This is a genomic window from Mycolicibacterium iranicum, from assembly GCF_014190915.1.
GTDB classification, from domain to species: Bacteria; Actinomycetota; Actinomycetes; order Mycobacteriales; family Mycobacteriaceae; genus Mycobacterium; species Mycobacterium iranicum_B.
On the sequence record NZ_JACHVU010000010.1, the window covers coordinates 89,723 to 195,006 of the forward strand.

Annotated in this window: 101 protein-coding genes, 1 tRNA gene and 1 pseudogene; 69 read left to right on the forward strand and 34 right to left on the reverse strand. The window is 69.5% G+C overall.

Going from position 1 to position 105,284, the window contains the following annotated elements; genetic code table 11:
• Positions 1–9: 9 nt before the first annotated feature.
• The 3 genes from FHR72_RS19865 to FHR72_RS19875 are packed head-to-tail and all read right to left on the reverse strand — an operon-like array spanning position 10 to position 3,817.
• Positions 10–1,530 (reverse strand): leucyl aminopeptidase, encoded by a 1,521-nt coding sequence (locus FHR72_RS19865; RefSeq protein WP_183471296.1) that lies wholly within the window; start codon positions 1,528–1,530, stop codon positions 10–12.
• 24 nt (positions 1,531–1,554) lie between these two features.
• A complete protein-coding gene (locus tag FHR72_RS19870; protein ID WP_183471298.1) occupies positions 1,555–2,559 on the reverse strand; it encodes an SGNH hydrolase domain-containing protein in 1,005 nt (334 codons plus the stop codon).
• Positions 2,560–2,578: 19 nt separating this feature from the next.
• Complete coding sequence (locus FHR72_RS19875; protein WP_311736199.1) at positions 2,579–3,817, reverse strand: acyltransferase family protein; 1,239 nt, start codon at positions 3,815–3,817, stop codon at positions 2,579–2,581.
• A 146-nt stretch (positions 3,818–3,963) separates the two neighbouring features.
• Here FHR72_RS19875 and gcvT point away from each other — a divergent pair, with 146 nt between their 5' ends.
• Both gcvT and FHR72_RS19885 read left to right on the forward strand, forming a co-directional pair.
• Positions 3,964–5,061, forward strand: coding sequence for a glycine cleavage system aminomethyltransferase GcvT (gene gcvT / locus FHR72_RS19880; protein WP_183471302.1), 1,098 nt, complete (start codon positions 3,964–3,966; stop codon positions 5,059–5,061).
• A gap of 48 nt (positions 5,062–5,109) precedes the next feature.
• Positions 5,110–6,213 (forward strand): branched-chain amino acid aminotransferase, encoded by a 1,104-nt coding sequence (locus FHR72_RS19885; protein ID WP_183471304.1) that lies wholly within the window; start codon positions 5,110–5,112, stop codon positions 6,211–6,213.
• On the opposite strand, the gene FHR72_RS19890 is transcribed toward FHR72_RS19885, so the two are convergent.
• From FHR72_RS19890 to FHR72_RS19900, 3 genes are read right to left on the reverse strand one after another with little or no spacing between them, the layout of a single operon-like run.
• On the reverse strand, positions 6,210–6,938 hold the full coding sequence (locus FHR72_RS19890; protein ID WP_311736207.1) for an adenosylcobinamide-GDP ribazoletransferase: 729 nt from the start codon (positions 6,936–6,938) through the stop codon (positions 6,210–6,212). The genes FHR72_RS19885 and FHR72_RS19890 overlap by 4 nt on opposite strands.
• An 18-nt stretch (positions 6,939–6,956) precedes the next feature.
• Complete coding sequence (gene cobT / locus FHR72_RS19895) at positions 6,957–8,012, reverse strand: nicotinate-nucleotide--dimethylbenzimidazole phosphoribosyltransferase (RefSeq protein WP_396888486.1); 1,056 nt, start codon at positions 8,010–8,012, stop codon at positions 6,957–6,959.
• On the reverse strand, positions 8,009–8,689 hold the full coding sequence (locus FHR72_RS19900; RefSeq protein ID WP_183471308.1) for a DUF3043 domain-containing protein: 681 nt from the start codon (positions 8,687–8,689) through the stop codon (positions 8,009–8,011). Before FHR72_RS19900 ends, cobT begins: the two co-directional genes overlap by 4 nt.
• Positions 8,690–8,749: 60 nt before the next feature.
• On the opposite strand from FHR72_RS19900, the gene FHR72_RS19905 reads away from it, so the two are divergent.
• Positions 8,750–9,829 carry a glycerate kinase family protein gene (locus tag FHR72_RS19905; protein ID WP_311736200.1) on the forward strand — a complete coding sequence of 360 codons (1,080 nt, stop codon included), beginning with the start codon at positions 8,750–8,752 and terminating at the stop codon, positions 9,827–9,829.
• 100 nt (positions 9,830–9,929) lie between these two features.
• Positions 9,930–10,307 (forward strand): HesB/IscA family protein, encoded by a 378-nt coding sequence (locus FHR72_RS19910; RefSeq protein WP_183471310.1) that lies wholly within the window; start codon positions 9,930–9,932, stop codon positions 10,305–10,307.
• 1 nt (position 10,308) lies between these two features.
• Here FHR72_RS19910 and FHR72_RS19915 read toward each other — a convergent pair whose 3' ends face one another.
• On the reverse strand, positions 10,309–10,977 hold the full coding sequence (locus FHR72_RS19915) for an Rv0361 family membrane protein (protein WP_183471312.1): 669 nt from the start codon (positions 10,975–10,977) through the stop codon (positions 10,309–10,311).
• A 178-nt stretch (positions 10,978–11,155) separates the two neighbouring features.
• On the opposite strand from FHR72_RS19915, the gene FHR72_RS19920 reads away from it, so the two are divergent.
• Positions 11,156–12,127, forward strand: a complete 972-nt coding sequence (locus FHR72_RS19920; RefSeq protein WP_183471315.1) for a carbohydrate kinase family protein — start codon at positions 11,156–11,158, stop codon at positions 12,125–12,127.
• On the opposite strand, the gene asnB is transcribed toward FHR72_RS19920, so the two are convergent.
• Positions 12,124–14,055 carry an asparagine synthase (glutamine-hydrolyzing) gene (gene asnB / locus FHR72_RS19925; protein WP_183471317.1) on the reverse strand — a complete coding sequence of 644 codons (1,932 nt, stop codon included), beginning with the start codon at positions 14,053–14,055 and terminating at the stop codon, positions 12,124–12,126. The two genes, FHR72_RS19920 and asnB, sit on opposite strands and share 4 nt — an antisense overlap.
• A gap of 194 nt (positions 14,056–14,249) precedes the next feature.
• Here asnB and ctaC point away from each other — a divergent pair, with 194 nt between their 5' ends.
• The 4 genes from ctaC to FHR72_RS19945 all read left to right on the forward strand — a co-directional run bounded on the left by ctaC (position 14,250) and on the right by FHR72_RS19945 (position 17,431).
• Positions 14,250–15,284: an aa3-type cytochrome oxidase subunit II gene (ctaC, locus tag FHR72_RS19930; RefSeq protein ID WP_183471319.1), complete on the forward strand. Its 1,035-nt coding sequence runs from the start codon at positions 14,250–14,252 to the stop codon at positions 15,282–15,284.
• A 9-nt stretch (positions 15,285–15,293) separates the two neighbouring features.
• On the forward strand, positions 15,294–15,713 hold the full coding sequence (locus FHR72_RS19935; protein ID WP_183471322.1) for a cytochrome c oxidase subunit 4: 420 nt from the start codon (positions 15,294–15,296) through the stop codon (positions 15,711–15,713).
• A 152-nt stretch (positions 15,714–15,865) separates the two neighbouring features.
• Positions 15,866–16,762, forward strand: a complete 897-nt coding sequence (locus FHR72_RS19940) for an MmpS family transport accessory protein (protein ID WP_183471324.1) — start codon at positions 15,866–15,868, stop codon at positions 16,760–16,762.
• A 15-nt stretch (positions 16,763–16,777) separates the two neighbouring features.
• Positions 16,778–17,431 carry a DUF2561 family protein gene (locus FHR72_RS19945; protein WP_183471326.1) on the forward strand — a complete coding sequence of 218 codons (654 nt, stop codon included), beginning with the start codon at positions 16,778–16,780 and terminating at the stop codon, positions 17,429–17,431.
• Between the two features lie 81 nt (positions 17,432–17,512).
• On the opposite strand, the gene qcrB is transcribed toward FHR72_RS19945, so the two are convergent.
• From qcrB to ctaE, 4 genes are read right to left on the reverse strand one after another with little or no spacing between them, the layout of a single operon-like run.
• A complete protein-coding gene (gene qcrB, locus FHR72_RS19950) occupies positions 17,513–19,231 on the reverse strand; it encodes a cytochrome bc1 complex cytochrome b subunit (RefSeq protein WP_183471328.1) in 1,719 nt (572 codons plus the stop codon).
• Positions 19,228–20,460, reverse strand: coding sequence for a cytochrome bc1 complex Rieske iron-sulfur subunit (gene qcrA, locus FHR72_RS19955; protein WP_183471330.1), 1,233 nt, complete (start codon positions 20,458–20,460; stop codon positions 19,228–19,230). The genes qcrB and qcrA overlap by 4 nt, the downstream gene beginning before the upstream one ends.
• Positions 20,457–21,263 carry a cytochrome bc1 complex diheme cytochrome c subunit gene (gene qcrC / locus FHR72_RS19960; protein ID WP_183471332.1) on the reverse strand — a complete coding sequence of 269 codons (807 nt, stop codon included), beginning with the start codon at positions 21,261–21,263 and terminating at the stop codon, positions 20,457–20,459. The genes qcrA and qcrC overlap by 4 nt, the downstream gene beginning before the upstream one ends.
• Before the next feature lie 20 nt (positions 21,264–21,283).
• Positions 21,284–21,895 (reverse strand): aa3-type cytochrome oxidase subunit III, encoded by a 612-nt coding sequence (gene ctaE, locus FHR72_RS19965; protein ID WP_183471334.1) that lies wholly within the window; start codon positions 21,893–21,895, stop codon positions 21,284–21,286.
• Positions 21,896–21,964: 69 nt separating this feature from the next.
• Here ctaE and trpD point away from each other — a divergent pair, with 69 nt between their 5' ends.
• Positions 21,965–23,059: an anthranilate phosphoribosyltransferase gene (trpD, locus tag FHR72_RS19970; RefSeq protein WP_311736202.1), complete on the forward strand. Its 1,095-nt coding sequence runs from the start codon at positions 21,965–21,967 to the stop codon at positions 23,057–23,059.
• Here the strand turns inward: trpD and FHR72_RS19975 are convergent.
• A pseudogene (locus FHR72_RS19975) lies at positions 22,997–24,775 on the reverse strand (DEDD exonuclease domain-containing protein); the annotation flags it as partial. The gene trpD and the pseudogene FHR72_RS19975 sit on opposite strands and share 63 nt — an antisense overlap.
• Positions 24,776–24,895: 120 nt before the next feature.
• On the opposite strand from FHR72_RS19975, the gene FHR72_RS19980 reads away from it, so the two are divergent.
• The 4 genes from FHR72_RS19980 to FHR72_RS19995 all read left to right on the forward strand — a co-directional run bounded on the left by FHR72_RS19980 (position 24,896) and on the right by FHR72_RS19995 (position 28,381).
• A complete protein-coding gene (locus tag FHR72_RS19980) occupies positions 24,896–25,138 on the forward strand; it encodes a hypothetical protein (RefSeq protein ID WP_183471338.1) in 243 nt (80 codons plus the stop codon).
• Between the two features lie 150 nt (positions 25,139–25,288).
• Positions 25,289–26,443, forward strand: a complete 1,155-nt coding sequence (gene ripC, locus FHR72_RS19985) for a peptidoglycan hydrolase RipC (RefSeq protein WP_221194029.1) — start codon at positions 25,289–25,291, stop codon at positions 26,441–26,443.
• The gene (locus tag FHR72_RS19990; protein WP_183471342.1) at positions 26,412–27,248 is read left to right on the forward strand and encodes a peptidase; all 837 of its coding nucleotides are present in this window, start codon (positions 26,412–26,414) and stop codon (positions 27,246–27,248) included. The genes ripC and FHR72_RS19990 overlap by 32 nt, the downstream gene beginning before the upstream one ends.
• Positions 27,245–28,381, forward strand: a complete 1,137-nt coding sequence (locus FHR72_RS19995; RefSeq protein WP_183471344.1) for a glycosyltransferase family 4 protein — start codon at positions 27,245–27,247, stop codon at positions 28,379–28,381. Before FHR72_RS19990 ends, FHR72_RS19995 begins: the two co-directional genes overlap by 4 nt.
• On the opposite strand, the gene FHR72_RS20000 is transcribed toward FHR72_RS19995, so the two are convergent.
• The gene (locus FHR72_RS20000) at positions 28,378–30,186 is read right to left on the reverse strand and encodes an AMP-dependent synthetase/ligase (protein WP_183471346.1); all 1,809 of its coding nucleotides are present in this window, start codon (positions 30,184–30,186) and stop codon (positions 28,378–28,380) included. The two genes, FHR72_RS19995 and FHR72_RS20000, sit on opposite strands and share 4 nt — an antisense overlap.
• A 95-nt stretch (positions 30,187–30,281) precedes the next feature.
• Here FHR72_RS20000 and FHR72_RS20005 point away from each other — a divergent pair, with 95 nt between their 5' ends.
• The 5 genes from FHR72_RS20005 to FHR72_RS20025 all read left to right on the forward strand — a co-directional run bounded on the left by FHR72_RS20005 (position 30,282) and on the right by FHR72_RS20025 (position 33,697).
• A complete protein-coding gene (locus FHR72_RS20005; RefSeq protein ID WP_183471348.1) occupies positions 30,282–30,671 on the forward strand; it encodes a polyketide cyclase / dehydrase and lipid transport in 390 nt (129 codons plus the stop codon).
• Positions 30,672–30,744: 73 nt separating this feature from the next.
• Entirely contained in the window at positions 30,745–31,182 is a 438-nt protein-coding gene (locus FHR72_RS20010; RefSeq protein ID WP_183471350.1) for an SRPBCC family protein, read from the forward strand.
• Between the two features lie 4 nt (positions 31,183–31,186).
• Positions 31,187–32,461, forward strand: coding sequence for an ArsA family ATPase (locus tag FHR72_RS20015; protein WP_183471352.1), 1,275 nt, complete (start codon positions 31,187–31,189; stop codon positions 32,459–32,461).
• Positions 32,458–32,865 carry a hypothetical protein gene (locus FHR72_RS20020; protein WP_183471354.1) on the forward strand — a complete coding sequence of 136 codons (408 nt, stop codon included), beginning with the start codon at positions 32,458–32,460 and terminating at the stop codon, positions 32,863–32,865. Before FHR72_RS20015 ends, FHR72_RS20020 begins: the two co-directional genes overlap by 4 nt.
• Before the next feature lie 106 nt (positions 32,866–32,971).
• Entirely contained in the window at positions 32,972–33,697 is a 726-nt protein-coding gene (locus FHR72_RS20025; protein WP_183471356.1) for a lysophospholipid acyltransferase family protein, read from the forward strand.
• 2 nt (positions 33,698–33,699) lie between these two features.
• Here the strand turns inward: FHR72_RS20025 and FHR72_RS20030 are convergent, their stop codons facing one another.
• On the reverse strand, positions 33,700–34,986 hold the full coding sequence (locus tag FHR72_RS20030; protein ID WP_183471358.1) for a glycosyltransferase 87 family protein: 1,287 nt from the start codon (positions 34,984–34,986) through the stop codon (positions 33,700–33,702).
• Positions 34,987–35,069: 83 nt separating this feature from the next.
• On the opposite strand from FHR72_RS20030, the gene FHR72_RS20035 reads away from it, so the two are divergent.
• The 3 genes from FHR72_RS20035 to FHR72_RS20045 are packed head-to-tail and all read left to right on the forward strand — an operon-like array spanning position 35,070 to position 37,854.
• On the forward strand, positions 35,070–35,960 hold the full coding sequence (locus FHR72_RS20035) for a hypothetical protein (RefSeq protein ID WP_183471360.1): 891 nt from the start codon (positions 35,070–35,072) through the stop codon (positions 35,958–35,960).
• Position 35,961: 1 nt separating this feature from the next.
• Positions 35,962–36,441, forward strand: coding sequence for a polyadenylate-specific 3'-exoribonuclease AS (locus tag FHR72_RS20040; RefSeq protein WP_183471362.1), 480 nt, complete (start codon positions 35,962–35,964; stop codon positions 36,439–36,441).
• 12 nt (positions 36,442–36,453) lie between these two features.
• A complete protein-coding gene (locus FHR72_RS20045) occupies positions 36,454–37,854 on the forward strand; it encodes a class II 3-deoxy-7-phosphoheptulonate synthase (RefSeq protein WP_183471364.1) in 1,401 nt (466 codons plus the stop codon).
• Here the strand turns inward: FHR72_RS20045 and FHR72_RS20050 are convergent.
• A complete protein-coding gene (locus FHR72_RS20050; protein WP_183471494.1) occupies positions 37,851–39,080 on the reverse strand; it encodes a protein kinase domain-containing protein in 1,230 nt (409 codons plus the stop codon). The genes FHR72_RS20045 and FHR72_RS20050 overlap by 4 nt on opposite strands.
• 83 nt (positions 39,081–39,163) lie before the next feature.
• Between FHR72_RS20050 and FHR72_RS20055 the strand changes: the two genes are divergently transcribed.
• Positions 39,164–39,568, forward strand: a complete 405-nt coding sequence (locus FHR72_RS20055) for an Rv2175c family DNA-binding protein (RefSeq protein WP_183471366.1) — start codon at positions 39,164–39,166, stop codon at positions 39,566–39,568.
• On the opposite strand, the gene FHR72_RS20060 is transcribed toward FHR72_RS20055, so the two are convergent.
• From FHR72_RS20060 to FHR72_RS20075, 4 genes are all read right to left on the reverse strand, one after another.
• A complete protein-coding gene (locus tag FHR72_RS20060) occupies positions 39,489–41,075 on the reverse strand; it encodes an alpha-(1->6)-mannopyranosyltransferase A (protein ID WP_260156133.1) in 1,587 nt (528 codons plus the stop codon). The genes FHR72_RS20055 and FHR72_RS20060 overlap by 80 nt on opposite strands.
• A gap of 14 nt (positions 41,076–41,089) precedes the next feature.
• The gene (gene idsA2, locus FHR72_RS20065; RefSeq protein ID WP_183471370.1) at positions 41,090–42,169 is read right to left on the reverse strand and encodes a bifunctional (2E,6E)-farnesyl/geranyl diphosphate synthase; all 1,080 of its coding nucleotides are present in this window, start codon (positions 42,167–42,169) and stop codon (positions 41,090–41,092) included.
• Positions 42,170–42,250: 81 nt separating this feature from the next.
• Entirely contained in the window at positions 42,251–42,901 is a 651-nt protein-coding gene (locus FHR72_RS20070; RefSeq protein ID WP_183471496.1) for an LppM family (lipo)protein, read from the reverse strand.
• 110 nt (positions 42,902–43,011) lie between these two features.
• Entirely contained in the window at positions 43,012–43,602 is a 591-nt protein-coding gene (locus tag FHR72_RS20075) for a GNAT family N-acetyltransferase (protein WP_183471372.1), read from the reverse strand.
• Between the two features lie 215 nt (positions 43,603–43,817).
• On the opposite strand from FHR72_RS20075, the gene FHR72_RS20080 reads away from it, so the two are divergent.
• The 20 genes from FHR72_RS20080 to FHR72_RS20175 all read left to right on the forward strand — a co-directional run bounded on the left by FHR72_RS20080 (position 43,818) and on the right by FHR72_RS20175 (position 64,932).
• Positions 43,818–44,219: an SCO2097 family morphological protein gene (locus FHR72_RS20080; RefSeq protein ID WP_183471374.1), complete on the forward strand. Its 402-nt coding sequence runs from the start codon at positions 43,818–43,820 to the stop codon at positions 44,217–44,219.
• Positions 44,220–44,510: 291 nt separating this feature from the next.
• Positions 44,511–44,945, forward strand: coding sequence for a division/cell wall cluster transcriptional repressor MraZ (locus tag FHR72_RS20085; RefSeq protein WP_183471376.1), 435 nt, complete (start codon positions 44,511–44,513; stop codon positions 44,943–44,945).
• A complete protein-coding gene (rsmH, locus tag FHR72_RS20090; protein WP_183471378.1) occupies positions 44,920–46,059 on the forward strand; it encodes a 16S rRNA (cytosine(1402)-N(4))-methyltransferase RsmH in 1,140 nt (379 codons plus the stop codon). Before FHR72_RS20085 ends, rsmH begins: the two co-directional genes overlap by 26 nt.
• Positions 46,056–47,069, forward strand: coding sequence for a cell division protein FtsL (gene ftsL / locus FHR72_RS20095; RefSeq protein WP_183471380.1), 1,014 nt, complete (start codon positions 46,056–46,058; stop codon positions 47,067–47,069). The genes rsmH and ftsL overlap by 4 nt, the downstream gene beginning before the upstream one ends.
• The gene (locus tag FHR72_RS20100) at positions 47,066–49,012 is read left to right on the forward strand and encodes a peptidoglycan D,D-transpeptidase FtsI family protein (protein ID WP_183471382.1); all 1,947 of its coding nucleotides are present in this window, start codon (positions 47,066–47,068) and stop codon (positions 49,010–49,012) included. The genes ftsL and FHR72_RS20100 overlap by 4 nt, the downstream gene beginning before the upstream one ends.
• Before the next feature lie 43 nt (positions 49,013–49,055).
• Entirely contained in the window at positions 49,056–50,588 is a 1,533-nt protein-coding gene (locus FHR72_RS20105) for a UDP-N-acetylmuramoyl-L-alanyl-D-glutamate--2,6-diaminopimelate ligase (protein ID WP_183471384.1), read from the forward strand.
• Positions 50,585–52,078, forward strand: a complete 1,494-nt coding sequence (locus FHR72_RS20110; protein ID WP_183471386.1) for a UDP-N-acetylmuramoyl-tripeptide--D-alanyl-D-alanine ligase — start codon at positions 50,585–50,587, stop codon at positions 52,076–52,078. Before FHR72_RS20105 ends, FHR72_RS20110 begins: the two co-directional genes overlap by 4 nt.
• A complete protein-coding gene (gene mraY / locus FHR72_RS20115; RefSeq protein ID WP_183471388.1) occupies positions 52,075–53,154 on the forward strand; it encodes a phospho-N-acetylmuramoyl-pentapeptide-transferase in 1,080 nt (359 codons plus the stop codon). The genes FHR72_RS20110 and mraY overlap by 4 nt, the downstream gene beginning before the upstream one ends.
• Before the next feature lies 1 nt (position 53,155).
• Positions 53,156–54,604, forward strand: a complete 1,449-nt coding sequence (gene murD / locus FHR72_RS20120) for a UDP-N-acetylmuramoyl-L-alanine--D-glutamate ligase (RefSeq protein WP_183471498.1) — start codon at positions 53,156–53,158, stop codon at positions 54,602–54,604.
• An 8-nt stretch (positions 54,605–54,612) separates the two neighbouring features.
• Entirely contained in the window at positions 54,613–56,106 is a 1,494-nt protein-coding gene (ftsW, locus tag FHR72_RS20125; RefSeq protein ID WP_183471390.1) for a putative lipid II flippase FtsW, read from the forward strand.
• A complete protein-coding gene (gene murG / locus FHR72_RS20130) occupies positions 56,103–57,245 on the forward strand; it encodes an undecaprenyldiphospho-muramoylpentapeptide beta-N-acetylglucosaminyltransferase (RefSeq protein WP_183471392.1) in 1,143 nt (380 codons plus the stop codon). Before ftsW ends, murG begins: the two co-directional genes overlap by 4 nt.
• A gap of 50 nt (positions 57,246–57,295) precedes the next feature.
• Positions 57,296–58,672: a UDP-N-acetylmuramate--L-alanine ligase gene (gene murC / locus FHR72_RS20135; protein ID WP_221194101.1), complete on the forward strand. Its 1,377-nt coding sequence runs from the start codon at positions 57,296–57,298 to the stop codon at positions 58,670–58,672.
• Positions 58,669–59,544 (forward strand): cell division protein FtsQ/DivIB, encoded by an 876-nt coding sequence (locus FHR72_RS20140; protein ID WP_183471396.1) that lies wholly within the window; start codon positions 58,669–58,671, stop codon positions 59,542–59,544. The genes murC and FHR72_RS20140 overlap by 4 nt, the downstream gene beginning before the upstream one ends.
• Before the next feature lie 201 nt (positions 59,545–59,745).
• On the forward strand, positions 59,746–60,924 hold the full coding sequence (ftsZ, locus tag FHR72_RS20145; RefSeq protein WP_183471398.1) for a cell division protein FtsZ: 1,179 nt from the start codon (positions 59,746–59,748) through the stop codon (positions 60,922–60,924).
• 67 nt (positions 60,925–60,991) lie between these two features.
• Complete coding sequence (gene pgeF / locus FHR72_RS20150; protein WP_311736203.1) at positions 60,992–61,684, forward strand: peptidoglycan editing factor PgeF; 693 nt, start codon at positions 60,992–60,994, stop codon at positions 61,682–61,684.
• The gene (locus tag FHR72_RS20155) at positions 61,681–62,478 is read left to right on the forward strand and encodes a YggS family pyridoxal phosphate-dependent enzyme (RefSeq protein ID WP_183471403.1); all 798 of its coding nucleotides are present in this window, start codon (positions 61,681–61,683) and stop codon (positions 62,476–62,478) included. Before pgeF ends, FHR72_RS20155 begins: the two co-directional genes overlap by 4 nt.
• A complete protein-coding gene (locus FHR72_RS20160) occupies positions 62,475–63,134 on the forward strand; it encodes a cell division protein SepF (RefSeq protein ID WP_183471405.1) in 660 nt (219 codons plus the stop codon). The genes FHR72_RS20155 and FHR72_RS20160 overlap by 4 nt, the downstream gene beginning before the upstream one ends.
• A gap of 91 nt (positions 63,135–63,225) precedes the next feature.
• Positions 63,226–63,516, forward strand: a complete 291-nt coding sequence (locus tag FHR72_RS20165; RefSeq protein WP_183471500.1) for a YggT family protein — start codon at positions 63,226–63,228, stop codon at positions 63,514–63,516.
• Between the two features lie 213 nt (positions 63,517–63,729).
• Positions 63,730–64,554 carry a DivIVA-like cell division protein Wag31 gene (gene wag31 / locus FHR72_RS20170; RefSeq protein ID WP_183471407.1) on the forward strand — a complete coding sequence of 275 codons (825 nt, stop codon included), beginning with the start codon at positions 63,730–63,732 and terminating at the stop codon, positions 64,552–64,554.
• Positions 64,555–64,584: 30 nt separating this feature from the next.
• Positions 64,585–64,932, forward strand: coding sequence for a DUF308 domain-containing protein (locus FHR72_RS20175; RefSeq protein ID WP_183471409.1), 348 nt, complete (start codon positions 64,585–64,587; stop codon positions 64,930–64,932).
• Positions 64,933–64,957: 25 nt separating this feature from the next.
• On the opposite strand, the gene FHR72_RS20180 is transcribed toward FHR72_RS20175, so the two are convergent.
• Entirely contained in the window at positions 64,958–65,608 is a 651-nt protein-coding gene (locus FHR72_RS20180) for a phosphoribosyltransferase (RefSeq protein ID WP_183471411.1), read from the reverse strand.
• A gap of 66 nt (positions 65,609–65,674) precedes the next feature.
• On the opposite strand from FHR72_RS20180, the gene FHR72_RS20185 reads away from it, so the two are divergent.
• A complete protein-coding gene (locus tag FHR72_RS20185; protein WP_183471413.1) occupies positions 65,675–67,024 on the forward strand; it encodes a TIGR01777 family oxidoreductase in 1,350 nt (449 codons plus the stop codon).
• On the opposite strand, the gene FHR72_RS20190 is transcribed toward FHR72_RS20185, so the two are convergent.
• Both FHR72_RS20190 and FHR72_RS20195 read right to left on the reverse strand, forming a co-directional pair.
• Positions 67,006–67,737, reverse strand: a complete 732-nt coding sequence (locus FHR72_RS20190; RefSeq protein WP_183471502.1) for a type 1 glutamine amidotransferase — start codon at positions 67,735–67,737, stop codon at positions 67,006–67,008. The genes FHR72_RS20185 and FHR72_RS20190 overlap by 19 nt on opposite strands.
• A gap of 89 nt (positions 67,738–67,826) precedes the next feature.
• Positions 67,827–68,126, reverse strand: coding sequence for a hypothetical protein (locus FHR72_RS20195; protein ID WP_183471415.1), 300 nt, complete (start codon positions 68,124–68,126; stop codon positions 67,827–67,829).
• Positions 68,127–68,347: 221 nt separating this feature from the next.
• Here FHR72_RS20195 and FHR72_RS20200 point away from each other — a divergent pair, with 221 nt between their 5' ends.
• From FHR72_RS20200 to FHR72_RS26610, 3 genes are all read left to right on the forward strand, one after another.
• On the forward strand, positions 68,348–68,605 hold the full coding sequence (locus FHR72_RS20200; protein ID WP_183471417.1) for a hypothetical protein: 258 nt from the start codon (positions 68,348–68,350) through the stop codon (positions 68,603–68,605).
• Positions 68,606–68,676: 71 nt separating this feature from the next.
• Positions 68,677–68,880 carry a hypothetical protein gene (locus FHR72_RS26605; RefSeq protein WP_260156134.1) on the forward strand — a complete coding sequence of 68 codons (204 nt, stop codon included), beginning with the start codon at positions 68,677–68,679 and terminating at the stop codon, positions 68,878–68,880.
• 57 nt (positions 68,881–68,937) lie between these two features.
• Positions 68,938–69,207 (forward strand): Calx-beta domain-containing protein, encoded by a 270-nt coding sequence (locus FHR72_RS26610; protein ID WP_311736204.1) that lies wholly within the window; start codon positions 68,938–68,940, stop codon positions 69,205–69,207.
• On the opposite strand, the gene FHR72_RS20210 is transcribed toward FHR72_RS26610, so the two are convergent.
• The gene (locus tag FHR72_RS20210) at positions 69,101–69,766 is read right to left on the reverse strand and encodes a response regulator (RefSeq protein ID WP_183471419.1); all 666 of its coding nucleotides are present in this window, start codon (positions 69,764–69,766) and stop codon (positions 69,101–69,103) included. The genes FHR72_RS26610 and FHR72_RS20210 overlap by 107 nt on opposite strands.
• A complete protein-coding gene (locus FHR72_RS20215; RefSeq protein ID WP_183471421.1) occupies positions 69,759–71,399 on the reverse strand; it encodes a sensor histidine kinase in 1,641 nt (546 codons plus the stop codon). The genes FHR72_RS20210 and FHR72_RS20215 overlap by 8 nt, the downstream gene beginning before the upstream one ends.
• An 86-nt stretch (positions 71,400–71,485) precedes the next feature.
• Between FHR72_RS20215 and FHR72_RS20220 the strand changes: the two genes are divergently transcribed.
• Genes FHR72_RS20220 through FHR72_RS20240 form a run of 5 tightly spaced genes read left to right on the forward strand, consistent with a single transcriptional unit; the run spans position 71,486 to position 75,915 of the window.
• Positions 71,486–72,487 (forward strand): Bug family tripartite tricarboxylate transporter substrate binding protein, encoded by a 1,002-nt coding sequence (locus FHR72_RS20220; protein ID WP_183471423.1) that lies wholly within the window; start codon positions 71,486–71,488, stop codon positions 72,485–72,487.
• A complete protein-coding gene (locus FHR72_RS20225) occupies positions 72,484–72,999 on the forward strand; it encodes a tripartite tricarboxylate transporter TctB family protein (RefSeq protein WP_396888487.1) in 516 nt (171 codons plus the stop codon). The genes FHR72_RS20220 and FHR72_RS20225 overlap by 4 nt, the downstream gene beginning before the upstream one ends.
• Complete coding sequence (locus tag FHR72_RS20230; RefSeq protein ID WP_183471425.1) at positions 73,000–74,541, forward strand: tripartite tricarboxylate transporter permease; 1,542 nt, start codon at positions 73,000–73,002, stop codon at positions 74,539–74,541.
• Positions 74,541–74,933 (forward strand): universal stress protein, encoded by a 393-nt coding sequence (locus tag FHR72_RS20235; RefSeq protein WP_183471427.1) that lies wholly within the window; start codon positions 74,541–74,543, stop codon positions 74,931–74,933. Before FHR72_RS20230 ends, FHR72_RS20235 begins: the two co-directional genes overlap by 1 nt.
• Before the next feature lie 22 nt (positions 74,934–74,955).
• Complete coding sequence (locus tag FHR72_RS20240) at positions 74,956–75,915, forward strand: alpha/beta hydrolase (protein WP_183471429.1); 960 nt, start codon at positions 74,956–74,958, stop codon at positions 75,913–75,915.
• Here FHR72_RS20240 and FHR72_RS20245 read toward each other — a convergent pair.
• Together FHR72_RS20245 and FHR72_RS20250 are read right to left on the reverse strand one after the other, a co-directional pair.
• On the reverse strand, positions 75,905–77,023 hold the full coding sequence (locus tag FHR72_RS20245; protein WP_183471431.1) for a hypothetical protein: 1,119 nt from the start codon (positions 77,021–77,023) through the stop codon (positions 75,905–75,907). The two genes, FHR72_RS20240 and FHR72_RS20245, sit on opposite strands and share 11 nt — an antisense overlap.
• The gene (locus FHR72_RS20250; RefSeq protein ID WP_183471432.1) at positions 77,016–77,951 is read right to left on the reverse strand and encodes a metal-dependent hydrolase; all 936 of its coding nucleotides are present in this window, start codon (positions 77,949–77,951) and stop codon (positions 77,016–77,018) included. The genes FHR72_RS20245 and FHR72_RS20250 overlap by 8 nt, the downstream gene beginning before the upstream one ends.
• A 103-nt stretch (positions 77,952–78,054) precedes the next feature.
• On the opposite strand from FHR72_RS20250, the gene FHR72_RS20255 reads away from it, so the two are divergent.
• The gene (locus FHR72_RS20255) at positions 78,055–78,681 is read left to right on the forward strand and encodes a TetR/AcrR family transcriptional regulator (RefSeq protein WP_183471434.1); all 627 of its coding nucleotides are present in this window, start codon (positions 78,055–78,057) and stop codon (positions 78,679–78,681) included.
• Here the strand turns inward: FHR72_RS20255 and FHR72_RS20260 are convergent.
• The gene (locus FHR72_RS20260; RefSeq protein ID WP_183471436.1) at positions 78,671–79,312 is read right to left on the reverse strand and encodes an NADPH-dependent F420 reductase; all 642 of its coding nucleotides are present in this window, start codon (positions 79,310–79,312) and stop codon (positions 78,671–78,673) included. The two genes, FHR72_RS20255 and FHR72_RS20260, sit on opposite strands and share 11 nt — an antisense overlap.
• Positions 79,313–79,528: 216 nt before the next feature.
• Between FHR72_RS20260 and FHR72_RS20265 the strand changes: the two genes are divergently transcribed.
• The 3 genes from FHR72_RS20265 to FHR72_RS20275 all read left to right on the forward strand — a co-directional run bounded on the left by FHR72_RS20265 (position 79,529) and on the right by FHR72_RS20275 (position 85,692).
• Entirely contained in the window at positions 79,529–80,050 is a 522-nt protein-coding gene (locus tag FHR72_RS20265; RefSeq protein ID WP_183471438.1) for a hypothetical protein, read from the forward strand.
• Between the two features lie 188 nt (positions 80,051–80,238).
• Positions 80,239–81,702, forward strand: a complete 1,464-nt coding sequence (locus FHR72_RS20270) for a nitrate/nitrite transporter (protein WP_183471439.1) — start codon at positions 80,239–80,241, stop codon at positions 81,700–81,702.
• A 3-nt stretch (positions 81,703–81,705) separates the two neighbouring features.
• The gene (locus FHR72_RS20275; RefSeq protein WP_183471441.1) at positions 81,706–85,692 is read left to right on the forward strand and encodes a bifunctional nitrate reductase/sulfite reductase flavoprotein subunit alpha; all 3,987 of its coding nucleotides are present in this window, start codon (positions 81,706–81,708) and stop codon (positions 85,690–85,692) included.
• 1 nt (position 85,693) lies between these two features.
• Here FHR72_RS20275 and FHR72_RS20280 read toward each other — a convergent pair whose 3' ends face one another.
• Together FHR72_RS20280 and FHR72_RS20285 are read right to left on the reverse strand one after the other, a co-directional pair.
• Positions 85,694–86,992, reverse strand: a complete 1,299-nt coding sequence (locus FHR72_RS20280; RefSeq protein ID WP_183471443.1) for an acyltransferase family protein — start codon at positions 86,990–86,992, stop codon at positions 85,694–85,696.
• Positions 86,993–87,043: 51 nt separating this feature from the next.
• Positions 87,044–87,129 (reverse strand) — tRNA-Leu (locus FHR72_RS20285).
• A gap of 81 nt (positions 87,130–87,210) precedes the next feature.
• Between FHR72_RS20285 and FHR72_RS20290 the strand changes: the two genes are divergently transcribed.
• The gene (locus FHR72_RS20290) at positions 87,211–88,566 is read left to right on the forward strand and encodes a M20/M25/M40 family metallo-hydrolase (protein WP_311736205.1); all 1,356 of its coding nucleotides are present in this window, start codon (positions 87,211–87,213) and stop codon (positions 88,564–88,566) included.
• A gap of 27 nt (positions 88,567–88,593) precedes the next feature.
• On the forward strand, positions 88,594–89,124 hold the full coding sequence (locus tag FHR72_RS20295) for a YbhB/YbcL family Raf kinase inhibitor-like protein (protein ID WP_183471445.1): 531 nt from the start codon (positions 88,594–88,596) through the stop codon (positions 89,122–89,124).
• Here FHR72_RS20295 and FHR72_RS20300 read toward each other — a convergent pair.
• From FHR72_RS20300 to FHR72_RS20310, 3 genes are read right to left on the reverse strand one after another with little or no spacing between them, the layout of a single operon-like run.
• Positions 89,121–90,182, reverse strand: a complete 1,062-nt coding sequence (locus FHR72_RS20300) for a quinone-dependent dihydroorotate dehydrogenase (RefSeq protein ID WP_183471508.1) — start codon at positions 90,180–90,182, stop codon at positions 89,121–89,123. The two genes, FHR72_RS20295 and FHR72_RS20300, sit on opposite strands and share 4 nt — an antisense overlap.
• On the reverse strand, positions 90,182–90,421 hold the full coding sequence (locus FHR72_RS20305; RefSeq protein WP_183471447.1) for a DUF5703 family protein: 240 nt from the start codon (positions 90,419–90,421) through the stop codon (positions 90,182–90,184). The genes FHR72_RS20300 and FHR72_RS20305 overlap by 1 nt, the downstream gene beginning before the upstream one ends.
• A gap of 52 nt (positions 90,422–90,473) precedes the next feature.
• A complete protein-coding gene (locus FHR72_RS20310) occupies positions 90,474–91,493 on the reverse strand; it encodes an NHL repeat-containing protein (RefSeq protein WP_183471450.1) in 1,020 nt (339 codons plus the stop codon).
• A gap of 139 nt (positions 91,494–91,632) precedes the next feature.
• On the opposite strand from FHR72_RS20310, the gene FHR72_RS20315 reads away from it, so the two are divergent.
• From FHR72_RS20315 to FHR72_RS20355, 9 genes are all read left to right on the forward strand, one after another.
• Positions 91,633–91,956 (forward strand): hypothetical protein, encoded by a 324-nt coding sequence (locus FHR72_RS20315; protein ID WP_183471452.1) that lies wholly within the window; start codon positions 91,633–91,635, stop codon positions 91,954–91,956.
• A gap of 54 nt (positions 91,957–92,010) precedes the next feature.
• Positions 92,011–92,841 carry an undecaprenyl-diphosphate phosphatase gene (locus FHR72_RS20320; RefSeq protein WP_183471510.1) on the forward strand — a complete coding sequence of 277 codons (831 nt, stop codon included), beginning with the start codon at positions 92,011–92,013 and terminating at the stop codon, positions 92,839–92,841.
• The gene (locus FHR72_RS20325; protein WP_183471454.1) at positions 92,838–93,551 is read left to right on the forward strand and encodes a histidine phosphatase family protein; all 714 of its coding nucleotides are present in this window, start codon (positions 92,838–92,840) and stop codon (positions 93,549–93,551) included. The genes FHR72_RS20320 and FHR72_RS20325 overlap by 4 nt, the downstream gene beginning before the upstream one ends.
• A gap of 37 nt (positions 93,552–93,588) precedes the next feature.
• Positions 93,589–94,173 carry an Rv2134c family protein gene (locus FHR72_RS20330; RefSeq protein ID WP_183471456.1) on the forward strand — a complete coding sequence of 195 codons (585 nt, stop codon included), beginning with the start codon at positions 93,589–93,591 and terminating at the stop codon, positions 94,171–94,173.
• The gene (locus FHR72_RS20335; RefSeq protein WP_183471458.1) at positions 94,160–94,966 is read left to right on the forward strand and encodes an Rv2133c family protein; all 807 of its coding nucleotides are present in this window, start codon (positions 94,160–94,162) and stop codon (positions 94,964–94,966) included. Before FHR72_RS20330 ends, FHR72_RS20335 begins: the two co-directional genes overlap by 14 nt.
• Positions 94,967–94,983: 17 nt before the next feature.
• Positions 94,984–95,766, forward strand: coding sequence for a 3'(2'),5'-bisphosphate nucleotidase CysQ (locus FHR72_RS20340; RefSeq protein ID WP_311736206.1), 783 nt, complete (start codon positions 94,984–94,986; stop codon positions 95,764–95,766).
• A 67-nt stretch (positions 95,767–95,833) separates the two neighbouring features.
• On the forward strand, positions 95,834–97,072 hold the full coding sequence (gene mshC, locus FHR72_RS20345) for a cysteine--1-D-myo-inosityl 2-amino-2-deoxy-alpha-D-glucopyranoside ligase (protein ID WP_183471460.1): 1,239 nt from the start codon (positions 95,834–95,836) through the stop codon (positions 97,070–97,072).
• A gap of 28 nt (positions 97,073–97,100) precedes the next feature.
• Entirely contained in the window at positions 97,101–97,988 is an 888-nt protein-coding gene (locus tag FHR72_RS20350) for an SDR family oxidoreductase (protein WP_183471462.1), read from the forward strand.
• Complete coding sequence (locus FHR72_RS20355) at positions 97,988–99,442, forward strand: DUF1254 domain-containing protein (protein WP_183471464.1); 1,455 nt, start codon at positions 97,988–97,990, stop codon at positions 99,440–99,442. Before FHR72_RS20350 ends, FHR72_RS20355 begins: the two co-directional genes overlap by 1 nt.
• A gap of 200 nt (positions 99,443–99,642) precedes the next feature.
• On the opposite strand, the gene FHR72_RS20360 is transcribed toward FHR72_RS20355, so the two are convergent.
• Positions 99,643–100,521, reverse strand: coding sequence for a PAC2 family protein (locus FHR72_RS20360; RefSeq protein ID WP_183471466.1), 879 nt, complete (start codon positions 100,519–100,521; stop codon positions 99,643–99,645).
• 333 nt (positions 100,522–100,854) lie between these two features.
• On the opposite strand from FHR72_RS20360, the gene metH reads away from it, so the two are divergent.
• Together metH and FHR72_RS20370 are read left to right on the forward strand one after the other, a co-directional pair.
• Positions 100,855–104,643: a methionine synthase gene (gene metH, locus FHR72_RS20365; protein ID WP_183471468.1), complete on the forward strand. Its 3,789-nt coding sequence runs from the start codon at positions 100,855–100,857 to the stop codon at positions 104,641–104,643.
• A gap of 42 nt (positions 104,644–104,685) precedes the next feature.
• Positions 104,686–105,284, forward strand: a 599-nt coding sequence (locus FHR72_RS20370) for a DUF222 domain-containing protein (RefSeq protein ID WP_183471470.1), incomplete at its 3' end; no start/stop codon positions are given.

Here is a 105,284-nt window from a genome sequence, read left to right on the forward strand (position 1 = left end):
CCAGCCCGATCAGCCGCTCGCGGCGATATCCTCCAGGACCGCGAACATCGTGCGCGTCGGCACGCCGGTGCCGCCCTTGGGGGTGTAGCCCCACGGCCCGCCCGAGTTGTACGCCGGGGCGGCGATGTCGATGTGGGCCCACTCGACACCGTCGGCGACGAACTCGCGCAGATACGTGCCGGCCACCAGCATCCCCGCGTACCGCGAACCGCTGACGTTGGCCAGATCGGCGACCGAGGACTTGAGGTCGTCCTTGAGTTCCTCGGGCAGCGGCATCGGCCAGGCGTTCTCGCCGACACTCTGCGAGATCGCGGCCACCCGGTCGCGGAACTCGTCGCTGCCCATCACACCGGGGGTGCGCGCACCCAGCGCGACGGTCTGCGCCCCGGTGAGCGTCGAGGTCTCGATCAGGTAGTCCGGCCCGTCCTCGCACGCGCGCACGATCGCATCGGCGAGGATCAGCCGGCCCTCGGCGTCGGTGTTGAGCACCTCAACGGTGATGCCGCCGTACTGGGTCAGCACGTCGCCGGGCCGCTGAGCGGTCGCCGAGGGCATGTTCTCGGCCATCGGCACGTAGGCGACGACGTCGATCGGGAGCTTCTGGCGCGCGGCGAGCACCACCGTGGCCACGACGGCCGCCGCCCCGCCCATGTCGGAGGTCATGTGGTGCATGTTGGCGGCGGGCTTGATCGAGATGCCGCCGGTGTCGAATGTGATGCCCTTGCCGACGAGGGCGACCTTCTTGCCCTTGCGGCCGCCGCCTCGGTGGGCCAGGCGCACCAGCCGCGGGGGCCGCGACGAGCCCTTGCCGACCCCGATGATGCCGCCGTAGCCGTCCTTGGCCAGCGCCTTCTCGTCGAGCACCTCGACATCGAGACCCGCATCCTCTCCCAATGCCTTTGCGCGCTTGGCGAACTCGGCCGGGAAGAGGTGGCTGGGCGGGGTGTTGACGAAGTCGCGGGCGGTCGCGACCGCTGTGGCGATGGACTCGGCTCGCGCCGCGGTGTCCTTCGTCGCGGACTTGGTGTCGGGGGTCAGCGCGGTGATCTTGCGGACCCCCGAATCCTTGGGTGCGGTTTTCTCACTGCGGAATTCGCTGAACCGGTAGGCGCCCAGCACCAGGCCCTCGATCGCCGCCTCCAGGTGCAGATCCGACAGCGTGGTGAATACGTTCTCGGTGCCTGACAACGACCGCGCCGCGACGCCGGCCGCCCGGCGGATCGCCTCAGGGGACCACTCGTCGCGCACCTTCCCCAGCCCGACGGCCAGCACACTGCCCACCGGCAGCGACGGTGCGACGACACGGGTCAGCTGCTCGTTACCGCCTTTGGCGCCGAGGGCCTGAAGCGCGGTCTCGATCTCGGCGACCGCGTCGGCACCCAGGTACTGGCCGGCCACGACGGTGGCGCGCTCGCCGTCCTCGGTCGCCGAGACGACGGGGACGATCAGCACCGACGACTCGACCCGGCGCTTGGGAAGTGCGCCGGCGACCGTGACGGCGGGGGACTGGTAACCGACTGAGATGCTCACGGGATATCACCCTAGCCATTGAGATCAGCGGGGCGCGTTGAGCGCCGGCGCCATGACCTCCTCGATCGACCCCGAGAGGTACCGGGCGTACCGACCCGTGATGTGGTACTTGCCGGCGTAGACGAGTTGGTCGGCGATCACTGCCGGGCAGACCTCGGTGCAGAACCATGGATCCACGTCCACGTAGGTCTGACCGGTCAGCTCGGCGGCGCCCGACCAGCCCGCCTGGTCCGGGACGATCTCGGCCGCCGGCTCCGCGCACCTCGTCAGCTCGGTCGGATTGGTGGCGGCGCACTCGGCCGGGCTCTCCGACGGACGCGGAATACTGCCGAGGATCACGGCCCTGGCCCCTGCGGGGAGTTCGCCGATGGTCTTCACCAAGGCGTCTCGCCAGACCTCCGGGGTGGTGTCACGACCGGGCCCCTCGTTGCCGCCGTCGTACCAGCCGGTCATCACGACGACCTCGGCCTTCTCCCTGGCGATGACCTCCATCCGCCAGTCCTGCCAGTCGTCGCATTCGGTGTAGGCGCGCTTGAGCTGCCACTGGTAGTAGGTCAGCGACGCCGGTCCGCAGTTGCTCTTGGTCAACGCGATCACGCGCCACCCGGTCCGCTTGCCGACGAGATCGAAGGCCCCGTGCCACATGGCGGCGGCGGAGTCGCCGATCAGCACCATGGTCCGCTCACCGGTGGTGTCACCGAAGGTGCACGGCTCGATGTCGTCGAGCCGGCTCACCTCCAGTGCCGGATCGCAGCCCTCGATCGACCACTCGTCGGCGTAATCACCGCCGGCTGCCAGCAGCTCCTCGGTGGTGATGTTCGGGGGTAGGTCACGCAGGCTGGTCGCGGCCTGCACCGCGCCCAGCACCTCGGCCTGGGGCACCGCCGCCGGGGCGAGCGCGGACGCAGAGGGTGACCCGGGGTCCGGTGCCGGGCTCGGCCCGTCGGGCACCGCCCGGCATCCGGTCAGGATCAGGGCTGCGCACAGGGCAACGCCTGCAACAGATCTGGCGGTCAGGTACAGCGCCATCCAAAGATTCCTCTCATCGTCAGAACAACTGCTGAACGAGGGGCACCGGCAAGGCCCATCGGTAACGTTCGAAGGCCGCGACCGCGAACACGATCGCGATGCCGACCGGGACGATCGCCAGACTCGCCCACGGGCGCGTCGCCAGGGCGCGGGAGCGACGGATCGGATCCTCGAACCCGTGGTACATCGCGGCTGAGGCCGCGAAGGTCGCACCGATGAGGAGACCCTGCGTCAGCGGCGAGAAGTCCTCGCCGATGAGGGCGGCGGCGAGGATGAGCACCGGCCAGTGCACGAGATAGAGCGAATAGGAGATATCGCCTACATAGGTGAACGCGGGGCTGCCCAGCACGGCGGTCGGGGCCGTGCCCTGTGCACGCAGCCCGGCGACGAGAACGGCTGCGGCGCCGAGCACCGGCACCGCGGCCACCCAGCCCGGGAAGGCGGTGGTGTGGTCGAAAACCACGACCGACCACGCGATCGCCCCGATGCCCGACCAGGCCAGGATGCCGGCTGCGAACGGTCTCGCCGCGAGCGCGGCCAACGCGGGCTGCGCCACCGCGACCAACGCGCCGACCGCCAACTCCCACGCCCGGGTGAAGGGGGAGAAGAAGGCTTCGACACCGTTGACGGGCGTCACCACCGTCGACCACAGGTAGCCGGCCGAAACGACTGCGACCAGAAGCCCGAACAGCATGTGGCGCAGCGAGACCCGGCGCCAACGGGCCGCGATGACGATCGCGGCCATCATCACCGGCGGCCACACCAGGTAGAACTGTTCCTCCACCGCGAGCGACCAATAATGTTGCAGGGGAGAGGGATCGGCGCCGAGTCGGGCGTAGTCGGTGCCGGCCTCGATGAAATGCATGTTCGCAAGGAACAGGGACGCGGCCGTGGCGTCCGGCAGTAGCCGCGCTCCTCGCAGGAAGCTGGTCAGCTCGAAGGTCGCGATCAGGGTGAGGGTGATGATCACAGTGGCAGCGGGGACGATGCGGCGGGCGCGCTTGGCGTAGAAGTCGAGGAACCATGCGCTCCGCGATGAGGGGGACTTCCGCAGGAGCATCCGGGTGATCACGTATCCCGAGATGACGAAGAAGACGTCGACGCCGACGAAGCCGCCGGCAAATCCCGGTACGCCGGCGTGGTCGAGGATGACGACGAGTACCGCGACAGCGCGTAGACCCTGGATGTCGGGGCGGCGGTCTCGGTGGGCGGGAGCCGCGGGATCGGGCCGTTCGCCGCGAGCGGAACCGAGTGCCACCGCCACCTGGCCCCGCCTTTGCTCTCGCTGTGAACTTCCTGTGGCCTCTCGCCGGGCGCAGTATAGCGGTCAGGTTAGCCTACCCTCAATTCGATGGTGTCCGTCGGTCGAGGCCTCCGCCGCCAGACGGATTAGGCTGGGCGATCGTGAGCGACAACTTGCTGGCCGGCCCCTTGGAAGACCGTCACCGCGAGCTCGGTGCGACGTTCGCGGAGTTCGGCGGCTGGTCGATGCCGGTCTCCTATGCGGGCACGGTCGCCGAGCACACCGCCACGCGCACGACCGTGGGTCTGTTCGACGTCAGCCACCTCGGCAAGGCCCTGGTGACAGGCCCCGGCGCCGCCGAGTTCGTGAACTCGGCCTTCACCAACGACCTGCGCCGCATCGGACCGGGCAAGGCCCAGTACACCCTGTGCTGCACCGACGACGGCGGCGTCGTGGACGACCTGATCGCCTACTACGTCTCCGACGACGAGATCTTCCTGGTGCCCAACGCCGCCAACACCGCGGCCGTGGTCGCGGCGCTGCAGGAGCGCGCACCCGACGGTCTGACGGTCACCGACGAGCACCGCTCACGCGCGGTGCTCGCCGTGCAGGGGCCCGCATCGGCCGAGGTGGTCGGCGGCCTCGGGCTCCCGACCGACATGGATTACATGGGATACGCCGACGCGGTTTTCGGCGGCGTCGAGGTCCGCGTGTGCCGCACCGGATACACCGGCGAGCACGGGTACGAACTGTTGCCCCTGTGGGATCAGGCCGAGGTCGTCTTCGACGCCCTGGTGGACGCGGTCAAGGCGGCGGGCGGGGAGTTGGCCGGCCTCGGCGCCCGCGACACGCTGCGCACCGAGATGGGCTATCCGCTGCACGGTCACGAGCTGTCACTGGACATCTCGCCGCTGCAGGCGAGGTGCGGATGGGCTGTCGGGTGGAAGAAGGATGCGTTCTGGGGCCGCGACGCGCTGGTCGCCGAGAAGGAGACCGGCCCGCGGCGGACCCTGCGCGGGTTGCGTGCCGTCGGACGCGGTGTGCTGCGGCAGGGCCTGACCGTCCTCGACGGCGACCGCCCGGTCGGTGTCACCACCTCCGGAACGTTCTCGCCGACACTGAAAGTCGGCATCGCGCTGGCGCTGATCGACACCGACGCCGATGTGGCCGACGGGGCGCGGGTGAACGTCGACGTCCGAGGCCGTCACGTCGAATGCGAAGTGGTCAAGCCGCCGTTCGTCGACACCCGCACCCGGTAGGTCAGCGTAGCGAAAAACCGCTAGCCAGCGGGTTATACAATCGCGTGCATGACTGATGGCCTCGAGTTCACCGTCGATCGCACTGCGAATCCGGCGGGCGACGAGGTACGCGCCGGGATCCTGGCCAATCCCGGCTTCGGCAAGTTCTTCACCGACCACATGGTGTCGATCGACTACTCCTCCGACAGAGGCTGGCACGACGCCAGGGTGACGCCCTACGGTCCGATCGAACTCGACCCGTCGGCGATCGTGCTGCACTACGCGCAGGAGGTCTTCGAGGGTCTGAAGGCCTATCGCTGGGCCGACGGTTCGATCGTGTCGTTCCGGCCCGAATCCAACGCCGCGCGGCTGCGCACCTCGGCACGTCGCCTGGCGATCCCCGAGCTGCCCGACGAGGTGTTCCTGGAATCGCTGCGCCAATTCATCGCCGTCGACGAACAGTGGGTGCCGCCGGCCGGCGGTGAGGAGTCGCTCTACCTGCGGCCGTTCATCTTCGCCACCGAGCCCGGCCTCGGTGTCCGGCCGGCCGACGCGTACCGCTACATGGTGATCGGTTCGCCGGCCGGTGCGTACTTCCCGCGCGGCATCAAGCCGGTCAGCGTGTGGCTCTCCCACGAGTACGTGCGGGCCTCACCCGGCGGGACCGGCGCCGCGAAGTTCGGCGGCAACTACGCCGCCTCGCTGCTGGCGCAGGCCGAAGCCTCGGCGCACGGTTGCGATCAGGTGGTCTGGCTGGACGCGATCGAACGCCGCTACGTCGAGGAGATGGGCGGGATGAACCTGTTCTTCGTCTTCGGCAGCGGCGGCACAGCGCGTCTGGTGACCCCGGAGCTGTCCGGGTCGTTGCTGCCCGGCATCACGCGGGATTCGTTGCTGCAGTTGGCGATCGATGCGGGTTTCGCGGTCGAGGAGCGCAAAATCGACGTCGACGAATGGCAGAAGAAGGCCGCTGCGGGCGAGATCACCGAGGTGTTCGCGTGCGGCACCGCCGCGGTCATCACCCCCGTGTCGCACGTCAAGCACGGTGACGGCGAATTCACCATCGCCGATGGCGAACCCGGCGAGATCACGATGGCGCTGCGCGACACCCTGACCGGGATCCAGCGCGGCACGTTCGCCGACACCCACGGCTGGATGACGCGGCTGTCCTAGCCGACCGCGAGCCCCAGCGCCGCGATGGTCGTCGTCACCTCGACGGCGGCGCCCAGCACGTCGCCGGTGATCCCGCCGAACCTGCGCACACAGTGCGCGACCAGCGCGACGCTGCACGCCACGGCGACGACCACCACAAGTGGTCCCTGCCACGGCCGTTCGCCGACGAGGACGGCCGCGCCCGCAGTAGCGATCCACCATGCGGCGACCACCCAGAGCGGCTGGGTGCCCGCGGCCAGTCCGCCCAGCGAGCTGCCTGCCGCCGCGGGCACCCCGCGGCGGCACGCGGTCACCACAGCCACGCGTCCCGCCAGGACGGCGACGATCACCGCCGCCCAGCCGGCCTGGGTGAACGCCAGCGACTGCACCAGCACCGTGACCGCGACCGCCGCGACGCCGAACGGACCGGCCGGGCCGTCGCGCATGACGGCCAGCGCTCGTTCGGGTGGGCCGTAACAGCCCAGGGCGTCGGTCGTGTCGGCCAGCCCGTCGATGTGCAGACCGCGCGTCGCCAGCAGCAGGACCGCGACGGACAGTGCTCCGGCCAGCACGCTGCCGTCGCCGAAGGCCCCCGCGCCGAGCCACCACACGCCCGCGGCCAGCGCGCCCAGCGCCGCACCGACGACGGGGAGCGCCGTGAGGACTCCGCGCCCGACGCCCGCGGTGCGGCCCGCAGGCATGGGCGCCACCGTCGCGAACGCGAAAGCGCCTGTCAGTGAACGGATTCCGGTACGGATCACCGCCTAGCCCCCGCTGATCCCGGCTTCCTCGAACGTGGCCATCGACGCCAGGGTGGCCACGGCCGCGCGCAGCACCGGTAGCGCCACCAGGGCGCCGGAGCCCTCGCCGAGTCGCATGCCGAGCTCGACGATCGGTTCGAGATCGAGGTGGCGCAGCGCCAGCGTGTGTGCGGGTTCGGTGGAGCGGTGCCCTGCCCGCCACCACAGCCTCGCTCCGGGAGCGAGCGTGTCCGCCGCGAGCGCCGCAGCCGTCACCACCACGCCGTCGAGCAGCACCGGCGTGCGCCGCACCGCGGCCTGGGCGAGGAATCCCGCCATCGCGGCAAGATCCGCCCCGCCGCAGATGCGCAGCAGGGCAACGGGATCGGCCGACAGCCGCCGTGTCCGGTACAGGGCGTCGCGGACCGCGGCCGTCTTGCGCATCCAACCGGCGTCGTCGATGCCGGTGCCGCGGCCGACGACCGTCACGGGCTCCGAATCGGTCAGTGCGGCGATCAGCGTCGTCGCCGGTGTCGTGTTGCCGATCCCCATGTCGCCGGCGATCAGCAGGTCGGCTCCCGAGTCGACCTCCTCGTCGGCGATCGCACGGCCCGCATCGAGGGCGGCCACCACCTCGTCGGGGGTCAGTGCGTCCTCGATGGCGATGTTGCCGCTGGCGCGCCGAATCCGGTGTCCGCCGATGGCCTCCGACAGCGGCTCGTCCGTGTCGACCGCGATGTCGGCGACCCGCACGCCGGCGCCCGCCACCTCGGCGAGTACGTTCACCGCCGCCCCGCCCGCCGCGAAGTTCGCGACCATCGCGGCCGTCACCTCCGCGGGATACGCCGACACACCGGCCGCCGCGACCCCGTGGTCGCCGGCGAACACCACCACCCTGGCGCGTTCGAACTGCCTGGGGGGACAACTGGACTGACACGCCGCCACCCAGACCGACAGCTCCTCCAGGCGGCCGAGCGCACCGGCCGGTTTGGTCAGCAGCGCCTGACGATCCCGCGCCGCGGCAGCGGCATCGGGATCGGGAGCGGGGATGTCGGGAAAGTAGGCCACCTGCGGCGTCACGCCACGCGGGTGCCGCGTTCGACCTGGGGCCGCGGGGCGCGCATCCGGCGCAACTGGGAGGCACGGCTGGCGGCGTAGAAGCCGAGCTTCCAGCCCGTCTCGGTGTTGTCCGGGAACTTCTGGTCGGCAAGCCTGTTCACCTTGCGGCCGAGGAAGAACCCGTCGACGACCATGATGAGCACCAGCACCAGCATCGCCGGCGAGATGAGCGCCTGCACCTGCACCGACGGCACCGCCAGCATGATGAAGATCATGCCGAGGGCGGCGGGCATGAAGAGCCCCAGCAGATTGCGCCGCGAGTCGACCAGATCGCGCACATACCGGCGCACGGGCCCGCGGTCGCGGGGCAGCAGGTAGGCGTCCTCCCCGGCCATCATGCGCTCGCGGCGCACGCTCATGTCGGAGCGGCGTTCGGCGCGCTCGGCCTTGCGTTCTTCACGGGAGAGCTTCGGGCCGCGCAACTCCTTGCGGCGCTTGCGGGCCTCGGCCGTCGTCATCGGCGCGGGCGCGACGGGACCGCGCCTGCGGTTCGACTGATTGCGCTTCGGGGTGGGTTTGCCCTTCGGTGCCGTGGCCGAACGCTCGACGGATGCGGCGACCTCCGTCGCCTCGTCGGCGGGTACGGGATCGCCGGCGTTCCCGGCGGCAACGTCCTTCTTGCGGCCCAGCAGCTTCACACCTGCCAGGTTACTTCTCCGGGCACGGCGGACCCAATCCGCGCGGGTTAGTCTGCCGTGGTGACAGGCACCGACCCCTCCGCGAGAACCGTGCTGATCGCGCCGGATTGCTTCGGCGACAGCCTGACCGCGGTGCAGGCCGCCCGATCCATCGCGCAGGGGTGGCGGTCGTCGCGTCCCGCTGACACGGTCACGCTCGCACCGCAGTCCGACGGCGGGCCCGGGTTCGTGGAGGTGCTCGGCAGCCGGCTCGGCGAGATCCGCACGATGACCGTCAGCGGTCCGTTGGACGTCGAGGTCGAGGCGCGGTGGGTGCTCGACTCCGATGCACCGGTCACCGCGTACATCGAATGCGCCCAGGCGTGCGGACTGGCGCTGCTCGGCGGTCCGCCGACGGTGCGCACCGCGCTCGACGCGCACAGCAGGGGAGTGGGCCAGCTCATCGCCGCGGCTCTCGACGCCGGCGCCGGCCGCATCGTCGTCGGGCTCGGCGGCAGTGGGTCCACCGACGGCGGGCGCGCCATGGTCGAGGCGCTGGGTGGGCTGGCCGCCGCGCGCGACCTGCTCGACGGGGTCGAGCTCATCGCCGCCAGCGACGTGGAACACCCGCTGCTCGGGACGATGGGCGCCGCCACGGTCTTCGGGCCGCAGAAGGGCGCCGACGCCGAAACGGTCGCCGTCCTCGAAGAGCGGCTCGCCGCCTGGGCGGAGGAACTCAACGCCGCGGCGGGCCGCCCGGTCAGCGACGAGCCCGGGGCCGGGGCGGCCGGCGGGATCGGCGCCGCCTTGCTGGCCCTCGGCGGCCGTCGCGAATCCGGCGCCGCGATCATCGCCGAGCACACCGGGCTCGCCGCGGACGTCGCCGCGGCCGACCTCGTCATCACCGGCGAGGGGCGGTTCGACGACCAGTCGCTGCACGGAAAGGTCGTCAGCGCCCTGGCCGCGGGCGCCCGGTCCCACGACATCCCGGTGCTGGTGCTCGCCGGGCAGGTCACCCTGGACCGGCCCGCGCTGCAGGCCGCAGGCATCGCGTCGGCGTATTCGATCACCGAGCACGCGGGTTCGGTCGAGAAGGCGATCGGTGACGCCGCCAACCAGCTGACCGGGCTGGCCACCTCCGTCGCGGCGAGCTGGCAGTAGCTCGCGGTAGATGGGGAATACGGTCGAAACCAGGTACCGTTGACAGTGTGGAGCCACCGGGGAGACCGGCTTCACCCACATACATGACACGGGAGATTCCATGACTGTTCAGGACGAGTCGGCTGTGCAGGCTGGCCAGACCACCGAAGCTGCGCACGGCGTGACCCTGTCGGATGCCGCGGCGGCCAAGGCGAAGGCCCTGCTCGACCAGGAAGGTCGCGACGACCTGGCACTGCGGATCGCCGTGCAGCCGGGCGGCTGCGCCGGACTGCGTTACAACCTCTTCTTCGACGACCGCTCGCTCGACGGCGACCTCGTCGTCGACTTCAACGGTGTCGAGCTCACCGTCGACCGCATGAGCGCTCCCTACGTGCAGGGCGCCACCATCGACTTCGTCGACACGATCGAGAAGCAGGGCTTCACCATCGACAACCCGAACGCCACCGGCTCCTGCGCCTGCGGCGACTCGTTCAACTGATCTAGTACTGCCCTGCCGCCCGCGGCAGGTAGGAACACACCAGGATCTCGTCGTCGACGGAGATCAACTGTGCGACGGCCTGCTCGTCGACTTCCTGCGGCTGGTTCCGGGTGGAACCGCTAGCGGGCAGGACCCGCATGGTGAACAGCACCTGAGCCTGCGTCGGCGACGACAGCACCATCTTGTCGATCGACGACACCTCAGCGCTGTCGTACTGCTTGCGGAACGCGTCACTGGACAGGTTTGCCAGCGCCAGGTCGGAACGCTTCTCCTTCACTGCGTCGAAGAGCCCGCACAGCGTGTGACGCGCGACCTGTTCGACGTCCCCGTTGGACAGCGCGTCCACATAGTCCTGGATCGCCGCGCTGGCCGACTGCTCCGTCAGGGCGCCCGCGGTGGGCTCCTCGTCCCGCCCGCTGCCGACCGCCACCGCGGTCACCAGCCCGCCCACCACCAGGATCGCCACCACGACCGCCAGGATGATCCACGGTGCGCGCCTGCGTTTCGGATACTGCACCGGAGGGGGCAGTGTGCCCGGGTAGGACGCGTTCAGACCGCCCTCGGGATACGGCTGCGCCATCGGCGGGTACCCCTGCTGCGGGTACGGTTCCGGATACATCTGGGGGCCTGATGGTCCAGCGCCGTAAGGGGGCGGATATGGACCAGTCATCGATGTGCTCCCGGGAACGTTGATCGGATCCTGCGGCATCTACAGTGGCCGAGCAGGCACTTATAGGCAGGTTAGCGCACCTCCGGGAGGCGACCCCGCCGGTGACCGTGCCGCCCGCGCGCGTGCGACGATGCCTGGAAAGGCCTGAAATGCCGAAAACGACGAAGGGTAGGACTGCGTGACCATCGCGGTGACCGGATCGATTGCCACTGACCATCTGATGCGTTTCCCGGGGAAATTCTCCGAGCAGCTGCTGGCCGACCATCTGCAGAAGGTCTCGCTGAGCTTCCTGGTCGACGACCTCGTGATGCACCGCGGCGGCGTCGCAGGCAACATGGCGTTCGCGATGGGCGTGCTCGGCGGCAACCCGACGCTCGTCGGCGCGGTCGGCGAGGACTTCGACGACTACCGCCACTGGCTCACCACCCACGGCGTGAACTGCGACAGCGTGCTCGTCTCCCAAAGCGCCTACACGGCCCGCTTCGTCTGCACCACCGACGAGGACATGGCCCAGATCGCGTCGTTCTACCCCGGGGCGATGTCGGAGGCCCGCAACATCAAGCTGGCCGACATCGTCGAGCGGGCGGGCACGCCCGATCTGGTCATCATCGGCGCCAACGACCCCGAGGCGATGTTCCTGTACACCGAGGAGTGCCGCGCGCTGGGGCTGGCGTTCGCCGCGGACCCGAGCCAGCAGCTGGCCCGGCTCTCGGGCGAGGAGATCCGCAAGCTGATCGACGGCGCGACCTACCTGTTCACCAACGACTACGAATGGGATCTGCTCCTGCAGAAATCCGGGTGGTCGGAGGCCGAGGTGATGAGCCAGATCGAGATGCGCGTCACCACGCTGGGCGAGAAGGGCGTCGACCTCGTCGGGCGGGACGGCACCTTCATCCACGTCGACGTCGTGCCCGAGACCCACAAGGCCGATCCGACCGGGATCGGCGACGCGTTCCGTGCGGGCTTCCTCACCGGCCGCGACGCCGGCCTGTCGCTGGAGCGGTCTGCCCAGCTCGCGTCGCTCGTGGCCACGCTGGTGCTCGAGGCGCCCGGCCCGCAGGAGTGGAGCTGGGACAGGGACTCCGCGGTGGAGCGCCTCTCGGAGGCCTACGGCGCCGAAGCGGGCCGGGAGATCGCGGCAGCCCTCTAGAGCTGCACCGGGTAGGACGGTTCGCTGATCGTCGGCGTGACGCTCTGGTCGACGAAGATCGAGTACCAGAGCATGAAGATCAGCACCGTCCACAACCGGCGGCTGTGATCAGACGTCCCCGCGCGGTGCTCGTCGAGCATCGCGCGGACCGCCGCGAGGTCGACGAAGTCGCCCGCGCCCGAGGTGGCCACCGTGTCGTAGGCCCAGTCGAGCAGCGCACCGGCGCGCAGCCAGTGCCTGATCGGGACGGGGAACCCCAGCTTCGGCCGGTTCAGCACGTGGGCGGGCACGATCGGCGCCAGGGCGCGGCGCAGCGCGTACTTCGTCGTCGTCCGGGTGATCTTCTGCTCGTACGGGAGGCGGGAGGCGACCGCGAAGACCTCCGGGTCCAGGAACGGCACCCGCAGCTCCAGCGAGTTGGCCATCGTCATCTTGTCGGCCTTGACCAGGATGTCCCCACGCAGCCAGGTGAACAGGTCGATGTGCTGCATCCGCGCCACCGGATCCCAGCCCTGCGACTGCGCGTAGACCGGTGCCGTGACGTCGGTGTGCACCCAGTCCTGCCGGAAGTTCGGCAGCACCGCCCGCAGGTGGGCGTCGGAGAAGCTGCGCGCGTTGCCGTAGTAGCGCTCCTCGAGCGTCAGCGATCCGCGGTGCAGCAGGCTCTTGCCGCGCATGCCCTCGGGCAGCGGGCCCGCCATCCTGCCCACGGATTTGCGTAGCCCCCGCGGCAGATAGTCGAACGGCTTGAGCGACAGCGGTTCCCGATAGATGGTGTAGCCGCCGAACAGTTCGTCGGCGCCTTCGCCGGACAGCACCACCTTCACGTGTTTGCGAGCTTCGCGAGCGATGAAGTACAGCGGCACCAGCGCGGGGTCGGCGACGGGCTCGTCGAGATACCAGACGATCTCCGGGAGCGCCTCGACGAACTCCTGCTGGCTGACCACCTTGGTCACGTGCCGCGCGCCGATGGCCTCCGCCGACGCGACGGCGACGTCGACCTCGGAGAAACCTTCGCGTTCGAAGCCGGTGGTGAACGTGATCAAGCGCGGGTTGTGGCGCATCGCCAGCGCCGCGATCGCCGTGGAGTCGATGCCGCCGGACAGGAACGCGCCCACCGTCACATCGGCACGCATGTGCTTGGCCACCGAATCTTCGAGCGCGGCGGTGATCTCGTCATAGCGGCGCTGCTCGTCGCCGGCGGTGAACGGGACGGCGTCGAAGCGCGGCCGGAAATACCGCGTCACCTCGGGGGCGGCGCCGGCGCGGATACGGGCGTAGCTGCCGGACTCGAGGCGGCGGATGCCGCGGTGCAGGGTCTCGGGCTCCGGAACGTACTGCAGCACGGTGTAGTGCTGCACGGCGCGCTCGTCGATCGTCATGTCGACACCCAGCCGGCCGGCGACGTCGAGCAGGCACTTCTTCTCGCTGCCCACCGCCGTGCCGCCCGGGCCGGTCGCCATGTAGAGCGGCTTGATGCCGAACGGGTCCCTGGCGCAGAACAGTTCCTGCTCGACGGTGTCCCACAGCGCGAACGCGAACATGCCGCGCAGCTTCGTCAGCGCCTCGGGGCCCCAGTGGTGATAGGCCGCCAGGATCGCCTCGCCGTCACCGTCGGTGTGGAAGACGGCGCCGAACTGCTCGCGCAACGCCTCCCGCAGCTCCAGGTAGTTGTAGATCTCGCCGTTGAACACCAGCATGTAGCGCTCGGGCGCGTCGCTCGGTCCCCATCTCAGCGGCTGATGGCTGTGGGCGATGTCGATGATCGAAAGCCGGTTGAAGCCGAGCACGACGCGGTCGTCGTTCCAGGTGCCCGGCTCGTCGGGTCCGCGGTGACGCATCTGCGCGGACGCTCCCGACACGGCGTCCACGACGGCGGGGGAGACCTCAGACGACGCGTCGGTTACCAGCGCAAGCAGTCCACACACCGCGCCAGTATGCCTAATCGCGGCGGTCGCTTCGCTCCTGCCCACCGGCCACATTCCCCGGTCGCTTCGCTCCTGCCCACCGGCCACATTCCCCGGTCGCTTCGCTCCTGCCCACCGGCGTGGTCTACGCTGCGTAGTATTCAGTGCAGCCGTTGACCGGCCACCGGTCAATCGACTTTGTAGGAGGCGCCAACGTGTCCGCTCGCGGCCTGAAGTTGGTGGCATTGTCCCTGCTCCTGGGCGGGACCACGGTGCTACTCAGCGGATGCAGTTGGTCGGAGGTGCTCGGTCTCGGATGGCCGAACGGCATCACCCCCGAGGCACACCTCAACCGTGAGCTGTGGATCGGCTCCGTCATCGCGGCGTTCGTCGTCGGCGGGATCGTCTACGTGCTGCTGTTCTGGACGATGGCGTTCCATCGCAAGAAGAAGCACGAGACGGAACTGCCGCGCCAGTTCGGCTACAACATGCCGCTGGAGCTGACGCTGACGGTGATCCCGTTCATCATCATCTCGGTCCTCTTCTACTTCACCGTCGTGGTGCAGGAGGAGATGCTGAAGAAGGAGCCGAACCCCGAGGTCGTCATCGACGTCACGGCGTTCCAGTGGAACTGGAAGTTCGGCTACCAGAAGATCGACTTCTCCGACGGCACACTGACCTACGACGGTGTGGACAACGCTCGCAAAGAGTCGATGACCTCGCGCCCCGAGGGCGAGGACAGCCACGGCGAGGAGCAGGTCGGCGCCATCGCCGGCAAGAATCCCGAGGATCGCACCTACCTGAACTTCGACAAGATCGAGACGCTCGGTTCGTCGACCGAGATCCCGGTGCTCGTCGTCCCGTCCGGCAAGCGCATCGAGTTCCAGATCGCCTCCGCCGACGTCATCCACGGGTTCTGGGTTCCGGAGTTCCTCTTCAAGAGGGACGTGCTGCCGAACCCCAAGGAGAACAACTCCGACAACATCTTCCAGATCAGCGAGATCTACCAGACCGGCGCGTTCGTCGGCCGGTGCACGGAGATGTGCGGCACCTACCACGCGATGATGAACTTCGAGCTGCGCGTCGTGGAGCCCAACGACTTCAAGGCCTACCTCGACCAGCGCGAGGCCGGTAAGACGAACGCCGAAGCGCTGCAGGCGATCAACCAGCCGCCGCTGGCCGTCACGACCAAGCCGTTCGACAGCCGCCGCGGAGAGCTCGCACCTCAGGCCCCGCAGGCAACGAGGTAAGGACAGCACATGCACATCGAAGCCAGGTTGTTCGAGTTCCTGACGGCGTTCTTCGCGCTGTCGACCGTCGTCTACGTCGTGCTGACCGCGATGTTCGCCACCGGCGGCACCGAGTGGGCCGGTGCGACCGCGCTGGCGCTGACCACGGGCCTGACACTCATCACCGGTACGTTCTTCCGCTTCGTCGCGCGTCGTCTGGACACCCGGCCCGAGGACTACGAGGACGCCGAGATCGCCGACGGCGCGGGCGAACTGGGTTTCTACAGCCCGCACAGCTGGTGGCCGATCATGATCGCGCTGTCCGGTTCGATCACCGCGGTCGGCATGGCGATGTGGCTGCCGTGGCTGATCGTGGCGGGCGTCTGCTTCATCCTGGCGACCGTCTCCGGGCTGGTCTTCGAGTACCACACGGGCCCCGAGAAGCACTGACCCTTTTCAAGGTCACAATCAGGCATGACTTCGCCTGGAACCCGTGCGCGGGGATCCGATCCGGTGCCGCTGTTGGGTAGTGTTGCCGAGGCGCCATGAGCCGCCACGGCCACCGCCGGCGCCGAAGAAGCAGGCGAAAAGGACAGACGTAGATGAGCGGGCCGAATCCTCCCGGGCGGGACTCTGGCAGCGCTGACCTCCCAGGCGAGGAGCCGGGTGGCGCCTCCGACGATGCGACGCGCGACGTCGCGGGCGGCAGCGGCGACAACCCCGACACCGGCCAGACGGACTTCTACTCGCGTGCGTACTCGGCGCCCGAGTCCGAGCAGTTCGTCAGCCCTCCGTACGCGCCGTCGGAGATCGCCCTCTACGACTACGACACCTACGACCGTCCCGACGAGGCCACCGATTTCGCACCGCCGCCGCGCTGGCCGTGGGTGGTCGGCGTGGTGGCGATCGTGGCGGCCATCGCCCTGGTCGTCTCGGTCTCGGTGCTGGTGACCCGCACCGACACCGACAACCTGGCCACGCCGGAGACCACCACGCGCTCGGTACCGCCGGTGCAGGACGAATTCACCACGACCACACCGCCACCCCCACCTCCGCCGCCACCGCCGACGACGGAGCCGCCGCCCCCGCCGCCACCGGAGACCATCACGGTGACCGAGCCGCCGCCACCGCCGCCCCCGCCGCCCCCGCCGCCGGCCGAGGCCCCGCCCCCGCCACCGCAGACGACCGAGGCCCCGCCGCCCCCGCCGACCACCACGACGCGGGCCGGGCCACGCCAGGTGACCTACTCGGTCACCGGGACGAAGGCGCCGGGCGACATCATCACCGTCACCTACATCGATGCGTCCGGGCGTAGCCGTACCCAGCGCAACGTGTACATCCCGTGGTCGCTGACGGTCACCCCGATCTCCCAGTCCGAAGTCGGCTCCGTGCAGGCGTCGAGCCTGTTTCTGGTCAGCCGGTTGAACTGCTCGATCACCACCAGCGACGGAACGGTGTTGTCCTCCAACACCGGAAACGCCGCCCAAACCAGCTGTTAGGCCACCACACCGCCGATGACATACCTCACCGACACCTCATCTCTGGACCGCACCGACCGACTCCTTCTCGGAGGCTGCACGGCCGTCTGGCTCGCCGCCCTGGGGGCCGGGGTCGCAGCGACCGTCGCGCTCGTCGACCTCGCCGATCGCGCGGGGGAGAGCACCGCCGATTCCGGCACCCCGTGGATCCTGTACACGATCATCGGCGTCTCCGCGGCGGTTATCGTGGCCGCCGTGCCGCTGCTGATGCGGGCGCGGCGCACCCCGGACGAGGAGCTGACGCCGGTCGAGAAGCGCATGGCGCAGCAGTCGGCCACCAGGGTGCCCGCTCCCGCGCGGGCGGTCGATGCACCCACCGAGAAGCTGCGAGTTCCGCCGCCGGCCGATTACACGAACAGCGGGCGCCTGCCGCGCATCCTGCAGTCACCCGGGGCGCCGTCGGTGACCGATTCGCCGGCCGTGGACCGGGTCTGGCTGCGCCACACGGCGTCTCTGGCCGCGGCGATGGGCGCTGCGACGCTTCTGGTCTCGGTGGCGACGTACCTGCTGGCCGTCGACCGCGAGGTCGCGGCGTGGGTGTTCTACGGCCTCGCCGGCGTCGTCACGGTCGGCATGGTCGCGATCCCGTGGTACTTCCTGCGCGAACTGCGCACGGTCACCGCGGCCTGACCTTCCCGGCTCGCCGGACCAGTCCACACAGCAATCCGCCCCAGCCGGTCGGCTGGGGCGGATTGCTGTGTGCGGGTGCGGTCAGTGGTGTCCGTTGGCCGAACCGTTGCCGTTGCCGTTCCCATCGCCATGGCCGTTGCTATGGCCGTTCGCGTGGCCGTTGCCGTTGGCGTGGCCGTTGCCGCTGTGGCGCTCCTGGTGCTCGCGCAGAGCGGTCAGCGCCCTGTGCTCGGCGGCGTGGGCCGCCTCGTTGAGCGCCAGGTTCTCCGACATCGGATCAGCCTTGAGGAAGCTGCCGCTGCCCGGCGCACCGCTGGAACCCAGCTTGTTCATGCGCTTGGGCAGAGCTGCACCCTGGTACTCCAGCGCCAGCGGGTGGCCGTGGTCGTCGACCGGTCCCAGCGGCTGGTGCAGTTCGACATAGGCACCGTGCGGAAGCCGCTTGATGATGCCCGTCTCGATGCCGTGCTCCAGCACCTCGCGGTCGCTGCGCTGCAACGCCACTGCCCAGCGGTAGGCCACGAAGTAGACGATCGCGGGCAGCACCACCATGCCGATGCGGCCGATCCAGGTCGTCGCGTTCAGCGAGATGTGGAACTTCAGCGCGATGATGTCGTTCATGCACGCGAAGGTCAGCACGATGTAGAACGCGATCGCCGCGGATCCCACCGCCGTGCGGGTCGGTGCGTCACGCGGACGCTGCAACAGGTTGTGGTGCGCGTCGTCGCCCGTGAGCTTCTTCTCGATGAAGGGATACATCGCGAGCAGACCGAAGATCAGGCCCATGCCGACGGCGACCCAGACACCCTGCGGGATGGTGTGCCCGAATGGGTAGAACTCCCACGCCGGCCACAACCGGATCAGGCCGTCCGTCCACATCATGTAGAAGTCGGGCTGGCTGCCCGCCGACACCTGCGACGGCTTGTACGGCCCGAGCACCCAGATCGGGTTGATCTGCAGCAACCCGCCCATCAGGCCGAGGATGCCGACCGTCACGGCGAAGAACGCGCCGGACTTCACTGCGAACACCGGCATGACGCGGACGCCGACGACGTTGGTCTCGGTGCGGCCCGGTCCGGGGAACTGCGTGTGCTTCTGGAACCACACCAGCGCGAGGTGAACACCGATGAGCGCCAGGATGATTCCGGGGATCAGCAGGATGTGCAGCGCGTACAGGCGCGGGATCAGGATCTCGCCGGGGAAGTCCCCGCCGAACAGCGCCCAGTGCATCCAGGTGCCGACGACCGGGATGCCCATCGTGATGCCCGACAGCGCGGCGCGGATACCGGTGCCCGACAGCAGGTCGTCGGGGAGCGAGTAACCGAAGAAGCCCTCGAACATCGCGAGGATGAGCAGCAGGGAGCCGATGACCCAGTTCGCCTCACGCGGACGGCGGAACGCGCCGGTGAAGAAGATGCGCGCGAGGTGGACCATGATCGACGCCGCGAACAGCAGGGCCGCCCAGTGGTGGACCTGGCGGACGAACAGCCCGCCGCGGACCTCGAAGCTGATGTCCAGCGCGGTCTCGTAGGCGCGGGACATGCCCACACCGCGCAGCGGCTGGTACACGCCGTCGTACGTCACGTGCGCCATGGACGGGTCGAAGAACAGCGTGAGCCACACACCGGTCAGCAGCAGCACCAGGAAGCTGTACATGGCGATCTCACCGAGCAGGAACGACCAGTGCGTCGGGAAGACCTTGTTGAGCTGACGGCGGACCGCGGCGGACGGGTGGTAGCGCGAATCGATCGCGTCACCCTGTTTACCGGCGATCTCACCTGCGGCTAGACGTGGGCTCATGACTTCCGCTCCCAAAATGCCGGTCCGACAGGTTCGATGAAGTCGCCGTTGGCGACCAAGTAGCCGTCCTGGTCGATCGTGATCGGAAGCTGTGCGAGCGCGCGCGCCGCCGGGCCGAAGATCGGCTTGGCGAAGTGCAGCGCATCGAACTGCGACTGATGGCACGGGCACAGGATTCGATAGGTCTGCTGCTCGTAGAGCGACGACGGGCAGCCCAGGTGCGAGCAGACCTTCGTGTAGGCGAACAGTTCGCCGAAGTTGAAGCTCTCCTGGCCCCTGCGCTTGACCACGCGCGCCATGTCGATCGGCCGGATACGGATCAGCATCACGGGGTTGCGCACGCCCATGGCAATGTCGAAGAGGTGGTGCTCGGACTCGACGGTGGTGCCATCGCCGTCGGACTCGCGCCACGGGTAGACGGTTTCCATACCGCCGGCGTCGAGGTCCTCGGGGCGCATCTTGACGAACGGGGACTCACCCGGCCTGCCGGTGGCGCGGGCCAGGAAGATCGTCTCGCCCTTGAAGCGCGGGGTCCATCCCGAGGTCCACAGCACCGCCTTCATACCCTCGGCGGTCGGGACGACAGGCTTCCACGGGTTCTTGATCAGACCGCCGATGAAGGCCACCAGCGTGCCGAGGCCGAACGCGCCGAAGCTGATACCGAGCGACAGCCCGATCATCTTGCGCCGCTTCAGCGTCGAACCGTCCAGTGCGTCGCCGAGGTTCGCCGCGACCGTCCGGCGGTGCAGCTCGGGGGAGCGCCCGTCGTGGCGGTCCTGGATCGAGATCTCTTCGGGGATGAACTTCTTCTGGTAGAGCACCGCGCCGACGCCGATCGCCAGCACGGACAACCCGAAGGTCAGACCGTAGAGCGGGGTGGTGAGCGCGTACAGCCATTCACCCTCGGAGCCGAACGGCTTGTACTCCCAGGGCCAGAACAGGAAGATCAGCAGCAGGGCCAGGCCCGAGAAGCCGCCCAGCAGGAACCAGTACGACACCGTGCGCTCGGCCCGCTTCTCGGCTTTGGTGCCGGGGATCGGCCAGCGCGGTTCCTTGTAGACGATCTCGACACCGTCGAGCTTGCCGCCGAGTTCGACGAGTTCTTCCTGCGTCATCTTCGCCAGTTCGGCATCGGTGGGCTGACCCGGCTCACCCTTGTGGCCCGGGACGTCGGTGCCCTTGACGTCGCCTCCCGCGCCGCCCCTGATGTCGTCGTGTGCGTCGCTCATGCCCGTGCTCCGATCCAGAGGGCGGCGGCGATGATGGACACCATGCCGACGATCCACGCGACCATGCCCTCAGAGGTGGGGCCGAAGCCGCCCAGCCCGAGGCCGCCCGGCGTGGGCGTCTCGGCCGACTCGCGGACGTAGGCGATGATGTCGCGCTTCTCGTCCGGCGAGAGCTGCCGGTCGGAGAACTTCGGCATGTTCTGCGGGCCGGTGGCCATCGCGGTGTAGATGTGCGCGGGGGTCGCGGGACCCAGGTCGGGCGCGTACTTGCCCGACGACAGCGCGCCGCCCTTGCCGGTGAAGTTGTGGCACGACGCGCAGTTCAGGCGGAACAGGTCACCGCCGCGGGCGACGTCATCGCCGATCAGCGACTGCGAGGCGATCTGGCCGTTCTCGTCGCGGGGCACGACCGGGCCGCCGCCGTTGGCCTGGATGTAGGCGCCGAGGGCGTCGATCTGCGACTCGTCGAACGCGGGGTCCTTGCGCTGGGCCTGGGCCTCGTTGCGCATCGCGGGCATGCGTCCGGTCGACACCTGGAAGTAGACGGCGGCTTCGCCGGCGCCGATCAGGCTGGGGCCGCGGTCGGCCACGCCCTGCAGGTTGACGCCGTGGCAGGACACGCAGGACGTGTCGTAGAGCTGCTGACCAGTGCGCAGCATGGCGGAAGCCGACTCATCGGCGACGGCCACCTGCGGGGACGGCGTCAGGGTGGCCGCCAGGCCACCGGCCATCACCAAACCGCTCAGCAGCAGCAGTGCTGCGGTGACCCGGCGGCGTAGCCGTCGGCGCGACTTGCTGGTCATCGAACCCCTTCTCGAGCCGGTCATCGGACGAAGTAGATAACGGCGAACAGTGCGATCCACACGATGTCGACGAAGTGCCAGTAGTAGGACACGACGATCGCGGCGGTGGCCTGCGCAGGTGTGAACTTGCTCATCCGGGTGCGGACCAGCAGCAGGATGAACGCGATCAGACCGCCGATGACGTGCAGGCCGTGGAAGCCGGTCGCCAGGTAGAAGACGGTGCCGTAGGCGCTGCCCGGGATGGTCGTGCCCTCGTGGACCAGGTGGTAGTACTCGTACGCCTGTCCGAGGACGAAGAAGAAGCCCATCGCGAAGGTCAGCGTGTACCAACGGCGGAGCCCGAACACGTCACCGCGCTCGGCGGCGAACACACCCATCTGGCAGGTGAACGACGACGCGATCAGGACCAGCGTCACCGGCACAGCCAGGGCAAGGTTCAACTCGGTGGGCTCCGGCGGCCAGTCCCCATGGGCCTGCGCACGTGCCGTGAAGTACATCGCGAACAGTCCAGCAAAGAACATGAGTTCACTGGAAAGCCACACGATGGTGCCGACACTGACCATGTTGGGTCGGTTCAGCGAATGCACGCGCGACGTGATTGCGGTTCCCGACGTCCCTACAGCGCTCGTCACAGAAGCAAGTATGACGCTTTGTAGTTGTTGAACTCCACCCGGGTTGGGCAATTCGTCATAATCCTGTTCGTGACTACCCTTCCGCCCCAGTCCGTGTCGCCTCAGAACGCCGCCGGAACCACGTCCACCTGGCCGGTGATCCTCGGCAGATTGACCACCACCCAGGGGCTGCTCCCGGGGCAGGCGGGATGGGCCATGGACCAGATCATGACCGGCGCCGCGACGCCGGCTCAGATCGCCGCGTTCGGGGTGGCCATGAAGATGAAGCGCCCGACGTCGGCCGAGGTGGCCGAGCTCGCCGACATCATGCTCAAGCACGCCCGCCGGGTCCCGACCGACACCATCGGCACCGCCACCGTGGACGTCGTCGGCACCGGCGGTGACGGAGCCAACACGGTCAACCTGTCGACGATGGCCTCGATCGTGGTCGCCGCGGCCGGGGTGCCGGTGGTCAAGCACGGCAACCGGGCCGCGTCGTCGCTGTCGGGCGGCGCGGACACCCTGGAGGCACTCGGCCTGAAGATCGATCTGGGCCCCGCGGAGGTCGCCCGCTGCGTGGCCGAGGTCGGGATCGGTTTCGCGTTCGCTCCGCAATTCCATCCGTCCTACCGGCACGCCGGTGTGGCGCGCCGGGAGATCGGCGTGCCGACGGTCTTCAACCTGCTGGGCCCGCTGACGAACCCGGCGACCCCGCGTGCCGGCCTGATCGGCTGCGCCTGGGGCGACCTGTCCGAGGTGATGGCCGAGGTTTTCGCGACCCGCGGCGCCAGCGTGCTGGTCGTGCACGGCGACGACGGGCTCGACGAGTTGACCACCACGACGACGAGCACGATCTGGCGGGTGCAGGCGGGCACGGTCGAGCGGTTGCGGTTCGATCCCGCGGCCTTCGGGTTCGCCCGGGCCGACATCTCGGAGCTCACCGGCGGCGACGCCGAGGCGAACGCAGCGTCGGCCCGCGCGGTGCTCGGTGGGGCGCCCGGTCCCGTCCGGGACGCGGTGGTGCTCAACGCCGCGGGCGCGCTCGTGTCGCATGCCGGGCTATCCAGCGACGCCAAGTGGGTCCCGGCCTGGGAGTCCGGGCTCGCGAGGGCGAAGGACGCGATCGATTCCGGGGCGGCCGAACAGCTGCTCGCGCGTTGGGTGCGGTTCAGCCAGGGAGTCTGAGCCGCTGAGCTGTTCGGCGGCGAGCCGCGCCGACCGGGCGGTCGCCGCCCACCCCGCCCAGCGTCCTGCCGCGCCGATCGGCGAGCAGTAGCCGGTGTCGGTGCGCACGATCCGCACGCCGGGCGTGGCAAGCCAGCGGGCGATCAGCGCGGTCTCCTCGACCAGAGCCCCGCCCAGCGGCCCCGAGGTCGGCAGGACGGCCTGCGCCGCGGCCGTCAGCGCGTCCACCACGGGCATGGGCGGAACCCCGCGGGTGGCCACCCCGGCCGCGGCGAGCTGGCCGTGCCGGACCACCGCCAGGTGCCAGCCGCGGTCGCCGTCGGGTTTGGCCGCCACCAGTTCGGAGATCGCCGACAGCGCACGCAGCCGCTGGCCTCGCCACAGCACGTCGATCGTCGCGGCGGTGTGGTCGCGCAGCCGCGCGGCGGTCTCGTACCGGTTGCGTTCGGCGAGATCGGCGATGTGGGCCATGGCCGCTTCCAGGGGTCGGCCGCAGCGGCCGTCGATCAGGGCCAGCGCTGCCTGCGCGACTGCGGCGTACCCGGCCGCGTCGGCGCCCCGCACAGCGGGGCACGGCGAGACCTCCCGCTCCGGGCAGGTCGGGCCGTGGACGGTGGTGCGGCCCAGCCGGTTGGTGCACGTGCGCACGCCGGTGAAGCGCGCCATCAGCGCCGCGGCATCGGTCGCGTCGGCGCGGGTCCGGAAGGGCCCCACCGCGCTGTCGGTGCGGGGGTTGCGCACCGCGGAGAAGCGCGGAAAAGGCTCGTCTGTCAACGTGATCCACCACCACCGGTGCGGGAACTTCGAACGCCGGTTGTAGGGCGGGGCGTGCGCGGCGAGCAGTCGCAGCTCCCGCACCCCGGCCTCCAGGTCGTGCGCGCACTCGACGTGGTCGACGGCCGTGGCCAGCGACGTCATCTCCTTCATCCGCGTGCGGGGGTCGGCGCCGTTGAAGTACTGGGCGACGCGCCGCCGCAGGTCCACCGCGGTGCCGACGTAGAGCACCTCGGCGGACGGCCCGCGGAACAGGTAGACGCCCGGGCTGCGGGGCATGGCGCGGGCCAGGTGTCGCTTGCTGCGCTGTGCCGGCGTCACATCGGGCAGGTAGGCGCGCAGTTCGGTGTAGGTGTGCACGCCCTGGTTGCCCACGCGTTCGATGAGCCCGTGCAGCACGTCGACGGTGGCCTTGGCATCGTCGAGGGCGCGGTGCGTGGGCGTCGTGGTGGCGTTGAACAGCTGGGCCAGTGCGGACAGGCGCACGCTCGGGGCCTCGTCGCGGGTGAGCACCCGACGCGCGAGCGTGACCGTGCACAGCACCGGCGGTTTCGGCCACGGCACGTGGTTGCGTTCGGCTGCCGCGCGCAGGAACCCCACGTCGAACCGCGCGTTGTGCGCCACGAGCACGGCCCCGCGGGCGAATTCCAGGAACGACGGCAGGACGGACTCGATGCGCGGTGCGTCGTAGACCATCGCCGAGGTGATGCCTGTCAGCGCGACGATCTGCGGAGGGATCGACCGACCCGGACCGACCAGGGTGGCGAACTCCCCGAGCACCTCGCCCCCGCGCACCTTCACCGCACCGATCTCGGTGATCGAGTCGTGGTGCTCGCCCGAGGGGCGACCGCCCGTGGTCTCCAGATCGACCACCACGAACGTGGTTTCGCGCAGAGTCGGGTCGGCCTGCGGATCCACGTCCGCGAAGCTGAGCTGACCCATGCGCTGAACGTAAGGCCCGCCGGTGACAAGTCGGCGGAAGCGGCGCCGGACGCCGCGCACCCGGACATGTCGGTGGCCGTCGATACCGTGCGGACGACTGCAATCGAGAGGACAGGTGCGATGGCACACAATCAGCCGCCACCGGGGGACGGATCCGACATGGGGACGGTGACGATCGACTGCGACGACTGCGCGGTCCGCGGCCCCGGATGCCAGGATTGCGTCGTCAGCGTGCTGCTCGGCGTACCCGAGACGCTCCACGTCGACGAGCAGCGGGCCCTGGAGGTGCTGGCCGATGCCGGCCTGGCGCCCCGGCTGCGTCTGGTGCCGATCCACCGGCAGCGGGATACCGGCGTGGCCTGACGACACGCGTCAAAACTTCGTTCCCCGTTCCTCAGGGAAGGCTGTTAAATTTGCCTCTTCTGTTGGACAAGGCCGATGCCGTTTCGTAACCTGTCTGAGACCTAAGTGAGTTCGAGGCGGCTCGTTACGGCAGTTTAAGGACGCGAAATCTTGAGGCTCGACCACGCGCGCAGGAACACCCGCCGTTACCGGCAAACCCTCGTCAGCTTGATGGCAGGTCTGGCTGTCTTCGGCGCGGTGTTGACGGGGCAGGCCTTCGCCGACCCGGCCGAAGACGCACTGGCAAAGCTGAACGACCTGTCGCGGCAGGCCGAGCAGACCACCGAGGCGATGCATTCGGCGCAGCTCGATCTGGACAACAAGCTGGCGATTCAGCAGGCCGCAGAGACCAAGCACGCCGGTGACCTGGCGGCCATGGACGCGGCGAAGACGAAGCTGTCCGACTTCCAGGGCAAGGTCGACCACCTGGCCGCGGCACAGTACATGGGCGGCCGCACCTCCGGCTTCGACGCGATGCTGACCGCGTCCTCACCGCAGGGCCTGATCGACCAGCTATCGGTGCAGCGCGTGATGGCGGGCGAGATGCAGGCCCAGATGACCGCCTTCCGCGACGCCGGCAAGCAGGCCGAGATCGCCGAGCAGGCCTCGGCGGCGTCTGCGGCGGAGGCCAAGACGGCTGCCGAGCAGGCCGCCGCAGTGCGCGCCGACCTGCAGTCCAAGCAGAGCCAGCTGCAGACCCAGATCGCCATCGTCAAGGCGCAGTACGAGGCGCTGACCCCCAACCAGCGCCAGGCCCTCGCGGCGGCACCGCCGCCGCCCCCCGCTGCCGCGCCCGGTCAGCTGCCGCCCCCGCCGGGACAGGATCCCGCGATCCTCGCCGCGCCGCCGGCACCTGCGATCCCCGCCGCGCCGCCCGTGCCCGGCGCCATCCCGCCCGGTGACATCGCCGCGCCGGGATCGCCCGCGGCCACCACCGTCATCCAGGCCGCGCTGAGCCGCATCGGTTCGCCGTACTCGTGGGGCGGCTCCGGCCCGAGTGCCTTCGACTGCTCCGGCCTGGTGATGTGGTCGTTCCAGCAGGCCGGGATCTCACTGCCGCACTCCAGCCAGGCGCTGGCCCGCGGTGGGCAGTCGGTGTCGATGGACCAGATGCAGCCGGGCGATCTCGTCACCTACTACTCCGATGCGTCTCACGTCGGCATCTACATCGGTGACGGCATGATGGTGCACGCCTCGACCTACGGCACACCGGTGCGCGTCGCCCCGGTGGACAATGCGCCGATCTACAACGTCCGTCGCTACTGACGCTTCCGGGCGGCGCCGCTCCGCAGACCGGCGCAGGATCGGCGCGGTGCTCGGAGCAGAACTGCTCTGCGCGGTGTTCGTGATCAGTGGTCCGCAGGTCGCCGACACGGGTCCCGCGATCGCCGCGCCGGTGTCCGGCAGCAGCGCCACCACGTCGGCCGCCACCCGCTCGGTGTCCACGCCCGACGGACGCACCGCACAGCTGATCGATCTCGGCGCGGCCGGTGGTGCGGCACTGCTCGATCGCCTCGCCGCCGAGTTGCCCGGGGCGACCGCGGCGGTCACCGCGTTCTGGGGACCCGACTGGCGCCGCGACATTACGATCGTCGCCGCCGGGTCCGCCGACCAGTTCCGGGCGCTGGCCGGCGGGGGACCCGACATCGCCGCCACCACCACCCCGCAGCGCATCACCTTCTCACCCGCGGCGGCGGCCATGAGCCCGGACGATCTGCGAATCGTGTTGCGCCACGAACTGTTCCACTACGCCGCGAGAGCCGACACCGCAGCCGATGCGCCCATCTGGCTGACCGAGGGCGTGGCCGATTTCGTCGGCCGACCGCCGGCGGCCACCCCGGTCCCGGTGCCGGCGACCGTGCCGACCGACGCCGAGCTGGCCGAACCCGGACCCGCGCGGTCGGGCGCCTACGACCGGGCCTGGCAGTTCGCCTCCTACATCGCCGAGACCTACGGCACCGATGAGCTGCGCGAGCTCTACCTCGCCGCGTGCGGACACGGCCACCGCGATGTCGCCACGGCCGTGCGCGCCGCGCTCGGGGTCGACCTGCCGGCGGTACTCGCCCGGTGAAGCGACTCCTGCTCGTCACCAACGACTTTCCGCCACGCCGCGGCGGCATCCAGTCCTATCTCGAGGCGCTCGTCGGACATCTGGTCGCTTCCGGGGACTACGCGCTGACCGTCTATGCGCCGAAATGGAAGGGCGCCGAGGACTACGACTCCGTCGCGGCCGCAACCGGGTACGACGTCGTGCGCCATCCCGGCACGCTGATGGTGCCCGAACCGACCGTGGCGCGGCGGATGCGCCGGCTCATCGCCGAGCGCGACATCGACACCGTCTGGTTCGGGGCGGCGGCACCGCTGGCGCTGATGGCGCCGCTGGCCCGGTCGGCCGGCGCACGGAGGGTGATCGCCAGCACGCACGGCCACGAGGTCGGCTGGTCGATGCTGCCGCTGGCGCGAACGGCGTTGCGCCGCATCGGCAACGACACCGATGTCGTCACCTACATCAGCGACTACACCCGGCGCCGGTTCGCGTCGGCCTTCGGCCCGGACGCGGCACTGGAACACGTGCCGCCGGGCGTCGACACCGAACGTTTCGTGCCCGACGAGGTCGCCCGGGCCGAGCTGCGGGCCCGCTACCGCTTGGGGGGCCGGCCCGTCGTGGTCTGCCTGTCCCGCCTGGTGCCGCGGAAGGGCCAGGACATGCTCATCCGCGCGCTGCCCGCGATCCGTCAGCGGGTCCCCGGGGCGGCGCTGGTGATCGTCGGCGGGGGACCGTACCGCACTTCGCTGCACCGGCTGGCCCACGATTTCGGGGTCGCCGACCATGTGGTCTTCACCGACAGCGTCCCCGGCGACGAATTGCCGGCCCACCACGCGATGGCCGACGTCTTCGCGATGCCGTGCCGGACGCGGGGCTCCGGACTCGACGTCGAAGGACTGGGCATCGTCTACCTGGAGGCATCGTCGACCGGGGTGCCCGTGGTGGCGGGACGTTCGGGCGGTGCCCCCGAGACGGTGGTCGACGGCGAGACGGGCCATGTCGTCGACGGGTGGGACGTCGGCGCGATCGCGGCCACCGTCGGTGAACTGCTCGCCGACCCCGCCCGCGCCGCGGCGATGGGTGCCGCGGGCCGACAGTGGGTGATCGACAACTGGCGCTGGAGCCGGCAGGCCGGCCGCCTCGCCCAGCTGCTCTAACCCTTGCTGTAGAGCGCCTCGATGTCGGCGGCGAACTTCTCCGCCACCACCTTGCGCTTCACCTTCAGCGTGGGGGTCAGCTCTCCGGTGTCCTCGGTGAAGTCGACGGGCAGGATGCGGAACTTCCGGATCTGTTCGGCCTTCGACACGGCCTGGTTGGCCTCCTTGACCGCCAGCTCCACCTCGGCCCGCAGATCGGGATCGTCGGTCAGATCGGCGACCGAGGCCCCGGTGTCCTTGCTGTTGCGCTCTTTCCAGCCGGGGAACGCCTCCGGATCGATGGTGATCAGCGCAGCGATGAACGGCTGCTGGTCACCGACGGCCATCGCCTGGCTGATGAGCGGGTGCGCGCGCAGCCGGTCTTCCAGCAGCGCCGGGGCGACGTTCTTGCCGCCCGCGGTCACGATGATCTCCTTCTTGCGGCCGACGATCGACAGGAAGCCGCCGTCGTCGATCGCGCCGAGGTCACCGGTGTGGAACCAGCCGTCGGTGAAGACCGCTCTGGTCTCCTCCTCGTTGCCCCAGTAGCCGTTGAAGACCACACCGCCCTTGACCAGCAACTCGCCGTCGTCGCCGAGGCGCATGCTGTTGCCGGGCAGCAGTTTGCCCACCGAGCCGACGCGCAGGTCACCCACCCGGTTGACGGTGATGGCCGCGCTGGTCTCGGTCAGGCCGTAGCCCTCGTAGATCGACAGGCCGACGCCGCGGTAGAAGTGTCCGAGCCGCGCGCCGAGCGGAGCGCCACCGGAGATCGCGGCGTGGCAGTGCCCGCCGAGGGCGTCGCGGAGCTTGCCGTAGACCAGCCGGTCGAACAGCGCGTGCTTGAGCCGCAGCACGAGGCCGGGGCCGCCGGTGTCCTGCGCCTTGCTCCACTCGATGGCCGTGTCGGCGGCCGCCGCGAAGATCTTTCCCTTGCCGCTGCTCTCGGCGTTCTGCTCGGCGGTGTTGTAGACCTTCTCGAACACCCGCGGCACCGAGACCACGAGCGTGGGCTGGAACACCGCGAACATCGGGACCAGGTTCTTGATGTCACTGGTGAACCCGAGCGTGACCCCGTTGGCGAACGCCCCGATCGTCAGTGCGCGCGCCAGCACGTGGGCCAGCGGCAGGAACACCAGGAGCTTCTCGCCCTTGGCGAGGTGGTCGGGGAAACAGGCCTTGGCGCCGCGGATCTCGTAGAGCAGGTTGGAGTGCGTCAGCTGGCAGCCCTTCGGGCGCCCCGTGGTGCCCGACGTGTAGATCAACGTCGCGGCGTCAGAGGACCGGATTCCGGCGACCCGCTGGTCGACCGCGCCGGCCTCGATGTCGCGGCCGGCCTCGGCCAGCTCGTCGAGGGCCGGGGTCCCCGAGCCGTCGATGACGTACACCTTGCGCAGCTGCGGCAGGGTCTCTCGCTGCGCCTCGATACGTCCGGCGTGGGCGTCGGTCTCGGCGATGGCGGCCACCGCGCCGGAGTCCTGCAGGACGAACTGCACCTGCTCGGCCGAGCTGGTCTCGTAGATCGGGACCGTCACCGCGCCGATCGACAGGATCGCCAGGTCCAAAATCGGCCATTCGTAACGGGTGGCCGACAGCAGCGCCACCCGGTCCCCGGGCTCGACGCCCAGGGCGATCAAACCCTTTGCCGCCGAGCGGATCTGCTCGGCCGCCTGCCAGGCCGGGACATCGACCCACGACCCGTCGACGAGACGCTGGAAGATCACCAGGTCGGGGTCGTCGCGCTCGTGGAGGTAGACGGATTCGACGATGCTGTCGTGCTCGTCGACGGTGAACGGTGCCGGAACGCTGAACTCGCGCGCAGTCATCGGAGGTGCCCTCTCGCTTTACAGGCCGCAATGCTGTGTACAGCGTAGTCGTCCCCGATCGGCCGGCTGCCCCGCATGTGTGAAGCTTGTCTGTCATGAACAGCTTCCAGATCGCCGACGAGACGTTCATCGCCGCCGATCCTGTCGCCGTCGGCCGCGCCGTGGCCGATCCGGCGAGCTGGTCGCGGTGGTGGCCGGATCTGCGGCTCACGGTGGTCGAGGACCGTGGTGAGGTGGGGCAGCGCTGGACGGTGACGGGCGCGCTGACCGGCACGATGGAGGTCTGGCTGGAGAAGGTGCTCGACGGCGTGATCCTGCACTACTTCCTGCACGCCGAGCCGTCAGGCGTCGCGGCCTGGGAACTGGCGAAGATGAACCTGCCCAAGCTGAACCACCGCCGACGCGTCGCCGGCAAGGAGATGGCCTTCGAGGTCAAGCGCACGCTGGAGGCGGACCGTCCGGTCGGGGTGTCCCGGCTGGCCTGAAGCGTCACGCCCGTACCCGGGCCGGAAGGGTAGATTTCTGGCCAGCGACCAGACCACAGTGGGGAAGGTTCCAGTGGCAGACAAGACCGCGCAGACCATCTACATCGACGCCGATCCGGCGACGGTGATGGATGTCATCGCCGACATCGGCTCGTACACCGATTGGGTCGCCGAGTACAAGGAGGCCGAGGTCCTCGAAGCCGACGAGGCGGGCTACCCGAAGAAGGCCCGGATCGTCCTGGACGCGGCGGTGCTCAAGGACACCATGGTGCTGGCCTACGAATGGCCCGCCGAGCGCACCTCGGTGACATGGTCGCTGGTGTCGAGCACCCTGCTCAAAGCCCTCGACGGGGCATATCGCCTGACGCCGAAGGGATCCGGCACCGAGGTGACCTACGAGCTCTCTGTCGACCTGATCATCCCGATGATCGGTCTGCTCAAGCGCAAGGCGGAGCGGCGCCTCACCGACACCGCGCTCAAGGACCTGAAGAAACGAGTCGAGGCTGACTGAACGCATGGACGCCGCCGACGCGGGTACTGCGCCCAAGGTGACGCGCATCAGCCTGTTCGTCGGTAAAGGCGGCGTCGGCAAATCGACGCTGGCGACCGCGACCGCAGTGCGTGCCGCACGCACCGGGGAGCGGGTCCTCGTCGTGTCGACCGACCAGGCGCACTCCACCGGTGATGTGCTCGGGGTCGACCTGGTGCCCACGGGACGCCGGGAGCCCACCCGCGTGCTCGCCGATCTCGACACCGCGGACACCGGTGGCGGGTCACTCGACGCGCTGGCACTCGACACCCTGGCGCTGCTCGCCGAGCGATGGCGCACGGTGGCGGGTCCCCTGGCGCAGCGCTTCCCCGACTCCGATCTTGGAGACATTGCCCCAGAAGAGCTTTCGGCCCTGCCCGGCGTGCAGGAGGTGCTGGGCCTGCACGAGGTCGGCGAGCTGGCGAACTCCGGGCGGTGGGACCGCGTGGTGGTCGACTGCGCGTCCACCGCCGACGCGATGCGGATGCTGACGCTGCCCGCCACCTTCGCGCTGTACCTGGAACGGGCCTGGCCCCGCCATCGCCGGCTGTCGAGCGCCGACGATCCGCGGACCGCGCTGGTGGTCGGGGTGCTGGAGAGCATCGCCGCGGGCACCGACCAGCTCGGCAGCATGCTCACCGACGGTGCGAGGGTCGGGGCGCATCTGGTGATGACCCCCGAGCGCGTGGTGGCCGCCGAGGCGGTCCGCACCCTGGGCACGCTGTCGCTGATGGGAGTCCAGGTCGCCGAGTTGATCGTGAACCAGGTTCTGGTGCAGGACGATTCGTTCGAGTATCAGAACCTGCCCGCGCATCCGGCCTTCGACTGGTACTCCGAGCGCATCGGCGAGCAGAAGACCGTGCTCGACGACCTCGACCACGCCATCGGCGATGTGCAGCTGGTGCTCGTGCCCCACGTCGCCGGCGAACCCATCGGGCCCAAAGCGCTGGGGGAGCTGCTCGACAGCGCCCGCAGGCGGGACGGCGCACCGCCGCCGGGCCCGCTGCGGCCCATCGTGGACCGCGAGTCGGGCAGCGGCCTGGAGGCGGTCTACCGTCTCCGGCTGGAGCTCCCGCAGGTCGACCCCTCGACATTGTCGTTGGGTAGGGTCGAGGACGACCTGATCATCGGCGCCGGCGGCATGCGGCGCCGCGTTCGCCTCGCATCGGTGTTGCGGCGGTGCGTCGTCCTTGGCGCCCAGCTACGCGGCACCGAGTTGACGGTGCGATTCCGACCGAACCCGGAGGTGTGGCCGCGATGAACGGGGCGCACTCCGATCTCGGACCCGAGCTGCGGCAGCTGGCCCAGTCGATCCTGGAGAAACTCGATCCTGCGGTCCGGCTCGCGGCCGCGCGGGCGCAGTCGGCGCCGGGCGGCGCCGGTCGCTGCCAGCAGGTGTGGTGCCCGGTGTGTGCGCTGGCGGCGCTGATCGCAGGGGAGCAGCACCCGCTGCTGGACGTCGTCGCCGAACACAGCGTGGCGCTGCTGACCCTGGTCAAGGCGATGGTCGACGACATCAACACCGCAGACAGCAGCGCCGACACCGGCAACGCTGACACCGGCACACCGGCCGGCCCCGATCCGGACGACACCCCGCCACCCGAGGACCCGCCACCGTCGTCGCCGGGCCGGTACCAGCACATCCCGGTCAGCATCGACGAATAGGCAAAGTAGAACTACTCGGCCTCCTGTGTGGTTGCGGGCACAGCCCGTGGGTAAAGTTGTCGCAGAGCATCTTGACCGCGCCGCGGTCGCCTGATCCGGAGGGCCCATGTGGTATTGGCTGTTCAAGTTCATCTTCATGGGGCCGCTGCTGACCATGCTGGGTCGGCCCAAAGTCGAAGGGCTTGAGCACGTTCCGCAGTCCGGAGCGGTGATCCTGGCGAGCAACCACCTCGCGGTGGCCGACAGCTTCTACCTTCCGCTGGTCGTGAGCAGGCGCATCACATTCCTGGCCAAGGCCGAGTACTTCACGGGCACCGGGATCAAGGGCTGGTTCACCCGCTGGTTTTACACGGTCGCCGGTCAGGTGCCCATCGACCGCACCGACGCCGACAGCGCGCAGGCGGCGCTGACCACCGCGCAGCGCATCCTCGCCGAGGGCAAGCTGCTGGGCATGTACCCCGAGGGCACCCGCTCGCCTGACGGCAAGCTGTACAAGGGCAAGACCGGGTTGGCCCGGCTGGCGCTGGAGACCCAGGTTCCCGTCATCCCGGTCGCGATGATCGGGACCGACGTCGTGAACCCGCCCGGAAGCAAGATGTGGCGGTTCGGACGGGTCCAGGTCAAGTTCGGGGCGCCGATGGACTTCCGCCGTTTCGAAGGGCTGGCGGGCAATCGGTTCATCGAGCGGGCCGTCATCGACGAGGTCATGTACGAGTTGATGCGCCTGTCGGGCCAGGAGTACGTCGACCTCTACGCGGCCGACATCAAAGAGGGAAAAGCTGAGGCGGCGGGCAAGCCGCCGACCCGTCTTCCCGACGCCGCCGCCGGCTGACGCTAGGCCTTCAGGACCTTCGCGGCGGGCTCCGCGGCGTCGGCCTCGGTCGGGCCCTGACCGCCGGCGCGCCACGTCGTCGCGCCGATGACGACGATGACCGCCAGCGCCCACCAGAGGTAGGAACCGCCGGCCAGCTGGCGCCACAGCGAGGCGGTGGTCTCGCGATGCTCGGGCAGCAGCGTGATCGGCGACCACACCATGAGCGCCAACCCGATCGCCGACACCGCGCCGAGGGCGACGTGGCGCAGACGCACCGCCAGCACGGCGGTCACCAGCACGGTCGGCAACATCCACACCCAGTGATGCGACCACGACACGGGTGAGACCGCCAGGCCGAACATCGCGACGCCGATCAGGGCCGGGACGGGCTGGTCGCCTTTCAGGGCACGCCGGGCCGCCCAGACGGTGAGCGCCAGGACCGCGAAGCAGAGCAGCACCCACAGCACGAACCGCTCCGTCTCGCCGAGGCCCAGCCGGGCCAGCGCACCCGCGATGTTCTGGTTGGTGTTGAGCGTCGCCGTGCCGATGCGGTCGGTGTTGCGGACCGTCTCCGTCCAGTACTGCCACGAGTCGCGCCAGGCGAATGCGAACCCCGCCAGCGTCGCGACCACGGCGGATGCCGCGGTGACCACCAGCGCGCGCGTGTCGCGGCGCAGCAGGAAGTAGAGCAGGAACACCGCGGGCGTCAGCTTGACCGCGATCGCCACGCCCAGCAGGACCCCTCGGGGCCACGGCGTGCGCCGCGGCACGCAGTCGGCGATGACGAGCGTCATCAACACGACGTTGATCTGGCCGAAGTCGAAGTTCGCGCGGATGGGTTCCAGGAAGATCACGGCGGGCGCCACCACCGCGGCCGCCAGCCAGCACCGGCGTGCCCAGGCCGGCTCACCCGTGATGCGGGTGGTGGGCCAGACGTCGAGCCGGGTCAGCACGATCAGCGTCGACACCAGCAGCAGCACCAGTGTCGTCGCGGTGATCGCCACGCTGGCGGCCTCCAGCGACAGCAGGGCGAACGGGGAGAACGCGACCGCGGCCAGCGGCGGATAGGTGAACGGCAGCTCGAGGCCGCCCTGCGTCTGGAACATCCGTCCGTCGGCGTAGAGCGACGTGCCGTCCAGCCAGGCCCGCCCACCCATCCGGTACACGTCGATGTCGATGCGGTAGGGGACGTGGCCCAGCAACCGCCACGCCGCCGCGGCCAGCCCCGCGAGCGTCAACGCCTGGAACAGCCGCCACGCCAGCGTTGGCTTCCAACCAGCCCCGCCGGGCGACCGCCGATTACTCATGTCCGGGACAGACTATCGGTGCCGACCGGCGAGTCGTCGGGTATCCCGGCCGCGACACACGCAGGTCGGCGTAAGTTTTCTGCGTGCGCACGGACCTGGACCTCCACCTCGGCTTCTCCACGCACATTCCGCTGTCGCGGCTGCCGCTGGTGTGCTGCCTGGTCGCGTTCATCCTGACGTTCTTCATCACCCGCACGATCGTCCGGTACATCCGCAGCCACGCAGGCAGCGATGCGCCACGCAAATGGTGGCAGCCGCGCAACATCTCCGGCGGCGGCGGTCTGCACATCCACCACGTGGTGATCGGTGTCGTTCTGGTCATGGTCTCCGGGGTGACGATGGTGACGCTGGCGGTCGACGGAGGAGTACCCGAGTTCACAGCGGCCTCCATCGTGTTCGGCGTCGGCGCAGCGCTGGTCCTCGACGAGTTCGCGCTGATCCTGCACCTCTCGGACGTCTACTGGGCCGAGGACGGCCGCACGTCGGTCGACGCGGTGTTCGTCGCCGTGGCGGTGGCAGGCCTGCTCGTCCTCGGTTTCAACCCGCTGTCGTTTTTCGACGTCGGCATCTGGCAGAGCGATCATTCCGTGGTCGCGCGCACCACGGTCGTGGTGGCCGCGCTGCTCACGCTGGGCCTGGCGGTGATCGTGCTGCTCAAGGGCAAGGTGTGGACCGGCCTGATCGGGATGTTCATCACGCCGCTGCTGGTCGTCGGCGCCGTCCGGCTGTCGCGGCCGCACGCGCCGTGGGCGCGCTGGCGCTACACCTCGCGGCCCCGCAAGATGCACCGCGCGCTGGAGCGGGAGCGCTGGCTGCGCAGACCCGTCGTGCAGGCCAAGCTGTGGCTGCAGGACGCCATCGCCGGCATGCCCAAGTTCCCCGACGACGCGCTCGTCGACCAGCAGCTCGACCGGGAGATCCACGCGGCCCCGGCGCCCTCCGATCGCGAGCCGGCCACACAGAAAGCCTCATGAGTTGCGGTACTTCTACGACACGGAGTTCATCGACAACGGTCGCACGATCGAGCTGATCTCCATCGGCGTCGCCGCCGAGGACGGTCGCGAATACTATGCGATCTCCACCGAATTCGACCCGGAGCGAGCCGGTCGCTGGGTACGCAAGAACGTCCTGCCGAAACTGCCGTCACCGGCCTCGCCGCTGTGGCGCTCGCGCAGGCAGATCCGCACCGAGCTGGAGGATTTCTTCGGCATCGACGGCGACGAGCCCATCGAGCTGTGGGCCTGGGTCGGCGCCTACGACCACGTGGTGCTGTGCCAGCTGTGGGGGCCGATGACCGACCTGCCGCCCGCGATCCCGCGGTTCACCCGTGAGCTGCGGCAGTTCTGGGAGGACCGGGGATCGCCGCGCATGCCCCCGCGGCCCCGCGACGCCCACGACGCGCTGGTCGACGCCAAGCACAACTTGGTGCGTTTTCGGCTGATGACGGGCCAGTAATACCATGAAAGCGTGAACTGGACCGTCGACGTACCCATCGATCAGCTGCCGGCGCTACCGCCGCTGCCCGAGGACCTGCGCCAGCGCCTCGATGCCGCGCTCGCGCGCCCGGCGCTGCAGCAGCCGTCGTGGGACGCCGGCCAGGCCGCAGCCATGCGCAAGGTGCTGGAGAGCGTGCCCCCCGTGACCGTGCCGTCGGAGATCGAGCGGCTGAAGGGTCAGCTGGCCGAGGTCGCGCTCGGCAAGGCGTTCCTGCTGCAGGGCGGTGACTGCGCCGAGACGTTCGTCGACAACACCGAACAGCACATCCGCGCCAACATCCGCACGCTGCTGCAGATGGCGGTCGTGCTGACCTACGGCGCGAGCACCCCGGTCGTCAAGGTGGCCCGCATCGCCGGCCAGTACGCCAAGCCCCGCTCCGCCGACGTCGACGCCCTGGGGCTGAAGTCCTACCGCGGGGACATGGTCAACGGGTTCGCCCCGGATGCCGCTGTGCGACAGCATGACCCGTCGCGTCTGGTGCGCGCCTACGCCAACGCCAGCGCCGCGATGAACCTGGTGCGGGCGCTGACCTCCTCCGGGATGGCGTCGCTGCACCAGGTGCACGACTGGAACCGCGAGTTCGTGCGGACCTCACCCGCCGGGGCGCGCTACGAGGCGCTGGCCGGGGAGATCGACCGCGGGCTGCGTTTCATGAGCGCCTGCCGGGTCGACGACCGCAACCTCGACACCGCCGAGATCTACGCCAGCCACGAGGCGCTGGTGCTGGACTACGAGCGCGCCATGCTGCGGATGGACTACGACGGGGCCGAGGTCGACGGGTCCAGCCCGAAGCTCTACGACCTCTCGGCCCACTACGTGTGGATCGGGGAGCGCACCCGCCAGCTCGACGGCGCCCACGTCGCGTTCGCCGAGGTCATCGCGAACCCCATCGGCATCAAGATCGGCCCGAGCACGTCACCCGAACTGGCCGTCGAGTACGTCGAGCGTCTCGACCCCGACAACGAACCCGGCCGTCTCACCCTCGTCAGCCGGATGGGCAACCACAAGGTGCGCGACGTGCTGCCGCCGATCATCGAGAAGGTGCACGCTTCGGGCCACCGGGTGATCTGGCAGTGCGACCCGATGCACGGCAACACCCACGAATCCTCGACCGGTTACAAGACGCGGCATTTCGATCGCGTCGTCGACGAGGTGCAGGGGTTCTTCGAGGTGCACCACGCCCTGGGCACCCATCCGGGCGGCATCCACGTCGAGATCACCGGCGAGAACGTCACCGAGTGTCTCGGTGGGGCGCAGGATATTTCGGACACCGACCTGGCCGGCCGCTACGAGACCGCGTGCGATCCGCGGCTCAACACCCAGCAGTCGCTGGAGCTGGCGTTCCTGGTCGCGGAGATGCTGCGCAACTAGAGCAGGTTGGGCAGGTTCGCCCCGAGCGTCCACGCCCCGGCGGCCGCCAGTCCGGCCGCGGTGATCACGGCGATCACCCAGAACAGCAGCACCCGGCGGGCGCGCTGCCGGGCCCAGTAGAACTGCTCCAGGTCGATTCCTGCGAAACGCCCTGTGCCGGATCCGTATTCGGCGTCGTCGAATTCTTCGGGGTCGCCGGAGCCGTGGTCGGGGCCGTGCTCGGCGTCGGGAAGTTCGTCGCGGGTGAAGACCTTGGTGTGCCGGCTCACCGCAGCCGTGGTGTCGTGCATGCCGTGGGAGCCGGAGGCCGTGCTCGCCGTGCTGTGGGCCGCCGAGTTCTTCGGGGCCGGGACGCGGAAGTACGGCAGGTCGAGTTCCTGGGCGATGGTGTCGAGCTGCTCACCCATCTCCGCGGCGTCGGCGAAGCGCTGGTCCGGATCGCGAGAGGTCGCACAGTGCACCAGGTCGTCGAATTGCCTTGGCACACCGCGGATCACGGTGCTCGGCGGGGGGACGTCGCGATCCATCCGCTGGTAGGCGACCGCGAGCGCGGTGTCGCCGGTGAACGGGGTCACGCCGGTCAGGAGCTCGTAGACGAGGATGCCGACGGAGTAGACGTCGCCGCGGGGATCGGTCTCTCCGGTCGCGACCTGTTCGGGGGACAGGTAGGCCGCGGTCCCCAGGATCACGCTCGTCGAGGTGATCTTGGCTTCGGCGACGGCCCGGACGAGACCGAAGTCGGCGATCTTGACGTCCCCGTCGTCGCTGATCAGGACGTTCTCGGGTTTGATGTCGCGATGCACCAGCCCGGCGGCGTGGGCGGCGGCCAGTCCGCCGAGCACGGGTCGCAGCACCGCGGCCACGGCGTGCGGGGGCATCGGACCGCGTTCGCGCAGCAGCTCGCGCAGCGTGCCGCCGTCGACGAGCTCCATCACCAGGAACGGGTGCCTGCCGTCGAGTCCCTGGTCGTACACCGCGACGAGGCCGGGGTCTTTCAGCCGGGCCACCGCGCGGGCCTCCCGCTGGAAGCGGATCATGAACTGCTCGTCGCCGGCGTAGCGGGAATCCATGATCTTCAGCGCGACCGGCCGGTCGAGCCGCAGGTCGAGACCGCGGTAGACACCCGACATGCCGCCGGTGGCGATCAGCGCGTCGACCCGGTAGCGACCGTCCAGCACGGCCCCGGTCAGCGGGCTCGACTGCTGGTAGGTCTCCATCGAGATCATGGTACGAGCCGTGCCGTGGGCAGCCGGGCACGCGACGCGCAACGTGGCGTCGAATCGAGACATCTGGACCTAGACTGTGTGCGATGAGCAGCATTCCGACTGCCGATGACGTTCTGCCCGCCGACGAGGCCGTCTACGACCTCCCCGAAGTGGCGAAGCTCCTTCGCATCCCGGTGACCAAGGTGCACCAGCATCTGCGCGAAGGTCACCTGGCCGCCGTGCGCCGCAACGGCACCGTCGTGGTGCCGAAGGCGTTCTTCGACGAGACCGGCCACCTGGTCAAGAACCTGTCCGGCCTGCTGGTGGTGCTGCACGACGGCGGTTACACCGAAACCGAGATCATGCGGTGGTTGTTCACCCCCGACTCGTCGCTGACCATCCGCCGGGACGGGTCCAACGAGGGGCAGGCTAATGCGCGCCCGGTCGACGCGCTGCACTCGCATCAGGCTCGTGAGGTGGTTCGCCGCGCGCAGGCGATGGCGTACTGAGCGCGTCCGCAGCGGCGTCTTTGGAGCCGGCGTCCCCCGGGCCGGCGTACTTGGTGATCCAGTACCACGCCCCGGCGGCGCACAGGCCTGACAGCGCCACGTGGATCCACGAGTACATCCCGTGTGCCCCGTCGGGCCGCCAGATGACGGTGATCCAGGTGGAGAAGCCGGCGACGAGGGCGATCGAGCGCGGTGACTGCGCCAGGGCGGCCACCACCGCCAGCGGCCAGGTGTAGTACCAGGGCAGCGCGGCGGGGACGAACAGCACCACCACGACCATCACCCACGCGATGCCCATCAGGGCGTCCCGGTCGGTGTGCCGGTAGCGCCACCACAGCAGCGGCGCCGAGATCGCGATGATCGCGATCCCGATGATGCGGGTGGTCTCCAGCACCGCGTAGAAGTTCACCGGCACGATCAGCCCGACGAGCACGTTGGCCAGGTTCGCGATCGCGGTCGGCACCGTCAGCCAGTTGATGATCTTCACCGACCCCGCCAGTGCCGTGAGCCACCCCAGCCCGACCCCCGCGGCCAGCGACAGCACCGCGAAGACCACGACGAACACCAGCAGTGAGCCGGCGGTGGCCGCGGCGAACGCCTTCAGCGGAGTCAGCTTGCGGCGGTCGCGGAGGCGGCGCGCCCACACCCACACCATGAACGGAAGTGCCAGCCCCGCCGTCGCTTTCACCGCCACGGCCACCGCGATCAGCGTGACGCCGGCGATGTTGCGCCCGCCGAAGCACAGGGCGATCCCGGCCATCATCAGGCCGACCATCAGCATCTCGTTGTGCACCCCACCCATCAGGTGGATGATCACCAGCGGGTTGAGCACCGCGATCCACAGCGCGGCCGCGCCGCTGGCCCCGATGTGGCGGGCCACCCGCGGCGCCGCCCAGATCAGCAGCGCGAGGCCGGGCAGCATGCACAGGCGCAGCAGCATCGTGCCCGCGACGACGTCGTTGCCGACGATCAGCGTCACGAATTTGGCGACCAGGATGAACGCCGGCCCGTACGGCGCGGTCGTCGTCGTCCAGATCGGGCTCACGTTGTCCAGCAACGAGTTCGGGTTGTCGATCGGGCCGACGAGGTACGGGTCGAACCCGTCGCGCAGCAGCGCTCCCTGGGCCAGGTAGGAGTACGTGTCGCGGCTGAACAGCGGAACGCTGAGCAGCAGCGGGGTCAGCCAGAACGCGGTGGTGGCCAGCATCGTGTATTCGGTCGCGGTCCGGTCGACGACCCGGCGGCCCAGCCACAGCCATGCCATCAGCATCAGCGCCACGCCCGTCCACAGCAGCAGCGACGACACCACCAGCCCGTGCCCGAAGCGCAACCAGGACAGGTGCATCGACTCCAGCAGCGGGTCGTGCAGCCGGGTGCTGCCCGCGCCGAGGCCACCGGCCGTCAGCAGCGTCGCCCCCAGCGCACCGACGAGGGCCGGCCGCGCCTCGGGGGACCGGGCGAAGTCTCGGAGGCGGCGCAGGTGGTGGCCCGCGGCGGGCGTCGTCATGCTCGAGGTCATGCTCAGGCGGACCGGTTCGCGGCCAATCTGGCGAGCTCGGTGAGCCCGGCCTTGGCCTGCGCGTCGATCGGCGCCGCGTTCAGGATCTCGAGAGCGCGGCGGGTCAGCGTGTCGATCCGGGCCTCCACGGCGGCCAGCGCGCCGATGGCCTCGATCGCCCGGCAGACGTCTTTGACCTCGGCGTCGCTGAGGTCGGTGCCGATCGAGGTGCGCAGCAGCGTGGCCGCAGACGGGTCGTTGCGCTCGGCGAGCTCCAGCGCCTCGGCCAGCAGCACGGTGCGCTTGCCCGACCGCAGGTCGTCCCCGGACGGCTTCCCGGTGACCGCCGGGTCGCCGAAGACCCCGAGGACGTCGTCGCGCAGCTGGAACGCGATGCCCAGGCTGGTGCCGACCTCGTGGAACGACTCCAGGATCTCCGGGCAGTCGGCGGCCGCGGCGGCGCCGAGCTGCAGGGGCCGGGACACGGTGTAGGACGCGGTCTTGTAGGTGTTCACCGTGAGCGCGGACGCGACAGTCTCGCTGCCGCTGGACTCGTTGACGATGTCGAGGTACTGGCCGCCGAGGACCTCGGTGCGGATCGCGGCCCAGACCTGCTGGACGCGCCGCTTCGCGTCGGCGTCGATCTCGGCGGTCGCGACGACGTCGTCGGCCCACACCAGCGCGAGGTCGCCGAGCAGGATCGCCGCGGACAGACCGAACTGCTCGGAGGAGCCGTGCCAGTTGTTGGCGCGGTGACGTTCCGTGAAGATGCGGTGCACCGTCGGCAGGCCGCGCCGTGTGGCCGAGGCGTCGATGACGTCGTCGTGGACCAGCGCACAGGCGTGCAGCAGCTCGAGGGCCGAGAACAGCCGCAGGACCTCGGGCCCGGGTTCGGTTCCCGCGACGGCCCGCCAGCCCCAGTAGGCGAACGCGGGCCGCAACCGCTTGCCCCCGCGCAGGACGAACTCCTCGACGGCCTCGGTCAGGACGGCGTAGTCGGTGCCGATGTAGGCGGCATCCCGACGGCGCTCGCCGAGGTAGTCACGCAGCTGTTCGGTGACGGCCGCTGCCAGCTCGACGGCTGACGGTGCCGATGCATCCACGCTCAGCGGGCGCCCCTTTCTCTGGTCACAGCCCCCGACTGCTCAGCGTAGAGCCTGCTGCCCGGGACAGAGCAATAAGCGCTAGTGCGCCTGTTCCTGTGGTTCGCCCGGGCGGGGGGAGCGGTCCCGGCTCGTGTAGGCGAGCCAGCCGACGATGCCGGCGACGACGAGCGACGCGACGCCGAGCCAGATCGCGGCACCGGTGAACGACCGCGCGCTGGGGTCGGTGTAGCGCGCCTGGGCGTTCATCGTGCTCACCACGCCGGGCCGCAGCTTCCACTCGACCACCGACGACGAGATCTCGTCTCCGTTGGTCGACGTCACCTCGCCGGGGAACGCCACGGACAGTGACACGTCGGCCTCGGAGTCGCTGAGCGAGGTCAGATCGGCGCGGCCCTCCAGGATGACGAGGTCACCCGCGCGCCGCAGCGAGATGTCGACGCCGGCGGCATCCCGGTTCATGCTCGCCAGCTGGGGCAGCTCGGCGAAGGTCAGGTCGGAGAAGACGGCCTGCGACCCGACGTAGTCGTCGCGGTCGTAGTCCGAGATCGCGACCTTCTGCGCGAACGGCAGATTGTTGAGCAGCTGCGGACCCTTGTCGTTGTCGTCGCGGGGTTTGGCCGCCGCGACGATCTGGCCCGACACGCGATCGTCCGGGGACACGGTGATCGACGCTCTGACCCGTACGCAACCGATCAGCGACGGCGCGACCACCAGCAGCAGCAACACCATCGCGAGCAGGCGCCGGCGGGTGCGGTGACGGTTCGGCACCCGGTCATCGTGCCAGACCGTTCCCGTCTTCGAGTTCACTGCCGGGTACGTGTTCACCGCCGCTGCTGCCTTCAGAGAGGCAGGGAACGGCCGAGAATCGCAAAGGCGCGCGGGTCGCCCGCAAAGTGGTAGTCGCGGATGACGTCGGTGAAACCGAGGCGGCGGTACAGGCGCCAGGCCCGGTTCGCCTCCCCGTTGATCTCGGGGGTCGACAGCAGCACCTGGGCCTCGGTGCGGTCGTCGAGGAGGCGGCGGATGAGCGCTTCGCCGAGGCCGCGGCCCTGGGCCCGCGGGTGGATGTGCAGCTCGGTGAGCTCGAAGTAGCTGGCCATCAGTTCGGCGATGCGCGCCCGGTCGGCCCCGCTGCGCCGCAGACCCGACACCACCTGCTGCTGCCACCACTGGTCGGGGGCGCCGCAGTAGCCGTAGGCGATACCGAGCAGCGGCGCCGACTCGACGGGGGTGCCGGCCGCCTCATCGTCGGGCACCTCGATCGCGGCGACGGCCTTCCACCCGCGCCGGCGGATGTGTTCGAGCCACATCGATGCCCGCTGGTCCTCGGTGCCGCGCGGATAGCGCATGGCGTCGACGTAGACGGTCAGCGCGTCGCCGAGACGCTGCTGCATATCGCTCGGCGACAGATCGATCAGACGTGTCGCCAAGTGTCTGCCCCTCCCGAAAGTGTTCGTGCGGACGACCTCCATTATCGGGAAGCCGAGGTGTTGCCTCCCAACAGCGGTGCACGTCATAGAATCGAGCCGCGAACAAGGTGGTACGGCTCAGATTCAGCTCGTATCATCATCGTTAAGTGTCCGTACATGCGGGCACCCCCGACTTTGAATGACTGCGACGCCCCCACGGCAAGAGGGAGGGACGAATGCCACTCTCCGATCATGAGCAGCGCATGCTCGACCAGATCGAGAGCGCGCTCTACGCGGAGGACCCCAAGTTCGCGTCGAGCGTTCGTGGCGGCAACCTCCGCGCGCCCTCCACGCGGCGCCGCCTGCAGGGCGCGGCGCTGTTCGTGCTCGGGCTCGCGATGCTCGTGGCCGGGGTGGCGTTCAAGGCGACCATGATCGGAAGCTTCCCGATTCTCTCGGTGATCGGATTCATCGTGATGTTCGGCGGCGTCGTCTTCGCGATCACCGGACCCCGCGTCGCCAAGGGCGACCGGGTTCCCAACGACCTGTCGGCCCAGCGCCAGAGGCGGGCGAAGGGATCCGGCGGATCGTTCACCAGCCGGATGGAAGACCGGTTCCGCCGGCGGTTCGACGAATAGGTCGACACCCCCACCAAAGGGCAGCCCGATGGGCTGCCCTTTTTCTTTGCCCCACTCGGCCCCACTTCACTCCGTTCTGTAGCGTGAACTGGGCTTTCTCGGCCAGCTGTGTCAATCCGGGACACCGACGGCCACTCCTGTGCGCGCGGTTCGCCCTGTTGGTGGGGCGCCGGTGCGAAACGCGCGACACGATATGGCGCGAAGTGGGGGATTGTGGGGTAAAGTGGCGGACAACGGAGCGACCGGGGTTCCGTGCAAGCAAGGCTTGAGCAAGGTCTGCGAGGTGACGAGATGTTCTTCGGCACCTACACGCCCAAGCTCGACGACAAAGGGCGGCTGACGTTGCCCGCGAAATTCCGCGACGCGCTGGCAGGAGGGTTGATGGTCACGAAGAGCCAAGATCACAGCCTGGCTGTCCATCCGCGGGCCGAGTTCGAGGAGATGATCGCCGAGGTCTCCGCGAAGGCCAAGCGCGGCAATCCCCAGGCGCGTGCGTACCTGCGCAACCTGGCCGCCAGTACCGACGAGCAGTACCCGGATGCACAAGGCCGCATCACCCTCTCACCGGAACACCGCCGCTACGCGAACCTCACCAAGGAATGTGTGGTGACGGGTTCGATCGACTTCCTGGAGATCTGGGACGCCCAGGCGTGGCAGGAATACCAGGAGCTTCACGAAGAGAACTTCTCCGCGGCCAGCGATGAAGCACTCGGCGACATTCTCTGATCTGGCCACCGGCCCGCAGGCCCGTGCAGTGCGGCCTCTGCCCGAACCGGCCCTGACGTACTTCCCCGACGTCAGGTTCGCGTACTCGGGCAGGGACCTCACTGCAGGGGCCGCCCCAATCCCTCAGGGTGCATCGATGGTGGATGACGAGCCCCACGTCCCGGTTCTGCTCGACCGATGCGTCGACCTGCTCGCCCCCGCCCTGACGCGTGTGGAAGCCGACGGACAGGGCGCGACGCTCGTCGATGCGACGCTGGGTGCCGGCGGCCACTCCGAACGCTTCCTCACCCGCTTCCCGGGCCTGCGCGTGATCGGCCTCGACCGCGACCCCGACGCGCTGCAGATCGCCGGAAACCGTCTCGCGCCGTTCGCAGATCGCATCACCCTGGTCCGCACCCGCTACGACGGCATCGCCTCTGCGGTGGACGACGTGCTCGGCGGCGGCTCGGTCGACGCGATCCTGTTCGACCTCGGTGTGTCGTCCATGCAACTCGACCGCGTCGAGCGGGGCTTCTCGTACAGCGCCGATGCGCCGCTGGACATGCGGATGGACTCCGGGTCCGATCTGACCGCCGCGCAGATTCTGAACACCTACGACGAGAAGGCGCTGGCACGTGTGCTGCGCGAGTACGGCGAGGAGAAGTTCGCCGGCCGGATCGCGTCGTTCGTCGCGCGGCGTCGGGCAGAGACGCCGTTCACCACCACCGGGGAACTCGTCGAGCTGCTGTACCAGGCGATCCCGGCGCCGGCCCGGCGCACGGGTGGGCACCCGGCCAAGCGGACCTTCCAGGCGCTGCGCATCGAGGTCAACGCGGAGCTGGAGTCGCTGCGGCTGGCCATCCCCGCCGCGCTGAACTCGCTGCGACCGCATGGACGTATCGCGGTCATGGCCTACCAGTCCCTGGAGGACCGGATCGTCAAGACGGCCTTCACCGCTGCCACGGCGTCGCGGACGCCCCCCGGTCTCCCGGTCGAGCTCCCCGGGTACGGACCGGAATTCGTCGCGCTGACCAGGGGCGCCGAGCGCGCCGACGCCGAGGAGATCGACCGTAATCCGAGAAGCGCCCCCGTCCGGTTGCGCGCGTTGGAAAAAGTTGGGGGAGAGCAGCGATGAAGGCGAAGAAGCCGGCACGCAACGGCAGCAGGGATTCCGGTCGCAGGGCCGCCCGCTCGCGCGACACCGCGACGACCCCGCAGGCCCGCGCCGCGCGCAGGGGCGCCCGCGAAGCCAAGCGCGCGGCCGTCGAGGCGCCGCCCCGCGGTGGTCGCAAGGCCACCCGCGACGCGCGCCCCCAGCGCTCGGCGCCGCGCGGCACGCCCAGCGCCCGGCCGGTCGACGTCCCCGCCCGCCCCAAGAGCGCCAGCCAGGCCAAGGCCCGGGCGAAGGCGCGCAAAGCCAAGGCGCCCAAGGTCGTCCGGCCGCCACTGCGTGAACGGCTGCTGGTCCGGCTCGCCTCGATCGAACTCAACCCGAAGCGCCTCGTCGCCCGGGTACCGTTCGTCGTCCTCATCATCTCGGCGCTCGGTGTCGGACTCGGGGTGACCCTGTGGCTGTCCACCGACGCGGCCGAGCGGTCCTATCAGCTCGGCAGCGCGCGCCAGACCAACGAGGCGCTGATGCAGCAGAAGGAAGCGCTCGAACGCGACGTCCTGGAGGCCCAGGCCGCACCCGCGCTCGCCGAGGCCGCGCGCAACCTGGGCATGATCCCGTCGCGCGACACCGCGCATCTCGTGCAGGATCCGGCCGGGAACTGGGTCGTCATCGGCACGCCCAAACCCGCGGAAGGTGTTCCGCCGCCTCCGCTGAACGCCCCGCTGCCGCCGCCGGTCCCGCCGGCACCTCCGGCGCCGCGTGTCCAGGAACCTCGCGAGGTCCCGGTGCGGATGCCGTCGGCAACGGCGCCGCTCGCTCTGCCCGGCGCCCTCCCGCTGCCCGGCGCTCAGCCGGTCCCCGGCGCCCTGCCGCTGCCCGGCGCCGTCCCGGTCCCCGCGGCGCCGGGAGCCGAAGTGCCGCATGCGGTCTCGGGTCAGCTGACAGCCCCCGGACCCGTTGCCCCCGGGCCCGTCGCACCCGCACCGGCACCGCCCGTCGTGGCCGCTCCGGTTCCCGGGGCGCCCGCATGAGCCGCGACGCGGGCCGGCGCTCGAAGGCCGCGACGACCTCGAAGGCCGTAAAAGCCACGAAGGTGCCGAACCAGGAACGCTCCGCGCGCGCCCGGCGCACCCGCCAGGCGGCCCCCCAGAACGGTTTGCGCAGCGCCTCTTTCGTGTTCCGGCATCGCGCAGGCAACGCGGTCATCTTCCTTCTCCTGGTCGTCGCCGCCGCTCAGCTGTTCACCCTGCAGGTCCCGCGCGCCGAAGGCCTGCGCGCCGAGGCCGCGGGCCAGCTGAAGGTCACCGACATCGACCCGGCGCTGCGGGGGTCGATCGTCGACCGCAACGGCGACAAGCTCGCCTTCACCATCGAGGCCCGGGCGCTGACATTCCAGCCGGTGAAGGTCCGCAAGCAGTTGGAGGAGGCGTTCCAGAAGGCCGGCGAGGAGTCCGAGGAGGCGCCGGAACCCGATGCGCGCCTTCGGGAGATCGCCGCCGATATCTCCGGGCGCCTCGGCAACAACCCCGATTCGGCGACAGTGCTCAAGAAACTGCGCAGCAACGAGACGTTCGTGTACCTCGCCCGCGCCGTCGATCCCGCCATCGCCGACGCCATCACCACCAAGTTCCCCGAGATCGGCGCCGAGCGCCAGGATCTGCGCCAGTACCCCGGCGGGGTGCTGGCCGCCAACATCGTCGGCGGTATCGACTGGGACGGTCACGGCCTGCTGGGGCTGGAGGATTCGATGGACTCGGTGCTCGCCGGCACCGACGGCTCGGTCACCTACGACCGCGGCTCCGACGGCGTCGTCATCCCCGGCAGCTACCGCAACCGGCACGACGCGGTCAACGGGTCGACGGTCACCCTCACGATCGACGACGACATCCAGTTCTACGTTCAGCAACAGGTCCAGATGGCCAAGGACGCATCCGGTGCGAAGAACGCCTCGGCCGTCGTGCTCGACGCCAAAACCGGTGAGGTGCTGGCCATGTCGAACGACAACACCTTCAACCCGGCCCAGGACATCAGCCGCCAGGAGAACCGCCAGCTGGGCAACCTGTCGGTGTCCTCGCCGTTCGAGCCGGGCTCGGTGAACAAGATGATCACCGCCGCCGCGGTCATCGAGAACAAGCTGACCACCCCCGACGAGGTGCTGCAGGTGCCCGGGTCGATCAACATGGGCGGTGTCACGGTCGGCGATGCGTGGGAGCACGGCGTGATGCCCTACACCACCACCGGCGTGTTCGGTAAGTCGTCGAACGTCGGCACCCTGATGCTCGCGCAGCGGCTCGGCCCCGAGAAGTACTCCAAGATGCTGCAGATGTTCGGTCTCGGTCAGCGCACCGGCGTCGGGCTGCCCGGTGAGAGCTCGGGCCTGGTCCCGCCGATCGACCAGTGGTCCGGCAGCACCTTTTCCAATCTGCCCATCGGACAGGGCCTTTCGATGACCCTGCTGCAGATGACGGGCATCTATCAGACGATCGCCAACGACGGTGTACGCGTTCCGCCGCGCATCATCAAGGAGACCGTCTCGCCGGACGGCAGCCGCACCGAGGAGCCCCGGCCCGAGGGCATCCGCGTGGTGTCCGCCGAGACCGCCCGCACGGTGCGCGACATGTTCCGCTCGGTGGTGCAGCGCGACCCCCGCGGCATTCAGCAGGGCACCGGCCCGCAGGCGGCCGTCGAGGGTTACCAGATCGCCGGGAAGACCGGCACCGCCCAGCAGATCAACCCGGCGTGCGGCTGCTACTACAGCGACGTCTACTGGATCACCTTCGCGGGGATGGCGCCGGCCGACGACCCGCGCTACGTCATCGGCGTCATGCTCGACGCCCCGCACCGCGCCGCCGACGGCTCGCCCGGGTCGTCCGCTGCGCCACTGTTCCACAACATCGCCTCGTGGCTGCTGCAGCGGGAGAACGTTCCGCTGTCGGCCGACCCGGGTGCGCCGCTCACGCTGCAAGCAGGGTGACTCGGGCGGGCGAACTCCTGGCGGTCGGTACTGTGTCAACGCCATGAACCTGCGTACCAACCACCCCGTCGGTCTCCGTCTCGACTCGCTGTCCGACCTGGTCGGTGCGGGTTCTGCCGGGGCCGGTCCGGTCCCCGGCATCGACATCACCGGCGTCACGCTGCGGGGGCAGGACGCCCAGGCCGGTGACCTGTTCGCCGCGCTGCCGGGAACCCGCGCGCACGGCGGCCGCTACGCCGCCGAGGCCGTCGACCGGGGGGCTGTCGCGGTCCTCACCGACGCCGACGGGGTGTCCGAGATCGCCGCCTGCGGAGGGCTGGACGTGCCGATCCTGGTCCATCCGCATCCGCGGGGGGTCCTCGGCGAAACCGCGGCGGCGGTGTACGGGCGGCCGTCGGAACATCTGCGGGTCATCGGCGTGACGGGAACCTCCGGCAAGACCACCACCACCTACCTCGTGGAGGCGGGACTACGCGCCGCCGGCCGGGTTGCCGGGCTGATCGGGACCGTGGGCGTGCGCATCGACGGGCGTGAGCAGCCGGGCGGGCTGACGACCCCGGAGGCGCCCGCGCTGCAGGCGCTGCTGGCCGCGATGCTGGAACAGGGCGTCGACACCGTCGTCATGGAGGTGTCCAGCCACGCGCTGACCCTCGGCCGCGTGGACGGGGTCGCGTTCGCCGTCGGCGGGTTCACCAACCTCTCCCGCGATCACCTGGACTTCCACCCGACGATGGAGGACTACTTCGAGGCGAAGGCCCGGCTCTTCGATCCGGGGTCGATCACCCGCGCCGCGCAGTCGGTGATCTGCGTCGACGACGAATGGGGCCGCGCGATGGCGGCCCGGGCCGAGCGTCCCGTCACGGTGAGCGCGACCGGGGATGCGGACTGGTGGGTGCAGGAGGTCCGCTCGCTGGACGGCGGCGTCCAGGACTTCCTCGCCGTCGACCCGGCCGGGGTGCACCACGCAGTGGAGATCGGGCTCCCCGGCAGCTACAACGTCGCCAACGGTCTGCTCGCGGTGGCCCTGCTGGACGCCGTCGGAGTGTCCCCGGAGCAGGCGGCGCCCGGGCTGCGCAGCGCCAGGGTTCCGGGCCGGCTGGAGACCGTCGACCGCGGGCAGGGGTTCCTGGCGCTGGTCGACTACGCCCACAAACCGGGCGCGCTGGAAGCGGTCCTGCAGACGCTGCGGCAGCAGACCGGCGGCCGGCTGGCCGTGGTGTTCGGCGCCGGCGGCAACCGCGATCAGGGCAAGAGGGAGCCGATGGGCCGGGTGGCCGCCGAACTCGCCGACCTGGTGGTGGTGACCGACGACAACCCCCGCGACGAAGACCCGGCCGTGATCCGGGCCGCGATCGTGGCGGGCGCCCGGGGCGACGCCGAGGTGGTCGAGATCGGTGACCGTCGCGCCGCCATCGGCCACGCGGTGGCGTGGGCCCGCGACGGCGACATCGTGCTGATCGCCGGCAAGGGCCACGAGGCCGGGCAGACGAGCCGGGGCGAGACGCGACCGTTCGACGACCGCGAGGAACTGGCCGCCGCGCTCGAGACACTGACCGCCCGGAGGTCGACGCTGTGATCGAACTGACCCTGGCCCGGATCGCCGAGATCGTCGGGGGACGCCTCACCGACATCACCGCCGAGGAGGCCGCGACGACGACGGTGACCGGCACCGTCGAGTTCGACTCGCGGGCGGTCACGCCCGGCGGGCTGTTCCTTGCGTTGCCGGGTGCCCGCGCCGACGGGCACGAGTTCGCCGCCGCGGCGGTGGCCTCGGGGGCGGTCGCGGTGCTGGCCGCCCGCCCGGTCGGCGTTCCCGCCATCGTCGTCGACGCGCCCGCGAGCGACCCCGGCGCAGCCGGCACCGCAGGCGTGCTCGAACACGACCTCGGCGGCGCCGGTGCGGCGGTGCTCGCGGCGCTCGGCACGCTCGCCGCCGCGGTCGCCTCGGAGCTGGCCGACCGCGGGCTGACGATCATCGGCATCACCGGGTCGTCGGGCAAGACCTCGACCAAGGACCTGATCGCCGCCGTCCTCGACCCCCTGGGGGAGGTGATCGCGCCGCCGGGGTCGTTCAACAACGAGCTGGGCCATCCCTGGACCGTGCTGCGGGCCACCGAATCCACCGACTACCTCGTGCTGGAGATGTCGGCGCGCCACCGCGGCAACATCGCGGCGCTGGCCCGCATCGCGCGGCCGTCGATCGGCGCAGTGCTCAACGTGGGCACCGCGCACCTCGGCGAGTTCGGTTCCCGGGAGGCCATCGCGGAGACGAAGTCCGAACTGCCGCAGTCGGTTCCGGAGTCCGGCGTGGTGATCCTCAACGCCGACGACCCCATCGTGGCCGCCATGGCCGAAAAGACCTCGGCCAGAGTGGTGCGCGTCGGCCGCGGCCCCGACGCCGACATCCGCGCCGACGCGGTCACCCTCGACCCGCTGGCGCGGCCCAGCTTCACCCTGCACGCCGGAGGGGAGCAGGTGCCGGTCACGCTCGCCGTGCACGGTGACCATCAGGTGTCCAACGCGCTGACCGCCGCGGCCATCGCGCTGGAGTGCGGGGCGACCCTCGATCAGGTGGCGAGCGCGCTCGCGACCGCGGGCCCGGTGTCACGGCACCGGATGCAGGTCAGCACCCGCGAGGACGGGGTCACCGTCGTCAACGACGCCTACAACGCGAACCCGGACTCGATGACGGCCGGCCTCAAAGCACTGGCGTGGATGGCACGGCAGAACGCCGGCGCGGGCCGGAGCTTCGCCGTGCTGGGGGAGATGGCCGAGCTCGGCGAGGACGCGATTACCGAGCACGACCGCATCGGCCGGTTGGCGGTGCGATTAGATGTGTCTCGACTCATCGTCGTCGGATCGGGGAGGCCTATGAGCGCCATGCTGCACGGGGCGGTCATGGAAGGGTCGTGGGGATCCGAGGCCACCCAGGTCGACGATGCCGACGCCGCGCTGGAATTGCTGCGCGCCGAGCTGCAGCCCGGCGACGTCGTCCTGGTGAAGGCCTCGAACTCCGCGGGCCTGGGCGCGCTGGCCGACACGCTCGCCGCGGAGGGCACGCCATGAGGCAGATCCTGATCGCCGTCGCGATCGCCCTGGCGGTGTCGATCCTGCTGACTCCGATGCTGATCCGGCTGTTCACCCGCCAGGGCTTCGGGCACGAGATCCGCGAGGACGGCCCGCCCAGCCACCACAAGAAACGCGGCACGCCGTCCATGGGCGGCGTCGCGATCGTGGCCGGCATCTGGGCCAGCTACTTCGGCACGCACCTGGTCGGCATCGTGATCGACGGCAAGGGTCCGTCGGCCTCAGGTCTGCTGGTCCTCGGTCTGGCCACGGCACTGGGCGTCGTGGGTTTCCTCGACGACCTGATCAAGATCCGCCGGGCGCGCAACCTCGGCCTCAACAAGACCGCCAAGACCGTCGGCATCCTGGTGGCCGCCGTGCTCTTCGGAGTGCTCGCGCTGCAGTTCCGCAACGCCGACGGCCTGACCCCGGGCAGCGCCGAACTGTCCTACGTCCGCGAGATCGCAACCGTCACCCTGGCTCCCGGGTTGTTCGTGCTGTTCTGCGTGGTGATCGTCAGCGCCTGGTCGAATGCGGTGAACTTCACCGACGGGCTCGACGGCCTGGCGGCCGGAGCGATGGCGATGGTCTGCGCGGCCTACGTGCTGATCACGTTCTGGCAGTTCCGCAATGCGTGCGCGACCAGCCCCGGCGTCGGCTGCTACAACGTCCGGGACCCGCTGGACCTCGCGATCATCGCCGCGGCGACCGCGGGCGCGTGCATCGGATTCCTGTGGTGGAACGCCGCGCCGGCCAAGATCTTCATGGGCGACACCGGCTCGCTGGCGCTGGGCGGCGTGATCGCCGGCCTGTCGGTGACCAGCCGCACCGAGATGCTCGCCGTCGTCCTCGGCGCGCTGTTCGTGGCCGAGGTGACCTCGGTGGTCGTCCAGATCATGGCGTTCCGCACGACGGGGCGCCGGGTGTTCCGGATGGCGCCGTTCCATCACCATTTCGAGCTGGTGGGCTGGGCGGAGACCACGGTCATCATCCGGTTCTGGCTGTTGACCGCCATCGCGTGCGGGCTCGGTGTGGCGCTCTTCTACAGCGAGTGGCTGACGACCGTCGGTGCGTGACATGGACGCGCTGTCCGGCGCCAGGGTTCTGGTCACCGGCGCCCGGGTCACCGGCCGGGCCATCCTGGAGGCGCTGACCTTCCTGGGCGTCCGCGCCACCGTGACCGACGACAGCCCGGCGGCGCTGGCGACCTTCGCCGACGACGGTGTCGACACCGTCGCGCCCGCGGACGCAGTGGCGCGCATCGCCGACTACGACCTGGTCGTGACGAGCCCGGGCTTTCCGCCGACGGCGCCGGTGCTGGCTGCCGCGGCAGCCGCAGGCGTTCCGATCTGGGGTGACGTCGAGCTGGCGTGGCGGCTGGACCGGTCCGGCCGGTTCGGCACACCTCGGCAATGGCTGGTGGTCACGGGGACCAACGGCAAGACCACGACGACGTCGATGCTCTACGCGATGCTGCAGGCGGCCGACAGGCGGGCGGTGCTGTGCGGAAACATCGGCGATCCGGTCCTGGCCCTGCTCGACCAGCCCGCCGACCTGCTCGCCGTCGAGCTGTCCAGCTTCCAGCTGCACTGGGCGCCGTCCCTGCGCCCCGAGGCCGGCGTGCTGCTGAACCTCGCCGAGGACCACCTCGACTGGCACGGCTCGATGCAGGCGTACGCGCACGACAAGGCCCGGGTCCTGACGGGCCGGGTCGCGGTGGGCGGACTCGACGACGACCTCGCCGCGCGACTGCTGCGCGAGGCGCCCGCGGGAACGAAGGTCGGGTTCCGGCTCGGCGAGCCGGGTCCGGGCGAACTCGGGGTGCGTGACGGCGTGCTGACGGACAACGCGTTCGCCCCCGGCCTGGCGCTCGCGGCGGCCGGCGACATCTCGGTGGCGGGTCCGGTCGGTGTACTGAATGCGCTCGCCGCCGCGGCGCTGGCCCGTGCGGTGGACGTACCGGCGCCCGCCATCGCCCATGCCCTCGTCACGTTTCAGGTGGGCCGGCACCGCGCGGAGGTCGTCGCGGTGGCCGACAGCATCACCTATGTCGACGACTCCAAGGCCACCAACCCGCACGCCGCCCAGGCGTCGATCACCGCGTTCCCGCGCGTGGTCTGGGTGGCCGGCGGTCTGCTCAAAGGCGCCTCCGTCGACGCGCTGGTCGCAGAAACCGCGAATCGCCTGGTCGGGGCCGTGTTGATCGGCCAGGACCGCAGGGCGGTCGCCGATGCGTTGGCGCGACACGCACCGGATGTCCCCGTCGTCGAGCTTGTGACGGGGGAGGATTCTGTGGTGCATGGGAACGATGTGTCAGGTGTTACTCGTGTGACTCGAGTGGTCCCCTCGGGGTCGCAGCCGCTCGGGGAGGCCGTCATGACGGCCGTCGTCGACGCAGCCCGGGGTCTGGCACACCCCGGCGACACCGTCCTGCTCGCACCCGCCGGTGCGTCGTTCGATCAGTTCACCAGCTACGGACACCGCGGTGACGCCTTCGCCGCCGCGGTGCGCGCGGCGCTGCGGTAGCGGGCCGAGTGAGCAACATCCTGAGCCGGTTGCGCCACCGCCGCGCCCATCCGGCCGCCGATCCGCAGGCCGTCACTGCCGCCGACGCCGCCCTCCCGGTCCCGCGCACCCGCGTCGGCGCCTGGCTCGGCCGGCCGATGACGTCGTTCCACCTGATCGTCGCCATCACCGCACTGCTCATCACCATGGGCCTGACGATGGTGCTGTCGGCCTCGGGGGTCTACTCCTACGACACCGACGGCTCGCCGTGGTCGGTGTTCGCCAAGCAGTTGCTGTGGACCGGCGTCGGGCTGCTCGCGTTCTACATCGCGCTGCGCACGCCCGTCGCCCTCATGCGTCGATTCGCCTTCTCCGGCTACGCGTTCACCGTCATCCTGCTCGTCCTCGTGCTGATCCCTGGAATCGGCAAAGTGGCCAACGGTTCCCGTGGATGGTTCGTGGTGGCCGGATTCTCGATGCAGCCCTCCGAGCTGGCGAAGATCGCACTCGCGATCTGGGGCGCCCACCTGCTGGCCGCGCGGCGCATGGAGCAGGCCTCCCTGCGGGAGATGCTCGTGCCGCTGGTGCCGGCCGCGGTGGTCGCGCTCGCGCTCATCGTCGTCCAGCCCGACCTCGGACAGACCCTGTCGATGGGTGTCATCCTGCTCGGCCTGCTCTGGTACGCGGGTCTCCCGCTGCGGGTGTTCCTGACCTCGCTCGGCGCCGTCCTGGTCTCCGGTGTGGTCCTCGCACTCGCCGAGGGCTACCGGTCGGCCCGGGTGCAGTCCTGGCTCAATCCGAGCGCCGACGCGCAGGGCTCGGGGTATCAGGGCCGGCAGGCCAGGTTCGCGCTGGCCAACGGCGGCGTGTTCGGCGACGGCCTGGGGCAGGGCACGGCGAAATGGAACTATCTGCCCAACGCCCACAACGACTTCATCTTCGCGATCATCGGCGAGGAACTCGGGTTCATCGGCGCCGCAGGCCTGCTGATCCTGTTCGGGCTGTTCGCCTACACCGGGATGCGGATCGCGCGCCGCTCCGCCGACCCGTTCCTGCGGCTACTCACCGCGACGGCCACGTTGTGGATCCTGTCCCAGGTGTTCATCAACGTCGGCTACGTGGTGGGGCTGCTCCCGGTGACCGGTCTGCAGCTGCCGCTGATCTCCTCGGGCGGCACGTCGACGGCGACCACGCTGCTGATGATCGGCATCATGGCCAACGCCGCGCGCCACGAACCCGAGGCGGTGGCCGCGCTGCGCGCGGGCCGGGACGACAAGGTCAACCGGCTGCTGCGGCTGCCCCTGCCCGCGCCGTACGTCCCGACCCGCACCGAGGCGCTGCGCGACCGGCTGCGCCGGCGTCCCGGCCGCCCCGACAAGCCCGCCGAGAAGAAGCCGCGCCCCCGGGCCCGGCAGCAGCCCCGGCACCCGGTGCGCTCCGGCCGGCCGTCCGGCGGTTACGGTGAAGCGCAGCGAAATCAGGGCCGGCGGGCCCGCACACTGGAAGGTCAGCGTTACGGGTGACGGCGTTCTCGGTCCCGGCGGGGCAGCAGCGGAGCGACCGGGGAATCTCGGTGGTCCTCGCCGGCGGCGGCACGGCCGGCCATGTCGAACCCGCGATGGCGGTCGCCGACGCGTTGAGAGCGCTGGAACCCGGGGTGCGGATCACCGCGCTGGGAACGCAGCGCGGCCTGGAGACCCGGCTCGTCCCGCAGCGCGGCTATGACCTCGAGCTGATCACCCCGGTCCCGCTGCCTCGCAAGCTCTCCGCCGACCTCATGCGTCTGCCGATGCGGGTGCGCACCGCGGTGAGGCAGACCCGGGCGGTGCTCGACGCGGTGTCCGCGGATGTCGTCATCGGTTTCGGTGGATACGTCGCCCTTCCCGCGTATCTGGCCGCACGCCGCCGGGTGCCGGTGGTGGTCCACGAGGCCAACGCGAGCGCCGGCTGGGCCAACAAGGTCGGCGCGCGCGTGGCGCAGCGCGTGCTCTCTGCGGTCCCCGACCCCGGACTGGGCCCGGTCGACGTCGTCGGGGTGCCCGTCCGGGAGGCGATCACGTCACTGGACCGGCTTTCGCTGCGGGCCGAGGCGCGTGAGTATTTCGGCTTCGACCCGGACGCCCGGGTGCTGCTGGTCTTCGGTGGTTCGCAGGGGGCGCAGTCACTCAACCGGGCGGTCTCCGGCGCGGCCGAAAGCCTCGCGGCGGCCGGTATCTCGGTGCTGCACGCGCACGGTCCGAAGAACACCCTCGAGCTGCGCACACCCGCGCCGGGCGATCCGCCGTACGTGGCCGTGCCCTACCTGGACCGGATGGACCTGGCGTATGCGGCCGCCGACCTGGCGGTGTGCCGGTCCGGGGCGATGACCGTCGCCGAGGTCAGCGCCGTCGGGCTGCCCGCGATCTATGTCCCGTTGCCCATCGGCAACGGCGAACAGCGTCTCAACGCGCTGCCGGTGGTGGAGGCGGGCGGCGGCCTGGTGGTCGACGACCGTTCCCTGACCTCGGAATACGTGGCGGGCACGGTCCCCGGCCTGCTCAACGACCGGGACGGGCTGGCGGCGATGACCGCGGCCGCGGCGCTGGCGGGTCACCGCGACGCGGCGCGGCGGGTCGCCGAGATCGCCCTCGGCGTGGCACGGGACGGACGGACGACGCGGTGAGCGCGTACGACGGCCCGACCGACCTGCCGCCCGAACTGCAGCGGGTGCACATGGTCGGGATCGGCGGAGCGGGGATGTCGGGAATCGCCCGCATCCTGCTGGACCGCGGGGGACAGGTGTCGGGGTCCGACGCCAAGGAGTCCCGCAGCGTGATCGCGTTGCGCGCCCGCGGGGCAGACGTGCGGATCGGGCACGACGCGTCTGCGCTCGACACGCTGGCCGGCGGACCCACCGCGGTGGTGACCACCCACGCCGCGATCCCGAAGACCAACCCCGAACTCGTCGAGGCGCACCGGCGCGGGATTCCGGTGATCCTGCGGCCGGCCGTGCTGGCCAAGCTGATGACGGGCCACACCACGCTGATGGTGACGGGAACGCACGGCAAGACCACCACCACCTCGATGCTCATCGTCGCGTTGCAGCACAGCGGTTTCGACCCGTCCTTCGCGGTCGGCGGCGACTTCGGTGAGGCAGGCACCAACGCCCACCACGGCAGCGGTTCGACCTTCGTCGCCGAGGCCGACGAGAGCGACGGATCGCTGCTGGAGTACAGCCCCGACGTCGCGATCGTGACCAACATCGAGGCCGACCACCTGGATTTCTACGGCACTGTCGAGGCGTACACCGCGGTCTTCGACCACTTCGTCGAACGCATCAGACCCGATGGCGCACTGGTGGTCTGCGTCGACGACCCCGGCGCGGCGGCCCTGGCCGAGCGCAGCACGGCACGCGGTGTGCGGGTGGTGCGCTACGGCAGCGCCGACGGGCTGGACGCCTCCCTGCTGACGTGGACGCAGCAGGGCACCGGCGCGGTCGCCGAGATCAGGCTGCGCGGCGAGGACCGCACGCGGACCATGCGGTTGTCGGTGCCGGGCAGGCACACCGCGCTCAACGCGCTGGCCGCGCTGCTGGCGGCCCGGGAGGCCGGCGCGGAGGTGGACACCGTGCTCGACGGGCTCGCCGGATTCGACGGTGTGCGACGGCGTTTCGAGCTGGTCGGCACGGCCGGCGGGGTCCGGGTCTTCGACGACTACGCCCATCACCCGACCGAGGTCGCCGTCACGCTCGCCTCGGTGCGCGCCGTGGTCGAACAGCAGGGCCGGGGTCGCGCCGCCGTGGTGTTCCAGCCCCACTTGTATTCGCGCACCGCGGCTTTCGCCTCGGAGTTCGGACAGGCGCTGAGCGTCGCGGACATGGTCTTCGTGCTCGACGTCTATGCCGCCCGGGAGCAGCCGCTCGCCGGGATCAGCGGAGCCACCATCGCCGATGCGGTGTCCGCTCCGGTCACCTACATCCCGGACTTCTCCGCGGTGGCCGCACAGGTGGCCGCAGCCGTCGCGCCCGGGGACGTGGTGGTGACGATGGGCGCCGGCGACGTCACGCTGCTGGGCCGCGAGATCCTCGCCGAGGTGCAGGCCCGGACATGAGCGAGCCCACCGAGGATCCGCCGCAGGAGCCGGCCGAGTCGGAGCCGGCCGAGGATATCGAGGGCCCCCGGCGGCGGGCCCGCCGGGAACGCGAGGAGCGGCGGGCCGCCCAGGCCAGGGCCACCGCGATCGAGGAAGCCCGCCGCGAGGCCAAACGCAAGGTGCTCGGTGCGCCGCAACCGCAGCCCAAGACCCTGGGGCGGGGCACGGTCCGCGGTCTGAAGATCCTGATGTGGACGGCGGTGCTGGCCGTCGTCGTGGTCGGCCTGGGCCTGCTGCTGTACTTTACGCCGATCATGTCGGCGCGCAGCATCGTCGTCACCGGGGTGGGGGCGGTGCCCCAGGAGGAGATCGTCGCGGCCGCCGCGATCGCGCCCGGAACGCCGCTGCTGCAGGTGAACACCGACGCGGTCGCCGAACGGGTGGCCGGAATCCGGCGGATCGCGTCGGCCCGTGTGCAGCGCCAGTACCCGTCGACGCTGCGGATCACGATCGTCGAACGCGTGCCGGTGGTCGTCCGGGACTACCCGGACGGGGTGCACCTGTTCGACAAGGACGGGGTCGACTTCGCCACCGGCCCACCGCCGCCGGGAATCCCGTACCTCGACACCGAGAACCCGGGGCCCAACGACCCGGCGACCGAGGCGGCGCTTCAGGTGATGACCTCCCTGCGGCCCGACGTCGCCAGCCAGGTCGGCCGGGTGTCGGCCCCCTCGACGGCCGCGATCACGCTGACCCTGATCGACGGCCGCACGGTCGTGTGGGGGACCACCGACCGCACCGAGGAGAAAGCCCTCAAACTCGCCGCGCTGCTGACCCAGCCCGGCCGCGTCTACGACGTGTCCAGCCCGGACCTGCCGACCGTCAAATAGCCGCGCGCTCGACCGCACGAAGGACTCACAAGAATTTGTCGTGTCGTTTCGGCGCGCCTGCCCGGCATGCATGGCGCCCGGCCCTACCGTTCTGTTTGCGCGGAACAACTTGACATAACTCTAAGCCTCTTGTTGAGGTTGAGGGTTTGCTCCAGCGGTTATCCGTTACCAGACAGGCAATCCAGGCAGGAAGGGCTTTCCATGACCCCCCCGCATAACTACCTCGCTGTGATCAAGGTGGTCGGCATCGGCGGCGGTGGCGTCAACGCCGTCAACCGGATGATCGAGCAAGGTCTCAAGGGCGTCGAGTTCATCGCGATCAACACCGACGCGCAGGCGCTGCTGATGAGCGACGCCGACGTCAAGCTCGACGTCGGGCGCGATTCCACGCGCGGCCTCGGCGCCGGCGCGGATCCCGAGGTGGGCCGCAAGGCCGCTGAGGACGCCAAGGACGACATCGAGGAGCTGCTGCGCGGCGCCGACATGGTGTTCGTCACCGCCGGCGAGGGCGGCGGCACCGGTACCGGTGGCGCACCCGTGGTCGCATCGATCGCGCGCAAGCTCGGCGCGCTGACCGTCGGCGTGGTGACCCGGCCGTTCTCGTTCGAGGGCAAACGCCGCAGCAACCAGGCCGAGAACGGCATCCAGTCGCTGCGCGAGAGCTGCGACACCCTGATCGTCATCCCGAACGACCGTCTCCTGCAGATGGGCGACGCCGCGGTGTCGTTGATGGACGCGTTCCGCAGCGCCGACGAGGTACTCCTCAACGGCGTGCAGGGCATCACCGACCTGATCACCACCCCGGGTCTGATCAACGTCGACTTCGCCGACGTCAAGGGCGTCATGAGCTCGGCCGGCACCGCCCTGATGGGCATCGGCTCGGCACGCGGCGACGGACGTGCGCTCAAGGCGGCCGAGATCGCGATCAACTCCCCGCTGCTCGAAGCGTCGATGGAAGGCGCACAGGGCGTGCTGCTGTCGGTGGCCGGCGGCAGCGACCTGGGACTCTTCGAGATCAACGAGGCCGCCTCGCTCGTGCAGGACGCGGCGCATCCGGACGCCAACATCATCTTCGGCACCGTCATCGACGACTCCCTCGGTGACGAGGTCCGCGTCACGGTCATCGCCGCGGGCTTCGACGCCGCCGGGCCGGGGCGCACGCCGGTCACGGGGGAGGCCACGCAGGCCGCGCCGGCCGCAGCGGCGCAGCCGATCGCCCCCGGCAAGGCCGGACGGGTGAACTCGTCGATCTTCGAGCCGTCGGATCCCGCCAGCGTGCCCGCCGGGCACACCAACGGTGCGACGGTGCGGATCGGCGGAGGCGATGACGGGGGTATCTCCGACGACGATGTCGACGTCCCCCCGTTCATGCGCCACTAGTCCGCAGGGTCGCGCTGTGACCGATGGTGCGCCCTCGGGCCGCACGACGAGGTTCCGTGTCAGGCGTGTGACCACCACTCGAGCCGGTGGGGTGTCCAAACCACCGTTCGCGACGTTCAACCTCGGCGATCACGTCGGCGACGACCCCGTTGCGGTCGCGGCGAACCGCCGACGGCTGGCCGACGCGATCGGGCTGGGGGAGGGCGGTGTCGCGTGGATGAACCAGGTCCACAGTTCCACTGTCGCCGTCGTCGATCACGGCGGCGGGAGCGTCGACGACACCGACGGGCTGGTGACGACGCGGCCGCGGCTGGCGCTGGCCGTGGTCACCGCGGACTGTGTGCCGGTGCTGATGGCCGACGCGCGGGCCGGGGTCGTCGCCGCGGTCCATGCAGGCCGGGTGGGCGCCGCGGGCGGGATCGTGGCCAGGGCGCTGGAGACGATGACCGATCACGGGGCCGACGTCGCGGACGTGTCGGTGCTGCTCGGCCCGGCGGTCAGCGGCGCCAACTACGAGGTGCCCGAGGCGATGGCCGCGGAGGTGGAGCAGGCGCTGCCGGGGAGTCGGACCCGGACGGGCCGGGGCACCCCGGGCTTGGACCTGCGCGCAGGGATCGCTGCGCAGTTGCGCTCGTTGGGCGTCCGGTCGATCGACGTCGACCCGCGGTGCACCGTGGCCGACCGCAACCTCTTCAGCCATCGTCGCGACAACCCGACCGGGCGACTGGCGTCGCTGATCTGGCTGGAACCGGCGTCATGACCGATAGTCGGGATGCCGAGCTGGGCCACGCCCTCACGGCGCTGCGGGCGCGCCTGGAACGGGCCGCCGCGGCGGCCGGGCGCGATGTCGCCGGCATCGAGCTGCTGCCGGTCACGAAATTCTTTCCCGCATCCGATGTGGTGGCGTTGCACCGGCTGGGGTGTACGGCCTTCGCGGAGTCGCGCGATCAGGAGGCGTCGGCCAAGGTCGAGGAGGTCGGCCGCATCCTCGGGCCGGTGCCGATCCGTTGGCACATGGTCGGGCGCATCCAGCGCAACAAGGCGCGGTCCGTGGCGCGCTGGGCGTACGCCGCACATTCTGTCGACAGCGCCAAAGTCGTTGCGGCGCTGGACCGCTCTGCCTCCGAAGCGCTCGACGAGGGGCTGCGCCGGGAGCCCCTGCGGGTGTATCTGCAGGTCAGCCTCGACGGCGACGAGGCCCGCGGCGGCGTGGATGTGGACGCCGTGGACCGGATCGACGAACTGTGTGGCGCGATGGACTCCGCGGCGGCGTTGACCTTTGTCGGCCTGATGGCCGTGCCACCGATCGGTGCCGATCCTGGCGAATCCTTCGCCCGGTTACAACGCGAGCGTGAGCGGGTACAGACCGCTTACCAGCAACGCATCGAGTTGTCCGCCGGCATGTCCGGTGACCTCGAAGCGGCGGTCCAACATGGATCGACGTGTGTGCGTGTCGGTACCGCGCTATTGGGAGCGCGACCGCTAACGTCACCGGAAGTAGTCACACCAGTCACACCTTCATCACAGGCACCGCCAGAAGGGTCCTCACAATGAGCACACTGCACAAAGTCAAGGCCTACTTCGGTATGGCGCCGATGGACGACTACGAAGACGACTATTACGAGGACGACGACCGCGGTCCCGCGCGCAGCGGCTACCGTCGTCCCCGCGAAGATCGCTTCGAGGACGAGGGTTACACCCGCGGCTACGACAGCCATCCGGAAGACCGTCGCCGTGAATACGACGAGCCGCCCGCCTACCGAGGTGGCATGGCCGGCGGTTTCGACGACGCCCGCTTCGAGGCCCGGATGCGTACCCCCCGCGAATTCGACCGCACCCCACCGCGTTTCGGCGCCATGCGCGGATCGACCCGCGGCGCACTCGCGATGGACCCACGCGGCATGGCCGAGCTGTTCGAGGCGGGGAGCCCACTCGCCAAGATCACGACCCTGCGCCCGAAGGACTACAGCGAGGCCCGCACCATCGGCGAGCGCTTCCGTGACGGCACCCCGGTGATCATGGACCTCGTCTCGATGGACAACGCCGACGCCAAGCGGCTGGTGGATTTCGCGGCCGGGCTGGCCTTCGCGCTGCGGGGCTCGTTCGACAAGGTGGCGACCAAGGTCTTCCTGCTCTCGCCGGCCGATGTGGACGTCACCGCCGAGCAGCGGCGCCGCATCGCCGAAGCGGGCTTCTACGCCTACCAGTAGGCAGGTCCGTCAACCCGGGTAGGCTGACGAGGTCGCAGTCTCCGCGGCCTGTTGTCAAAGTCACACTTCTGCCTGAGTGAGGTCGGCTCCGTTGGCGCTCTTCTTCGAAATCCTGGGTTTCGCGCTGTTCGTTTTCTGGTTACTGCTCATTGCCCGGGTCGTCGTCGAGTTCATCCGGTCATTCAGCCGGGACTGGCACCCGCGTGGCGCGACGGTCGTCGTCCTCGAGGTGATCATGACGCTGACCGATCCGCCCGTGAAATTGCTGCGTCGGATAATTCCGCAGCTCACGATAGGTGCCGTGCGGTTCGATCTGTCGATCATGGTGCTGCTGCTCGTCGCGTTCATCGGCATGCAGCTGGCGTTCGGCGCCACTGCCTGACCGTTGTCCGGCCTGGGCGGTCGCGTCTCGGCGAGGCGCGGTACGGGGAATTCCGCATTTCCTGCCCGCCTGGCGGAATGTTGAGTTTCGGTATTAATTATCGGCCTCGCCTGCAACCGCCGGGTCACGTGTGACAGGATGGACGCCAGTTACGTTTCAGTAAGGCTTTACACTTCGTGATCAGTTGACGGTCCAGACTCAAGGGGGCAGACAATGCCGCTCACTCCTGCCGACGTGCACAACGTGGCATTCAGCAAGCCACCCATTGGCAAGCGCGGCTACAACGAGGACGAGGTAGACGCCTTCCTCGATCTCGTCGAGAACGAGCTGTCCCGTCTCATCGAGGAGAACACCGACCTGCGCCAGCGGGTCGCCGAACTCGATCAGGAACTCTCGTCGGCCCGTGCCGGCGGGGCCGCGGCCCAGCCGACGCAGACCATCCCAGTCTACGAGCCGGAGCCCGAACCCGCACCGGCGCCGACCCCGGCACCGCAGCCCGTCTACGAGGCTCCGCCCGCCCAGCAGTCGGCCCCCGCGACCGAGGACCAGCACCTGCGCGCCGCGAAGGTGCTCAGCCTGGCCCAGGACACCGCGGATCGCCTGACGAGCAGCGCGAAGGCCGAGTCGGAGAAGATGCTCGCCGACGCCCGCGCTCAGGCCGATCAGCTGGTCACCGAGGCGCGGCAGACCGCCGAGACGACCGTCACCGAGGCCCGCCAGCGCGCCGACGCGATGCTCGCCGACGCGCAGAGCCGGTCCGAGACGCAGCTGCGTCAGGCACAGGAGAAGGCCGACGCCCTGCAGGCCGACGCCGAGCGCAAGCACTCCGAGATCATGGGGACCATCAACCAGCAGCGCACGGTGCTGGAGGGTCGCCTCGAGCAGCTCCGCACCTTCGAGCGCGAGTACCGGACCCGGCTCAAGACCTACCTGGAGTCCCAGCTCGAAGAGCTCGGCACGCGCGGATCTGCGGCGCCGGTGGACAACGGCGTCAGCAACGACGGCGGCGTCAACCAGTTCAACCGGGGCAACAACTAGTCGCGTGCCCCTAGCGCCTAGGGTGGGCCCATGCTGATCGTCGCGCTCGTGCTCGCCATCATCGGTCTCGCTGCCCTGGTGACGGCTGTCGTCACCAGCAACGCCTTGATCGCCTGGGTGTGTATCGCGGCCAGCGTCATCGGCGTGGTGCTCCTCATCGTCGACGCGATCCGCGACCGCTCCGAGGGCGACAGCGATGAATCTGCCGCTGCGGCAGACGATCTCGACAACACGGAGTCCGACTACGAGGACTATCCGGACGAAGCCCCGATCGCCGAGGACTACGACGAGACGACCACCGACGACACGGTCGCCGTCGATACCGAGGCCCGCGCGACCGAGTCAGACCGGGTCGACGGGGAGACCCCGAAGAACTGATCCACACCGCACGAGCCGCACCGCGTCAGCCCGGCGCGCGCAGCAGTTCGCGCACCTCGTCGTCGCTGACCTGATGGAAATCGGCGAACACCTGGCCTACCGCCTGGAAGTTCGACGGTGTGGTGGAACAGACGACCTCGTCGGCCTCCTCGCGCAGTGACCGGCAGACCGACGCGGGACCGACCGGCGCGCCGACGATCACGCGGGCGGCACCCGCCTCCCGGACCGAACGCACCGCAGCGATCATGCTCGCTCCGGTGGCGATGCCGTCGTCGACGAGGATGACGGTCCGTCCGGAGACATCGAGCGGCCCTCGTCCGGCGCGGTAGGCCGCTTCCCGGCGACGGAGTTCGGCGGTCTCGCGGGTGACGGCGTCACGGATCGCGCCATCCCCGATATCCAGGCTGCGCAGCAGATCGGTGTTCAGCACGACACCCCCGCCGGTCGCCACCGCACCCATGGCGAGTTCGGGCCACTGCGGCACGCCGAGCTTGCGGACAATGCAGACGTCCAGGGGTGCGCCGAGCGCGCGGGCGACCTCCCGCCCGATGGGCACACCGCCGCGGGCGAGCCCGAGAATCTGCAGCTGGCCGCGGCCCAGGTAGGCGGCCAGATCCCGCGCGAGCACCTGACCGGCCTCGCGGCGGTCCCGGTAGGTGCGCGTGATGTCGTTCATGGGACGGTCAATCGGGAGTACCCGAGACGATAAATGGGCAATCCACTTCGCGAAACGAGGAGGGCCATGGGCATCGAGTACGAAAGCGTCGTCGACCATCCGCGCGAGGAGGTGTGGGACTGGTTCGGCCGGCCCGGCGCCATGCCGCGACTGGTACCGCCCTGGCAGCCGATGACCGTGGTGTCCGAGGCGCAATCGCTGGCCGACGGTGTCGCGGTCCTCGGACTCCCCGGCGGGCTGCGCTGGGTGGCGCGTCACGACCCGTCGGCGTACGTGCCCGGCAGCCGGTTCGTCGACGAGCTGTCCTCCGACGGCCTGACCTCGTATCCGCCCCGGGTCATCGGTGGCTGGCGGCACACCCACACGTTCGCCGATGCCGGCGGGCGCACCCGGGTCCACGACCGGGTGGACACTGTGGTGCCCGCGGCGGGTCTGCGCGCGACCTTCGTCTACCGGCACCGGCAGATCGCAGACGACCTCGCCGCGCACCGTCGCGCCGCCATCGCCGGGATGAAGCCCATGGTCATCGCTGTCACCGGCGCGTCCGGTCTGGTCGGTTCGGCGCTGTGTGCGTTCCTGACCACCGGCGGACACCGCGTGATCAGGCTGGTGCGCGGTACGGCACAGGGTGATGACGAGCGGTGGTGGGATCCCCAGGCGCCGACTCCGGACCTGCTGTCCGGGGTCGATGCGGTCGTGCACCTCGCAGGCGCGTCCATCGCCGGGCGCTTCACCGACGCGCACCGAAAGGCGATCCGCGACAGCCGCATCGAGCCCACCCGGCTGCTGGCCGAGGCGGCCGCATCGGCGCAGGACGGGCCCCGCGTGTTCGTGAGCGCATCGGCGATCGGCTACTACGGGTTCGATCGTGGCGACACCCAGCTCACCGAGGACGGCAGCCGCGGAGACGGTTTCCTGGCCGACGTCGTGACCGACTGGGAGGCTGCGACGGTGCCCGCGTCCGACGCCGGGCTGCGGGTGGTGAAGGTGCGCACCGGGATCGTGCAGGCGGCCGCCGGTGGCACGTTGCGTCTGCTACGTCCGCTCTTCGCCGCAGGTCTGGGCGGACGTCTCGGCAGCGGCAAGCAGTGGTTGTCGTGGATCGGACTCGACGATCTGATCGACATCTACCATCGCGCGCTGTACGACGAGCAGCTCAGCGGACCCGTGAACGCCGTTGGCCCGGAACCTGTTCGCAACACCGAGTACACCGAGGAGCTGGCCCGCGTGTTGCACCGCCCGGCCATGCTTCCGGTGCCGTCACTCGGGCCGCGGATCCTGTTGGGACAGCAGGGGGCTCGTGAACTCGCCGAGGCCAGCCAGCGCGTGGTGCCGTCGAAGTTGTTGAGCGTGGGCCACACATTCCGGCATGCCGACGTGGCGGACGCGCTCGCCCATCAACTCGGGCGGGAGTGACCGGCGACCCGGGTCAGGAATCCGTGCACGAGGCCCCGGATCCGGGTGGCGGCGTCGTCTGCGAGAGCCGTTGTGCGGGCGAGGATGTCCTCGTGTGTCAGCCCTACGCCGGCAACATCGCCGTGCTGGTCGGCTGCCAGCCAGATGTTGAGCAGGTCCGCGTTCACCTCCGGGTGGAACTGCAGGGCGAGCGCCCGGCCGAGCACGAAAGCCTGCGATGCGTGCGGGCTTCGTGCGATCTCGGTGGCACCGGGCGGCAGCGTCCAACGGTCGAAGTGCCACTGGAACCACGGGCCACCGGGCACGATGTCGGGACGGTCGGTGGCGACGTCGCACCAGCCGATCTCCGGGCGCGGTCCCCGCGCGACTGTTCCGCCGAACGCCTGCGCGAGCAGCTGGCCTCCGAAACACACTCCCAGAAGCGCGATTCCGGCGTCGGCGGCGTCGCGCATCATCTGCATCTCGGTACCGACCCACGTGTCCCGCAGGGCTTGGTCGTACACCGGCCAGGTCGCCCCCAGGGGGACGATCACGTCGTAGCCGGCGGGGTCCGGGAAGTCCACCGGACCCGCGGGGTTGCCTGCTTTCGCCGCGGGCACCACCGCGAAGGTGTCGACGTCGAAACCCTGCTCGGCGAACGCGTCGCCGAGCAATGCCTGCGTCGCGATGTACTCGTTGAGGAGGAACAGAACCTTGCGTGCCACGTCGGCAATTATCAGTGCGTCCGCCGGCTGACATGCAACAGGGCCACCTCTGCAGAGGTGGCCCTGTTGTTGAGGGAAGTTACTTCAGGTGGCGCCGCTCAGCGGACGTCGACGTAGTAGACGTGGCCGGTGATGGTGCCCTGGTAGGTGTTGTCGCCGAAGTGGTCTTGGACGGTGCTGCGGATGGCGCCGCCCTGGTTGACTCCGACGACCTCGGCCTGGGAGAGCGGGGTGTCGGAGAGGCGGTTGACCACGACGCGGTTGCCTTGGGCTTCGAGTTGGCTGATGGTGGTGCGGGCGTCGCCGCCGCTGGGGGCGGCCAGGGCGGGGGCGGCCAGGCCGAGGAAGGCGGCGGTGAGGGTGGCGGCTGCGGTGGTGGCGATGGTGAGGTTCTTCATGATCGTGCTCTTCCCTTGTGTGGGTCGTAGCCGTGGAGCGGATCGCGCGGTGTCGACTGTGTGTGGTTGTTCGATCGTGGTGATCTGACCGGTTCAACCCGGGGTGGTGGCGGTTCATTTCGGTTGGCAGTGATTGATCGCCGCCTGGCAGAAACCGGCGCCATCACCCGAAAGTTCAGGGCTGGCGGTGGATGGTCAGACGTGGTTGGGACAATCGGTCCATGAGAAAACTGTTGGTTGCGAGCCTCGCGTCACTGTCGCTCCTGTTCGCGGCATGCGGTGACGAGACGCCCTCCGAACAGTTCGGCTTCGCGGAAGTCGGGAAGTCCGCCCGCGACCGCATGGAAGCCAACGGCGGGATGTCGGTCCAGGATGCCTGCCAGGCTGAGGTCGACGCGCTGTCCGCGGACCGCCTCAAAGACCTCGTCGCAGCCGAAGTGGTGGACGGCTGCATCAGGGCGAACACCGGCGACAAGTAAGCCATCACCTCGTATCTGTCCGGGGACTTCGACAACAACGGCGCCACCGACATCCCAGCGGGGCGCGGGACATGTCGTGGACGTTCTGGTCGTGGAATCCGAATTTGCGCGGTACGGGCGGGATCCTGGCCGGCGACTGGAACACCGTGAACACGAACAAGCTGGCCCACCTGGAAGCACTCCAGTTCGACGTCGACGCGACCAGCCCGGGGGTTCCCGCGCAGTTCGTGGTGTCCCTCGCTGCGCCGTCCAGCCAGACCGTGACGGTCGGTTGAATCACCGGCAACGGCACGGCGACCGGGGGCAGCGACTATGCCGCCACCGCAGGGACGGTGACGTTCCTTCCCGGCGAGACGAGGAAGACCATCTCCGTGGTCGTCTTCGGCGACCGACTGCTGGAAGGCACCGAGAGTTTCGTGGTCACCCTGTCGAGCCCGACGGGAGCCACCCTCTCCGACGCGACCGGTACCGGAACGATTCCCACCGGACGGTCCTCTAGACCACGATCCGGTACCGACGCTCCGGGCGGCCGACGCCGTACTGCAGACGCAGCTCGACAGCGCCGGTACCGAGGTAGTGCTCCAGGTAGCGTCGAGCGCTGACCCGGGAAATCCCCACCAGGTCAGCGCATTCGGCGGCCGACACCTCGCCGGCACGTCGGACCGCGGCGAGCACGAGGTCACCGGTCTCGGCGCCCAGGCCCTTGGGCATGACCTTCACCGGTGCCACGGACGGCCCGCCGAACAGGGTGTCGATCAGGCTCTGGTCGGCACCGCCGGCCGACTGCAGCGCGTCCGCCCGTGCGGCGAAGGCGAGCATCTTCGCCTCCAGCTGGGGAAACTCGAACGGCTTGATCAGATAGTCGGCCGCGCCGCCGTCCAAAGCCCCTCGCACGGTGTCGAGTTCGCGGGCCGCGGTGATCATGATGACGTCGACGCGGTCACCCTCGGACCGGAGGCGCTGCAGCACATCGAGTCCGGTCATATCGGGCAGGTACACGTCGAGCAGGATCAGCTGGGGCCGCAGGTCCCGGGTCGCGGTCAACGCCTCGGCGCCGTTGCGCGCGACCCCGACAGCCCGGAAGCCCTCCACGCGGTCGACGAATCGGCGGTGGATCTCGGCGACCATGAAGTCGTCGTCGACGACCAGGACGTCACGCATGACTCGGTACCGCCTTGAGCCGCACCAGGAATCGCGCGCCGCCACCCGGCGCGTCGTCGACCTCGATCGTGCCGCCGTGCTGCGCGGTCACCAGCCGCACCAGAGCCAGTCCTATGCCGCGCCCGCCGGGCACCTCCGGTTTGGACGTCACGCCGCGGGCGAAGATCGACTCTCGAAGATGCTCGGGAACCCCCGGACCCGAGTCGAGTACCGAGATCGTCAGGCCGTCCTCGTCGTCGATCCGGACGGTCACACCGGCCTCCGGCGCACCCACGGACACGTCGACGGCGTTGTCGATCAGGTTGCCCAGCAGGGTGATCACGTCCGTGGCCAATGCCGGGTCCAGGGCCTGCAGGCGTGACCGCGGGTCGAGCCGCAGCGCGACACCGCTCTCGGCGGCCAGTGAGGTCTTGGCGATCAGCAGCGCGGCGACGGCGGGGTCGGAGATGCGTTGCGTCACCGCATCGCTGATCTCGGCGCGGCGCCGCGTCAACGTGCCCACCAGGTCACGCACCGCATCGTACTCACCGAGCTGTACGAGCCCGGAGATGGTGTGCAGCTGGTTGGCGAATTCGTGGGTCTGTGCGCGCAGCGTGTCGGTGACGCTCTTGTGCGAGGACAGCTGCCCCTGCAGGGCGGCGAGCTCGGTGCTGTCGCGCATCGTGGTCACCGTGCCGATCCGGGTGCCCTGGCTGGTCGCCGCGCGCCGGCTCAGTGCCAGCACCCGGGTACGCGTGGCGATCACCGCATCGTCGGCAGCGCGGCCGTCGGCGTCCGACAGCAGCAGCGACACCACCGCGGGATCGATGCCCACCGAGTCCACCCGTCGGCCCACCGCGCTGCCGGGAACTCCGAGAAGGTCCTGTGCGCCGTCGTTGAGCAGCGTGATCTCGCCGTCGTTGTTCACGGCGATGACCCCTTCCCTGATGCTGTGCAGCAGCGCTTCGCGATGATCGGCCAGGCTGGCGATCTCGGCGACCTCAAGCCCGCGGGTGTGGCGTTTGATGCGCCGCGACAGCAGCCACGACGCCACCAGACCCAGCGCCGCGCCCAGCCCGAGGTACACCAGGAGACCTTCGCCGGCACCGCTGAGCAGCGCCCACACCGACGGATACTTCTCGCTGACCGAGGCCACGGCCATCACCTCACCGTCGGTGGACAGGATCGGCACCTGCCCGACCAGGCTGTGCGTGCCGTCGACGTCGGTGTCGCCGAACCAGGCCCGGCCCTCGTCGGCGCGGCTCGGGCCGAGGTCCACCCGCGCACCGATCCGCGACGGGTCCGACGACGCGCGCACCACTCCGTCGGGGCCGAGGATCTCGGCGAGGCTGGCCCCCGACAGTGCCACCGCGCGGTCCACTTCGGGAGCCAGCGTGCGGGCGACGAAGGCGTCCGGCGGGTTCTGTTCGGTGCGCTCGCGCACGATCGGCGTGGAGGCCATGTTCTCGGCCACGGCGATCATGCGCTGGCCGCGGACCTCACGGAACTCGCCCTCGGACTGGGCCACCGACACCGCGGCGACCGCGATGAGCACGACGGCGACCACGACGAGCTGGAACACCAGGAACTGGCCGGCCAGGCTGCGCCCCCGCAGCAGGCCGACGATCGTGGTGCCCGTGTTCTTAATGACCACTACTTCCTTTGCGTCCACATGGGTGACGTGGGTCACTGTCGGGGTCCAGTATTGCTGAGCATCACAACCAAGTGATTGGGGACGACATGTTCGTAAGCGGCAGACACCGAAAAGGCTTCCGGCCGAGCCTCGGTCTGGTCCTCGCCGTCATCGCCGCGCTGCTGGTGTCGGCCTGCGGGGTGACCCGCGGCGAGGACACCAGCCTGCACCGTCTGCGGATGATGGTGCCCAACAGCCCCGGCGGCGGGTACGACCTCACCGCGCGCACCGCAGTGAAGATCATGGAAGACGACGACATCACCGGCCGCGTCGAGGTGTTCAACGTGATCGGCGCCGGCGGCACGGTGGCGATGGCGCGACTGATGAACGAACACGGCAACGGCGATCTGATGATGATGATGGGCCTCGGCGTCGTCGGCGCGACCTACACCAACGGTTCCAAGGCACGCTCGTCGGATGCGACCGCGCTGGCCAAGGTGGTCGAGGAGCAGGAGGGCATCCTGGTCCCCGCGGACTCGCCGTTCCGGACCGTCCAGGACTTTGTCGACGCATGGAAGGCCGATCCGGCCAAGGTGACCATCGGCGGCGGATCGAGCCCCGGCGGCCCCGACCACCTCTTCCCGATGGAGACCGCCAAGGCCGTCGGGGTCGACCCCACCAAGGTCAACTTCATCTCCTACGACGGCGGCGGTGACCTGCTGACGGCGCTGCTGGGCAACAAGATCGCCGCGGGCACCTCCGGCCTGGGCGAGTACGTCGACCAGATCGAATCCGGTCAGGTGCGGGTGCTCGCGGTGTCGGGCAAGGAACGCGTCGAGGGCATCGACGCACCGACGCTGACGGAGGCCGGTGTGGATCTGACGTTCACCAACTGGCGCGGAGTGCTTGCCCCGCCGGGCATTTCGGATGAGGACCGCACCGCGATGATCAAGGTGCTCGAGGAATTGCACGCCACTGATGCCTGGAAGGAGGCGCTGGTGAAGAACGGTTGGAGTGATGCCTTCATGACCGGGGAACCGTTCGAGGCGTTCCTGGAGGAACAGGACCGGCGCGTCGAGACGACGCTGAGCGATCTGGGGCTGCTGTGAGCACCACCGAGAGGCCCGAGACCCCCGTGCGCCCCGATTACGCCCAGTACGTCGTCTGTGCGGTGATGGTGGTCGTCGGAGCGTTCCTGCTCTATGACGCGCTGTCGATCCCCGACGGCTACGCCAAAGTCGATCCCGTGGGGCCGCGGCTCTTTCCGATCGTGATCGGCGCAGGGCTGCTCGTGATGGCGGTGATCCTGGCGATCGCCATCCCGCGCGGATCGCGGGGCGAGGCGGACGCGGGGGAGGACATCGACCCGGACATGCCGAGCGACTGGCGCACGGTGGGGCTGCTGGTCGGACTGTTCATCCTGCTGATCGTGCTGGTGCAGCCGCTGGGCTGGGCCATCGCCGGGGCGCTGTTCTTCGCCGGATGCGCGACCGTCCTGGGCAGCAAGCACTACGTGCGCAACATCGCCATCGGCGCCGTGCTGGCCGTCGCCAGCTTCTATGCGTTCTACTCCGGGCTCGGAATCCCGCTGCCCGCAGGCATTCTGGATGGGATTCTGTAAATGGAGAATTTCGACTGGCTGCTTCAGGGCTTCTCCGAAGCCGCGACCCCGATGAATCTGCTGTACGCGGTCATCGGCGTGCTGCTGGGCACCGCCGTCGGCGTGCTGCCCGGCATCGGCCCCGCGATGACCGTCGCGCTGCTGCTGCCGATCACCTACAACGTCAGCCCCAGCGCCGCGTTCATCATGTTCGCCGGCATCTTCTACGGGGGTATGTACGGCGGATCGACCACCTCGATCCTGCTCAACACCCCGGGTGAATCGTCGTCGGTGATCACGGCCATCGAGGGCAACAAGATGGCCAAGGCGGGCCGCGCCGCCCAGGCGCTGGCCACCGCGGCGATCGGTTCGTTCGTCGCGGGCACCATCGGCACCGTTCTGATCGCGGCGTTCGCGCCGGCGATCTCACGGTTCGCCGTCACACTCGGCGCCCCGTCCTACCTGGCCATCATGCTGTTCGCGCTGGTCGCCGTCACCGCCGTGCTCGGTTCGTCGAAGATGCGCGGCATGATCTCGCTGCTGCTGGGGCTCGCCATCGGCATCGTCGGCATCGACTCGCTGACCGGGCAGCCGCGCGCCACCTTCGGCATCCCGCTGCTCAGCGACGGCATCGACATCGTCGTCATCGCGGTCGCGGTCTTCGCCGTCGGCGAAGCCCTCTGGGTCGCTGCACATCTGCGCCGCCGCCCGGCCGACGTCATCCCCGTCGGACGCCCGTGGATGAGCAAGCAGGACTGGGGACGCTCCTGGAAGCCATGGCTTCGTGGCACGGCGTTCGGGTTCCCGTTCGGTGCGCTCCCGGCAGGCGGCGCCGAACTCCCGACCTTCCTCAGCTACATCACCGAGAAGCGGCTCTCCAAGCATCCCGAGGAATTCGGCAAGGGCGCCATCGAAGGTGTCGCCGGTCCCGAAGCGGCCAACAACGCCTCGGCCGCAGGCACTCTGGTGCCGATGCTGTCGCTGGGCCTGCCGACCAACGCCACCGCGGCGGTGATCCTCACGGCGTTCGTGTCCTACGGCATTCAACCCGGGCCGACCCTGTTCGACAAGGAACCCCTGCTGATCTGGACGTTGATCGCGAGCCTGTTCATCGGCAACTTCCTGCTGCTGGTGCTCAACCTCCCGCTCGCGCCGCTGTGGGCCAAGCTGTTGCGCACCCCGCGGCCGTACCTGTACGCCGGCATCCTGTTCTTCGCCACCCTGGGCGCCTTCGCGGTCAACCTGCAGCCGCTCGATCTGGCCCTGCTGCTGATCTTCGGTCTGATGGGGCTCATGATGCGTCGCTTCGGACTTCCCGTGCTGCCGTTGATCATCGGCGTCATCCTCGGGCCGCGCATCGAGCGTCAGCTGCGGCAGAGCCTCCAGCTCGGCGGCGGCGAGTGGGGGAGCCTGTTCACCGAACCCGTCGCGATCGTCACCTACGTGCTGATGGGGCTGCTGTTGGCGGCGCCGTTGGTCCTGCGGCTGATGCACCGCAGCGAAGAGACGCTGCTGGTGGTCGAGGACGACAAGGACCAACGGGAGAAAGCGGGTCAGCAGTAATGATCGTCATCGGTTACACCGCAGACGCCTTCGGGCACGCGGCGCTGGAGCACGGCATCGCCGAAGCGGAACTGCGCGGCACGGACCTGCTGGTGGTCAACGCGACGTCGGGGGAGTCCTACGTCGACGCCCGCTTCGCCGACGAGACCGAGGTGCACGACGTCGAGGCCCGGCTCGCCGAGTGCGGCATCGCGTTCGAGCTGATCCAGCCGGTCGGGGTGGATCCCGCCGAGGAGCTGCTCGCGGCGATGGACCGCCCGGAGGCCCAACTGCTCGTCGTCGGCATCCGGCACCGCAACCCGGTCGGCAAGCTGCTGCTGGGAAGCGTCGCGCAGAAGCTGATCCTGGAGTGTCCCAAGCCCGTACTGGCGGTCAAGCCCGCCGACACCTGACCCGATGTGACAGCCTGAGGGCATGGGACGGTACGCAGGCGCTTTCGGACCGCACGCACCGGAGGCCACCTATGTGCGGCACAGCTTTCCGGAGTTGCTGTTCGATACCGGTGAGGTGCAGCTGAACTACGCGGTCGCCGGTCATCCCGACCGGCCCCCGCTGCTGCTGATTCCCGGCCAGTCGGAATCCTGGTGGGGCTATGAGGCCGCAATGCCGTTGCTGGCCGAGCACTTTCACGTGCACGCCGTCGATCTGCGAGGGCAGGGCAGATCCACGCGCACACCGCACCGGTACACGCTCGACAACGTCGGAAACGACCTCGTCCGGTTCCTCGACGGCGTCATCGGCAGACCGGCCTTCGTCAGCGGCCTGTCGTCGGGCGGATTGACCAGCGCCTGGCTCTCGGCCTACGCCAGGCCGGGGCAGGTGATCGCCGCCTGCTGGGAGGATCCGCCGTTCTTCAGCTCCGAGACCGCACCGCTGGTCGGGCCCGCCATCACCGACAGCATCGGCCCTCTGTTCGGGATGTGGGCACGGTACCTGGGCGATCAGTGGAGCGTCGGCGACTGGGACGGCTTCGTCGCCGCGGTGCCGCGTGAGCTGGCCGACTGGCAGGCGCACGTCGCGCTGGTCGTGGGCACGGCCGAGCCGGCGCAGAACCTGCGCGAATACGATCCCGAGTGGGGAAAGGCTTTCATCACAGGCACATTCGCGGCCAGCTGCCCGCACCATGTGATGCTGAGCCAGGTGAAGGTGCCGGTGCTGTTCACCCACCACTTCCGGATGATCGACCAGGATTCGGGGGGCTTGATCGGCGCCTGTTCGGACATCCAGGCCGGTCGGGTGACGCAGCTGGTCAAGGGCGGCGGCGCGCCCCTGACCTACAGATCGTTTCCGATGATGGGCCACTCCATGCACGGCCAGGACCCGGCGCTGTTCGCCGAGACGGTCATCGAGTGGTTCACGGCCTTCACGCGGTGACCACCTCCCGGGTCAGGCGCCGGCTCTTCGTCACGACCGCGGTCAGGCACAGGACCGCGACGGCGAAGCACACCACGGTGTACCAGAGGCTGCCGGTGGGGTCCCCGGCGGCGGTCACGCCATCGGACGCGCCGAGGTGGGCCGGCAGGGCGCCGGCCCAGAGCGCCGCCATCACGGCCAGGTAGACGGCCGCGTAGCCGAGGATGACCCTGCTGTAGACGGGCGCATCGTCGTCGCGGCGCCACTGATTCACCAGGACGGGTATCGCCACCACGGCGATGACCGCCAGCTCCAGCGCGTACACCACACCACCCACGGTCGTACTGCCGGAGATGCCCGCCGCAGCCGTGGCCGGCAGCGGCAGTATCGCGGTGCCGATCGAGGCCAGCACGCCGATCACGAGGGTGCGCCCCACGATCTGAGTCCCCGTGAAGGTCCGGCCCCCGTCGACGTGGCGACCGACGAAGAACTGCACGCACAGCGCCAACGACATCGGCCACAGCGCCGCGAACACCACGACACTGGGAAGCGGGACCGAATCGAAGAAGGGTTGATTCATCGGATGGTCCAGCGTCCACTCCCACCACCGCAGTTGCGGTCCGAGATGATCGAAGATCTCGTAGAACGCATGGTGGACGAACCCGACGCAGACCGCGCCGACCAGCGTGCCGTACCGCCGGAACACCCCCAGGCTGCGCACGATCTCGAACGCGACCGTCGCCATCATCGGGTAGATCGCAACGATATACAGGGGCAATCTGCCCCAGAGGAATTCGACGGTGAACACGTTGTGGGCGAACATCGTGTCGACGTACTCCGAGATGCCGAAGGCGCCCGGGAAGTACAGCGGCGGCTCGATGATCAGCAGGTAGGCGATCGCCCCGAACCACAGCACGATGTTCGTCGGGTCGTGGTGCTTGCGCAGCCGCACGACGGAATACCAGAGGGCCAGGACGGCGCCGACGATCACCGTGAGCTCAAGAACCGGCAGCGTCCAGTTCTCCAGAGCGAACGGGTTGCGGAACTCGATCAGGCCGCCGGCAGTATCGCACGAGAAGCCAAGCCGGGCAGCGAGATCGGCGAAGGTGGGGGTGCACAGGTCAGACATGGGCGGCACTGCTCTCCGTGCTCGTGTACCACTGGGTCACGTCGTAGCCGGCGTCGTAACGGTCGAACCACTCCTGTGCGAGGGCGGGCAATTTCTCGTGGGTGGGGTCGTGGCCGGGGATCTGGCTGCGCACGACGCCGGCCAGCGCGACGAGCTGCTCGCGCAGGGGCAGGTGGCCGAACGCGTTGGCGAACGGCCCGTCATAGGGCGCGTTTCCGAACGGAAGCCGTTGCCGCAGAGCCTTGGTGCGGCGATGGATCCGGAAGGTGGACATGGCGTCGACCTGGCGCTCCTCCAGCGGGATGACCCTGTTGAAATCCTCGGAAGCCATCCGGATGATTCCCATCACGTGCTTGAAGATCGACGGGGCCACGCGCATTCGGTACCACGGGTCTTCGACGACCGCGTCGTAGATGGTCAGGGCGGAGCTGCGATGCTCGACCTCTTCGACGAAGTGCCACAGGAACAGTGACGCCACCCGGTCGTCGCCGGTCGCGAACAGCGTGTCGTCATGGTCGAGCATCAGCTTGAACACCGGGGTGAACGTCGCCTCCAGGTCCGCGGTGTAGGCCAGGCGATACTTCAGCGGCGTGTTCGCCGTCATGTCGTCATAGGCGCCGATGACCTTGTCCAAGGTCTCTTTCAGAGCGGGGTAGGCCTTGATCAGCGCCTTGGCGTGCTGCCGGTGGGCCATCGAGTGCTGACCCTCCTGCCGGACGAACGCGTCGGCCTCCTCGGCGACGGCGGGGTCGGCGATATGAGGAATGGCCTCGGGGATCATGCCGCCGATCATCTTCTCGAAGCCGATCGCCAGAAACGACACGGCGTTCGCCATCGCGGAGAACGCCGGGTTGGTCTCGTTCCACACGAACGGGACGGGATGGCTGGCGAACGCGAAGCGCAGCTTGCGGACGATCAAGTCGGACATGGCAGGTCCCTCGGCGGTCGGTAATCATACAAACAAATGAGTCCATGTATGATTACTGCATCGCCGGTCCGGCGTCAACGCCTGTGCTACGGTCGGCAGCACCATGGCACGCAAACGCCGAGGTTGGGGCGGTGATCCACCCGCCGACGACGATGAGGCCGCACGACGTATCGTGAGCGCCGCGGTGGACCTGATCGCCGAAACCGGCTCTGCGATCACCATCGCCGACGTCGCCGAGTCGCTCGGCGTCATCCGTCAGACCGTCTACCGCTACTTCGCGACGGCCGACGCCCTGATGCGCGCCGCCGCAATCGCCTCGGTCGACGGGTTTTTGGACCAGCTGGCAGACCACGTGCGCGGTATCCACGACCCCGCCGACGCGATGACCGAAGGCGTCCTGTTCACCCTCGACGCCGTGACGACCATCCCGCACCTTGCTGTCGTGCTCGCGGAGCCGAATGCCTCGTCGGGCCCCAGCGAGGTCACCTCCGCGCTCGCCCGGGACGTCGGCATGCAGATGATCGCCCGCTTCGACGTCGATTGGGCGGCATACGGTTACGACGACGACGCGCTGCGCGATCTCGTGGAGTTCACCCTGCGCACCATGCTGTCCTTCTTCGTCGCGCCCAACCACCCCGAGCGGACCGCCGACCAGCTGCGGGCGTTCCTGCGGAGGTGGCTGGGCAGCGCCATCCTGGCCCAGCCCGTCCCCTCCGACCTCAGTCGGTGACGAGGTCCATCTCGGCAGGGCCGGATCCGGCGATCGGTTGCGACACGAAGCTCTTGGTGGTCAGCGGCCCGCCGAACTGAGCCAGCAGCCCACCCTCGCCGTTGCGGCCGAGGTCGACGGGTTCGAAGCCGAACCCCGAAATCAACTGTGCCACCTCGGCATTGGCGTCGGAGTGATTGCCGGAGAGGAACAGCACCCGGCGGCCGCCATGCCCGTCGCCCGGCTCGCGGGCCAAAACCTTGGCCCACGTGTGCCCGAACGCCTTGACCACGCGGGCGCCCACGGCCCATTCCTCGACCAGGTCCGACGACGCCCGCCCCCCGAGGTCAGCGGGGGAGAAGTCGCTGTAGTCGATGGCGTTGGTGGCGTCGACGATGATGCGGCCCGCCCAGTCCGGCACGCTGCCCACGAGCTCGCGGATCGCCTCGTGCGGCACCGCGAGAATGACGACGTCAGCGCCCAGCGCGTCGGCGACATCGACGGGAATCGCCTGCGGCCCGATCTTTTCGGCCACGCCGCGCACCGCGTCCACTCCGCGCGAGGCGGCCACGCCGACCTCGACGCCGGTGCGCGCGAAATGGCCGGCCACCGCCGTACCGATGTTGCCTGCTCCGATGATGGCGTACCGCATGGCGTGCTCCTCTGATCTGGGACTCGGTTCCGTCGAATCTGTGATACGTCACCTAACTGCGGGCGCACGGCACCTATTCCCGGTACTCACCCCCACGCCGCCCGGGGGTCCGCGTACTCACGTAGTCCACTACGCACGCGCCGTGATCCCCGGTCCCCGACGATCGGACGATGTCTCCGCCCGGAGGCCACAGGAGAATCAACCGAAGGAACTGCGATGAACACCAACCCGTTTCACCTCCGCACCGCATTGACCCGCGCCGCCGTCGTCGCCACCGGCGCCGGCGCCGTCGCCCTGTCGGTGGTGGGGGCGCCCGCCGCCTCCGCCTCACCGCAGGACGACCTGTGGCGCATGATCAACGACCGCCACGTCGCCGCGGGCTGCGCGCCCTACGGTGGCTCGCAGGCGCTCGTCGACACCGCGGTGTCCATCGCCAAGACCATGGTCAACCCGCCCGGCGGCATCGCCGGCAACGGCCGGGTCCCGGCCGACAGCATGCTGGCCGGCCGCGGCTACCACGTGACCAGCTGGGGTGAGGCGGACTACATCATCAACGGTCAGGGATCGCCGCAGGCAGCCCTGGACTTCTGGATGAACAACCCCACCAGGGACATCTTCCCGAACTGCAACAACAGGGATCTGGCCACCGCCGTGTGGATCCAGAACGGCAAGTGGGCAGCCGTCGCACTGGCGGCATCACCCGGCGGCACCCCCGCCGCACCGCCCATCGTCCGCTAGCCGCCCGGCACGGCCCGGCTCACGCCGATCAGGACAATGAGCCGGATCGTGCCGTCCACGTTCTCGACCGGGAAGCTGCGTACCGCCGTGTCCGCCCCGGAAACCTCGCTCGCCGCGCCTCACCGCGAGTGGACACGCGATGTGAGGGTGAGTTTTCACCGTGGTCATCGACGTGCAACCGATGCGGAATGACCTGCGCTTTCACTGGGGCCATGGCAAGCACGCTGAGGCGCGACCGCGACATCGAACACTGGGATCCCGAGGACGTCGAAGCCTGGGAGGGGACCGGGGGCAGCCCGGCCGGGAAAGACGTCGCGAAGCGCAATCTGATCTGGTCCATCGTGGCCGAGCACGTCGGGTTCTCCGTGTGGTCGATCTGGTCGGTGATGGTGCTGTTCATGCCGCAGGACGTCTACGGCATCGACGCGGCGGGCAAGTTCTACCTCGTCGCCGTGCCCACGCTGGTCGGCGCCTTCATGCGCATCCCGTACACGATCGCCCCGGCCAGGTTCGGCGGACGCAACTGGACGATCGTCAGCGCACTGCTGCTGCTGATCCCGACCGCACTGACGCTGTACTACATGAAGAACCCCGCCTCCTACACCACCTACCTGGTGGTCGCCGCGTTCGCGGGTCTCGGTGGCGGCAACTTCGCCTCGTCGATGACCAACATCAACGCGTTCTACCCGCAACGGCTCAAGGGCTGGGCGCTGGGCCTCAACGCCGGCGGCGGCAACATCGGCGTCCCGGTCATCCAGCTCATCGGCCTGTTCGTCATCGCCACCCTCGGCAACGCGCGCCCCGAGATCGTCTGCGCCGCCTACCTGGTCGCGATCAGCGTCGCGGCCGTCGGCGCCGCGCTGTACATGGACAACCTGCGCAACCAGAGATCGAACCTCGGGGCATTGGTGGAGGCCATGCGATTCAGACACTCCTGGGTGATGAGCTTCCTCTACATCGGCACCTTCGGCTCGTTCATCGGCTTCTCGTTCGCCTTCGGACAGGTCCTGCAGATCAACTACCTCGCCGCCGGTGACACCCCGGCGCAGGCATCTCTGCACGCGGCCCAGATCGCTTTCCTGGGGCCGCTTCTCGGCTCGATCTCGCGCCCGATCGGCGGCAAGCTGGCCGACCGTGTCGGCGGCGGCAGGATCACGCTCTACGTGTTCGTCGCGATGATGTTCGCGGCGGGCATCCTGGTGGGCACCGGGGTGAGGGACGACGCCCTGTCCGGGGCGCCGACGAGCGGTCAGATGATCGGCTACGTGGCGGGTTTCATCCTGCTGTTCGTGCTCTCGGGCCTGGGCAACGGCTCCACGTACAAGATGATCCCGTCGATCTTCGAAGCCAAGGCGCAGGGACGCGACGACCTCGGCCGCGAGGAGAAGGCGGCGTGGTCACGGGCGATGTCAGGTGCGCTGATCGGTTTCGCGGGCGCGGTCGGCGCACTCGGCGGTGTCTTCATCAACGTGGTGCTGCGCGCGTCCTATGTCAGCGACGCCAAATCGGCCACGATGGCGTTCTGGGTGTTCCTCGGGTTCTACGTGGTGTGTGCGGTCGTGACCTGGTTCGTGTTCCTGCGGCTGCAGGAACACCGGACCCACGCCGGTGAGAACATCGGCCGCGCGTCGGCCCCGGTCCCCGTCGGGTAGGGCATGACCCGCACCGCGTGTTCCTACTGCGGGGTCGGGTGCGGCATCTCGGTCGAGACCCGCACCGACCCCGCCACGGGCGTGCCGGTCATCGCCCGCGTGTCCGGAGACACGTTGCATCCCACCAACTCCGGACGGCTCTGCACGAAGGGCGCCACCCACGCCGAGATGATGGCCGCCACCGACGGCCGGCTGACCACGGCGCTGCTGCGGCCCTCGCGTGACGCCGACCCGGTGGCCGTCGACGTCGACGACGCCGTCGCGGAAGCGGGAACGCGGCTGCGCGCGATCGTCGACGAGTACGGACCCGACGCGGTGGCACTCTACGTGTCGGGGCAGATGTCGATCGAGGCGCAGTACCTGGCCACCAAGCTGGCCAAGGGCTTTCTGCGGACGGTGCACATCGAATCGAACTCCAGGCTCTGCATGGCCAGCGCCGGAACAGGTTTCAAGCAGTCGCTGGGCGCCGACGGCCCACCGGGCTCCTTCACCGACTTCGACCGCACCGACCTGTTCTTCGTCATCGGCTCCAACATGGCCGACTGCCACCCGATCCTGTACCTGCGCATGGCGGACCGGCTCAAGGCCGGAGCGAAGCTCATCGTCGTCGACCCGCGTCGCACCGCGACCAGCGCCAAGGCGGACCTTTATCTTCCCATCCGCCCCGGCACCGATCTCGCGCTGCTCAACGGCATCCTGCACCTGCTCGTCGAGAACGACGCCATAGACCGGGGTTTCATCGCCGAGCACACCGAGGGCTGGGACCAGATGCCGGCGTTCCTGGCCGATTACCCGCCCGGACGTGTCGCCGACATCACCGGTCTCGCCGAAGCCGACATCCGGGCCGCCGCCGACATGATCGCCGACGCCGGCGACTGGATGACCTGCTGGACGATGGGACTCAACCAGAGCACCCACGGCACCTGGAACACCAACGCGATCTGCAACCTGCACCTGGCCACCGGCGCGATCTGCCGCCCCGGCAGCGGGCCGATGTCGCTGACCGGTCAGCCCAACGCCATGGGCGGGCGCGAGATGGGATACATGGGCCCCGGCCTGCCCGGTCAGCGGACGGTCCTGTCCGCCGACGACCGTGCCTTCGTCGAAGAACAGTGGGGCGTTCAGCCGGGCACCCTCCGCCCGGACGTGGGCCCGGGCACCGTCGAGATGTTCCGGCAGATGGGTTCCGGTGACATCAGGGCGGTGTGGATCATCTGCACCAATCCGGTTGCCAGCGTTGCGAACCGGGACAGTGTGGTCGCAGGTCTGAGATCCGCGGACCTGGTGATCACCCAGGACACCTACGCGGACACGGCGACCAACCGCTACGCCGACATCGTGCTGCCCGCCACGCTGTGGGCAGAGACCGATGCGGTCATGGTCAACTCCGATCGCACGCTGACACTGCTGCAGCAGTCCGTCCCCGCCCTCGGCGACGCGCGGCCCGACTGGGAGCTGATCTGCGGGGTGGCCCGCCACCTCGGGTTCGGCGACGACTTCGACTACAAATCCAGCGAGCAGATCTTCGACGAGATCCGCCGGTTCCACAATCCGGCAACGGGTTACGACCTGCGCGGCATCACCTACGAACGGCTGCGGGAGACACCGGTGCAGTGGCCGTGCGCCTCCGACGAACAGCCCGACCGCAACCCGGTCCGGTACGTCAACGACGGTGTCTCGCAGACCCTGCACACCGGACCGGACGGCGCCGTCCCGCGCCTGGCGTTCGCGACCCCCTCGCGGCGTGCGGTCTTTCTGCCCCGCCCCCACAGGGAGGCCGCCGAACTGCCCGACGAGGATTACCCGCTGGTGCTCAATACCGGTCGGTTGCAACACCAGTGGCACACCATGACCAAGACGGGCAGGGTCGCGGCGCTGAACAAGCTGAACCCGGGACCGTTCGTCGAGGTGCACCCCGACGACGCGGCGGCGCTCGGCATCGTGGAGGGCGCCGATGTCGAGCTGGTGACCCGCCGCGGTCGCGCGGTCCTGCCTGCCGTGGTCACCGAGCGTGTCCGGCCCGGCGACACCTGGGTTCCGTTCCACTGGAACGACGAACACGGTCCGCATCTGACGGTCAACGCCCTCACCCACGACGCCGTCGACCCCGATTCCCTGCAGCCGGAGTTCAAGGTGTGCGCCGTGCGCCTGACCCCGGTGCCTGTCGAGTCGGCAGCCCCGGAGCTGACCGACGACGAGAAGACGTACCTGGCCGGATTCCTGGCCGGCATCGAGAACGGCCTGCCCGGCGTGCCGGTGCTACCGGCGAGCGCCCCGGTCGGCCCACGCGCCAGGCTCTGGATCGATGGGATGCTCGCTGGGCGCTGTTCGCGTCTCGAGACAGCGGGAGCGCCCGCCGCACCTCAGACGGGCCCGATGGTGTTGTGGGCGTCCCAGACCGGCACCGCCGAGGAGTTCGCGAGCAGGCTCGGCGAGCGACTCAGCGGTGCCCGCCTCCTCGCCATGGACGACGTCGACCCGGTCGATCTGACCGGTGCCGGGGAGGTCGTCCTCGTCACCAGCACCTTCGGCGACGGCGGCCCGCCGGACAACGGTGCCGGGTTCTGGGAACGCCTGGAGTCCCCGGAAGCCCCGTCGCTGGAGGGCGTCCGGTTCTCGGTGCTCGGCATCGGGGACCGTTCCTACGAGGACTTCTGCGGCCACGCGAAGGCCCTCGACACGCGGCTCGCGGAACTGGGCGCCACCAGGGTCCTCGACCGGGCCGAGTGCGAGGCCCACGACGAACAGCCCATGACCCGGTGGGCGGACACCGTCGCGGAACTGGTGACATCGCCCGCACCGCGCGACATGTCTGCCACGTCCACAACGCCCGCGACACCCACACCGCGGCCCGAGACCTCCACTGCGGCCGCGCTGTTCACCCGTAACCATCCCGTCGACGCACCGCTGTGCCGCAACATCCGGCTCACCCCGCCGGGCGCCGCCAAGGAGGTGCGGCAGTTGGGATTCGACATCAGCGCACACCAGATCACCTACTCCGTCGGAGATTCGCTCGGCGTCCGCGTGCGCAACTCCGGGTTCGTCGTCGAGAGTTGGCTTGCCGCAACCGGGTTCACCGGCGCGGAAGCCGTCGTCGTCGACGGGGAACAGATGACGCTGGGCGAGGCCCTGAGCGCGCACTACGACATCTGCAAGGTCACCTCGAACCTGATGAGCTTTGTCGCCGAGCACTGTCCGGATGCAGGCACCGCCAAGCGGCTGCGCCGAGACCGCGGCACGCTCGACACCTGGTTGACGAACCGCAACGGGCTCGACGTGGTCCGGGAGTTCCCCGTGCGGGCCGAGGTCGAGTCGTGGCAGGAGGTGCTGGTGCGTCTGACGCCGCGCCAATATTCGATCTCCTCCAGCCCGTTGGTCAGCCCCCATGAGGTGCAGTTGACCACCGCGGTCGTCCGCTTCCGCGGCGCAGACGGCGGCCCGCGTGGCGGTGTCGCCTCGACGTATCTGGCCGACCTGCCCGACGGCACGCCGGTTCCGGTGTTCCTGCAACGCTCACCGCACTTCCGGCCGCCGGCCGATGCGGACACCCCGATGATCATGGTGGGCCCCGGCACCGGCATCGCCCCGTTCCGCGGTTTTCTCCAGGAGCGGCGGGCGCTGGGCCACCGCGGACCCAACTGGCTGTTCTTCGGGGATCAGCACCGCGAGCAGAACTTCTACTACCGGGAAGACCTGCAGGACATGGTCGACGACGGTTTCCTGAACCGTCTCGACCTCGCGTTCTCCCGGGACCAGCCACAGCGGGTCTACGTGCAGCACAAGATGCTCGACTACGGGGCCGACGTGTGGCGCTGGCTCGACGACGGTGCCCACTTCTACGTGTGCGGCGACGCCTCGAGGATGGCCAGAGACGTCGACGAGGCACTCACTGAGATTCTCCGCACCCACGGACGAATGAGCTCCGATGCCGCCCGTGACTACAAGCGGGACATGGTGGCCGAGAAGCGGTACGTGCGCGACGTGTACTGAGTCACCGCAGCGCAGCAGGCACCCGCGGCCGCGCCCCGACCAACCCCGCACCGACGACGAACAACGCCACCGTCGCCACCGGGAACTCGCCGCGCGGGGCAAAGCCGTTCGCCGACAACAGACTCAGCGCGAGCGCACACGCGGCGGTGCCGGCGTAGAGCAGGGCCTCCGCGACCGCGCCGGACACCGGCACGCCGAAGGTCGGTGCGGATGCCGCGAAAAGCCGTCGCTGCCAGAACAACACGCAGACCAGGGCCGCCGTCACGACCGCCAACACGAGCTCCCACTCGAGGCGGCCCAGCCACCAGGCGCCCGAACCCAGCGGAGGCTGGGGCAGCAGACCCGCCGGGTAAGCGACCACGGTCACGACGATCACCGGCATCATGTGCCACAGGTACAGCGCCATCACGTTGTTGTTCGCCACCGCGAGCAGCCGCGGCCATGCGCCCCGTGCCAGCGCCCGATTGAGAAGCGGGACGATCGCGAACAGCACTCCGATCTGGACGGTCGCCAGAGCCAGCAGCGCCACCGACGGCGGCGCCGAGTTCTCCACCCGGTCGCCCGGCACGCCGATCATCGCGATCGGGTACGGGCCCCACCTCACGAGCAGGGGCAGCGCGGCCGCGGCGGCGACAGCCATCGATATCAGGATCCGCCGGCCGACAAGCCCACCGTGCCAGGCGATCCCGAGCTGGTAGATCGCCGCCCAGCAGAAGAAGTAGTTCGCCATCCGGATTTCCTGGTGTCCGGTCGCGATGCCGACGATGTCGACGACGACCAGGCAGGCGGCCAGCGCGGCGGGCACGGCCAGTCCCCAGCGCCGGTGGGCGGCCACGGCGAGGGGAGTCAGTGCGACCACCATCAGGTACACCGCCAGGAACCACAGGTGCATGGCGACCGCCCACCCGCCGAGCTCGAGCACCTCCCCGCTGATGCCGGCGATCTTCAACACGCCCATGACGACGAGCACGAACCCGCCGTAGACGGCGGTGGGTCCCAGGGTGCGCGCGACGCGCCGGCGGACCCAGTCCTGGCGCGACGTCGTCGCGTCCCGTCGCCCCCACGACACCGCGCTCGCGTACCCGGCGACGGCGAAGAACACCGGGACCACCTGGAAGCCCCACGTGAGCCATTGCGTCCAGGGCAGCAGGACCAGAGGGTTGTCCCGGCCGAACTCGCCGTCGCGATAGGTCATCACCGACAGGAGCCAGTGCCCGATCACGACCAGCATGACCGCCGCCGACCGGTACAGGTCGAGCGCGATCTCGCGTGGGGGAGAAGAAGCCGCGGTTGCATCCATCGCGTCCCATTCTGGGGCTCACGACGCCGCTGATGCGGTAGGTGAGAAGAGTGTCCGAGGGGGGACTTGAACCCCCACGCCCGTTAATAGGGCACTAGCACCTCAAGCTAGCGCGTCTGCCATTCCGCCACTCGGACCTGCTCTGCGGCAGCTAAGGCTAACGGATGAGCCGCCCCGGGCCCAAACCAGCCGAGCCGCGCAGTGTTAGAAAGGGACCTGTGAGTGCGAGCGGGAGTGGTCTGGGCAGTGGCGCGACACCGGCCGGCGAGGTGGTCGAGCTCGTCAGCTCGCTGATCCGCTTCGACACCTCCAACACCGGCGACCCCGCGACGACCAAGGGCGAGGCCGATTGCGCCCGCTGGGTCGTCGATCAGCTGACCGAGGTCGGCTACACCTGCGAGTACATCGAGGCCGGTGCGCCCGGCCGGGCCAACGTGTTCGCCCGCCTCGAGGGCGCCGACCGGTCCCGGGGCGCGTTGATGTTGCACGGGCACCTGGACGTGGTGCCCGCCGAGGCGTCCGACTGGAGCGTGCACCCGTTCTCCGGTGCCGTCGAGGACGGCTACGTCTGGGGCCGTGGCGCGGTCGACATGAAGGACATGGTCGGCATGATCATCGCGGTCGCCCGGCACTTCAAACGCTCGGGCACCGTGCCGCCACGAGACCTGGTGTTCGCGTTCGTCTCCGACGAGGAGGCCGGCGGCAACTATGGGTGCAAATGGCTCGTCGAGCATCGCCCGGACCTGTTCGAGGGTGTCACCGAGGCAGTCGGCGAGGTGGGCGGGTTCTCGCTGACGGTGCCCCGTCCGGACGGCGGTGAACGCAGGCTCTACCTCATCGAGACGGCCGAGAAGGCGATGCTGTGGATGCGGCTGACGGCCAGGGCCCGGGCCGGGCACGGCTCGATGGTGCACGACGACAACGCCGTCACCGCCGTGGCCGAGGCCGTCGCCAAGCTGGGCAGGCACCGCTTCCCGATCGTGCTGACCGAATCGGTGGAGCAGTTCCTCACCGCCGTGGGCGAGGAGACCGGGTACGCCTTCGATCCCGCCTCCCCGGACATCGAGGGCACCGTCGCCAAGCTCGGCGGTATCGCCCGGATCGTCGGGGCGACCCTGCGTGACACCGCGAACCCGACGATGCTCAAGGCCGGCTACAAGGCCAACGTGATTCCGGCGACGGCCGAGGCCGTCATCGACTGCCGGGTGCTGCCGGGGCGCCTGGCCGACTTCGAGCGCGAGGTCGACGAGATCATCGGCCCCGATGTGAAACGGGAATGGCTGACCAACCTGCCGTCCTACGAGACGCCGTTCGAGGGCGAGCTGCTGGAGGCGATGAACGCCGCCATCCTGGCCACCGATCCCGACGCCCGCACCGTGCCGTACATGCTCTCCGGCGGCACGGATGCAAAACACTTCGCGCGCTTGGGTATTCGGTGCTTCGGTTTCGCCCCGCTGCGCCTGCCGCCCGATCTGGACTTCGCCGCCCTGTTCCATGGCGTCGACGAACGGGTACCTGTCGATGCGTTGAGGTTCGGCGCGCAGGTCCTCGAGCACTTCCTGCTGAACTCGTAATCGACACGACAAGAAGGAGTCGCCTCCATGGCTTTTGACTACGACCCGTACTCGTTTCTGCCTGAGCTGCCCACGTTCGAGCTGACCTCGCAGACGTTCAGCGACGGTCAGGCGTGGGGCGACGACCAGGTGAGCGGGATCATGGGGGCCGGCGGGTCCGATGTGTCACCGCAGCTGAGCTGGTCCGGGTTCCCGGAGCAGACACGCAGCTTCGCGGTCACCGTCTTCGACCCCGACGCCCCGACCGTGTCGGGTTTCTGGCACTGGGCCGTGTTCAACCTGCCCGCGACGGTCACCGACCTGCCCGAAGGGGTCGGCGACGGCAGCAGCCTGCCCGGCGATGCCGTCACGTTGGCCAACGACGCCGGGCTGAAGCGATTCATCGGCGCCGCCCCGCCCGCCGGACACGGCCCGCACCGCTACATCGTCGCCGTGCATGCCGTCGACGTCGAAAAGCTGGAGATCCCCGCCGAAGCCACCCCGGCCTACCTGGGCTTCAACCTCTTCAGCCACGCGATCGCCCGGGCGCTGATCACCGGGACCTACGAGCAGAACTAGCGCGCCGCCGACCCGACCGCCTCGGAGAGGCTGGCGAAGCCGTTCGCGTGCAGGCGGCGGGCGATGCCGTCGTTGATGGTCCTGGCCCACAGCCCGCCGCCGTACACGAATCCGGTGTAGCCCTGCAGAAGCGACGCGCCCGCGGTGATGCGGTCCCACGCGTCGTCGACGGTTTCGATGCCGCCGACGCTGATCAGCACCAAGCGGTCGCCGACGCGTGCGTACAACCTCTGCAGCACCTCGGCCGCGCGGCGGGCCACCGGCGGCCCCGAGATGCCACCGGCGCCCAGAGCGTCCACCCCCGGCGTCGCCAGACCGTCCCGGGAGATCGTGGTGTTGGTCGCCACGATGCCCGCGAGGCCCAGTTCGACTGCGAGGTCGGCGATCTCGTCGATGTCGCCGTCGGCGAGGTCGGGCGCGATCTTGACCAGCACCGGGGTGGACGTCTCGGCCAGCACGGCGGACAGGATGGGCCGCAGCGACTCGACCGACTGCAGATCGCGCAGCCCGGGGGTGTTGGGGGAGCTGACGTTGACCACGAGGTAGGCGGCCAGCGCGCCGAGCAGCCGGGCGCTCTGCGCATAATCCGCGGGAGCGTTCTCGGCTGTGGTCACCTTGGTCTTGCCGATGTTCACCCCGATCGGCACCTCCGAGACGCTGCCCGCCAATTGCTGTGCCAGCGCCGCGGAACCGTGGTTGTTGAAGCCCATGCGGTTCAGCAGCGCCCGGTCGGCGGGCAGCCGGAACATCCGGGGCGCCGGATTCCCCGGCTGGGCCTGTGCGGTCACGGTGCCGACCTCGGCGTAGCCGAATCCGAGGGCGCCCCAGGTGTGCACGCCCAGACCGTCCTTGTCGAAACCGGCGGCGAGCCCCATCGGCCCGGGGAACCGCACCCCGAATACCGTGCTCGCCAGCACGGGATCCTGCGGCGCCAGGCTGCGGGTGAGGCGCCGGCGCAGCGGTTCGGGAGTGGTGGCCGCCCGCAGACCGGCGAACACCCAGGTGTGGATGCGTTCGGGCGGGACGAGGAAGAGTGCCTTGCGCAGCGCCGCGTACATCACAGGCCCGGCTGGTCCGGACCCGGCGGACCGTCGGCGCGCTTCTTGCGGCGCAGCAGCACCCGGCGCGATCCGTCGGTGTAGAGCCGCACGCGGTTGAGCTCCCAGCCGCGGTACTCCGCCTCGATCGACAACCGGATCGACGCCGTGACGCGCGTGACGTCGGGTGGCAGCCGCAACGGGATCCATTCGTAGTCCGACGAATCCTCCGCGACCGCCTTGCTCCACGCAGCCGGCATCCGGCTCCGCGATCCGCCGCTCACCGGCGCCCTCTGCTCTTCGCGCAAGCGCTCATCGCGCGGCCTCCGGGATCACCTGGACACCAGCACCCGAACCCGACACCACGAACAGGGTGCCGGAGTCGTCGTCGTATGCCAGGGAGTTCGGTTGCTGCACGGTTCGATATCGCACCTTCTCGACGGGAATGCCGGTCGCCAGATCGTAACCAACGACGGTGTTGGTCGCCGTCTGTGCAACCCATGCCAACCCGGTTTCGTTCCCGGAACCGGCGAGGCCGTACGGGGCGTCCGGCACCGGGTAGCGCTGCCGCAGGATCAGCGGGTTCACCCCGTAGACCAGCAGTTCGTCGCCGCGGGTGTCGGCGACCAGCACCCGCCCGGCTCCGTCGGCGGCCATCGTGGTCGCACCCTCGCCTGCTCGAAGCGCGTGCTCGGAACCGGTGCCGTCGTCGTTCAGGCTCGTCACCGAGGTCTGCCCGCGGTCGAGGACCACGGCCGTATCACCCTGTGTGACAAGGGCATCGACACGGGCGAAGATCTTCAGCTGTGCGCCGACCGCGGTATCCGAGGACAGCGTGTAGACCGCCCCGTCGGCGCTGCCGAGCACCAGTCTGCCGTCGGCCCGGCGTCCGATCGCGGTGAAATCGACCCCGCCCTGCCCGTCGACGTCCACCCGGGTGACAGCGCCGCCGGCGATGTCCATCCGGAGGTAGCCGCCCCGCGCCGCCAGGTAGACACGCCCCTCGTCGTCCCCGGCCAGCGCCGAGGCGACCGTGTCCAGCGGCACCGGGGTCTGGGTACCGTCCTCGGCGATGACCGTGACGGTGGAGCGGTCGGCGTCGCCGGTCGACAACACCACGAGCGACGAGGTGGCCGCGTCGAACACCGCGGCCTCCGCAGGCCCCGCCAATGGACGGACGGTCCCCGGCAGCGGCTGTGTCACCGGGGGAGAGTCGGCCGCCCGGGCCGGGGTGATCGTCGGCGGCGGCGCCTCGGCCGGATTCGACGAACATCCCACGATCAGCACCAGCGTCAGCGCAGCGAACCCCCGGCGGGGCAGGTGACCTGGCACGTTTAGGTGTGGCGGCAAGGGGTAGCTCTCGACTCGAACGGGTGGAACTTCGACCGGGGAGCCAGTCTATGCAACGCGGCAGCATCCAATCGCGACGTCCGCGACGCCTGCCCGCCCCGGCGGCGGTATGGTACATACCATGACGCTCGCGGCGGATCGTGACGTGACCGGGCAGGGTTTCCTCATCGAGGACATCACCACCGGGCTGCACGCCAGCGGATTCGGTCAGCTCGGAGACGGGCGCAGCTTCTCCTTCCGCTCTGCCCACGCGGACCGCCAGGTGTCACTGATCGTCGAGGTGTACCGCCCCCGGCTGCGCGGACCTGTCCCGCAGGACGAGGACATCGTCGCCCTGGCCAGCCGCAAGCTCACCGACATCGACATGAGCGACGAGCGTTCCGTGATCGCCGCGGTCCGCGACGCCATCGCCGACGCGCACCCGGTGGCCCGCAACAACCGTTAGCCGCCCCCGACGCCGCCTCACGGTACGGTCGTCGTCGTGACGGGGGTTCTTGAGATGTCGTGGCTGCAGGTCGTGGTCCTGTCGGTCCTGCAGGGGCTCACCGAATTCCTGCCCGTGTCCTCCTCCGGACACCTGGCCATCGCCTCGCGGGTCTTCTTCGACGACGATGCAGGCGCCTCGTTCACCGCGGTCAGCCAGCTCGGCACCGAGGCCGCGGTACTGGTCTTCTTCGCCCGCGACATCGTGCGGATCGTGAAGGCGTGGTTCAGGGGCCTGTTCAGGTCCGGACAACGCGACGCCGATTACTGGCTCGGCTGGTGGGTGCTCATCGGCACCATCCCGATCAGCGTCATCGGCCTGCTCTTCAAAGACGAGATCCGTACCGGCGCACGCAATCTCTGGCTCGTCGCCACCGCGATGATCGTGTTCTCGTTCGTCATCGCCGCGGCCGAGTACGCAGGAAGGCAGACCCGCCGCGTCGAACAGTTGACGTGGAAGGACAGCGTGATCGTCGGCTTCGCCCAGTGCCTGGCCCTGGTGCCCGGGGTGTCGCGGTCCGGAGCGACGATCAGCGCCGGGCTCTTCCTGGGGATGGAGCGCGAACTCGCCGCACGGTTCGGCTTCCTGCTGGCCATCCCCGCGGTGTTCGCCTCGGGGCTGTTCTCGCTGCCGGACGCGTTCGACCCGGTCGGCGAAGGCATGAGTGCGACCGGTCCGCAACTGCTCGTGTCGACGGTGATCGCGTTCGTCGTCGGCTATGCCGCCGTCGCGTGGTTCCTGCGGTTCCTGGTCCGGCACAGCATGTATTGGTTCGTCGGGTACCGGATCATCCTGGGCACGACGGTCCTGATCCTCCTCTCCACGGGAACGGTGGCCGCGATATGACGGTTCTGCTGGTGCGCCACGGTCGCTCGACCTCGAACACCGCTCACACGCTGGCCGGTCGGTCCGAGGGTGTCGACCTCGACGACCGTGGCCGCGAGCAGGCTGCCGCCCTGGTGGACCGGCTCGACGGGCTGCCGATCCGCGCGATCGTGCGCTCGCCGCTGCTGCGGTGTGAGCGCACCGTGGAGCCGTTGGCGGCCGCACTGGACCTGCAACCGGTGGTCGACGACGGCATCACCGAGGTCGACTACGGTTCCTGGACCGGCTGCAAGATCGCCGACCTGGTGAAGGAACCGCTCTGGGCGGTCGTCCAGCAGCAGCCCAGCGCGGCCGTGTTCCCCGGCGGGGAGGGGCTGGCCGCCGTCCAGGCCCGTGCCGTCGCCGCGGTCCGCGAACACGACCGCCGGCTCGCCGAGGAGCACGGCGCCGACGTGCTGTGGGTCGCCTGCACGCACGGCGACGTCATCAAGTCGGTGCTGGCCGACGCGCTGGGCACCCACCTCGACAGCTTCCAGCGCATCAACGCCGACCCCGCCTCGGTCAGCGTGATCCGGTACACCCCGATGCGCCCATTCGTGATTCACGTCAACCACACCGGCGCGGCGCTCAACGGCGCATTGTCGGCCCCACCGGCGCCGCCGGCCGACGAGAAGACCCAGGACGGGAGCGTTCCGGCCGGTGACGCGGTGGTGGGTGGGTCCACCGAATGAAGCGATCCTGACGTCTCCCGGTATTTTGGACACTGCCATGGCCCGCGAAATCCACGTCTTCCGCACACCCGACCGCTTCGTGGCCGGGACCGTCGGCCAACCGGGAAACAGGACCTTCTATCTGCAGGCGGTCCACGACAAGCGCGTGGTCTCGGTGATCTTGGAGAAGCAGCAGGTGGCGGTGCTCGCCGAGCGGATCGCGGCGCTGCTGCTGGAGATCAACCGCCGCTTCGGCACCCCCATCCCACCCGAAACGGGCGAGATCGACGACCTGAGCCCGCTGATCACCCCGGTCGACGCCGAGTTCCGGGTCGGCACCATGGGCCTCGGCTGGGACTCGGAGGCCCAGACCGTCGTCGTCGAACTGCTGGCCGTGTCGGAGACCGAGTTCGACGCCTCGGTCGTGCTAGACGACGCCGAGGACGGCCCCGACGCGGTGCGGGTGTTCCTGACCCCCGAGTCGGCCCGCCAGTTCGCCGCCCGATCGAACCGGGTCATCTCGGCGGGGCGCCCGCCGTGTCCGCTCTGCGAGGAGCCGCTGGACCCCGAAGGCCACATCTGCGTCCGAACCAACGGTTATCGGCGCGGCGAGCTGGCCGGGTCCGACGATGACGAGCTCTGAGGTTCTGCAGCGCGGCGACCTGACCGTGCTCGGGCGGATCCGCTCCGCGAGCAACGCGACGTTCCTGTGTGAGGCCACTTTGGGGGAGCACAGCGAGCACTGCGTGTACAAACCGATCCGCGGCGAGGCGCCGCTGTGGGACTTCCCCGACGGCACGCTGGCCGGACGGGAGCTGGCGTCGTATCTCGTCTCGGCCGCGCTGGAGTGGAATGTCGTGCCGTACACCATCATTCGTGACGGGCCCGCAGGACCGGGAATGTTGCAGCGGTGGGTGGACCAGCCCGGTGACGAGGATCCCGACGACGACGCCGACCGCGGCCCCGATCTGATCGACCTCCTTCCGTCCGGGCACATCCCCGCCGGCTTCCTGCCGATCCTGCAGGCCTACGACTACGCCGGCGACGAGGTCACCCTGGTCCACGCCGACGACGAGCGGTTGCGCCGTATCGCGGTGTTCGACGTGGTGATCAACAACGCCGACCGCAAGGGCGGCCACGTGCTGCAGGGTGTCGACGGCGGCGTCTACGGCGTCGACCACGGGGTCACGCTGCACGTCGAGGACAAGCTGCGCACCGTGCTGTGGGGGTGGGCGGGCAAGCCGGTCGACGACGAGACCCTCGCCGACGTGGAGAAGCTCCGCGAGGCGCTTGGCTCCGATCTGGGCGCCGAGCTGTGCAACCACATCACCCCCCGCGAGGTCGCCGCCCTTCGGTCCAGAGTCGTTGAGCTGCTGCGCAATCCGGTGATGCCGACACCCGAGCGCAGTCGGCCGATACCGTGGCCGGCATTCTGACGTGATCTACTGACCGGGTGACCCTGACCGACGCCGCACTGGCCGCCGCGGTGGCCGAGGAGGCCGGTGACATGCTGCTCGCGCTGCGCGAGCAGATCGGGTACGGCGACTATTTCGACCCGTACTCCCTCGGCGACGCCGGGGACATGCGGGCCAACACCTTGATCATGGACCGGCTGCGCGCCGCGCGTCCGCACGACGCGATCCTGTCCGAAGAGGCCGTCGACGACCTGACGCGGGTGGACGCCGACCGCGTGTGGATCGTCGACCCCGTCGACGGCACCCACGAATACTCGATGCCGGGGCGCGCCGACTGGGCCGTCCACATCGCGCTGTGGCAGCGCGGCGGAGCCGACGGTCTGGGCACCCTGACCGACGCCGCCGTCGCCCTGCCGGCCCGCGGCGAGGTGTACCGCAGCGACACCGTCACCCCCCCGCCCCCGCGCGCCGACGGCCCCATCAGGATCACGGCCAGCTCGAATCGGCCCCCGCCGGTGCTGTGGCGGATCCGTGAGCAACTCGACATCGAGCTGGTCCGCATCGGGTCGGCGGGCGCCAAGGCGATGGCCGTGGTCCGCGGCGACGTCGACGCCTACCTGCACGCCGGTGGGCAGTGGGAATGGGATTCGGCCGCACCGGCCGGGGTGCTGTGGGCCGCGGGTATGCACGCGACCCGCATCGACGGATCCCCGCTGATCTACAACCGGCGCGACCCCTACCTGCCGGACCTGCTGATGTGCCGTCCCGAGCTCGCCGACGTCCTGCTGAAGGCCATCTGGTCGGCGTACGGACACCGCTGACGTCGACGCGTCGGGAATGAAACAGCCGTCGGAGTTGTCCCACACGTCGATGTCTAGAGTCGAAGCTATGCAATCGTGGTCGGCGCCGAGCGTTCCGGTGCTGCCTGGGCGTGGACCGCAGCTGCGGCTCTACGACAGCGCGGATCGGCAGGTGCGTCCGGTGAGCCCGGGGGCGACCGCCTCGATGTACGTCTGCGGCATCACCCCCTACGACGCGACACACCTGGGCCATGCCGCGACGTACCTGGCCTTCGATCTCGTGAACCGGTTGTGGCGCGACGCCGGACACGACGTGCACTACGTGCAGAACATCACCGACGTCGACGACCCGCTGTTCGAGCGCGCGCAGCGCGACGGCATCGGCTGGCGTGAGCTCGGCGACCGGGAGACCGACCTGTTCCGTGAGGACATGGCCGCGCTGCGGGTGCTGCCCCCCCGTGACTACATCGCCGCGACGGAGGCGATCGCCGAGGTCATCGAGGTCGTGGAGAAGCTGCTGGCCTCCGGCGCCGCCTACGTCGTCGACGACGCGCAGTATCCCGACGTGTACTTCCGCGCCGACGCGACGGTGCAGTTCGGCTACGAGTCGGGGTACGACCGGCAGACCATGGCGACGCTGTTCGCAGAACGCGGCGGTGATCCCGACCGGCCCGGCAAGGGGGACCCGCTCGATGCGCTGCTGTGGCGTGCCGAACGTCCCGGCGAGCCGAGCTGGCCCTCGCCCTTCGGTCCCGGCCGCCCCGGGTGGCACGTCGAGTGTGCGGCGATCGCGATGAGCCGGATCGGCACCGTGGTCGACATCCAGGGCGGCGGGAGCGACCTGATCTTCCCGCATCACGAGTTCTCCGCCGCCCATGCCGAATGTGTCTCGGGCGAACGGCGTTTCGCCCGCCATTACGTCCACGCCGGCATGATCGGCTGGGACGGTCACAAGATGTCGAAGAGCCGCGGGAACCTGGTGCTGGTGTCGCAGCTGCGCCGCGACGGCGTGGACCCGGCGGTGATCAGGCTGGGGTTGTTCGCGGGGCACTACCGCGAGGACAGGTTCTGGAGCCCCGCGGTGCTCGACGAGGCGCAGCAGCGATTGCACCGGTGGCGCACCGCGACGGCACTCGGCGGCGCCCCCGACGCCGCCGACGTGATCGCCCGGGTCCGGCGCTACCTCGCCGATGACCTGGATACGCCGAAAGCCATTGCCGCACTGGATGGTTGGGCCACAGATGCGCTGTCCTACGGAGGTCACGACACCGAGGCCGGCCGCACGGTGGCGGCGGCGGTCGACGCGCTGATGGGCGTTGAGCTGTAAACAGTCGCCCGTAGAGTAGGTTTCGCCTGTGAGCTCAGCGGGATCGATCGCCGGCAAGACAGTGTTCATCACCGGCGGGGCCCGCGGCGTCGGCGCCGAAGTGGCTCGACGCCTGCACGCCAAGGGCGCCCGACTGGTTCTGACCGACCTCGACGAGGCGCCGCTGACCGAGATGCGCGACGTGCTCGGTGCCGACCGGGTGCACACCGTGGTCGCCGACGTCCGCGACCTCGGGGCCATGGAGACCGCTGCTGACGCCGCCGCCGACCGGTTCGGCGGTATCGACGTCGTGATGGCCAACGCCGGGATCGCCACGTATGGATCTGTGCTGCAGGTCGATCCGCAGGCTTTCCGGACGCTGATGGACGTCAACGTGCTCGGGGTGTTCCACACCGTGCGCGCGACGCTGCCGTCGGTGCTCGACCGTCGTGGCTACGTCCTGATCGTGTCGTCCCTGGCGGCCTATGCCGCAGCGCCCGGCCTGGCGCCCTACAACGCGTCCAAGGCCGCGGTCGAACAGTTCGCCAACGCGTTGCGGCTGGAGGTCAGACACCGCGGCGTCGATGTCGGGTCGGCGCACATGTCGTGGATCGACACCCCGCTGGTGCGGGACACCAAGAGCGATCTGCCGACGTTCACCGAGATGCTGAGCAAGCTGCCGTTCCCCCTCAACAGGACCACCTCGGTCGAAGCGTGCGGGGCGGCGTTCGTCACCGGCATCGAGCGCCGACGACGGCAGGTCAACTGTCCCGGGTGGGTGGGTGCGCTGCGCTGGATCAAGCCCGTGCTGTCCACTCCCGCCGGTGAGCAGCAGGTCGTCAAGTTCGTCCCCGACCTCCTACCCCGGATGGACGCCCAGGTCGCCGCGCTCGGCCGCTCGATGAGCAGCAGGACCCAGGACCTGGAGGAGCGGTGATGTCGACACGTCCCGGGCTACGCCGACTTGCCGCGGCCGCTGCCGCCGTCCTGATGCTGGGTGCCTGTTCGGGCACCGCATCGCAGGACGCCGACACGTCCACCTCGTCGACGCCCGCCCCCGCTGCGCAGGTCACGCCCGAGCAGGCCCGCGCGATCGCGAAGGAGGCCTACATCTACGGCTTCCCGATGGTGGACAACTACCGGGTGCAGTACAGCTACTTCGTCGACAAGCAGGACCCCGAGTACAAGGGCGGCTGGAACCAGATCCACAACAGCGCGCAGGTCTACACGCCGCAGGACACGACCATCCAGACGCCGAACTCGGACACGCCGTATTCGACGGTCGGCGCCGATCTGCGCACCGAGCCGCTGGTGCTCACCGTCCCGCCCATCCAGCAGGACCGCTACTACTCGCTGCAGTTCGTCGACGGCTACACCTACAACATCGCCTATGTGGGCAGTCGCACCACCGGCAACGGCGGCGGCAGGTATCTGCTGGCCGGCCCGAACTGGCGGGGCGAGAAACCGGAGGGCATCGACGAGGTCATCCGGTCGGACAGCCAGCTGGCCTTCGTGCTGTACCGGACCCAGCTTCTCGGGCCCTCCGACATCGGCGAGGTCGAGAAGATCCAGGCGGGCTACCAGGTGGCGCCGCTGTCGGTGTTTCTGAACCAGCCGTCCCCGGAGCCGGCGCCGGCCATCGACTTCGTCCCGCCGCTGACCCGCGAGCAGCAGCGCACGTCGCCCCAGTTCTTCGAGACCCTCGACTTCCTGCTCGACTACGCCCCGCAACAGCCCGGCGAGGAGAGCCTGAGGTCACGATTCGCCACTCTCGGCATCGGTACCGACAAGGGGTTCGACGCCGACTCGCTCAGCCCGCAGATGCGTGCCGCGGTCGAGGGCGGAATGGCCGATGCGTGGGCCGAATTCGACACGTTCAAGAAAACCGAGATCGACACCGGCAAGGTCACCTCGGCACAGCTGTTCGGCACCCGCGAGGACCTGAAGGGCAACTACCTGTACCGGATGGCCGGCGCCGAGCTCGGCATCTACGGCAACACCGCCGCCGAGGCCCTGTACCCGGGCATGCTCACCGACTCCGCCGGGGAACCGCTGACCGGGGCGAACAAGTACACGGTCCGCTTCGCCCCCGACCAGCTGCCGCCGGTCAACGCGTTCTGGTCGCTGACCATGTACGAACTGCCGGCCAGCCGGCTCGTCGAGAACCCGATGGGGCGCTACCTCATCAACTCGCCGATGCTGCCGAGCCTGGTCCGCGACCCCGACGGCGGTTACACGTTCTACGTCCAGAACGAGTCGCCGGGCATCGAGAGGGAGTCCAACTGGTTGCCGGCGCCGACAGGACCGTTCCAGATGGTGCTGCGGCTGTACTGGCCGAAACCCGACGCGCTGAACGGCACCTGGAAGGCCCCGGCACCGGTCAGGGTCTGACCCCCGCGCCAGCAGCTCACCCCGCGAGCGTGCGTGTTTGCGGCCGACACGCCGCCAAGAAAACCTACTTCGCGCACGCTCACGGCGCATGAGACGCCCGGCACAGCCGCACCCACGGCGCCGCTCAGCCGCAGACACGCACGCTCGCGCAGGGTGCGCAGGGGTGCCGAGGGACACGCACGCTCGCGGCAGGGGGCTTGCTACCGCCCTCGGCGCCTCAGGTAGCGCTCGAACTCTGCGGCCAGCGCGTCGCCGTCGATCTTGCCCAGCGCGTCGTTCAGGTCGACCTCGGCGTCGCCGCGTTCCTCCAGGGACTGGACGTATTCGGCGATCTCGTCGTCTTCGGAGGTCATCTCGGTGACGGCCTGCTCCCACTCCTCGGCCTGGGCGGGCAGGTCGGACAGGGGCACCTCGATGTCGAGGACGTCCTCGACACGCCGCAGTAGCGCCACGGTGGCTTTCGGGTTCGGCGGTTGCGACACGTAGTGCGGAACCGCGGCCCAGAACGTGACCGCGGGGATACCGGCCTGCACGCAGGCGTCCTGGAAGACCCCCGCGATGCCCGTCGGTCCTTCGTAGCGGGTCTCTTCGAGCCCGAACGTCTTCGCCGAATCGGGGGAGTAGGCCGCCCCCGAGACCGGAACGGGGCGGGTGTGCGGCGTATCGGCGAGCAGCGCACCCAGGATCACCACGGTGTGCACGCTGAGCTTGTCGGCGATGGCCAGCAGCTCGGCGCAGAACGTCCGCCACCGCATGTTGGGCTCGACCCCGTGCATCAGGACGATGTCGCGGTCGCTGCCCGGCGGACGGCAGTGCGAGATGCGCATCGACGGCCACACCAGCTCCCGCGTCACGCCGTCCACCTGGCGGATCACCGGGCGATTGACCTGGTAGTCGAAGTAGGACTCGTCGTCGATCTCGACGATCGTCTCCGCCTCCCAGATGGCGTCGAGGTGCTCGAGCGCGTCACTGGCCGCATCCCCGGCGTCGTTCCAGCCCTCGAACGCCGCAACGACGATCGCGTCGTGCAGATCAGGCAGGTCGGGCCGCTTCGGACCGCCGAAATCCGAGGGTGTCACCAGGCCAGCGTAAGCCCTGGGCGGGGCAGATGACGGGCATCGACCCGCGCCCTGGGGCAAACGTTCTGGTCGGCGGCGGTATGGTGGGGCCCCAGCGGCAGGCCGACGTCGTCCTCCTCACGAAATACGTTTGGCTGCACGCAGGTTGACAGTGGGACGACGACAGCGCCGGCAATATCCATGCCGGGGTCGGTCGCAGTGACGACATGGCGTCCAGACGTCGATCGGGCGACGACGTAGACTTTTCACCGTCGAGAGGCGTTGCAACGGCTTCCGGGGGTTCTGGTCTTCCGGTTTCCGCCACGCTCGGCAGAGTCAAGGACGCCTTCCGCAATGGAAGGAGTGCACGTGACCGCCGTGGATTCGAGCATCCCCGAGTCGAAGGACTTCGCCCCGAACGTCCGCCCCGACTGCACCGAAGCACTGACGGGTGCCCTGCGCGAGCGGATCATGGTCATCGACGGCGCCATGGGCACGGCCATCCAGCGGGACCGGCCCGACGAGGCCGGCTATCGCGGCGAGCGGTTCAAGGACTGGCCGAGCGACCTCGTCGGCAACAACGACCTGCTCAACCTCACCCAGCCGCACATCATCGAGGGCATCCACCGCGAGTACCTCGAAGCAGGCGCGGACATCCTCGAAACCAACACGTTCAACGCGAACGCGATCTCGCTGTCGGACTACGACATGGCCGACCTGGCCTACGAGTTGAACTACGTCGGCGCCGCGCTGGCCCGCAAGGCCGCCAACGAATTCAGCACCCCGGAGAAGCCCCGGTACGTCGCCGGCGCCCTCGGTCCCACGACCCGCACGGCGTCGATCTCGCCGGACGTCAACGACCCCGGCGCCCGCAACGTGTCCTACGACCAGCTGGTCGCCGCCTATCTCGAAGCGGCCAACGGCCTCGTCGACGGCGGTGCCGACCTCATCATCATCGAGACGATCTTCGACTCGCTGAACGCCAAGGCCGCGGTGTTCGCCGTCGAGACGCTGTTCGAGGAGCGCGGACGCCGCTGGCCGGTGATCATCTCGGGCACCATCACCGACGCGTCCGGGCGGACGCTGTCCGGGCAGGTCACCGAGGCGTTCTGGAATGCGATCCGGCATGCGAGGCCCCTCGCGGTGGGCTTGAACTGCGCCCTGGGCGCGCCGGAGATGAGGCCCTACATCGCCGAGGTCGCGCGCATCGCCGACACCTTCGTCTCCTGCTACCCGAATGCGGGCCTGCCGAATGCGTTCGGCGAGTACGACGAGTCCCCGGAGGCACAGGCGGGATACATCGCCGACTTCGCCGAGGCCGGATTGGTCAACCTGGTCGGTGGGTGCTGCGGAACGGCGCCGCCGCACATCGCCGAGATCGCCAAGGTCGTCGAGGGCAAGACGCCGCGCGCAGTGCCGGAGATCCCCAAAGATCAGGTAGCCACCCGGCTCTCAGGGCTGGAGCCGCTGAACATCACCAACGACTCCCTGTTCGTCAACATCGGTGAGCGCACCAACATCACCGGCTCCGCCCGGTTCCGCAACCTGATCAAGGCCGAGGATTACGACACCGCGCTGTCGGTGGCCCTGCAGCAGGTCGAGGTCGGTGCACAGGTCATCGACATCAACATGGACGAAGGCATGATCGACGGCGTTGCCGCGATGGACCGCTTCACCAAGCTGATCGCGGCCGAACCGGACATCAGCCGGGTCCCGGTGATGATCGACTCCTCGAAGTGGGAGGTCATCGAGGCGGGCCTGAAGAACGTGCAGGGCAAGCCGATCGTCAACTCCATCTCCATGAAGGAGGGCGAGGAGAAGTTCATCCGCGAGGCCCGGCTGTGCCGCAAGTACGGCGCCGCCGTCGTCGTGATGGCCTTCGACGAGCAGGGGCAGGCCGACAACCTGGAGCGCCGCAAGGAGATCTGCGGCCGGGCCTACCGGATCCTGACCGAGGAGGTCGGTTTCCCGGCCGAGGACATCATCTTCGACCCGAACTGCTTCGCGCTGGCCACGGGCATCGAGGAGCACGCGACCTACGGCATCGACTTCATCGAGGCGTGCGCCTGGATCAAGGAGAATCTGCCCGGGGTGCACATCTCCGGCGGTATCTCGAACGTGTCCTTCTCGTTCCGCGGCAACAACCCCGTCCGCGAGGCGATCCACTCGGTGTTCCTGTTCCACGCCATCAAGGCCGGTCTGGACATGGGCATCGTCAACGCCGGCGCACTGGTGCCATACGACTCGATCGACCCCGAGCTGCGGGACCGCATCGAGGACGTCGTGCTCAACCGTCGCGAGGACGCCGCCGAACGGCTGCTGGAGATCGCGGAGCGCTACAACAAGAAGGACGAATCCGAAGAGCGTGGCGCCGCCGAGTGGCGATCGCTGCCGGTCCGCGAGCGGATCACCCACGCGCTGGTCAAGGGCATCGACGCCCACGTCGACGACGACACCGAGGAACTGCGGGCCGAGATCGCCGAGGCCGGGGGGCGCCCGATCGAGGTGATCGAGGGGCCCCTCATGGACGGCATGAACGTCGTCGGCGACCTGTTCGGCTCGGGCAAGATGTTCCTCCCGCAGGTGGTGAAGTCGGCCCGCGTGATGAAGAAAGCCGTCGCGTACCTGCTGCCCTATATCGAGAAGGAGAAGGAGCAGAACGGTACGGCTGCGGCCAAGGACACCAACGGCACGATCATCATGGCCACGGTCAAGGGCGACGTCCACGACATCGGCAAGAACATCGTCGGAGTCGTGCTGCAGTGCAACAACTTCGAGGTCATCGACCTCGGCGTGATGGTGCCTGCCCAGAAGATCCTGGACGCGGCCAAGGAGCACGACGCCGACATCATCGGGCTATCCGGGCTGATCACCCCGTCCCTGGACGAGATGGTGAACTTCGCCGTCGAGATGGAACGTCAGGGTCTGGAGATCCCGCTCCTGATCGGCGGCGCGACCACCTCGCGGGCGCATACGGCCGTCAAGGTGGCGCCGCGACGGAGCGGGCCGGTGGTCTGGGTCAAGGACGCGTCCCGGTCGGTGCCGGTGGCCGCCGCGCTGCTCGACGACAAGCAGCGGCCCGCCCTGCTGGAGGCCACCGACAAGGACTACGCCTCGCTGCGTGAACGGCACGCCCAGAAGAACGAGCGGCCGATGCTCACCTTGGAGAAGGCCCGCGCCAACCGCACTCCGATCGAGTGGGAGGGGTATACGCCGCCGGCTCCCGCCCAGGGGCTCGGCGTGCGCGAGTTCAACGATTACGACCTCGCCGAGTTGCGTGAGTACATCGACTGGCAGCCGTTCTTCAACGCGTGGGAGATGAAGGGCCGATTCCCCGACATCCTGAACAATCCGGCGTCGGGCGAGGCGGCTCGCAAGCTCTACGACGATGCCCAGGAGATGCTCGACACCCTGATCAAGGAGAAGTGGCTGACCGCGAACGGGGTCATCGGCTTCTTCCCGGCGAACGCGGTCGGCGACGACATCGAGGTCTACACCGACGACTCCCGGACCGAAGTGCTGACCACGCTGCACAACCTGCGTCAGCAGGGCGAGCACCGGTCCGGCATCCCCAACCGGAGCCTCGGCGACTTCGTGGCCCCGAAGGACACCGGGGTCGACGACTTCATCGGCGCGTTCGCGGTCACCGCGGGCCTCGGCAGCACCGAGAAGATCGTCGAGTTCAAGGCCGCCCACGACGACTACAACGCCATCCTGCTGGAGTCGATCGCCGACAGGCTCGCCGAGGCGTTCGCCGAGCGGATGCACGAACGGGTCCGCAAGGAGTTCTGGGGTTACCAGCCCGACGAGCACCTCGACAACGAGGCGCTCATCGGCGAGAAGTACGTCGGGATCCGTCCCGCACCCGGCTACCCGGCGTGCCCCGAGCACACCGAGAAGGCGACGCTCTGGGAGTTGATGGACGTCAAGGAGCGCACAGGCATCGAGCTGACCGAGTCGATGGCCATGTGGCCCGGGGCCGCCGTCAGCGGCTGGTACTTCTCGCACCCGCAGTCGCAGTACTTCGTGGTCGGCCGACTGGCCCAGGACCAGGTCGCCGACTATGCCAAGCGCAAGGGCTGGACGCTGCAGAAAGCCGAGCGCTGGCTCGCGCCCAACCTCGGCTACAACCCCGAGGACTGACGTCGGGCGGACTTGTCCGGACCCCGCTGTCATGATGGGGTCATGTGTTCGGCGGCAACGTCTTTGGCTGCTCATCCGGGTGGGCGGTTGGAGGCGTTGTTCGGCGAGTTGGCGGAGCTGACGGGTCAGCGTAATGCGATCGATGGCCGGATCGTGGAGATCGCGGCGCAGATCGAGCGTGATGAGTTGTGTGGGATGACCGGTGCGCGGTCGGTGGCGGCGTTGATGGCGTGGAAGACCGGGTCCTCGCTGCGTAACGCCGAGACAATCGTGGCCGTCGCGGCGCGGGTTGACGAGTTCCCGCGGTGTGTGGCCGGGCTGCGGGAGGGCCGGTTGTCGTTGGATCAGGTCGGGGTGATCGCCCAGCGCGCCGGCGACGGCTCGGACGCCCATTATGCGGAGTTGGCGGTCAGCGCGACGGTGGCGCAGTTGCGGACCGCGGTCAAACTCGAACCCCGCCCCGACCCGGCTCCGAAACCTGCGCGCGACCGGGGGTTGTCGAAAACCGGTGACGAGGAATCCACGACGTGGCGGATCACCCTGCCCCATGCCGAGGCGGCGGTGTTCGACGCCGCGTTGCAGTCGCATCTGGATGCGTTGGTCGCTGACTGGAAACGCCACCACACCACCCCCGGTCAGGC

Bases quoted from the DNA above. Each gene is read 5' to 3' on its own strand.
- FHR72_RS20020 (WP_183471354.1), top strand. From the start codon at position 32,458: ATGAACGGGGCGCACTCCGATCTCGGACCCGAGCTGCGGCAGCTGGCC.
- FHR72_RS20265 (WP_183471438.1), top strand. From the start codon at position 79,529: ATGAACACCAACCCGTTTCACCTCCGCACCGCATTGACCCGCGCCGCC.
- qcrA (WP_183471330.1), bottom strand. From the start codon at position 20,460: ATGAGCGACGCACACGACGACATCAGGGGCGGCGCGGGAGGCGACGTC.
- FHR72_RS20200 (WP_183471417.1), top strand. From the start codon at position 68,348: ATGAGAAAACTGTTGGTTGCGAGCCTCGCGTCACTGTCGCTCCTGTTC.
- FHR72_RS20140 (WP_183471396.1), top strand. From the start codon at position 58,669: ATGAGCGAGCCCACCGAGGATCCGCCGCAGGAGCCGGCCGAGTCGGAG.
- qcrC (WP_183471332.1), bottom strand. From the start codon at position 21,263: ATGACCAGCAAGTCGCGCCGACGGCTACGCCGCCGGGTCACCGCAGCA.
- ftsZ (WP_183471398.1), top strand. From the start codon at position 59,746: ATGACCCCCCCGCATAACTACCTCGCTGTGATCAAGGTGGTCGGCATC.
- FHR72_RS20295 (WP_183471445.1), top strand. From the start codon at position 88,594: ATGGCTTTTGACTACGACCCGTACTCGTTTCTGCCTGAGCTGCCCACG.
- FHR72_RS20315 (WP_183471452.1), top strand. From the start codon at position 91,633: ATGACGCTCGCGGCGGATCGTGACGTGACCGGGCAGGGTTTCCTCATC.
- FHR72_RS20180 (WP_183471411.1), bottom strand. From the start codon at position 65,608: ATGAACGACATCACGCGCACCTACCGGGACCGCCGCGAGGCCGGTCAG.
- murC (WP_221194101.1), top strand. From the start codon at position 57,296: ATGGTCGGGATCGGCGGAGCGGGGATGTCGGGAATCGCCCGCATCCTG.
- FHR72_RS20060 (WP_260156133.1), bottom strand. From the start codon at position 41,075: ATGACGACGCCCGCCGCGGGCCACCACCTGCGCCGCCTCCGAGACTTC.
- FHR72_RS20335 (WP_183471458.1), top strand. From the start codon at position 94,160: ATGACGAGCTCTGAGGTTCTGCAGCGCGGCGACCTGACCGTGCTCGGG.
- FHR72_RS20250 (WP_183471432.1), bottom strand. From the start codon at position 77,951: ATGTCCGACTTGATCGTCCGCAAGCTGCGCTTCGCGTTCGCCAGCCAT.
- FHR72_RS19935 (WP_183471322.1), top strand. From the start codon at position 15,294: ATGCACATCGAAGCCAGGTTGTTCGAGTTCCTGACGGCGTTCTTCGCG.
- FHR72_RS20280 (WP_183471443.1), bottom strand. From the start codon at position 86,992: ATGGATGCAACCGCGGCTTCTTCTCCCCCACGCGAGATCGCGCTCGAC.
- FHR72_RS20355 (WP_183471464.1), top strand. From the start codon at position 97,988: ATGTCGACACGTCCCGGGCTACGCCGACTTGCCGCGGCCGCTGCCGCC.
- FHR72_RS26605 (WP_260156134.1), top strand. From the start codon at position 68,677: ATGTCGTGGACGTTCTGGTCGTGGAATCCGAATTTGCGCGGTACGGGC.
- FHR72_RS20080 (WP_183471374.1), top strand. From the start codon at position 43,818: ATGCCACTCTCCGATCATGAGCAGCGCATGCTCGACCAGATCGAGAGC.
- FHR72_RS20325 (WP_183471454.1), top strand. From the start codon at position 92,838: ATGACGGTTCTGCTGGTGCGCCACGGTCGCTCGACCTCGAACACCGCT.
- FHR72_RS20105 (WP_183471384.1), top strand. From the start codon at position 49,056: ATGAACCTGCGTACCAACCACCCCGTCGGTCTCCGTCTCGACTCGCTG.
- FHR72_RS20245 (WP_183471431.1), bottom strand. From the start codon at position 77,023: ATGTCTGACCTGTGCACCCCCACCTTCGCCGATCTCGCTGCCCGGCTT.
- FHR72_RS20000 (WP_183471346.1), bottom strand. From the start codon at position 30,186: ATGACTGCGCGCGAGTTCAGCGTTCCGGCACCGTTCACCGTCGACGAG.
- FHR72_RS20240 (WP_183471429.1), top strand. From the start codon at position 74,956: ATGGGACGGTACGCAGGCGCTTTCGGACCGCACGCACCGGAGGCCACC.
- FHR72_RS20210 (WP_183471419.1), bottom strand. From the start codon at position 69,766: ATGCGTGACGTCCTGGTCGTCGACGACGACTTCATGGTCGCCGAGATC.
- murD (WP_183471498.1), top strand. From the start codon at position 53,156: ATGGACGCGCTGTCCGGCGCCAGGGTTCTGGTCACCGGCGCCCGGGTC.
- FHR72_RS20330 (WP_183471456.1), top strand. From the start codon at position 93,589: ATGGCCCGCGAAATCCACGTCTTCCGCACACCCGACCGCTTCGTGGCC.
- mshC (WP_183471460.1), top strand. From the start codon at position 95,834: ATGCAATCGTGGTCGGCGCCGAGCGTTCCGGTGCTGCCTGGGCGTGGA.
- FHR72_RS20195 (WP_183471415.1), bottom strand. From the start codon at position 68,126: ATGAAGAACCTCACCATCGCCACCACCGCAGCCGCCACCCTCACCGCC.
- FHR72_RS19945 (WP_183471326.1), top strand. From the start codon at position 16,778: ATGACATACCTCACCGACACCTCATCTCTGGACCGCACCGACCGACTC.
- FHR72_RS20030 (WP_183471358.1), bottom strand. From the start codon at position 34,986: ATGAGTAATCGGCGGTCGCCCGGCGGGGCTGGTTGGAAGCCAACGCTG.
- FHR72_RS19990 (WP_183471342.1), top strand. From the start codon at position 26,412: ATGCGCCGATCTACAACGTCCGTCGCTACTGACGCTTCCGGGCGGCGC.
- FHR72_RS20275 (WP_183471441.1), top strand. From the start codon at position 81,706: ATGACCCGCACCGCGTGTTCCTACTGCGGGGTCGGGTGCGGCATCTCG.
- mraY (WP_183471388.1), top strand. From the start codon at position 52,075: ATGAGGCAGATCCTGATCGCCGTCGCGATCGCCCTGGCGGTGTCGATC.
- FHR72_RS20230 (WP_183471425.1), top strand. From the start codon at position 73,000: ATGGAGAATTTCGACTGGCTGCTTCAGGGCTTCTCCGAAGCCGCGACC.
- FHR72_RS20025 (WP_183471356.1), top strand. From the start codon at position 32,972: ATGTGGTATTGGCTGTTCAAGTTCATCTTCATGGGGCCGCTGCTGACC.
- FHR72_RS20260 (WP_183471436.1), bottom strand. From the start codon at position 79,312: ATGCGGTACGCCATCATCGGAGCAGGCAACATCGGTACGGCGGTGGCC.
- FHR72_RS20160 (WP_183471405.1), top strand. From the start codon at position 62,475: ATGAGCACACTGCACAAAGTCAAGGCCTACTTCGGTATGGCGCCGATG.
- FHR72_RS20100 (WP_183471382.1), top strand. From the start codon at position 47,066: ATGAGCCGCGACGCGGGCCGGCGCTCGAAGGCCGCGACGACCTCGAAG.
- FHR72_RS20300 (WP_183471508.1), bottom strand. From the start codon at position 90,182: ATGTACGCGGCGCTGCGCAAGGCACTCTTCCTCGTCCCGCCCGAACGC.
- FHR72_RS20055 (WP_183471366.1), top strand. From the start codon at position 39,164: ATGAGCAGCATTCCGACTGCCGATGACGTTCTGCCCGCCGACGAGGCC.
- FHR72_RS20050 (WP_183471494.1), bottom strand. From the start codon at position 39,080: ATGATCTCGATGGAGACCTACCAGCAGTCGAGCCCGCTGACCGGGGCC.
- metH (WP_183471468.1), top strand. From the start codon at position 100,855: ATGGAAGGAGTGCACGTGACCGCCGTGGATTCGAGCATCCCCGAGTCG.
- ftsL (WP_183471380.1), top strand. From the start codon at position 46,056: ATGAAGGCGAAGAAGCCGGCACGCAACGGCAGCAGGGATTCCGGTCGC.
- FHR72_RS20255 (WP_183471434.1), top strand. From the start codon at position 78,055: ATGGCACGCAAACGCCGAGGTTGGGGCGGTGATCCACCCGCCGACGAC.
- FHR72_RS20005 (WP_183471348.1), top strand. From the start codon at position 30,282: ATGAACAGCTTCCAGATCGCCGACGAGACGTTCATCGCCGCCGATCCT.
- FHR72_RS20220 (WP_183471423.1), top strand. From the start codon at position 71,486: ATGTTCGTAAGCGGCAGACACCGAAAAGGCTTCCGGCCGAGCCTCGGT.
- wag31 (WP_183471407.1), top strand. From the start codon at position 63,730: ATGCCGCTCACTCCTGCCGACGTGCACAACGTGGCATTCAGCAAGCCA.
- rsmH (WP_183471378.1), top strand. From the start codon at position 44,920: ATGAAGCACTCGGCGACATTCTCTGATCTGGCCACCGGCCCGCAGGCC.
- FHR72_RS19940 (WP_183471324.1), top strand. From the start codon at position 15,866: ATGAGCGGGCCGAATCCTCCCGGGCGGGACTCTGGCAGCGCTGACCTC.
- FHR72_RS20175 (WP_183471409.1), top strand. From the start codon at position 64,585: ATGCTGATCGTCGCGCTCGTGCTCGCCATCATCGGTCTCGCTGCCCTG.
- FHR72_RS20320 (WP_183471510.1), top strand. From the start codon at position 92,011: ATGTCGTGGCTGCAGGTCGTGGTCCTGTCGGTCCTGCAGGGGCTCACC.
- FHR72_RS20015 (WP_183471352.1), top strand. From the start codon at position 31,187: ATGGACGCCGCCGACGCGGGTACTGCGCCCAAGGTGACGCGCATCAGC.
- FHR72_RS20185 (WP_183471413.1), top strand. From the start codon at position 65,675: ATGGGCATCGAGTACGAAAGCGTCGTCGACCATCCGCGCGAGGAGGTG.
- FHR72_RS20305 (WP_183471447.1), bottom strand. From the start codon at position 90,421: ATGCCGGCTGCGTGGAGCAAGGCGGTCGCGGAGGATTCGTCGGACTAC.
- qcrB (WP_183471328.1), bottom strand. From the start codon at position 19,231: ATGAGCCCACGTCTAGCCGCAGGTGAGATCGCCGGTAAACAGGGTGAC.
- FHR72_RS19915 (WP_183471312.1), bottom strand. From the start codon at position 10,977: ATGACTGGTCCATATCCGCCCCCTTACGGCGCTGGACCATCAGGCCCC.
- FHR72_RS20085 (WP_183471376.1), top strand. From the start codon at position 44,511: ATGTTCTTCGGCACCTACACGCCCAAGCTCGACGACAAAGGGCGGCTG.
- FHR72_RS20070 (WP_183471496.1), bottom strand. From the start codon at position 42,901: ATGGTGTTGCTGCTGCTGGTGGTCGCGCCGTCGCTGATCGGTTGCGTA.
- FHR72_RS19980 (WP_183471338.1), top strand. From the start codon at position 24,896: ATGGCACACAATCAGCCGCCACCGGGGGACGGATCCGACATGGGGACG.
- FHR72_RS20235 (WP_183471427.1), top strand. From the start codon at position 74,541: ATGATCGTCATCGGTTACACCGCAGACGCCTTCGGGCACGCGGCGCTG.
- FHR72_RS20155 (WP_183471403.1), top strand. From the start codon at position 61,681: ATGACCGATAGTCGGGATGCCGAGCTGGGCCACGCCCTCACGGCGCTG.
- FHR72_RS20270 (WP_183471439.1), top strand. From the start codon at position 80,239: ATGACCTGCGCTTTCACTGGGGCCATGGCAAGCACGCTGAGGCGCGAC.
- FHR72_RS19885 (WP_183471304.1), top strand. From the start codon at position 5,110: ATGACTGATGGCCTCGAGTTCACCGTCGATCGCACTGCGAATCCGGCG.
- FHR72_RS19910 (WP_183471310.1), top strand. From the start codon at position 9,930: ATGACTGTTCAGGACGAGTCGGCTGTGCAGGCTGGCCAGACCACCGAA.
- FHR72_RS19870 (WP_183471298.1), bottom strand. From the start codon at position 2,559: ATGGCGCTGTACCTGACCGCCAGATCTGTTGCAGGCGTTGCCCTGTGC.